We start from the raw sequence: 113753 nt of genomic DNA on the forward strand, positions 1-113753 counted from the left end.
GCCCGCGAGGACGAGGAGCGGGTGGAATTCGGGGTGCTCACACCCGGCAATCGCGGACTGGCGGTCTTCCTGCACGGGCGGATCACCGCCGTGCTCGAAGGCACCGAGCATCGCGAGGTATTGCGTGGGCGGGACGCGGGATTCACCGTCGACCGGGTCCTCAGTCCCGGCCCCGCACGGGCCGCCGCGCTCTTCGTCGACGAGGAGGGCGCTCGCGACGACCTGCCGCCGCCGGGCGTGTGGGCGCTGCGCGACGGGCGGATGCCCGGCTCGGGGGCGGTGGTGTGGCTGGGGGAGCGGGCCGAAAGCGTGTCCCGCCCCAGCGGTTCCGGGCTGCGGGCGCGCTCGGAGCCCAGACGGCGTCCGGCCGAACGCCGAAACGGGAGCGCCGCACCCGATTCCGGCATGAACCGCAAACTCGCAGCGCCTGCAACCCCGAAGACCGAGGTCGTGGTGCACGGATTCAAATGCGCGCGTGGCCATCTCAACGACCCTCGCGGATCGTTCTGCACGGTCTGCGGCATCCGCATGGAACAAATGACCTGCGTCCTCACCGAGGGCGTCCGCCCGCCCCTGGGCGTCCTCCTCCTCGACGACGGCACCTCCTACGTCCTCGACACCAACGTGGTCATCGGCCGCGAACCCGAACGCTCCGAACACGTCCGGCAGGGGGCGCACGCCATCCGCATCCCCGACGCCTCCGGCGGCATGTCCCGCGTCCACGCCGAGATCCGCCTGATGGAATGGGACGTCCTCGTCATGGACCGGGGCTCCGCCAACGGCACCCACATCCGCCCGCCCGGCCGCACCGACTGGGTCCGAGTCGACCCCGGCCGCCTCACCGTCCTGGAACCGGGCACCCAATTGCTTCTCGGCGGCCGAGTTTTCACCTTCGACTCGCAGCACGGGCGCTGAACTAGGCTGGGGACGGATGGAAAGCGGCGTCCGCTGGACGTAGCGAGGGGAGACGATCCGATGGTGCAGTTGCCGAGCGTTCTGTGGCGCGATCCGGAGCACAGAATCATCGTGCAGCCCACTGCGACTCTTCTTTCCGACCTGAATCTCGAACGCATCTTCGCCGAGATCGCGGGACGGGGGAGCAGCCCCTCGGTCGACCGCCTCCTGCGCGCACCACTCCTGCACAGCGAGGATGTCGAGTACCGGCGAGCGGTCTTCGAGGATCTTTCCTCGCCGACCCTGCGCACGCCGCTGGAGTCGTTTTCACGGGCGATCGGCGAGATCCGGCGGCGCCTTACCGAGCTGTCGATGGTCGACCATCCGATCCTCAGGTGCCGAGGTCGCCTGGACGTCTTGAATACCTATTGCCGGACGGTATCGGCCCTGGATCAGAGTCTGGACGGCATCGCACCCGAGTCGCACGGACTGAAGTCGTGGCGAGACTTCCTGAAGACCTATGTCGACCGAGCCGAGTTCCAGGGACTTGTATCGCAGTGCGCGCAAACGCTCGCCGAACTCGGAAGGATCCGGTACTCGATGCGGATCGAGGATCGCCGGATAGTGCTCGACGAGGCCGGCGGCGCACCGGATTACACCGCGACGGTCGAGAATCTGCTCGAGCCTTTCCTGGACGGCTGGACACCGGCCGAGCCGGACAGTATTCCGTGGTCGACGAGTGTGCACCCGGTCGAAGAGCGTGTTCTCGACGAGCTTGCTCAGATGTTTCCGCTGCCGTTCGGCCGGATGATGAAGCACGCAGACTCCGGTAGCGAATTCGTGGATCCGGTGATCGAACGTGTCGCGGATGAGCTCCAGTTCTATTTTTCATACCTGCGATTGGTCGACAGATTGTCGGCCCTCGGCTTGGAATTCTGCCTGCCCGAGGTGACCGACTCGTTCGAAGGTATTCGAGTGCAGGGCGCGTACGATCTGGCGCTCGCGGTGAAGCGTGCCGACGAAGGTATCCTGCCCGTCACCAATGACTATCGGCTCACCGACAATGAACGCATCATTGTCGTCACGGGACCGAATCAGGGCGGCAAAAGCACCTTCGCCCGAATGTTCGGTCAGGTTGCCTACTTTGCCGCACTCGGCTGTCCGGTTCCCGCGAGACAGGCCAGGGTGATGCTCACCGACGGAATAAGCACTCACTTCGAGAGGCCCGAACACTCCTCCGATGCCGCCGGCAGATTACAGAGCGAGCTGTCAGCGATCGGTCAGACACTCGAGCACGCGACAGAGCGGACGATAATCATCCTGAACGAGAGTTTCAGCTCGACCGCATCCGTGGACGCTCGGCAGATCGGGGAGAAGGTCTTGCGCCGGATATCGGAACGGAAATCCATCGCAGTCTTCGTGACATTCATCGACGAGCTGTCGAGGCTCGACGGCATCGTGAGCATGGTTGCGGGCATCGGCGGCGATCCGACGCTACGGACCTTCAAGCTGGAACGAAAGCCCGCGGACGGCAGGGCATATGCGGCCGCCCTGGCAGACCGGTTCGACCTCTCCTACGAAACGATCGTCGGCCGGGTGACGCGATGAAGGTGAACCTACTCGGACCGGACGGATGGGGTTCGTCCCAGGTTGGCGAGAACGGCACGACCGTCGCCGATGATCTCGAGTTGTCAATCATGTACGGCGCCATGGCAAGTGGTGACCAGTTCATCCGTACCGTCGCCGCCGACGTTGTTCCTCGATCGTTGAATGACTTCGCTGTCATCGAGTACCGGCAGCGAGTAGTGGCCGACAGTTGCGCGAATCCGGCACTGGTCCGGGAGCTCTACGCCATTGCGACCGAAGCCGCGGGCGCGCGACGCTGGATGGTCGGTCGCGATCGCGGGGCGCGTGGAAAGCTCTACCTGTCCCTGGAGCCGTTGACCAAGCTGATCGGCTTCCTGCGGCAGCTGCGATCCACCTGTGAACCGAGTTTCTCGAACTTCGAGTCCGAGGGATTCTCCGGGCTGACGAAGACGCTGACCGACAATTTCGGGGATGAGTATCTGGCCGAAGTCGAGCGTCACATCGATATCCTTCAGTTCGAACACGGATTCGCGATCAGTGCAGAACTCGGGTCCGGTGGCGGCATCGCAAACCCGGTGTTGCACGAACCTCCGGCACCGTCCCGACGCCGGCAATCGGTCTTCGGTGCTCGCGGACGGCGAGTAGTAGCGGTCTCCGACACCGACGAGAGCGCGAAGAAGTTCATCTGGCGTCTCGTCGGAAACAGCCTCGATCGCGTCGCCGACGTCGTCTCTCATGCCACCGATACGATCGACCACTTCTTTCGAGATCTACGTACCGAACTGGCCTTCTGCGTTGGTTGCGTGAACCTCTTCGAGCGCCTGCGACACGACGGGTATGCCGTCTGCTATCCAAAGCCCTTGCCACAGGGCAGCGGTCCATCGTTCAGCTTTCGCTCATTGCGAGACCCGGCACTGTGCCTGTCAGCCGTATCGGCGGTGGAGGCGAACTCGATCGACGGCCGAGGCACGCAGCTGACCGTCATCACGGGTGCCAACAGTGGCGGGAAGTCGACCTTCGTCCGCAGTTTCGGCGCTGCCCAGCTCATGATGCAAGCGGGCATGTTCGTGGTCGCGGAAGCCTACGAAGCAGACATCCGGAGCGGCATCTTCACCCACTTTCGTGTTCCGGACGACTCCTCGATGACCTACGGCCGGTTGAACGAGGAGCTGGTGCGGATGCGCGACCTGACCAACCGGATCCAGCCGACCTCCCTGGTGCTGTGGAATGAACCATTCTCCTCGACGAGCGAGCGGGAGGCCGCCGAGATACTGACGCCGATCACCGAGGCACTGCTCGACTCAGGCGTGAAAGTGGTTGTGGTAACCCACTTGTACGACTACGCGTCCGGACTGGCCGATCGCCGGCGCCCCACCGACCTGTTCCTCCGCGCGAACCGGCTCCCCGATGGTTCGCGAACCTTCCAGCTGGAAGTCGGCGCGCCCGCCACGACGAGCCACGCCATGGATATCTATCGACGAGTATTCGACCGGTCGAGCGAGTTGGGCTCGGATCAATAGCCGATAGGCGGTGTCTTCGTGCGCTCGGTGGGGGCGACCGGGCGGCGAAGCGAGCTGTCGGCGTTGGGAATCGGGGCGGTCGGGCTGGACGAGAGTACCGAGTCAATCCCGGTGGACAAGCGGATGCGGGCGGCTGACGGGGTGTGGGCCATCGGGGATGTCACCGGTGCGGGTGGGTTCACACATGTGTCCAGGTATCAGGCGCGGATCGCGGCGGCCGACATTCTCGGTGCGGGGTCGGAGGTGGCGCAGTATCGGGCGGTGCCGCAGGTGACGTTCGCCGATCCGGAAGTCGGGGCGGTCGGTATGACCGAGGCGCGGGCTCGCGCGGCCGGGCTGAGCGTCCGCACCGGTTGCACCGAAGTGCCCGCCTCCGTGCGCGGTTGGATCCATAAGGTCGGCAATGCCGGATTCATCGAATTGATCGAGGACGCCGATCGCGGGGTGCTCGTCGGAGCCTGCTCGGTCGGCCCGCAGGGCGGCGAGGTCCTCGGCGCCCTGGCCGTCGCCGTCCACGCCGAAGTCCCGACCGCTGTACTGCGACAGATAATCCTGGCCTACCCGGCCTTCCACCGGGCCATCGAATCCGCCCTCGAATCCCTCGCTTCCGGTTAGGCATCCGTTCGTAATCTTTGCTGTTCACGCTCGGGTATCAGCGGCATCCTGGTAACCATCTCTGGTCCCGAGCGTTGGGCGGTGGACATATGCGGATCTCGGAAATCCTGCGCCGTAAGGGCAGCGGCGTAGTCACGATTGCACCGGATGCAACAGTGCGTGAATTGCTCAGAGTCCTGTCGGCACACAATGTGGGTGCGGTGGTGGTGTCGGCCGACGGTGCCGCCATCTCCGGCATCGTCTCCGAACGAGACATCGTGCGCCGGCTACACAGTCAGGGTGCGTCGCTGCTCGACGCCCCGGTTTCATCGATCATGACCGCCGCGGTCCACACCTGCTCCCCGGACGATCAAGTGGAAACCCTCAATGCCACCATGACCCAGCACCGCATCCGGCACCTGCCGGTGCTGCACGAGGGCCGGATGGTGGGCGTCGTGAGCATCGGCGACGTGGTCAAGAGCCAGATCTCCGAATTGGAGACCGAACGTGAGGCGCTGGTGCGTTACCTCCACGGTTAACATCCCACTGTGGAGTCCGAAAACCTAACGCCCGATGACACTCTCGCCGATTTCGACCGGCGGGTGATCTCCCTCGATGGCGACGACAAAACCGTCTATGTGGCGGGCACCGGCCCGGCGGTCGTGATCATGCCGGAGATGCCCGGCATCAGCCCCGACGTGCTCCGATTCGCACGCTGGGTGCGCGACGCCGGGTTCACGGTGTATGTGCCGTCCCTGTTCGGTGTCGACGGCGCGTATCCGACCGTGGAGTTGGCCGAGCCGATCGTCCGGAAGGCCTGCGTCAGCAAGGAGTTCCGGGCCTTCGCCGGGGGCGGCACCAGCCCCGTGGCCGTCTGGCTGCGCGCACTGGCCCGCCTGGCGCACACGGAATCCGGTGGGCCGGGAGTCGGGGCGGTCGGCATGTGCTTCACCGGAAACTTCGCGCTCACAATGACCCTCGAACCCGCCGTCATCGCCCCGGTCATCAACCACCCCTCGCTGCCACTCGACGACCCCGCCGGGCTGGAACTGTCGCCCGCGGACGCGACGGCGATCGCCGAGCGCTTCGAACGTGACGATCTGCGCGCGCTCGCCTACCGCTTCGACAACGACAAATGGTGCACCGGCCAACGATTCGCCGCCTACTCCCAACTCCTCGGCGACCGCTTCGACGGCCGCGTCCTCGCCGGCGACGATGCCAACCCCAAGCCGCCGCCGTTCTTCGAGCATGTCGTCCAGACACCACACAGCGTCGTCACCGCCCACCTGGTCGATGAGGAAGGCCACCCGACAGTGCGGGCGCGCGACGAGATCCTCGCGTACCTCCGCGACCGCCTGCAGACGGAGTCTTCGTAGCATCGGCCGAATTTCGGGTGGATAGCTCAGATGGTCCAGGTGATCGGGTAGTTGACGGTCGGGGCGAACGTCAACGCACCGAGCGCCTTGAACTCCCCGCGGGCGGTTTCGACCATCTCCTTCAACGTGTCCATCTGCTCGGCGTGTTCTTCGGTGTCCCAGATGCTGATGTTCACGATCGAGCCCGTCGGTGAGACGGCCGTGAACCAGTGCAGCAGGCCCGGCAATGCCTCGATTGCCGGGACCAGGTAGTCGGCTTGTTTCGTGGCCAGGGCGTCGACCTCCGCGAACCGGCTCGGGTCGAAGCTGCCGCGTGCGACGTGGATGACGGCGGTGGACGGCAAGGACTCGGTCATGATGACTCCCTCTCACGGAACTCGGATGCGAACTCGCGTGAGGATTCTCGACTGTGCTGGCAGTCCGCTGGCAGCGCAGTCGAGGCGCTGAGCGACGACGCCGCGTTCGACATACGGAGCCGATTTCTCGCCGCAGCAAATAAGGTGAATCATGATCGGCTGAAAAGTGTTGTCGGGCAAGGACGGGTAGGTCGCGGGGTTTGAAGTCGCAAACAGGGCGTTCGATCTCGCGCGGTACGTTCCTGCGAGGAGCGCTCGGAATCGCGGTCGCCGGTGCCGGATTGGCCGGGGCCAGTCGGCTGGCGGTCTTCGATCAGGCGGCCTCCGCCGCCGGCGCGGAGCGCAAGCCCCCGATCGCCCCGGCCCGGACCGCGAGCGACGGACCCGACTGGACCGGGCTGCAAGGCAAACTGCGCGGGCGCGTGATCATGCCGGCCGATCCGCGCTACGCGCAGACCAAAGAGGTCTTCAACACGCGGTTCGACGATCAGACACCGACGGCCGTCGTGCAGGTCGCCGACGCCGAGGATGTGGCCACGGCGTTCGCCTTCGCGGCGGACAACAACCTTCAGGTGGCGGCACGGGCCGGCGGGCATTCCTACGCCGGGTTGTCCACCGCGACCGGCACTCTGGTGGTCGATGTCCGCGGGCTGCGCGGCGTGGTGGCGGCGGACGGGCGGGCTGTCGTAGCACCGGGGCACACGCTCTACGAGGTGTATCAGGAGCTCGACAAAACCGGGCAGAGCCTGCCGACGGGCATGTGCCCCAGCGTCGGCGTCGCGGGTCTCACCCTCGGCGGCGGCTACGGTTCCGACGCCCGAGCGCACGGTCTCACTTGTGATCGGCTCACCGCCGCGACCCTGGTGCTGCCCGACGGCACCATCACCGAGGCATCCGCCGCCACCCGCCCGGACCTGTTCTGGGCGCTGCGCGGCGGCGGTCCGCTGTTCGGCATCGTCACCTCGATGACCTTCGACACCATTCCGGCGTTGACGAAAGACGTCGTGCGCCTCACCTTCTCGGGTGATGACGCGGAGCAGGTCATCAACGGCTGGCAGCAGTGGCTGCGTGACGCGCCCCGCGAGCAGTGGGCCGATGTCAGCATCGACGCCAACGGGGAAGGCGGCCTGCACTGCTGGATGCAACTGGTCTGCCCCGAGGGCACGTCCGACACCGTCGCGGCGACTCTCGTCGAGGCGATCGACGTCGCGCCGATCGCCACCGACCCTCGCACCCTCACCCACCTCGACACGGTCCTCTACCTCGCGGGCGGCACGGCCGATCAGCCCCGCGCCGCGTTCACCAACGGCTCCGACATCGTCTCCACCCTCACCCCGGACACCGTCGGCCGCATCGTCGACGCCGTCACCCGCTTCTCCAGCGTCGGCGGCACCGGCTGGGTCCAGATCAACACCCTCGACGGCGCGGTCCGCGACCTGTCACCCACCGCCACCGCCTACCCCTGGCGCAACCACGCCGCGATGGTCGAATGGGGTGCCTACGAACCGATCCCGCACTCCGCCGCCCTGGACTACCTGGCCGACGCCCACAACGCCCTCACCCCCGAATCCGTCGGCGCCTACATCAACTATCTCGAGCCGGGCGACCCGATCTCCCGTTACTACGGCCCCAACCACACCCGCCTCGCCGCCCTCCGCGCCCGAGTCGACCCGGACGACCGGATCCGTACGGTGCTGAATACGTGATGCGGTAGCCGAGCCGGGTAGCGCCTGCACGGCCCGGGATTGATACGGCCGGACGGTCTCTCGACATCGTCCGCCACGATGCCGCGCGCGACTGCCGGAGCAGCATCGCCGAAATCTACGCTGCGCCTGACGAATCCACGAGATCCGAGGGGGAGCAGTGCGCAATCGAATCCGGTCACCGCGATCACGCCACCGCCGTGCGCTGCTCAGCGTCGGCCTGCTGACGGTTGCGGCAGCCACGCTGACTCCTGGACCGCCCGCCGTGGCGGAACCCGGTTGCACGGCAACCGTGGACACGGTGGTCACGGCACGAATACCGGTGCTGGACTGGGCCGAGAACCTGGCCTACGACCGACAGGGCAATCTGTGGGTGTCGCGACCGGTGCACAGCGAGCTGGACCGCTACGACAGCTCCGGGCGGCTCACCGCGACCGTCTCGATCCCCTATCCGATGGCTGTCCGGCTGGGTCCGGACGGCTGGTTGTACGTGGTGTCCAACGGACTGCCCGGCGCGCTGGCGGGTCAGTCCACCGTGATGAGATTCGATCCCGCCGCGCCGGATCCGCAGCAGTTCACTGCGGGTCTGCTTGCTGCCGACGGCGCGGTCTTCGATGACGACGGCAATCTGTATGTGTCCGATCTCTATACCGGCGTGGTCCGTATCCGGCCCGACGGAACGCATGACACCGCCTGGAATGCACGAGCGAATCTGTTCTCCCCCAACGGCATGGTGGTGATCGGCCGCAACCTGTACATCAATGTGACGGCCAGCCTGGGTGGCCAGGTCGTGCGTATGTCCCTGGACGACCCGGCCGACCGCAGTGTTGTCGCGGATCTGCTCCCCGGCGGAATGCCCGCGTTCCCGGACGATCTCGCGGTGGGTCCGGACGGCAACCTGTACATCGCGACCGGCGGCATCGGCCGTCTCATGCGCCTCGACCCCGCCACCGGCAGCGTCTGCCAGCTGACCGCAACGGAACCGATCACCGCCGTCGCGGTCTCACCCACCGGCGACCTGATGCTCTCGAGCGAACTCGGCAACATCCTGCGTGCCCGCCTATGACGTCACCACCAGCTGTCCCCGCCATCATCACCGAAAACATCCCCGATCACATCGGCAGCCAGCATCCCCCCACCGATGCCCACCGCGATCTGCGCTGCCCCGGAAAGAAATTCCCCCACCCCCGACCGCGAGTCCCCACGATTCCCACCCTGCTGCAAATCCGCCACCCGCTGCCGAAGCTGCGCATTCTCCTGCCGCAACTGCGCAATAACCTGATCCTGCCGCCCGACCCGCTCCATCAACGCCCGAACGTCCTGCTGCCCCTGCGAGTTATCCATTCTCTCATTCCTTTCCGTCTACCCAATGACCGCTCATCCGGCCCGAGTAAACGTTCGCCCACCCCACTGACACGGCGCTGACAACCCACCGACAGCCCGATGCCGTTGCGTGATCGCTGCCCGACAGCGCCGAGTGAACCTAGGCTTGAACCATGAGCGACGACCTGGGCGAGCGCTTGCGATCGGTCCGGAAACGACGAGGGCTCACGCAGCGGGAACTTGCGGCGGGGTCAGGGGTTTCGGTGTCGTTTATCCGCAAGATCGAACAGGGGGAGCGGGACGACGCGCGAATTGAGACGTTGCGCCGGCTGGCGGTGGGGTTGGGGTGCCCGCTGACCGCACTCATCGGGGCCGAGCCGGAGGCGCCGGAGAGCAGAGACGGGGAGCTTTGGGCAGCGACTCGACGGGCGATCGATACGCCACGCGCGCCGTCGTTGGAAGAACCTGTCACGGAAGGCGATATCGCGGACACACTGGTCTCGGCGGTGCGGCTGTATCACGAGAACGACTACGAGCGGCTCGCGCAGATACTGCCCGGTCTCGTCGAATCAGGGAACGGCGCCTCGCCATTGTTGCGATCGCGCATTCTTCAACTCACCGGGTCAGTAATGGTGCAGACACGGCAATTGCGCACCGCGCGCACAGTTCTCGAAGAATCCCTGACGGCGGCGGAATCATCCGACGACGTACTGGATGCCGCATCCGTCATTGTCACAATCGGCTGGCTCCTGCTGGTGGAACGACGATTCCAGCAGGTCGACTCGCTTGCCGTGCAGTGGGCCGACCGCATCGAGCCGCGCATCTCCACCGCCTCCGAACGCGAGCTCTCGACGTGGGGTTGGCTGCTGTTGCGCGGCTCGGCCGCTGCCATCCGCGACAACCGGCCCGACGACGCCGACGACATGATGCGGTTCGCCCAGGCCGCCGCGGTGGCCGTCAAACGGGAACCGGCCGGATACCAGGACTATTGGACCCGTTTCGGTCCTGCGACGGTCGCCATGAAACGTGTCGAGAACGCGGTCATCGACAACCGACCGGACCGTGCTCTGCAACTCACGCACGACGTTCCGTCCGGATTGCGCCCGACATCCGACAACCGGAACCGCCACCTGCTCGATGTGGCGCAGGCTCACCTGGACCTGCACCGCCCCGACCCGGCGCTCGACATCCTGCTCCAACTTTCCCGTCAGGCACGCCCCTGGCTGGTCGAACAACGCCTCGCCAAGGACCTCCTCGCCCGGATGATCGGCAAGCGCCGCACCCTCACCTCGGACATGCGAGCCCTGGCCGACCTCATCCACCTCGAATACTGACCTCCGCCAACCCGCCCCGCAGTGGCACTTCTCCGCAGGCGCCGGCAAAAGTGCCATTGCCGCCGGATTCCCGTGGACCGAAGCTGAATCCACGTCAGTAGGGGAAGCCCAGTGATCTCGTCGAGCGCGCCGATGTCATCACTGTCAGTCCCGAACAAACCTTCGCCCGCTGGCTCATCCCACCGGATAGTCCCGCCGATTTGGGCTCCCGGTGAGACCTGGACTGTTCCGTCGGTGCTGCGGGCGAAGGACGTTCGGTGCTCGGTCAGTGGTCGCTGTGTCTTCCCGGGGCCGCGCTGCCGTGGTATTCGCCGAGCTCGGAAACCAATTGGGTGACTTCGGGGTAATTGTCGTAGCGGCGTTGGTGTAGTGCGGCGATCTTTGCGCCCATTTCGGGGTCGGGGTCGTCGGTGATGTCGAAGGATACGAATTTGTCCACCAGGGGGAGGCCGATGTGATCGGTGTGGAGGTGGGCCGGGTGGATGAGGTATTCCCAGTAGCCGTCGAGGTCATCGATGACATAGGTTGCGCCGTAGTCGTATTCGCCGCCGTGGTCCGGTCCGACGATGAAGTGCTGTACGGAGGGGATCTGGCGTCCCTGGTTGCGGAGGCTTTCCAGTGCTTCTTCGAGCTGTTCGGCGGGGACTCCAGGCTTGATCGTGAAGCGATTGCCGTGGTAGATCATCGTTTTCAACCCTCGTGAGTGGTGGTGTTGTACCCATGGAAGACAGTGTGTGACTGGCCAATCACTCTGTGTGAGTGACTGTACACTCACTCGAGGCGGCGAAGCAAGGTCAGGGAGTACTCAGCGCGGGGAATCGGTCAAAATTCCTCGGTGAGTACTCCCTGACCTTCAGAGCTGTTCGTCGAGAGCGTCGATGAGTGTGTCGAGCCCCGACTGGACTGCTTCGCGCTGCGCGGGGGACAGGTGTTCCATTGCGGCGGCGAAGCGTTGGATGCGGGCCGAGGTGAGGCCGGTGACCAGGTTGTGGGCGGCGGGGGTGGCGGTGAGGAGTTGGGCTCGGCCGTCCTCGGGGTCGGCGCCGCGGGTGAGGTAGCCGGCCTTTTCGAGGCCGGTCACCATGCGGGACATCGTCGGAGCGCTCACCCGCTCGATGTTGGCCAGGTCGCCGAGGCGCAGCGGGCCCGAGCGGGCGAGCGAGGCCAGGGCCGAGGCGGCGCCGGGGCTGAGGGAGCCCAGGTCACCGGAGTGGCGCAGCAGGCGCAACAGGCGGCCGATCGCGTGGTACAGGTCGGCGGCTTCGGTGAGCTGGTCGGGGTCGGCGACGCTCGTCGGCTCGGGCAGGACGATCTCCTCCGGTTTCAGATTCCCTCGCGGGCGGCCTCGCGGAGCTCGGCTGCCTCGTCCGTAACTTTCGGGCTACCGGCGAACCAGGAGGCCACCGCGCCGATCAGCATCATAAACGCGGCTCCGAGGAACACTACGACCAGACCGGAGTGGAACGGGCCGGAGATCAAGTGCGGGAAGAACTCCTGACCGGTGAGGGTCTCCTTCTGCACGCCGGGTGTATCGAGGATACCGGTCGGACCCAGCAGCGCCTGAATCGGATTCACGCCCAGGAAGGCGGCGAAGAGGCTACCGACCGGGGGCAGACCCGCGACGTCGGCCGCGACACCGGCGGGCACGCCCTGCGCCCGCAGACCCGAATCCATCGCGCTCGGCAGCGTATTGGACAGGCCGATGATCATGAGCGAGAAGAAGACACCGATCGACAGCGCCATACCGCCGTTGAGCAGCGTGCCACGCATACCGGACGCGACACCTCGCTGGGAGGCGGGCACCGCGGACATCACCTCGGCGGTATTGGGGGAGGCGAACATGCCCGAGCCCAAACCGTTGAGTGCGATGACCAGTGCGAAAGCCCAGTAGGAGAAGTCAACCGGCAGCACCACCAGCAGCACGAACGTCACCGCGGTGATCGCCATACCCAGTGTCGCGAACAGGCGCGGACCGTACTTGTCCGACAGCTTGCCCGAAACCGGCCCCGCCACAAGGAATCCGACCGTCAGCGGCAACAGGTAGATACCCGCCCACAGCGGCGTGGACTCGTAGTCGAACCCGTGCAGCGGCAACCAGATGCCCTGCAGCCAGATGATCAGCATGAACTGCAGACCACCGCGACCCAGCGACGACATCAGACCGGCCAGGTTGCCGAGCCCGAACGCCCGCACCTTGAGCAGCGACAAGTGGAACATCGGCTGCTCGACCTTGGTCTCGATCCAGCAGAACAGCGCCAGCACCGCGATACCGCCGAACACCGCGGTCAGCACCCACGGGTTGGACCAGCCGGTGCTCGAATTCCCGTAGGGCTGAATGCCATAGGTGATACCGGTCAGCAGCGCGGTCAGACCGACCGCGAAGGTGACCGTGCCCGGAATATCGAGCGAGCCCGCATTGCGCTGACCATTGTCGTGCAGCGACCGGTAGGACCACACGGTGCCGAGAATGCCGAACGGCACGCTCACCCAGAACACGGCCTTCCAATCCCACTGCGCGAGCAATCCGCCCAGCAGCAGACCCAGGAACGAACCGGCCACCGCCGCAACCTGATTGATGCCCAGTGCGAAACCACGCTGTTCCGCCGGGAACGCGTCGGTGAGGATGGCGGCCGCATTGGCCATCAACATCGCACCGCCGATGCCCTGCACCACACGCCAGCCGATGAGCCAGACCGCGCCGCCACCGTGCGTGAACGGATCGAACGACAGCAGGATCGCGGTGATCGTGAAGATCACGAATCCGTAGTTGTAGATCTTGACGCGCCCGACCATGTCGCCGAGCCGTCCGAACATGACCACCAGCACCGCGGACGCGAGCAGGAAGCCCATCATCATCCACAGCAGGTAGCTCACGTTCCCCGCCGCGAGCGGGTTCAGATCGATCCCCCGGAAGATGTCCGGCAGCGAGATGATCACGATCGACGAGTTGATCGTCACCATGAGCATGCCCAGCGTCGTATTCGACAGGGCCACCCACTTGTAGTGCGGATGATCATGCTCGATCCGGAGCCGCCTCCGAATGGTCTGGACATCACCGGCATCCACACCGGTGGTTGGGGCCGCAGCCATCAGAGCCTCCCGCAAAGTCAACGAACAACAACGCCAAATATAGTTGCATGTCGCTAACTAATGAAATCGTGGGATGCCTCACTCACCGGACGGCCCCGCGCCGGAGACGGCCTTATCGACCCTTGACCTGGAGAAGTTCACCGGCGGTGGGCATCGCCAATTGGTCACCGTGACCGGCCAATTCGAAGTTGCGAGACAGGTAATCGAGGGTCTCGGAGAAGTGGTGCCAGCCCTCGCCGTGGACGGGGATGATCACCGCGTCGCCGAGGATCTGTGCGGCGCGGAGGGCGGTTCGGCCGTTGAGGGTGATGTCGGTGTCGCCGTAGCGTTCGACGTTCGCCGCGCCGACGAACAGGAGGGCGATATCGATGCGGCCCATCCGCGCGACGATCTGCTCGACCAGGTCGACCGATGCGTTGTCGCCCGACACGTACAGCGTCGGCCACCCTGCGGCCTGCAGGACGAAGCCGGTGACGACGCCCGAGAGCACCTCGGCCCCCTCGGGACCGTGCAGGGCGGGCACGCCGGTAACGGTCACCTCTCCGATCGTCAGAGACTCCCAGTTCCGCAGTCCCTCGACGCCCGCGATGCGCTCGGCGGCGTCGGGGGTCGACAGCACCCGATCCACGGTGGGGAGGAATTCCCGGCCCGCATGGTCGAGGTTGTCGACATGCTGATCATGCGACAGCAGCACCACATCCACCGGACCGACCTCGACGACCGCGATGGCGGGCCCGGTCAGCTTGTGCAGCGTGACGAGACCCGACGAGTAGGTGCCCGGGGCGTCGAAGGTGGGGTCGGTCAGCCAGGTCAGGTTGCCGTAGTGGAAGCGCACGGTGGGTCCGCCGATGTGCAGGAATTCGACGGTCGCGGAGTCGGTGGGATCGAGTGTGTTCGTCACGGGGCTCAGCTTTGCCCGTGAGATCGTGGTGGGTGCGGCCCGAGCGCGCCGATATCGGGACCGAACGCGCCAAACTGCCGGCGGGGTCTGTTCTTCGGTTTAGCCGTGGTGCTCAATCCTCGAATGATCAGCCAGCAGTTACAGATTCCGCTCGGCTTGGACCTGACCGCCATCGCCGTGGGCGGCCTCGGGGGCGGAACGGGTGCGGCACAGTTGGGGCGCGAAAGCAGAATTGATGTCATCGGCGTGGCCGCGATCGGCATCGCCACCGGATTCGGCGGCAGCATCGTGCGCGACCTGCTGCTCAACCAACTCCCCGCCGCCCTGCACAATGACGCCTACCTGCTCACCGCCCTGCTTGCGGCCTTCGCCGGAATGGCGTTCGCCCCACTGATCGAGCGGGCCGCCACGGTCCTGGCGGTTCTGGACGCCCTGACGATCGGCATGTACCTCTCCGCCGGAATCTTGAAGGCCGAACGCGCCGGACTCCCCGTCGGCGCTTCGGTCCTGGTCGGCGTAGTCGCGTGCACCGGTGGCGGCGTCATCCGCGATCTGCTGCTCGGCACCGAGGTAACCATGGTCCGCGTCGGCTCCTACTACATCACCGCCGCCCTGGCAGGCGCAGCCGTCTTCATTCCCCTGCACCACGTCTGCCCGGTCGTCTACGCCACCACCGCAACGGTCGCGATCGCGTTCACCCTGCGCGCCGTCGCTCTACACCGCGGCTGGACCAGGCCCTCAGCCCGCCCACTTCCCCTGCCCCGCAAGCCAGTCGGCGAATATCGCGATGTCGTCACGGAGCAGGCCGATCCCGGGGTCGACACCGTATAGCAGCGCCGGACCCTCGTGATGCTCCGAAACCCATTCCCGGTCGCTGTCACGGAGTTCGTCGTCGGCCCAGATGAACGCCCGGCCCGCGGCCCATTCGACCAAGGTGCGGGTCTTCCAGTGCAGGCCGAACCAGGCGTCTATCGCGGCATCCGATCGATCGGGCCAATCCACGACCGCCAGGGGCTGCAGACCCAGCGCCGGACTCACTGAACGGTTGGCTTCGTGGGTCCACGTTGTGGCCCACACCAACTCGCAGGGCAGAGCCGCCAGGAGCGGGCCGAGCACGGCATCCGGCTGCGCGGCAATCGGATTCACGCCGAAGGGGATCAGCGGGCCGTCGATGTCGAGAAACAGCAACGGACGGGGGACCGCATCGAACACGTCAACAGCGTAGTGGGGCTCGGGTTTTCGGTTAGGGGAGGAGGAGGGTTTTGATGGCTCGGCGTTCGTCCATCGCCGCGTAGCCTTCGGCGACCTCTGCGAGGGGGAGGGTTAGGTCGAAGACCTTGCCAGGGGTGATATGGCCGTCGAGGACGCGGCCGATGAGGTCGGGGAGGAAGCGGCGGACGGGGGCGGGGCCGCCGCGGAGGCCGACGTGGGTGCGGAAGAGTTCGCCGCCGGAGATTTGGACGTCGTGGGGGACGCCGACGAAGCCGACGGTGCCACCGACCCGGGTGGAGTGGCGGGCCTGGGTCATGGATTCGTTGGTGCCCACGCATTCGAGGACGGAGTCGGCGCCGATGCCGTCGGTCAAGTCCTTGATGCGAGCGACGCCCTCGTCGCCGCGTTCGGTGACGATATCGGTGGCGCCGAAGTCGAGGGCCAGTTTCTGGCGGGCCTCGTGCCGACTCATGGCGATGATCCGTTGCGCTCCAAGTTCTTTGGCGGCCAGCACGCCGCACAGCCCGACCGCGCCGTCACCGACCACCGCAACCGTCGAGCCCGCGCGGACCTCGGCCGCCACGGCCGCGTACCACCCGGTGCCCATGACGTCGGAGAGCGTCAGCAGGCTGGGCACCAGCTCGGCGTCGGGCTGTTCGGGTAGCGCGACCAGTGTGCCGTCGGCCAGCGGGACGCGGATCAGCTCGGCCTGACAGGCACCCATGAACCCGCCGTGCATGCAGGCGGATTGCACGCCGTAACGGCAGTTCGGGCACGTGTTGTCGGAGTAGGCGAACCCGCCGATGACGAACTGCCCGGGCCGGACGGAGGCGACCGCCGTACCGACCTCCTCCACGATCCCGACATACTCGTGCCCGATCGGCCGCGCCTCGGTGACGGGATTGACGCCGCGATAGTTCCACAGGTCGGAGCCGCAAACGCAGGTCGCGACGGTCCGCAGAATCACATCCGTGGGCTCCTCGATCCGCGGATCGGGCAGCTCTTCGAACCGAATATCGAACGGGGCATGTAAGACGGTGCCGCGCATGAGATCTCCTGTTCTCCGTGATGCGGCCGGGCTGAAGACACCCCACCCATCGTAGCCACGTATTAGCTACCTGCGGTTACGGGTTGGCATCCAACCAGTGCAGTACTTCACTCGCGTGACCGTCGGGCGGGAACACCGGATAGAAGACGTGCTCGATGACACCGTCGCGAACGATGAGCGTCAGCCGCTTGTAGAGGGTCAGGCCCCCGGCCTCGAAGGTCGGCAGCGATAGCGCGGCGGCCAGGCGCAGCCCGGGATCGGACAGTACCGCGAAGGGCAGATGCAGGCGCTCCACCATTTCACGCTGGTAGTCCGAGTCCTGGCTGGAAAGCCCGAAGACTGCCGAAGCCCCTGCGGCGAGCAACTCCGCGTGGTGGTCACGGAACGCGCACGCCTCCGGGGTACACCCGCGGGCACCGGGGATTTCGTCCCATCCGGCCGGAACGTCAGTGCCGGGTCGACCGGTCAACGGGTAGGCGTAGACGACTGTCCGGCCCGCGGGCAGCGCGCCGAGGTCGATCGTTGTCCCGTCGGTGGACTCGAGGATCAGCGTCGGTAGCTTCGAGCCCGGAAGGTGTGCTGCCGCGCCATCATCGACGGGCGCCGGGAGCTGTTCCATCGTCACGATCCGACCCTAGCCCGTTGCGGGGGAGCAAGGTCAACAGTTATACGCCTCGGAATGCCTTGTCCCCGACCCTTTCCGGGTCGGTGATGTGGGAGAGGAACAGGCGCGCGGTGGGGGTGGGGGTGCGGGTGGTGACTACGTGCCAGGGGCGGGTGAGGGGTGTGCCGTCGACTTCGAGGATCTCCAGGTGACCGGCGGCCAGGTCATTGGCGACGGCGTCGGAGTGGATCAGCGTGATGCCCAGACCCTCGCGGGCGGCGGCCAGGGCTGCGCCGTGGGTGCCGAGAGTCAGTGTGGGCGGACGAATTTGGAGGCGGTCGAAGAGTGCGAGGGTGGTGTCGCGGGTGCCGGAGCCCTTGCCGCGCAATAGCCAGGTGGCTTCGCAAGGGTCGGGCCAGGATTTCGGCGCACCGACCACGACGAGTTGGCAGGGACGGCGGGCACGGGTGATCAGCCCCGCCTCACGGGGCGGGCGGCCCGCCACCACCAGATCGGTTTCATGGTGGGTCAATTCGAGGAACAGCACATCGCGCGGCTGGATCGACAGTCCCAGTTCGATGGCGGGGAACCGGTTGTGGAAGGAGGCGAGCAGCCGCAGCAGCACATACTCCCCGGCGGTCGCCACCACCCCGATCCGCAACCGGCCGGTCTCCGCTTCCCGGACCGCCGCGTGCGCTTCCTTCATCAATCCGAGGATGCTGCGGCAGTAGTCGGCGTACACCCGCCCGGCCTCGGTGAGCGCGATGCCTCGCCCGGATTTCGCCACGAGTTTGGCGCCGAGTTGTTTCTCGATGTGTGCTACGGCCGCCGAGGCGGCCGCTTCGGTGATGTGCAGTTGCGCGGCGGCGCGGCGAATACTGGAGTGTTTGGCAACGGCGAGAAAGGTTTCCATGCGCACCGCGCTCACCGTACCCATACTTCACGGTAGCAAACTCGACGAAAAGGTTGAGCGAGACGAGGAACAATCGAATTGTTTGTCGTTAACGACCCCGTCATCCTGGGAATCGCAAGCAGCCCAACCCGGTTCGCAGGAGGAAGAATGGCCGGATCTGTCGATGATCAGCGCAGCCGGTGGGATCCGGGTGTGCAGTCGTACGCGTCGATGGGATACTACGCGCCCGACTATCAACCCAAGGACACCGATGTGCTGGCGGTTTTCCGGGTGACGCCCCAGCAGGGTGTGGACCCGGTGGAAGCGTCCGCGGCGGTGGCCGGCGAATCCTCCACCGCGACTTGGACGGTCGTCTGGACCGACCGCCTCACCGCACACAACCGCTACCAGGGCAAGTGCTACCGGGTGGAGGAAGTGCCGGGCCGGCCGGGCGAGTACTTCGCCTATGTCGCCTACGATCTCGATCTATTCGAGGAGGGCTCCATCACGAACCTCACCTCCTCGGTCATCGGCAATGTCTTCGGCTTCAAGCCATTACAGGCATTACGCCTGGAGGACATGCGGATTCCAGTCGCTTATGTCAAGACCTTTCAGGGTCCTGCGCACGGAATCGTTATGGAACGTGAATACCTCAATAAATACGGCCGCCCGTTGCTCGGTGCGACGGTGAAACCGAAATTGGGGCTTTCCGCGCGCAACTACGGCCGGGTGGTGTACGAGGCCTGCAAGGGCGGTCTCGATTTCACCAAGGACGACGAGAACATCAACTCGCAGCCGTTCATGCGCTGGCGTGATCGTTTCCTGTTCGCCATGGAGGGCGTCAACCGCGCGACCGCCGAAACCGGTGAATTGAAGGGTCATTACCTCAATGTCACCGCCGCGGACATGGAGGACATGTACGAGCGCGCCGAGTTCGCCAAGTCGCTCGGCAGCGTGATCATCATGATGGATCTCACGGTCGGCTACACGGCCATGCAGTCCATGGCCAAATGGGCACGCCGCAACGGCATGCTGCTGCACCTGCACCGGGCCGGGCACTCCACCTACACCCGGCAGAAGACGCACGGCGTGAGCTTCCGGGTGCTGGCCAAGTGGTGCCGCTTGATCGGCGTGGATCACGTGCACGCGGGCACCGTCGTCGGCAAGCTGGAAGGCGACCCGCACACGGTGCGCGGCTTCTATGACACGTTGCGCGACGGCTACATTCCGATGAATCCGGCCAACGGCATTTTCTTCGACCAGGACTGGGCGAGCCTGCCGGGCGTCATGCCGGTGGCTTCCGGCGGTATTCACGCCGGGCAGATGCATCAACTGCTGGACCTCTTCGGTGACGACGTGATCCTGCAGTTCGGTGGCGGCACCATCGGCCACCCGATGGGCATCTCCGCCGGCGCGGAGGCCAACCGGGTCGCGCTGGAAGCAGTCGTCAAGGCGCGCAACGAGGGTCGCGATCTACTCAAGGAGGGCCCGGACGTGCTGCGCCGAGCCGCCGAGAACTGCCGCCCGCTCGATGTCGCGCTCGCCACCTGGGGTGATGTCACCTTCGACTACACCTCCACCGACGCCCCCGACGCCGTCCCCACGGCCACCCGCTGAAAGTCGAGGAACCACCGTGCATTTGCGCCAAGGCACCTTCTCGCACCTGCCGGATCTCGACGACGCCGAGATCTCCGCTCAGGTCCGCTACGCGCTACTGAACAACTGGCCGGTGTCGATCGAGTACACCGACGACCCGCATCCGCGCAACAATTACTGGGAGATGTGGGGCCTGCCGCTGTTCGATCTGGACGAGCCCGACGGGGTGCTCGCCGAGATCAACGCCTGCCGGGCGACGTTCCCGCGCCACTACATTCGGGTCAACGCCTACGACGCCTCCTACGGGCGGCAGACCACGGCGTTGAGCTTCCTGGTGCAGCGCCCGGCCGACGAGCCCGGATTCCGCCTGGACCGCACCGATTCCGACGATCGCCGCCAGCACTACAGCCTGCACGCCTATGCGCTCGACGACCGTCCGGGCCAAAGGTATGGCGGCTGAAGACGTTTCGGAAAGGGACGCTATCGTGAGCGCGGAACGCCCCGCGGTACCGGGCGGCCGGCAACCTGCTGCCGACCGCCCGGCGGGCGGGTTCCAGATGCATCGACCCGGGGTCACGAGCCCCGCGTCGATGCGCGGTACGGCCGCCGATGTTCCTCCCCGACCGGAGGATGCGGCGGCCGACCACCTGAACCCGCTGGCAGATGACGCATTACTGGACCTGTCGACCGACGTCGCGGGCAAGGACGTCGAGGACACTCTGTCGCGCCTCGACGCGGAACTGGTTGGTCTGGCGAATGTGAAGCGCCGCGTGCGGGAGATCGCCGCGCTGCTGCTCATCGATCGCGCGCGCCAGCGCTTCGGCCTCCAGGCTACCCGCCCGACCATGCACATGAGCTTCACCGGCGGACCCGGCACCGGCAAGACCACTGTCGCGCTGCGCATGGCCGAGATGCTGCACGCGCTGGGCTACATCCGGAAACCCAAGGTGCACACCGTCACCCGCGATGATCTGGTCGGCCAGTTCATCGGGCACACGGCCCCCAAGACGAAGGAGGCCCTCGCCAAGGCCGCCGGGGGAGTGCTGTTCATCGACGAGGCCTACTACCTGTTCCGCCCGGAGAACGAGCGTGATTACGGGCAGGAGGTCATCGAGATCCTGTTGCAGGAGATGGAGAACGAACGCACCAGCCTGGTGGTCATCTTCGCCGGGTATCCCGACCGCATGGAGACCTTCTTCTCCGCCAACCCGGGCCTGTCCTCCCGGGTCGCGCACCACATCGAATTCCCCGATTACACCCACGGCGAGCTCATGGCCATCGCCGAACTGATGGTGCGTCAGGAGAATTTCCGCTTCGATCCCGCTGCCGCCCAAGCCTTCTCGCGCTACCTCGAATTGCGCATGGCACGCCCCCGCTTCGCCAATGCCCGCAGTGTGCGCAATGCCCTGGACCGCTGCCGGCTGCGTCAGGCCAAGCGCCTGGTGGAGCTGCACCGCCCGGTGGGCCGCATGGATCTGATCACGCTGACGGACAGCGATGTCCTCGGCAGCAGTGTGTTCGCGGACGCCCCCACAGATTCGCGCGGGTCTGCCGACTCGAACGGGTCTGCCGGCGAGGGGGCATCTCCATGACGAAATGAGAGCGATTGTGCCTGAAGGACTGAAGACCCTCACCCGCTACACCATCGAGTCGGAGCATCGCCAGCCCGGCGCGTCCGGAGAGTTCTCGGCGCTGCTCAACGTGCTCGCCACCGCCACGAAAATCATTGCCAATCAAGTCACCCGGGGTGCGATCGTCGGCTCCCTGGGCGCCTCGGATGCCGGGAATCTGCCGGTCACGGTGCACCGCAAGATGGATGCCATCGCCAACGACATCATGGTGGCCGAGAGCCAGTGGACGGGACCGCTCTCGGCGCTGGTGTCCGAGCAGATGCGCGGCTGCCATCCGGTGCCGAGCGAATACCGGCGCGGGAAGTATCTGCTGGCCTTCGATCCGCTGGATGGATCCAGCAATATCGACGTGAATCTGCCCGTCGGAACGATTTTCAGCGTGCTGCGCGCACCCGAGGACGGCCGCGAGGCGACGGGCGAGGACTTCCTGCAGCCGGGCGTGCAGCAGGTGTGCGCGGGCTTCACCCTCTACGGTCCCGCGACCATGCTGGTGCTCACCACCGGCAGCGGCGTCGACGGATTCACTCTCGATCGCGAGGTGGGCGCGTTCGTGCTCACCCATCCGCGCATGCGCATCCCGGACGACACCTCCGGCTTCGCCATCAACGCCGCCAACGAGCGGTTCTGGGAGCGGCCGGTGCGCCGCTACGTCCACGAATGCCTGCAAGGCGTGGAGGGTCCGCGCGGGCGCGATTTCAATATGCGCTGGGTCGCTTCGCTGGTAGCCGACACGTTCCACATTCTCACCCGCGGCGGGCTCTACATGTACCCGCGTGATACCCGCAATCCTGAGCGGCCGGGCCGGGTTTCGCTGCTCTACGGCGCGAACCCGATCGCCTTCATCGTGGAGCAGGCCGGGGGCGCGGCGATCACCGGGCACGAGCGGGTACTGGATGTGCGGCCCGAGGAGCTGCATCAGCGGATTCCGTTGATCTTCGGATCCCGCAACGAGGTCGAGCGGATCGCGCGCTACCACCGCGAACCGGACGAGGGGCCGAGCTTCGATGCCTCCCTGTTCGGTTCGCGGTCGCTGTTCCGCGCGTCCCGCCATTGATGAGCTTCCCGACACTGAAGAGAGGTGCCATGTCGGTCAAACATCCCGTGGTCGCTATCACCGGGTCGTCCGGTGCGGGGACGACCAGCGTCACGCGAACCTTCCAGGAGATCTTCCGCCGCGAGGGCATCAATGCGGCCATCGTGGAGGGGGATTCGTTCCATCGCTTCGACCGCAACGAGATGAAGCTGGCCCTGGCGGAGGCCGAACAGCAACGGAATCTGACCTTTTCGCATTTCGGTCCGGAGGCGAATCTGCTCAGCGAGTTGGAGTCGCTGTTCCGCGAATACGGAGACTCCGGGGTCGGCGCGGTGCGGCGCTATCTGCACGACGACGAAGAGGCCAAACCCTTCGGCCAGCCGGCGGGCACGTTCACCCAGTGGGAGGAACTCGCGCCCGGGAGCGATCTGCTGTTCTACGAGGGTCTACACGGGGCCGCAGTCTGCGAGGAGATCGACGTGTCCCGCTACGCGGATCTCCTGGTGGGCGTGGTGCCGATCATCAACCTGGAGTGGATTCAGAAGGTGCACCGCGACAAGACCGAACGCGGCTATTCCAGCGAGGCGATCATCGACACCATCCTGCGGCGCATGCCCGACTACGTGAAGCACATCTGCCCGCAGTTCTCGCGCACCTACGTGAACTTCCAGCGGGTCCCGACGGTCGACACCTCGAATCCGTTCACCGCGCGCACGATTCCGACCGCGGACGAGAGTTTCGTGGTGATCCGCTTCGCCGATCCGAAGGTCATCGACTTCCCGTATCTGCTGTCCATGCTGCACGATTCGTTCATGTCACGACCCAACTGCGTCGTGGTGCCCGGCGGCAAAATGGATCTGGCCATGCAGTTGATCTTCACCCCGCTGATCCTGCGGCTGATGGACAAGCGACCCAAGCGGCTGCGCTGAGAATCCTTGTCCGGCAAGAGAAAACGGCGGCCGCCCGGAATGGGCGGCCGCCGTCGGATACTGCGTTGTCAGACGCCGGTCGGGACGTTCTTGGCGTTGCTCTTGACCTGGAAGGCCGAGATCACCTCGAACACGCCGATCGCGATCAGCCAGCAGCCCACCACCACGACCAGTGCGGTGATCGAGCGGAACGGCTCCACGATCAGCAGACCGCCACCGACGATGAGCAGGATGCCGAACAGGATCTGCCAGCCGCGGCCCGGGACCGCATCCGACATCGCCGCCACCAGCACCGCGGTGCCACGGAAGATCCAGGTGATGCCGATCCACAGCGCCAGCAGGCCGATGGCCTGGAACTCGTTGCGGAAGCAGAAGAATCCCAGAATGAACGACAGGATCGCGGTAATGAAGGACAGCACCCGCATCCAGGTGCTGACATGTAGCCCGAAGGCTGCGATCAGCTGGAAAACACCCGACACGAGTAGATAGATGCCGAACAGGACACCGGCGACGACCAGGGTGGGTCCGGGCCATACGAGCACCAGGATGCCCAGCACCACCGAGAGAATGCCGGTGACCAGGATCGACTGCCACGCACTGCGGGCCAGCGCATGAACCGGCCCTTCGTAACCCTCTTTGGTGGTTGTCATGTTCAGCAGAATAGGACCGGTTCGCGGCATTTGCGTTTAATTAGCTGAGTGTTGCGCGGCTGTGACGTGATTCAATCCCCGGTCGGGCCGGGCTCACTGCTCGTTGGCGGTGCGCCGGACATGACGGCGGACCCAGCGAATATCGGCCCGCCAGGTGTAACCGGCCACCAGCAGTGAACCCATGAACGCGGCGTCGAGCATGTAGGTGCCCGAGACCAGGATCGACACGACGCCACCGATCAGCGCACCCATGGCGAACGAAACGTATTGCACCGCATAGCCGAGCCAGTCGCGCGCAGTGCCGCCGCCGGCGATGTGCCGCTCGACGCCCTGGGCGAATTTCACCAGCGTGCCGGTCACATAACTGACCGGGATGGAGACCTCGCCGTTCTTCACGAACGAGGTATTGATCGCGCCCATGCCGACGGCCACGAACAGGATCGGAATCAGCCCGATGCCGCGCTCGCCCAGGATGTTGTCGACCGTGGCGGCCACGAACAGGGCGGCGGTGGTGAGCATGGTCGCGCCGTGCGGGTGATTGGTCCACCAGTAGCGGCGGCACAGCGAGGCCACGAAAACGCCTGCCAGGAAGCAGCCGATGATCGCGGCGGCACCCAGCGCGAGCGTGTGGTCGCCGGCGAAGTGACCGAGGATTGCGCGCTCGGTATTACCGGTCATGAAGGTGACGAAGTAGCCCTCCGAATGGGCATACGCGGCCGCGCCGATGAATCCCGCCAAGGCGGACAGCACCACGGACAGTCGCATCTCGAGATCCCAGAAGGGGTCTTGTGTCCGATCGCTGGTCGCAGTCACAGCAACAGGCTAGCAATCCGAATCACAGTGCGCGGGAGGTGAAAATGCCGCGCGCCTGACGGCGCGCCGCCGATGCGCTACAGTGCTTATGTTAACCGGAATTCACGTCTGGTATGTCCAGTGGGAACAAGGAGAAGTCATGACTTCCGCCGTCATTGTCGACGCCGTCCGCACTCCGTCCGGGAAGGGGAAAAGTGGTGGCGGCCTGTCGGAAGTGCATCCCGCGACGCTGCTCTCCGGGGTCCTGCAGCACCTGGTCGAGCGCACCGGGATCGATCCGGCGCTGATCGATGATGTGATCGGCGGTTGCGTCTCACAGAGCGGTGAACAGGCCTTCAATATCTCGCGGACCGCGGCGCTGGCGGCCGGTTTTCCGGAATCCGTACCCGCTACAACCGTCGATCGGCAGTGTGGATCGTCACAGCAGGCCGCACACTTCGCGGCCCAAGGTGTGATCGCCGGGGCGTATGACATCGCCATCGCGTGCGGCGTCGAATCCATGTCGCGGGTGCCGATGTTCTCCAGCGCTCAAGGGCAGGATGCCAATCGCGGTCCGCTCGCGCACCGCTACCCGGACGGCCTTATCCAGCAGGGCATTGCGGCCGAGGTGATCTCGGCGCGCTGGAAGTTCGACCGCGCCGCGCTGGACGAGTTCGCGGCCCGCTCGCACCGATTGGCCGCAGCCACGGCGGCTTCCGGGGGCTTCGACCACGAAATCGTGCCTGCCGGGACGCTCACCGCCGATGAGACCATTCGCGCGAACACCACCGTCGAAGGACTCGCCGGCCTGAAGCCCGCCTTCATGGACGCCGAATTCAAGGCGCGCTTTCCGGAGATCGAATGGTCGATCACGCCGGGTAACTCGTCGCCGCTCACCGACGGCGCGTCCGCCGCGCTCATCATGAGCGAGGACAAGGCCACCCAGCTCGGCATGCGCCCGCGCGCCCGCTTCCACTCCTTCTCCGTGACCGGTGACGATCCACTGCTCATGCTGACCGCGGTCATCCCGGCCACCCGCAAGGTGCTCGCGCGGGCCGGCCTGACCATCGACGACATCGACGTGTACGAGGTGAACGAGGCGTTCGCGCCGGTGCCGCTGGTCTGGGCCCGCGAAATCGGCGCGGACCCGGCCAAACTCAACCCGCGCGGCGGCGCGATCGCCCTCGGCCACCCACTCGGCGCGTCCGGCACCCGCATCCTCACCACCATGCTCAACCACCTCGAACAGACCGGCGGCCGCTACGGGCTGATGACCATGTGCGAAGCAGGTGGCCTGGCCAACGCCACCATCATCGAACGGCTTTGAACGACGGCCCGCGCCTCGCTCATTCGGGCGAGTGAGGGAGAGGCCACGGGCTGCGCCGGGCAGGGTACGGCGCAGCCGGATCTCGCGGTGCGGGGCACCTCACCACCGTCCTCGAGCCACATCGACTGAGCGAGTGTCGGTGCCGCGCAGCGCGATATCACCGAACGTGTCGGACCGCGGCTTTAAGCTGGTCGCGGTCGCGCGGGCGGCGCGGACGAGGTGCTGGAGGCGCTGTGCGGTTTTCGTGGGATCAGGTTTTCGCTTGGCGGGTGCGGCGGCAGTTCGTGGACCCGCGCTCGGGCGGGGATGCTGTGGCGGTGGCCGAGCGGCTGTGCGGGGTGCAGGCGCAGGTGACCTCGGCGGCCGAAACCGCTGTGGCGCTGCGGTGTTCGTCGGGCATGCCGGGTGCGGTGGCGGCGGCGCTGGGGGAGGGCACGCTGTTCAAGACATGGGCGATGCGTGGAACATTGCATGCGCTCACCCCGGAATTGGGTGCGGCGGCACTGTCGCTCATGGGGTCGGCGCGGACCTGGGAGAAACCGGCCTGGACCAAGGCCGCCGGGGCCACCCCGGAGGATGTCGCGGCGCTGGTCAAGGCGGTTGGTGAGATCCTTGACGGCCGGGTCCTGACTCGGGACGAGTTGGTGCGAGAGATCATCGCCGAACCTCGATTCCAGCCGTTGGAGACGCATCTGCGGTCGGGCTGGGGTTCCATGCTCAAGCCGCTGGCCTGGCAAGGTGCGCTCTGCTACGGGCAAAGTCGCGGTACCGCGGTCACATTCACTCACCCGACGCACGTGGTCCCCGGCTGGTCCGGCATCCCCGACCCAGATGCCGCTGCGCCCACCCTCATCCGCGCCTATCTCGGGGCCTACGGCCCGACGACACCGGACATCTTCAACAACTGGCTGACCCGCAACTTCCTCAGCAAACCGACTGTGCGCCGCTGGTTTTCGGAACTGGGCGCGGATCTCACCGAGATCGAGGTGGAGGGCCGGACCGGGTACTTTCTCACCGAACACCTCGACGACCTGGCCGCCACCGAGCCCACGACCGCGGTCCATCTCCTCGGCCAGTTCGACCAGTACGTGCTGGGCCCCGGGACCGGCGACACCGCACTGCTGCCCGGTGATCATCGGGCCAAGGTGAGTCGGACCGCGGGCTGGATCTCCCCACTGGTCCTCGTCGGCGGACGCATCGCCGGAACCTGGGAGCTCGACAAGGGCGACCTGGTCGTCTCCATGTTCGACGGCGCGCCCGTGCCTACCGCGGAGATCACTGCCGAACTCGCTCGTATCGCCGACGCCACAGGCCAGCCGGTGCAAGCTGTGCGCTCGGCGTGAGGTCGATAAATCAGTCGTCGTACCAACGCTTTTGGTGGATCATCGACGCGTGAAGTCACGCCGGGGGGCGGTCGGCGCGCGACGTCGGCCGAATCGAATCACGTCATTACGTCAACCAGATACGAGTCGCACCCGCTTTCGGCGTGCCACGCACGCATGCGTCAGCTGGGGCGGCTGGGCGAGGTTGGCGTCGATCACCACCACCATCGCCGCGGTCACGGCGCTCTGGTTCACCAGCCAATCCCTGCACGCGACGAACGATCAATACGGCCTCGCCCGGCAGACGGCCACCACCGAACGGTATGCGAAAGCCGTTGAGGAGCTGGACAATCAGGGCTTGGATATCCGGCTCGGCGGCATCTACCTGCTGGAACGCCTGGCCAGCGATTCACCGCAGGACCGCTCCTCGATCTTCGAGATACTGAGCGCCTTCCTGCGCAGCCATTCGCCGAACAACGGAAACTGCGGCCAAGACCATGACGCGGTACTGGCGACAGATGTTCAAGCGGCGCTGCGCGTGATCGCTCGCCGTTCTCCCGATGGCCCGGAATCCATCGACCTACGGGGAACCTGCTTGGCCGAGGCCGACCTCGCGCGGGCGAATCTGCGGGGAGTCAACCTGGAACGCGCCAACCTGACGGGCGCGAAGCTGGATGGGGCGAATCTGCGCGGCGCACTGCTCGATCTGGCCAACCTGGATGGCGCATCTCTCCGTGACACGGATCTGACCGGGGCGGTTCTCGCCAAGGCCACTTAGCGGTTGCCGGGCAGCAGGTTCGGGTCGTGTGCACCGGGGCCTAGTTGCAGGCGCATGTCTTCGTAGGCGAGGTGATCGCCGCACTCCGTGCAGACGGGCCGCACGGTCATGACGTGACCGCAGCCCTTGTGGACGGTTTCCACCGGCGGGCCGTCGGGGGCGGCCCATTGGTCGCCCCACTGCCGCATGGCGGCCACGATCGTCCAGAGTGAACGGCCCTTGTCGGTCAGTAGGTAGTCGTAGCGGACCGGGTTGTCCTGGTACGGCGTCTTCTCCAGGATTCCTTGGGCGACAAGGTGTTCCAAGCGCTGTGTGAGCACGTTGCGGGCGATCCCGAGGCGGGAGCGGAAGTCGTCGAAGCGGGTCACTCCGAAGATGGCGTCGCGGACGATGAGCAGGGTCCACCACTCGCCGACCACCTCCAGGCACTGGGCGATGGAGCAGTTCATGTCCTCGTAGCTGGTTCGCCGCATGCACCCAGCATAGTCGGTTGCTTGAAGGAACTCACTCGCCTATGGTCCGTCCTATGAAGAAACTCACTAGGGTCGAATGCGGAACTACCGGGGGAGCGCGATGAGTGCCGTAGTCGCACAGGAAGAACGACGGGCCGTCGATTCACGGGTGGTGCTCGGCATCGTCGCGGTGGCCGTGCTGTTGTCGAGTCTGGATCTGTTCATCGTCAATGTGGCGCTGCCACGCATCGCCGAGGACTTCTCCGGAGCGCGGATATCGGGGCTCTCCTGGGTGCTCAACGCGTACTCGATCGTGTACGCGGCATTGCTGGTGCCCGCGGGACGGCTGGGGGATCGCAACGGGAACAAGGCCACCTTCCTCGCCGGACTCGGCATCTTCGTCCTGGGTTCGGCGCTGTGCGCGGTGGCGTGGAATACCGGTGCGCTGGTGAGCTTCCGGGTCGCGCAGGCCGCGGGCGCGGCGCTGCTCACACCGTCCTCGCTGGGGCTGCTGCTGGCGGCCACCCCGGCCGACAAGCGGGCGACCGCGGTCCGGCTCTGGGTCGCCTTCGGCGGTCTGGGTGCGGCGCTGGGACCGGTGATCGGTGGCGTGCTCGTCGAATTCGATTGGCGCTGGGTGTTTCTGGTGAATGTGCCGCTCGGCATTATCGCGATCCTGGTGGGGATACGGTTGCTGCCGAAGCCGGCCGGTCACGGTGGGGCGTTGCCGGACGGGGTCGGGGCGCTCATGCTCATCGCCGCGGTGGCGTCGCTGATCCTGGCCGTGGTCAAGGGACCGGATTGGGGGTGGGGCTCGGCGGGTGTGATCGGCGCGTTCGCCGCGACGGTGATCTTCGCGATCGCCTTCGTGGTCTCATCGCGTCGCCATCACAGCCCGGTTGTCGATCCCGGACTGCTGCGGGTGCCGAATTTCGCTCTGATGCTGGGCAATTCCCTGCTGTTCAATGTGGCGTTCGCAGGCATGCTGCTCTCGGCGGTGCTGTGGATGCAGAACGTGTGGGGGTGGTCGGCGCTGAAGACGGGGCTGGCGATCGCACCCGGCCCGCTGCTCGTGCCGATCGTGGCGGTCTCGGCGGGCAAGCTGATCGCACGGGTGGGTGCCGGGCCGGTGCTGGCCCTCGGCGGATTGTCGTTCGCGGGCGGAATCGCCTGGTGGGCACAGGCGGTGACGCTGCATCCGAATTACGCGGCCGGTCTGTTGGGCGGCATGCTGCTCACCGGCATCGGTGTCGGATTGACGATGCCTACCGGTGTCGCGGCGGGCACCGCGGGGCTACCGCCGCAGCAGTTCGCGACCGGCTCGGCGGTGCTGAGCATGGCGCGGCAGATCGGAATGGCCGTCGGTGTGGCGGTTCTGGTGGCGGCCCTCGGGTCACCGGCGGGTCCGGGCGCAACGCTGGATGCGTTCCACCGCGGGTGGTACGTCATCGTGGCCGGAGCGGTGGCGGCCGGCGTGCTGGGTCTGGCCGCTCGGCTACCCAAACCCACCACCCACTCTCGGTGACGGTGACATCCAGCCGCTGTCCCAGCACCCAGACCTGACCGGCACCGGGACGGTCGCCACGACCGTACGCGTAGCGCAGCCCGTCGAAATCCTGGCCGTGGCCGAGAGAGTAGACGGGCCCGCTGCCCGTCGGCACGATGGAACCACCTGCGCCACTGCTCATTCCGGGACGCCACTGGCCGTCCGCTTCGTGAAACAGCTCGTCGATATCAACCTCCACGCCGTCACCGTTGGTGTCAACGAGCGCGAAGGCCACCGCACCATTCCCCGCGACCGCGAGCACCCGGGCATAGCGCGGATTCCACCCGCCGACGGCGATCACGGTCTCCGGATCGGGCCACGTGGCCGGGTGAGGCACTTCCGTCATGCAAGCCCCCGAAGTCTTTGCACAGGACGCGTTTTCATCCCCCCAGTGAATGCTACCGCTTGTCGGGGTCGATTCTCAGGGATGCTCTCAGGGGTTGTCCGGATGTTCCGGGTGGGCGGTCGTCCCTACCGTCGAAGTATGCGAATCGGGCTGATGGCGGCGGTGCTGGCGGTGGCGGGAGCAGCGGGCTGCGGGACGGTGAGCAGTACAGCGCCGCAGCCGGTGTCGACGACCCCGATGGCGGTGTCGCCGCAGCGGATCGAGCAGATCCGCGACGACATCGACGGGCTGGTCCGGGGCGGGACGACCGGGGTGATCGCCACTCTCACCGAGAACGGGCAGACGGTGACCCTGACGGCCGGGGTCGCCGATCGCGCCAGCGGGGCACCGATTCCGATGGCCCCGCCGCAGCAGGTCCGCATCGGCAGCATTTCGAAAACCTTTGCCGCGGCGATGATCATGCAACTGGTGTCGGAGGGCAAGGTGCGGCTCGATGAGCCGATCGACACCTATCTACCGGGCCTGCTCACCGGCAATGGCGTGGACGGGCGAGCGATCACCGTGCGCCAGATCCTGCAGCATCGCAGCGGATTGCCCGAGCTGTCGGAGGATCCCGAACTAGACGAGGTGAAGGCCGTCGCCGACCATCGCACCTTCACTCCGGCCGAGGAGATCGCCATCGCGCTGCGCCATCCGGCGCAGTTCCCGCCGGGGGAGCGGTTCGAATACACCAACACGAACTTCATCGTGGCCGGGATGCTGGTCGAAAAGGTTTCGGGCAGAGAGTATTCCGAGGAACTCGCCGCCCGCATCACCACCCCCAACCTCCTCACCGACACCTACCTGCCCGCCCCCGGCGAGGTCGATTTCCGTGGCCCGCACCCCCACGGCTACACCACAGTCGACGGCAAACCCACCGACGTGACCCGCTCCGAACCGTCGATCCCCTGGACGGCAGGCGGCCTCATCTCCACCGGCGCCGACCTCAACCGCTTCTACATGGCCCTACTCTCCGGCAAGATCATCACCGCCGCCCAATCCCACGACATGCTCACAACCCTGCCCGAATCCTCCGCCAACCCCCTCGAATACGGCCTCGGCATCGGCTACACCCAACTCTCCTGCGGCGCCAGATACTTCGGCCACACCGGCGGCATAGCCGGCTACACCACCATCTCCGGCGCCACCCCCGAAGGCCGAGCCATAACCCTCGCCCTAACCGATTCCGGCACCATCCCGAACTACCCCACCCTCCTCGCCCACGCCCTCTGCCCCTAGCCGCCCGGCGATAATGCACTGACGCAGGCAAATGCCGAGAGTGTTTGTGCGCCTGTGCATTCTGGTGGGGTTAGTGGGGGTGGAGTTCGGCGGCGAGGGTGAGGAGGTCGGGGAGGTGGTGGCCGTCTCGGGCGGCGCGGGTGAGGGCTTCGGGGAGGGGGAAGGTGGCTACCTCGAGGATTTGTTCGGCGTCATCGGGGTTGGTGGGCGGGCCGGTCAGGGTGACGTCGGCGGTGCACCAGAGCCAGGCCTTGTGGGGGTGTGGTTGCCAGGGGCGGTAGGGGGTGGCGCGGTCGGTGGTGGCGTAGTGGGCGCCGATCGGGTGGATGGGGCCGGTGAGTTCGGCGCCCGCCTCCTCGATGAGTTCGCGGATTACGCAGTCCTCGATGGATTCTCCGGCCTCGCGGGTGCCGCCGGGGAGGAACCAGATGTCGCGGGCGTCGCGGCACAGGACGATGCGGTCGCCGACGAAGCAGACGACGTGGATGTTGGTGACGAGCTCGTCGGGCGGGAGTTCGGTGGAGAACTGGACGTCGAGGCCGCCCCACTCCCAGCGGGTGGGGGCGTGCAGCACGGGGAAGCGGTCGGCGAGCGTCATGGGTCGACCGTAGCGGGAGAGCCGATGTGTCGCCCGATCCGACCTTCTAGAACGGGTTTCAGTAAGGTTCCCTCATGGCCTTCGTGATCGACAGAACCGTAGAGATCGACGCACCCGCCGAGCTGGTCTGGCAGGTGCTCACCGATGTGGACAGCTACGGGGAGTGGAATCCCTTCTGTCTGGAGTGCAAGACCACTCTCGAACCGGGGTCACCGATCGACATGAAGGTGCGCTTGGTCGGGCCGAAGCCCAAGCAGCAGCGCGAATTCATCCGCACCCACACGCCGGGCAAGGAATTCAGCTACGCCATGAAGCCCGCGCCGCTGGGCCTGCTCAGCAGCGAGCGCTCGCACGACGTGACCGCGCTCGAGGACGGCCGCACCCGCTACGTCTCGCACTTCCAGCTCAACGGCCCGCTCGCCCCGGTGGTCTCCGGTCTGCTGGGCAGCGCGTTGACCACCGGGTTCGAGGGTATGACCAATGCGGTCAAGACCCGGGCCGAGTCCTTGAAGGCCGTGCGCGACTAGCGTTCACGCCTCGAACGGCTGCACATTGCCGGCGGCGTCGCGGTCACCGCTCTCGTTCTCGATGGCGGTGACCAGATCCTGCAGGCTGCTCCAGCTGCGCGGTTCCTCGTCTTCCAGATTGCCGATCGTGTACCAGGTGGCGGTGCCGCGATAGCGCACCAACCCGTGGCCCGAATAATCCAGCGTCACATCGAGATCCCCGGAGACCGTTCCCTCTTCCCGGGTCATGACGGCTGTCTCGCTGCGGATTTCGACGATGGCTACTATGTGAAGCCTCCCTTGGTGACGCATTCCTGCACCGCGGTCTGCAGTGCAGCCTGCTCCTTGGTATCGACGTTCAATCCGTACTTTACTTTCACCTGGATGTAGTGCCCGATATAGGCGCACCGGAAATTCCCGGGCGGAATGTAGGTGGACGGATCCTGGTCGCCCTTGGAGCGGTTGGCGGTGGGATCGGAAATCGTCAGGTTCAGTGCGTCATTGGCGATATGACGGCGGGTGTCGTCGTCCAGCTTGGCCGCGCCCGACCGCCAGGCCTCGGCCAATGCCACGATGTGGTCGATATCGAGGGCCGAGGAATCGGTGGTCCACTTATAGGGCTTGAGGGCATTGGTCTTCTTGTCCATGACCCCGTACTGGTCGCGCCAGCCGCCATTGCTGCCGACGGTTAATTTGCACGAGGCCGGATCGAGTTTCACCGGTCCGGTGGCGTCGCGCAGCAGCACCACATCGCGAGTGGTGCAGCGGCTGTATTGCGCGAAGGAGTCACCGAATCCGTGCTCGGGTTTCTCGGTGTCCCAGTGCGGGAATCGATCGCGCGAATAGCCGGTCATCGGCAGTTCGTCGGCGACTTTCAGCTTGCCCAGCAGGGCGCTGATCTCCTTGGCCGAGCCCGCCGGTTGCACGGGACCGGACGGGGCCGGTGGTCCGTTCGACTCCGGTTTGCCGGTGCCCGTGTGCTTTTCGAGGAGCACGGTCACGACGGCCAGGGCGATCACGAACAGTAGCGAGAGCGCCGCTTTCAGCGCGCGGCGTAGCGCGGGGGACGAACGTAGCTTCTGCAACATATCCCGCAAACCTTGACAATCGGTGGCCCGAAACGGCAAGCCACAGGACGGTTTCGGAGACCGGTGTCACACTCGGCTACTTCATGCTGAGGTGTCGCAAGATCGAAAACAATGACGGTGCAGGCAGTTCCGCCCAGATCACGGCGCGTCGCGGGTGTCGCGTCAGATCTGATGCCACCAGGCTATGAAGAACGCGATGCCGCCCGCGCACAGGACGACGGCCACCGGCACCGGCCACCACGGACCGGTGCGCCCCAGCAACCGTTGGGCGAGACGCAGTTCGAGCAGGCCGAGCCCCGCGATCAGCAGCACCCACAGGGGCAGCGGCAGCGCGCCCCCGGCGAAATGGACCGCCCAGGCGCCCGCCAATGTGGGCCCGCCCCAGGAATGTTGATAGTCGTGCGCCGCGATCAGCGGGTAGAAGATGCCGCGCACCGCGGCCATGATCATCAGGAAGGCCGCGAACCAGGCGACCATGGCGACCGCGGCCGCCAGCACCGTGTGCACGGCCGACCGGACCGGTCCCGGTTCCCGCAGCTCGAACGGCGCGCGAAACATCCGCCGCACGACGCGAGCCCGAACCCCCGTGGGCGCGAAGGCAACCTGCAGCGAGAGCAGCGCGAAGTACGCCGACCGCAGCACCCGCTCGAGCTTGCCCATGCCCCCACACTAGCCCTGGTCGATCGTCCGATCCGGTAGCCGACGGCCACGTGCCGCGCCCCGGATACGACTCGGCGCGCCGGGGTATGCCCTGCCCGGCGCGCCGAATTGTGCTGTCTGTCAGCCGTTGTTGAGCTTGTTGAGCCGCTCGCAGGACTCCAGGTACTCGGCGATGAGCCGCTGCACCACGTCGACGGAGCGCTCCATCTTGTTCATCATGCCGACGACCTGGCCGACCGGGTTGAAGTTCACGTCCTTGGCCTGCTCCGGGTAGCGGTGGCCACGCTTGACGCCGTCGAGGGCGACCATCATCTGCAGCGGCATGCCCAGCGGCTTCGGGTTCTCCGGCGCTTCCCAGGCCTCGGTCCAGTCGTTCTTGAGCATGCGGCACGGCTTGCCGGTCCACGAGCGCGAGCGCACGGTGTCGGAGCTGGTGGCGTCGATGTAGGTCTGCATCTGCGCGGGCGGCACATTGGCCTCCTCGACGGTCAGCCACAGCGAACCGGTCCACGCACCCGCCGCACCCATGGCCAGTGCGGCCGCGACCTGACGGCCGTTGCCGATGCCGCCGGCTGCCAGCGCAGGCATATCGCCGATCACGTCGATGACCTGCGGCCACAGCACCATCGAGGCGATCTCACCACAGTGGCCGCCGCCCTCGGTGCCCTGCATGACCACGAAGTCGAGCCCGGCATTCTTGTGGTTGAGCGCGTGCTTGACCGAACCGCACAGCGCGCCGATGAGGCGGCCGGAGTCCTGGATCTCCTTGATCACGTCATCGGGCGGGGTGCCCAGCGCGTTGGCGACCAGCTTCGCCTTGGGGTGCTTGAGGATCACCTGGATCTGCGGGGCGACCGTGGTGGCGGTCCAGCCCAGCAGCTGATTGTGCTTCTCCTCCGGCGGCAGGTGCGGCACGCCGTGATCGTTGAGGATCTTCTCCGCGAAGTCGCGGTGCTGCTGTGGAACCAGCTTGGCCAGTTGGGCTTCCAGCTCCTCGGGGCTCAGGCCCTCGACGCCCTTGCCCTCGTACTTGGAGGGAATGACGAGGTCGACGCCGTAGACGCCCTGCACGTGCTCGTCGAGCCACTGCAGCTCCACCTCGAGCTGCTCCGGGGTGAAGCCGACCGCGCCGAGCACACCGAGACCACCCGCATTGCTGACCGCGGCGGCCACATCCCGGCAGTGGGTGAAGGCGAAGATAGGCACGTCGATGCCGAGGCGATCACAGATCTCGGTACGCATGTGTGGTGGGCTCCTCTGAACTTTCCGGCACTGGAAACGTTGTGCTCACCACACTAGAACACGTTCTACAAAAGAGCCAGGGTGTGTATGATTACCGGCGAGTACATAGTCGGTACATGTTTCAGTTTCCGCAGCACTTCAGTCTGCGAGCAGGCCGTCGGCCACCAGATCGTCGAACAGCAGCTGATCCACCGGCGGCACCTGCGGGCGATGGGCGTAGGTGAACCAGGCGATCTCCTCGATCTCGCTGCTGACCGCGATAGTGCCTGCGTATTCGGCGGTGTAGCAGGCCATCCGCACGACCGCGTCGGGGATCAGGGCCTCGTAGGTGCCCACGTGAACCACGGATTCCGGGGCGAGCTCGACCGTCAACTCTTCGCGGATCTCACGGACGAGGGTCTGCAGATCGGTCTCTGCGCCTTCGCGTTTGCCGCCCGGGATATAGAAGACATCCTTGCCGCGCGGCCGCGCGCACAGGATCTTGCCGTCCTCGATCCACACCCACGCAACCGTGTCGATCAGTCGCTGCCCGCGCTCCGTCCGCATTCGCGCAGCCTAGCGGGCCTCAGTCGGCGGGCTGCCAGGCCGCGACGAGGTCGAGCAGGCCGGGGAAGCGGGATTGCAGATCGTCGACGCGGACCTGACTGCGACGTTCGAGGCCGTACTGGCGCTGACGGGTGACGCCCGCCTCGCGCAGGGCCTTGAAGTGGTGTGTCAGTGAGGATTTCGGGCGGTCGATGCCGAACCAGCCACAGGGGTGGTCGTAGGACTCGGAGTCGAGCAACAGCTTCCGCACGATGAACAGGCGCAATGGGTCGCTCAGCGCACCCATGACGGATTCCAGGCGCAAGTCGTCGATGCCGGGCTCGGGCAGCGGTTCCGGGACCGCCGCGGGTTCCGGCGGGAGCGTGAACTTCGGCACGGGACGCACCTTGGTCGACATCGGCGAACTCCTCACGGTCGGCACTTGTACGACTTTGATCGTACAACATGCTATGTTCGACTTCATTCGTACTAGTTCGAGTTGATTCGAACTATGAGTGGAGGTAGTGGAAGTGGTTGCGACACAATCCCGTCCGGTGGCCCCGGTCGACCTCGCGAGCCCGGCACAGGCTGCCCCGAAGGGATGGATCCTGCTGGCGGCCTGGCCCGTGACGGCGATCTTCGTGCTCTCGAACGCGGCGACACCGCTGTATGGCCTGTGGCAGCGGAACTTCGGATTCTCGAAGGGCACCATGACGGTGGTCTTCGCGTTCTACATCGTCGGGCTGCTCGGATCCCTGCTGGTCTCCGGCATCGCATCGGACCGACTGGGCCGTAAGGCGATCCTGCTGCCCGCACTCGCACTGGCCGTGGCCGCCTGCCTGATCTTCGCGACCGCGCCGAACGTGATCGCGCTGATGATCGCCCGACTGCTGACCGGTATCGCGGTCGGTGCGGCGGTTTCGGCGGGCATGGCCGCGGTGACCGACGTCGCCGGACCCGAACGCAAACACCTCGGCGCACTGTTCGCCTCGACCGCGATGGTCTTGGGTGCGGGTGTCGGGCCGTTGCTTTCGGGCGTGCTGTCCGAGGCCGCCCCGGCCCCGACGGTCACCGTCTTCGTCGTCGAGATAGTGCTGCTCGCAACCGCTTTCATCACGGTCCTGCGCATGCCCGTCGCCCGACCGGCCGATCGCGGTACCGGATCATGGATCCGCGTGCCGCGCGTTCCCGCCGAGAACCGGCGTCAACTCCTGCTCGGCATCGCGGTCTTCGCCCCCGGCATCACCGCGACCTCCTTCGTCCTGGCACTCGGCCCGACGCTGCTCTCCAACCTGCTCGGCACCACCAGCCGAATCATCGCCGGCGCCATGGCCTTCGCCATGTTCCTCACCGCCACCGCCGTCCAATTCGCCGCCCGCACACTGCCGCGGGCCGTAACCATGACGGTCTCCGCCGGAGCGACCGGCCTCGCGATGACAACCCTGGTGATTGCCGTCCACACGCACTCGCCATTCCTACTGATCATCTCGGCCCTGTTGGCCGGAGCAGGTCAGGGTCTCGGCCAACTCGGCGGCCTCTCCCTCCTGAGCGCCACCGTTCCCACCGCCCGCCTCGCGGAAGCCAACGCCGCCTTCAACATCGGCGGCTACATCCCCGCAGGTCTACTCCCCGTAGCGACCGGATACCTGAGCGACCTGACCACCCTCTCCACCGCCGCCACCGCCTTCGCCACCACCCTCTTCGCCCTCGCACTCGCAGCGGCCGCCGCCATCCACCGCAATCGCACCCACCTCACCCCCGCCTGATCCACGAGCATGCATCGGTGCAGCACCCTTCTAGGCGTTTGCCTGCACCAATGCATGCTCGACCAACTCCAACCTCATGCCCATGAATTCAGGGGGAAAGGAAGTTGGGGGACTGGAATCGAGCGGGCGAGCGAATTCGGTGCTTAACTCCCAGCAGGATGAAAGCGTTTCGTTTCAGTGTATTGAGTGAGCTGGCTGTGCGGTCGTCGATCGCATTGGCCATGGCGGCCACGGCGTCTATCAGTGTGGCCGGAATGAGTGCGGCGGCTCCGGCCGATGGTAAAGAACTTGTGGTGCTGGGCGATTCGTTCAGCGCCAATGCCTGGATGGTCGATGACCACGCGGTCGAATGTCGCCACGGTGATACCTCGTGGCCCACTCGATTGAGCACGCTGATGGGAGTCGCGGGCACCTCGAATTATGCTGACCTGTCGTGTCCGGGGGCGTCGCTCGACACCCCGCCCAGTTACACCGCCGGTACGGAAACGAAACAGGCTGATCAGGCGGGTGCTTTCGGATCGCGAACCAAGTTGGTGGCCTTACAGTTCGGGTTGAACGACCGCTGGGGCGCCAATGACGCGACCATGTGGTATTCCCTGCAACACTGCGTGCTCGATCTGGTCCAAGGGTGCGGAACCGAGGCGGCCGCACAGAACCGCCTCGTGGACTCGACCCAACTGACCGGCGAGAAGTACGCCGACCGGCTGCGCGGCGTGATCACCTACATCAAGTACTACGCGCCGAATGCCCGCATCATGCTCGTCGGATATCCGGAATTCTTCCCCGGCGGCCGAGACTCGGTGTGCTTCAACGCCTTCGGCGTCGCACGATTCGTCCAGCCGCGCGGACAGGCAGCCATCGAAGCCCTGGATCGCCTCGACCGGGCCCAGCGGGAGGCCGCGGCACTGCTGGGCGTCGAGTTCTTCGACTCCCGCGCGGCGACCGCCGGCCATGGGCTCTGCACCGATGAGCCCTGGCTCAACGGCTTCCAGGATCCGCGTAATCCGGACGCCATCCCTTTCCATCCGGCCGCCCGCGGAGATGAAGCGGTCGCAACGGGAATCCGCGCTCAGATCGGCGGCTGACGGGTCGGGATGGCCTGGGCTATCAAGAGATCCACGGCGCGGTGGACGCGGGAGGTGTCGGCGGTGATCCACCAGTCCTGGATCAGGCCGCGCATGCCGGAGATGAGCAGCGTGGCGGAGGCTTCGGGGTCGGGGAGGGTGGGGTCTATTCGGTTCAGGGAGCTCGTCATTGCGGTGACGAGGACCTCGATCGCCTCGGTCGCGTAGGTCTTGAACGGACTGCCGGGGACTGTCGCGGCACCCAGCACCTGGAGTAGGACCGGAAGGCTGGGCGCGAATTGGCCTTCGGTGTTGATGGCGAATGACGCGGAGAGGCGCTCGCGCAGGATCTCGGCCGAGTCGATGCCGGAGAAAAGGGCGGGAATGTCCGGGCGCTGGGTTTCCAAGGCGGCGACCAGCATCGCCTCCTTGGTGCCGAAGTAGTGGATCAGCATCCGCGAGCTGGTGCCCAGGTAGTCGGCGAGGGGGCGCAGGGAGAGCTCGGCCAGGCCGTGTTCGGCGATGTAGGCGATGACGCCTTCGAGCAGGTCGGCGCGGCGGGCGTGGTCGAGTGGACGGGGCACGGGTTGACTGTAGCGGGTGCTACAGGTATCCATGTCGGCATGAGTGTAGCGATCGGTACAGAAACTCGGCACGGTGTCGTGGTGACCGCGATGGCGGCCACCACCAGCCTCGGGGCGGACCTGGAGTCCACCTGGACGCGACTGCTGGCGGGGGACAGCGGAATCGGGGTGCTGACAGACGATTTCGTCACCGAGTACGAACTGCCCGTGCGCATCGGCGGGCGGCTGGTGGCGCAGCCGGGGGAGCAGTTGACCCGGATCGAGCAGCGGCGGATGTCATTCGTGCAGCAGCTCGCGGTGGTGCTGGCGCGGCAGGTCTGGCGCGAGGCGGGGACCCCCGAGGTCGAGGCGGAGCGGCTCGCGGTCGCGGTCGGCACCGGGCTCGGCGGCGGAGAGTCGCTGGTGCACGCGGTCGACGCGATGCGGGCGGGCGGCTATCGCAAGGTGCCGCCGATGACCGTGCCCATGGTCATGCCCAATGGGGCGGCCGCCACCGTCGGACTCGAGATCGGCGCGAAAGGCGGTGTCTACGCACCGGTTTCGGCCTGCGCCTCCGGCGCTGAGGCGATCGCGCACGGCTGGCGGCTGATTACCACCGGGGAGGCCGATGTGGTGGTCGCGGGCGGCGTCGAGGGACATATCGACGCGGTGCCGATCGCCAGCTTCGCCATGATGCGGGCCATGAGCACCCGCAACGACGAACCCGCGCGTGCCTCACGGCCTTTCGACAAAGACCGCGACGGGTTCGTCTTCGGCGAGGCCGGGGCGCTGCTGGTGCTGGAATCGGAGGCGCATGCCCGGGCACGCGGCGCTCAGATCCTCGGCCGGGTCCTGGGCGCGGGCATCACCTCCGACGGCTACCACATCACCGGCACCGCGCCCGATGGCGACGGTGCGGCGCGCGCCATGCGCAAGGCGCTCGCGACAGCGGGGCTGACCGGTTCGGATATCGGCCATGTCAATGCGCACGCCACCGGCACCCAGATCGGCGATGCCTCCGAGGCCAAGGCGATCATGGCCGTCACCCCGCAGGCCTCGGTGTACGCGCCCAAATCGGCCCTGGGTCATTCCATCGGCGCGGTCGGCGCTTTGGAGGCGATGCTCACCCTGCGGAGTCTGAACGAGCAGATCGTGCCGCCCACCTTGAATTTCGAGACGCCGGACCCGGATACCGAGATCGACGTGGTCGCCGACAAGCCGCGCTATCAGGAACTGCGTTACGCGCTGAGCAATTCGTTCGGCTTCGGCGGGCACAATGTGACGCTCGCACTCGGCCGCGCCTGAAACCTATTGCGCCGCAGCGAATCAGGGCAGCTTGTCGGTCTGCACGCGCGGATCCAGCTTGCGCAGGGTGTCGGGGCGGTCGGTCAGGCACGGCCAGTCCCGGCTCACCGCTTCGAGAGTGGCGTGACCGGCGGGGATCAGCGCGTCCGCGTCGGGCCGATCGGCCAGGGTGTCGCCCAGGTGATCGCTGGCGGGGCGGTCGAGGGGCTGGATCACCGTGTTCGGCAGGTCCAGCAGCACCGAGAGGATGTCGAGGCGGCCCGGGGGGATCAGCGCGCGGGCGGCGGCGAGGGCGGTGGCGGGAACGATGATGGTGTGCCCGGCATCCGCGGTCGCCCAGACGACGGATTGCACGTAGGCCACGCGGTGAGCCCAGGCGGTGAGCGCGGCAGTGTCGAAGACGACGCCGCCCAGCGACGGGGCGGCGGGGCTCATGCCGCGCCGGCGCGGTCGCCGGGATCCTCCTCATCGGATAATGGTGGCAATCCTTGGACGGCACGAGCGCGGTTGATCAGATCCAACGGCGGCCTCCCGCCGAGCGCGTTCTCGAGTCTGGCCAGCGATTCGGCGCGGTCGACACGGGCCTTGACGGATTCGGCGACGAAGCTCGAAATCGAGGCGATGCGACCGGAGTTGCGCCAATCGTCGAGGGTGGCGGCTATCTCCTCGGGCATCGTCACGGTGATCTTCCGGGTGCGACGCTGTCTAGCCATACCGAGAGGGTAATCCGGTATGTGCGCGGGACGCGAGCTGACAACGCCGGGGCCGCAATACCGGTTGCACGCGCATCCCGGGCGGAAACCACGCTATTCGGATTGTGCTGATCCGAAACCTGCCGGTCAGGCGTCGATCCGGGTTCGATACGGTGGAGTGTGTCCACGGCCGTGGGCGCTGCCGCAATTCTCCAGTCAAGAGGACACGAATAGATGGATCAGAGTTCGATCGCGTGGGCCGACGGTGTGCTCGTCACCATCGACCAGCGGGCGCTGCCGCATGAGCTGCGGGAGCTTCGGATCACGACGGTCGACGAGGTCATCGATGCGATCAAGACATTGGCCGTGCGCGGTGCACCCGCGATCGGGGTATGCGGGGCGTTCGGTGTGGTGATCGCGGCGCGGGCCGCCACGACCGACGGTGTCGTCGACACCGCGCTGGTCGAGGCCGAGGCCGCACGGATCGCCGATGCCCGGCCGACCGCGGTGAATCTGGCCTGGGGTGTGCAGCGCACGCTCGCCGAGCTGCCCGAGGGGGTGGCGGCGATGGAAGCCGAAGCACTCGAGTTGCTGGCCGAGGACGGTCGCGTGAATCTGGCCGCGGCCACCGAGGCCGCCGATCTGATCCAGCGCCTGTGCGGGGATCGGCCGCTGCGACTGCTCACCCATTGCAATACCGGTCGGCTCGCGACCACCGCGTGGGGGACCGCGATCGGTGCACTGCGGGTGCTGCAGCAGCGGGGTGCGCTGGCCGAGGTGATCGTCGACGAGAGCAGGCCGCTGCTGCAGGGTGCGCGCCTGACCGCGTGGGAGATGGCCGAAGCCGGTATCGCGCATCGCCTCACCATCGATTCCGCCGCCGCCTGGGCCATGGCGACCGAGCAGGTGGATGCCGTGGTGGTGGGTGCGGACCGGATCACCGCGGATGGGGCCGTGGCCAACAAGATCGGCACCTACATGCTGGCGATCGCGGCTCGGCATCACGGGATTCCGTTCATCGTGGTCGCGCCGGAATCGACGCGGGATATTTCGACCGCGCGGGGCTCCGACATCGTGGTGGAGCAGCGCGCGGCGTCCGAGGTCACCGGATTCGGCGGCGTCGCAACGGCTCCCGAGGGCACCAAGACTTTCAATCCCGCCTTCGATGTCACCCCGGCCGAACTGGTCACCGCCGTCGTCACCGAGTACGGCGTGCTCACCGACCCGGCCGCCGCGCGCACGTCAGCGACCGCCGCCGCCGGCAAATCAGCCACCGCTGCCTCCGGCACGTCGGCCCTGACCGCCGGTGCCGAGATCGCGGAGATCGCGCGGGGACTCTACGCCAGCGGCTGGATGCCGGGCACGGCGGGCAATATCTCTGTGCGCCAAGGCGATACGGCCGTGATCACCGCGAGCGGGCTGTCGAAGGGCGAGCTCACCGCCACCGATATGGTCACCGTCGCGGTCGTCGATTCGAAGCCGGTCGACGAGTCCGGCCGCAAGCCGTCGGCCGAGACCACCATTCACACGGCCGTGTATCGCACCCGCGGCGCGGACGCGGTGGTGCACGTACACCCGCCGCACGCGACCGCGGCTTCGATCAGGACCGCCGGACCCGACGTCACCACAGCGCGTTTCGCGGGATACGAGCTGATCAAGGGCCTGGGCTCGACCCGGCCGGACCTCATCGATATCCCGGTGTTCCCGAATCATGCCGATGTCCCGCAGATCGGCGCGGACATCGAGAAGTACCTGACCGAGCATCCCGATGCCCCGCCCGTGCTGTTCATCGCCGGGCACGGCATCACCGCCTGGGGCGCGACCCTGGCGCAGGCACGGGACCGGGCCGAATGCCTCGAGGCCATGTGCGAGCTGACCACTTTGACCGGACACCGTGAGATTCCGGTGCGCGACAACTAGATCCGAGAAAGGATCCTCTTATGACTCTGTTGCAGATCATGTCCGACAAGGACGCGAACGATGTCGTGCTGCGCACCTCCGATGACGCGGTGATCGCCGCCGAGCTCGGCAAGCGCGGCATTACCTTCGAGCGCTGGCCGCTGCTGGAGGGCTTCAGCGCCGCGACCACCACCGAGGAGCTGCTGGCCGAATATCAGTCGCGCATCGACGAACTCAATGCCGACGGCCGCTACAAGTTCATCGACGTGGCCCGCATCCACCCCGACGACGCCGACCCGGAGTGGCCCGCCAAGGCGGTCGCCGCGCGCACCAAGTTCCTCGACGAGCACCGCCACGCCGAGGACGAGGTCCGCTTCTTCGCCGCCGGCGCGGGCTGCTTCTACCTGCACCTGGGCGATGAAGTGCTCGCCACCGTCTGCACCGCGGGCGATCTGGTCTCGGTGCCCGCGGGCACGCTGCACTGGTTCGACATGGGCACCCGGCCGGAGTTCGTGGCCGTGCGCTTCTTCGAGGAGCAGGACGGCTGGATCGGCGATTTCACCGGCGACAAGATCTCCGGCGGCTTCCCGACCCTCGACGAGCTGCTGGCCCCGGCATGATCACGGTGGTCGTGCTCGATATCGAGGGGACCACCAGCCCGACCAGCTCGGTGCGGGAGGACCTTTACGGGTACACCCGCGACCGGCTCCCGGGCTGGCTGGCCGAGAACCAGGGCGGCGCAGCGGATTCCATCATCGCGGCCACTCGCGTCCAGGCCGATGAGCCCGACGCCGATGCCGCCCGCGTGGCCGACATCCTGATCAACTGGCTCAACACCGATGTGAAATCCGAACCGCTCAAGGCGGCGCAGGGCATCATCTGCGCCGAGGGTTTCCGCAGCGGTGCCCTGCACGGCGAGTTCTTCCCGGATGTCCCGCCGGTGCTGCGTGCCTGGCGTGCCGCCGGACTCGAGCTGTACATCTACTCCTCGGGTTCGGTGCGCAATCAGAAGGATTGGTTCGCCTTCGCCCGCGGCGGCGACCTGTCCCCACTGATCAGTGGTCACTTCGACCTGTCGACCGCGGGCCCGAAGCGCGAGGCCGCCTCGTACGAGAAGATCGCGAGCGCCATCGGCGTCCCGGCCGACCAGATCCTCTTCCTCTCCGACCATCCGGACGAGGTGGACGCCGCGGTGGCGGCAGGCTGGACGGCCATCGGTGTCACCCGCCCCGGTGAACCGAACCAGCCGCGCGGATCGCACCGCTGGATCAGCGATTTCGCCGAGGTCGAACCGAACTGACGTTGTCGGAGGGTCTCGCTAAAGTCCTGCCTGTGACCGATCGCGAGACCTTCGCTCCACTGGTGTTCTTCGAATACGACCACAAGCCGGGCCATTTCTGCCTGCTACTGTCGGACAACCACATGCTGGCCACCGAACCCGTCTTCGCCGAATTCGGTTACGACGGAAACGGTTACGGCTGGGCCGGCGTGGCCCGCTCCGCGGTCGCCACCCAGGAGACCGGACTGTCGGAACGCCTCAACTACGACCCAGAGGCCGGAACCTTCGTCGCCTACGGCCAAGACCCCGAGGCGCTACGCCGCCTGGGTGCGTTATTGCACGAGGCGCTCCAGGATCCCGCCATGCTGCGCAGGCTCATCGCGGCCGGAGACCCGGAGTGGTTCGACTGACCGCAGCCACGGCCGAAACGACAATCGCGCCCGTCCGGACTTCCGGGCGGGCGCGATTACCGTTGGGGGAGTAGCGAATCAGACGCGCGCGGCACCGGTCGAGGCTGCGCGGTCGATCAGGTACTCGACCAGGGTCATGAGGACGTTCTTGCAGGAGGCGCGGTCTCGGGCGTCGCAGAGGAGGACCGGGATGCGCTCGTCGAGGTCGAGGGCGTCGCGGACTTCCACGGGGGTGTAGAGGGGCGCGTTCTCGAAGCAGTTCACCGCCACGGTGAAGGCGACGCCGCGGCGTTCGAAGAAATCGATTGCGGCGAAGGAGCTTTCGAGGCGGCGGGTGTCGGCGAGGACTACCGCGCCGAGGGCGCCGCGGGCCAGTTCGTCCCAGAGGAACCAGAAGCGGTCCTGGCCGGGGGTGCCGAACAGGTAGAGGACCAGGTTCTGGTCGATGGTGATGCGGCCGAAGTCCAGGGCCACCGTCGTGGTGGTCTTACCCTCCACGCCACGCAGATCGTCCACGCCCGCGGACAACTCGGTGATGAGCTCCTCGGTGCGCAGTGGGGTGATCTCGCTGATCGCCCCCACCATGGTCGTCTTGCCCACGCCGAAGCCGCCTGCGATGAGAATTTTCACCGAGGCGGCCATGGGCTGGGCGGTATCAGAGTTTTCGAATGCCATCGAGTACCGCTCGCAGAATGTTGAGGTCCCCGGGCACGGTCTCAGGCGAGGCCGGGGCCCGGAAATTGAGTATGTTGTCTGAAATCAAATCCCCCACCAGGATTTTGGTCACCGCCAGCGGCAGCCGCAGGGCGGCCGACACCTCGGCCACCGACAGCGGCAGCCTGCACAACCGGACGATTTCCGTGTACTCCGGTTCGACACGTCGCAGCGGCGGTGCCGCATTGGGCACCACTACCACCGTGAGCATGTCCAGATCGTGTCCCGCGCCCATGGTTCGGCCACCGGTCCGCGCGTACGGGCGTACGAGCGGACCGGCAGCGTCATCGAACCACTGTTCCCCCGGCCCCGGCATCATGACAGTCGGGGGTTGCCTTGTCCGGCCAGGTTCTGGCGGGGCGTGGTGGACAGGTAGTTGCCGACGCGCTGGACGGTCAGGTTCATCTCGTAGGCGACCATGCCGAGGTTGGCCTGTTCGGTGGCCTGCAGCGCTAAGCAGGCGTGGCTGCCGGCGGCGGTCACGAACAGCACCGCCCGCTCGAGTTCGATGACCGCCTGGCGGACGCCGCCGCCGTCGAATCGTCCACCCGCACTGCGCGCCAACCCGTAAAGGGTGGAGGACATGGCACCGAAGTGCTCCGCGTCCTCGCGGCTCATGGCGGAGGAGCGGCCCAGCAGCAGCCCGTCGGTGGAATGCACCACCGCGTGACGGACGCCCGCGAGCCGGTCGACCAGATCATCGAGTAGCCAGTTGAGATCACCAGCGTTTGAGGTGGTCACCGTCGCCTTCCTGTCGTTCCGATGCTCGTTCGTATATTGCCTGCGACTCGGACGCGAAAGAACCCGGGTCGGCCTGGCGACCCTGCCTGGTTCCGTTCTCGATGGCGGAGAAAAGGTCTCGGGCCTGCTCGGCCGACCGGTTGGCCGGGACCGACGACTCGGGAGCCACCTGTTCCTGCGCCAATTCCGGTGCGAGACTTGCCTGCCGGCGCCGACGCGGGAGCGCGGGCCGGATGTCGGAGCCAGTGTAATGGGAACGCCCGAAATCGCGACCCCGGAAACCGTTTTCGGCAGGCGGCGCCTGCTCGGCGGGCGGCGGCGTCGGACGCGGGTTGGTGGGCGGGTCGAACGGCGCTGCGGCGCCGAAGGACATGGGCGGGACGAACGCCCCGGTGGACGGCCCGAACGGCTGCTCCGGCTGCGGCGCGGGCGGCGCTGCCGGGGTGATGGGCGCCGCGGGCGGCTCCGGCGTGAAGGGACGCTCGTAGGACTCGTAGCCGACAATCGGCAGCTCGTAATTCGAGATCATCGACGGCGGGGTGGCCGGGGCCGCCGGGAGCTGCGGCAGCGCGGCCACCGCCAGGGCCGCCGCGGACGGCTCCCCATAACTCGCGGGTGCACCTGTCGGGGCGTCGAGTTGCCTTGTCACGATCGGGATTTCACCGGTCCGGCCGGCACCCGCCACGGTGAGACTGGTCGGCACCAGCACGATGGCGCGCACGCCGCCGTAATCGGATTCGGTGAGCCGCACGGTGATGCCGTTGCGCGAGGCCAGCTGGGCGACCACGAAGCGGCCCAGCCGGAAATCGTCGGGCAGCATGCTCGCGCCGAAATCCGGTGCGTCGCGCAGGATCTCGTTGATCCGCGCGAACTCGTCCTCGGGCATGCCCATGCCCTGGTCGATGATCTCGATGGCGACGCCCTTGCCGACGATATTGCCGCGCACCTCCACCTGCGACTGCGGCGGGGAGAAGTGGGCGGCATTGTCGACCAGTTCGGCGAGCAGGTGCACGAGGTCGGCCACGGCGCTGCCCGCGATGGCCACCTCCGGCAGCCGGGCGATCTTGACTCGGGTGTAGTCGAGGGTCTCGCCGACACTCGAGCGCACGATCTCCAGCAGCTGCACGGGATTACGCCACTGCCGTCCGGGCTGTCCGCCCGCGAGAATGATCAGGTTCTCGGCATTGCGGCGTTCGCGGGTGGCGAGGTGGTCGAGGCGGAAGTAGATGTCCAGCAGTGCCGGATCCTCCTGCTGCGACTCGGCGGCGTCGAGGATCTCCAGCTGCCGGTGCACGATGACCTGGCTGCGGTGGGCGATATTGAGGAACATCGCCTTGACGCCCTCACGGGTGCGGGCCTCGGTGACGGCGGCGGTGACCGCGGCGGCGTGCGCGTGGTTGAACGCCTTTGCCACCTGGCCGATCTCGTCGGTGCCGAAGTCCAGCACGGAGGCCATGGCGACCGGGTCGACCGCCTTGCCCTCGCGCAGCTGGGCCATGATCTCCGGCAGGCCCTCGTCGGCGAGCACCAGGGTCTCGTTGCGCAAGCCCTTGAGGCGGCGGATGATCCGGTTGGCCAGGACCAGTGAGACGGCGAACGCGAGCGCCGACACCGCGAGCATGCCGCCACCGGCGAGCGCGGAGTCGCGGGCATTGCGGTCACCCTCGGCACCGGCCAACGCCTCGTTGTGCTTGCTCATCTCCTCCCACAGGTGCAGCACCTGGGTGTTGAGCCGGTTCACGGTGTCGCGCCATTCCTGCGCGGTGAAGGTCAGCGGCGCCTGCTGCAGCGCGGCGCCGGGCTTGCTGGGCGGAATCGTGATCGGATCCAACGCCCGCGAGATCAGCGTGTTCTCCATCATGACGATCTTGGTCCAGTCGGGATCGTTCATGAGGGCTTGCATGTCTTTGTCACCGGTGCCGCCGTCACCACCGGCCAGAACGCCCAGGTTCACCCGGTATGTGCCTGCGACGCGGGAGAATTCGATGGCCAGCTCGGGTGGCAGCGTGCCGCCCGCGAGCAGCACCTCGGCTGCGGCGGCTTCGCGCGAGAGCATGTCGGAGGACTGCACGACCTGCAGGCCGTTGGCGACCTCGAGCGCTACCTCGGACGTCGGCGCGTTGTCGGCGACCATGCGGGTGCCGATCCACACGACTTCGAGCAGCTTGCCGTAGAAGTAGTAGACATCGGCGACGGGAATCGCGTTGGAGTCGATCTGCGTGCGGAGACTGGCCAACTGGGTGCCGAGGGTGTACACGCCACCGACATTGTCGCCGATCCCCGAGGGGCCGAGCTTGGCCATGGTCGGGGCAATCGCCGACAGACCCTGAAATGCCTTGTCGAGCCGAACCCGCGCCTGCGCCAACGTCTTCGGGTTCGCGTCGTCGCCGCCGGCCATCTGGGCCATCGACAGCTGACGTTCCTGCTGGACGGCCTCGATCAACTCCATGGAAACCGGGTTGGCGTCTTTCAACGCTTCCGCCCAATCCCGTGCGTGCTTGCCCTCGACCACCAAGTACCCCGCGCCACCCACACCGATCGCGAGCAGCGCGAGGCTCGGGACCAGTGCGATGGCGAGCACGCGGGTTCGGACCCCGAGCCTCGCTCTGAACATCCGGCAAAGGTAACGGGACGTACGTCACATACGCCCCACGGGTTCCGCTGAGCGGGACTGTGATTGACGAAACGATTCATATATGCGTGGGCATCGCTACGCATGCCCTCACGCGCGGTGCCGCGGAGCGGCCGACAGGAACGAGCCGACGCGTTGCACGGTCAGGTTCATCTCGTAGGCGACCATGCCCAGGTTGGCGTCCGCCCCGGACTGCAGCGCCAGGCAGGCGTTCGCGCCCGCGGCGGTGACGAACAGGACCGCCCGGTCGAGTTCGATGACGGCCTGCCGCACCCCGCCCGCGTCGAATCGGTGTCCGGCACTGCGGGAAAGCCCGAACAGCGTGGAGGACATCGCACAGAAGTGCTCGGCGTCCTCGCGGCTCATCCCGGCCGACCGGCCCAGCAGCAGCCCGTCGGTGGAATGCACCACCACGTGCCGCACGCCCGCGAGTTTGTCGACGAGATCGTCGAGGAGCCAGTCGAGATCACCAGCGTGGGAGGTGTTCACCGTCGCCTTCCTGTCGGGTTGGACCGGCCGAGGGCGCGCCGGGATCGGCCAGCCGCCCTTGCCTGGTGCCGTTCTCGATGGCCGAGAACAGATCTCGCGCCTGCGCGGCGCTGCGGTCGCCGGACGGTGCGGGGGCGGATTCCCCGGCGGTCGGCTCCGCCAATTCGGGTGCGAGGCTCTCCTGACGGCGCCGGCGCGGCAGTTCCGGTCGCTCGTCGACCGGGTCGCGCGGTGCGGCAGCCGGATCCGGTGGAGCGGGTGGTTGCGGGCGACGGGGAGCGGTCGCGGCGGCGATGTCGTGTGCGCCCGTGTGGTGGCCGGCCCAGGCATCGAAGCTCGCCACCGACTCGGCGCGCGGCGCGGGCTCGACCGCCGGTGCCTCGAGGGCCGCCGGTTCGAAGCCGGTGTCGCGCTGCGATATCCGGTTGTATGTCCGGGTATCGGCGACGCTCAGCTCGCCCTCGATGACCGAGGAGGGGATGAGCACGATCGCACGCACACCGCCGTAGTCGGAGTCCGACAGGCGCACCGAGATCCCGTGCCGGGCGGCCAGCCGCGACACCACGAACAAACCCAGTCGCGAATCCGTCGACATGCTGGTGACCGCGAAATCCGGTGGGGCACTGAGCAGAGTGTTGAACCGTTCCAGGTCGTCGGGTGGAATGCCCATGCCCTGATCGCCGATCTCGACGGCCACCCCGCGGCCCACCGACGCGCCGGAGATCTCCACCCGCGACTGCGGCGGGGAGAAACTGGCGGCATTGTCGATCAACTCGGCCAGCAGGTGGATGACGTCGGAGACGGCCAGCCCGGCGATGAAAGCCGAAGGCAGACGGGCGGTTCGGACCCGGGTGTAGTCGGCGGTCTCACCGACTGCACTGCGCACCAGCTCGAGCAGCGGGACCGGATTGCGCCACTGCCGACCGGGCTGTCCGCCCGCGAGAATGATCAGGTTCTCGGCATTGCGACGCTCTCGGGTCGCGAGGTGATCGAGGCTGAAGTAGATGTCCAGCAGTGCCGGATCCTCCTGCTGCGACTCCGCGGCGTCCAGGATCTCCAACTGCCGATGCACCACCACCTGGCTGCGGTGCGCGATATTGAGGAAGACCGATTTCACGCCCTCGCGGGTACGCGCCTCGGTCACCGCCGCCGAGACGGCCGCCGCGTGCGCATGCCCGAAAGCCTCGGCCACCTGGCCGATCTCGTCCCGGCCGAAGTCCAGCGCGGGTGTCTCCACCTCGATGTCGAGGTGTTCGCCCGCGGCCAGCCGCCGCATGGTCTCGGGCAGCTGCTCGTCGGCGAGGGCCAGGGTGCGGTCGCGCAATCGCCTGAGCCTGCGGATGATCCGGTTGGCCAGGGCCAGGGCGACCAGGATCGCGACCACGGCCACCACCACCATGCCCGCCCCGGCCCACAGCGAATTGCGGGCGGTGTCGGAGGCGGCGGAACTGGCCAGGTGCTGGGCCTCGGCGTTCTCGGACTGCCACAGTTCGGCCAGCCCGCGGGTGACCTCGTCGGAACTGCGCTGCCAGTCGGCGACCGAGATCGGCAACGGCTGCGGGGCGGTCCGTTTCGCGGTGTCGGTCGGCGGCAGGGTGCGCTGGGCCAGCACGGGCTCGACCACACCGAGACGTAGCCAGGCCGGACTAGAGACCAGCGCCTTCGCGGCCGCGGACTGCTGCCGGTCGGGCGCGGCGACGATGGTGTCGATGCGGGTTCGGTAATAGCCGACGAGACTGAGGTATTCGGTGCCGAGTTCGGGGGAGAGGTTGTCGCCGTCGATCAGTGACGCGCCCAGGGCGTAGGCGCGGCTCATGGCCTCCAGGCTGTGCAGGACGTCGGCGGCCTGGGTCAGCTCCACCGTGGTCGCGGCATCCGGTGCGGTCTTCTCCGCGATCTCCACGCCCGCCATCACGCTCTGCGGGATGCGGTTGTAGAAGGTGTAGGCGTCGGCGAGCGCCACCGAGCCCGCGTCCACGCCGGTGCGCAATTCGGCCAGGTGCTTGCCTACGTCGCTGATGGCGTCGGTGGCCTGCCCCATGGATTCCGGCCCCATCCGCGAGAGCGCGGATTGGGTCGGGGCGAGCACCCGCAGCGCGCTGTCGAGCCGCTGCCGGGCCGTGGTCAGTTGGCGCACATCGATATCCATGCCCGCCACCCGCCACAGCGTGAGCTGCCGTTCGGCCTGCACGGCCTCGATCAGCTCACGGGTCGGTGCGATACCGGCCTGCATTTCGTCGGCCCAGTTGCGGGCCCGATGAGAGTGGTCCACCAGCGTTCCGGCCGCGCTGACGCCGAGGATTGCGAGCGCCAGACTGGGGACCAGCGCGATGGCCAGGATCCGGGTGCGGACCCCGAGCTTCGGAAAGCGCATCGCTGCAACGTAACTGCGGTCCGACCGCACTCGCGCTCCGAGTCCTTTTGTGCGGGACGGGATTTGACACCTTCGACCGAACTCCCGTAAGCCGGGTGGTTGCCGGACCGCTTCCATCCGAAAATAGTTACGTTCACCTGCGAGTCGGCTGGGAGTTTCCTGTGAGTCGTATACGAGCAAACATGTAGCACTACCTTCGGCCCCGCCCGGGACAGCGGGCCGCACCCGGTGCCCCGGGGAGCGAGGACGGAGGAGACGAAGTGCAGAACGGAAAGCGCGCCTGGTTGAGCGCGATCGCAGCGGTCACAGCCGCCGTGGCCGGAGCGTCACTGGTCGCCGGCTGCGGGTCGGACAAGAAGGCCGACAACGAGGTTCGCAACATCATCTATCTGCTCGGCGACGGCATGGGACGCACCCATGTCACCGCGGCCCGGCACCGGTTCGTCGGCGCGAACGGCCAACTCGCCATGGAACAGCTGCCCTACGTGGGCGCGGTCGCGACCTATGCGGTCGAACCGAACAGTGCCAAGCCGTCCCTGGTGACCGACTCGGCCTCCGCCGCGACGGCCTGGGCCTCGGGTGTGAAGACCTACAACGCGGCCATCGGCGTGGACGCCTACGGCAAGTCGGTGCCGACGCTCATGGAGCAGGCCAAGGCGGCCGGATTCGCCACCGGCAATGTCAGCACCGCCGAGATCACCGACGCCACCCCCGCCGCCATGTTCAGCCACACGCTGCTGCGTGGTTGCCAGGGACCGACCTTCAGCGAATCGTCGTGTCTGCCCAAGAAGTCCGACGGCAGCTTCGAGGCGCAGCCGTCGGACAAGACGCTGGTGACCCCGATCGCCGAGCAGATCGCCCGCAATGGCACCGCCGATGTCATCTTCGGCGGCGGTCTGGCCCGTTTCGAGCCCGATGACCAGAAGGTCATGCAGGACAACGGCTATCAGGTGCTGGGCAGCATGGGCGATCCGGCGCTGAAGGCGCAGACCCCGGAGAGCCAGAAGGTCGCCACCGCCGCCGATCTGAAGTCGGTGACCGGGCAGAAGGTGATCGGGCTGTTCAATCGCGGGAACCTGACGGTCACCAATGCCCGCAACGCGCTGCCGGATTCGGCCCCGCAGAAGCAGGAGCCGACACTGGCCGACATGACCACCAAGGCCATCGACCTGCTCTCGGCACGCAAGGACGGCAAGGGCTTCCTGCTGCAGGTGGAGGGCGCGCAGATCGACAAGCGCTCGCACGCCAACGACGCCGCCCAGACCCTCGACGAGGTGAAGGCCTTCGACGACGCGGTGGCCGCGGCCACGGAGTTCGCCAAGAAGGACGGCCACACCATGGTGATCGTGACGGCCGACCATGAATGCGCCGGTTTCAACATCATCGAGAAGAGCACCTTCACCAATGCCGAAGCCGTTGCGGGACCGACGAATGTCGATGCCACCAACCCGGCCAACAATGGCAAGCCCGCGCGTGAGGCCAAGGACAATGTGAAGGATCCGGCGCGCTCGACCGGACCGCTCAATGGTGCGGGACAGGCGGATCCGCGCAACTTCGCGCCCGCGACCTTCCGGACACCGGACGATGCGGCCGAGGTGAAGGACGGTTCGCCCGAGGCGAGCCTGTGGCTGACCTACCTGTCGGGCAATCACACCGGCGCAGACGTGATGATCTACGCCTACGGTCCGGGTGCGGACGTGTTCGCGGCCAGCCAGGACAACACGTCGCTCTACACCAAGATGCACAAGGCCCTGCTGCCGTGAGGTCGCGCAGCCGGGTTCTGATCGCGGGCATTCTGCTCGCCGGGCCGCTCGCGGTCACGGGGTGTTCGTCCACGCCCGCTTCGGCACCCGCGCCGGCGGCAAAACCCTCGGCCGGCCCGCGTGTGGTCGAACCACCCGCCGCGGCAGTGTCGGTCACGCCCGGTGAAGTGCGACTCACGCCCGGTCCGTTCACCGATCGGGTGCGACTGAGCGGCACCCGACTCGACGGTGCGACCGTCCACGGCACCCTGGCCGTCACCTCCGACGTGAGCGATCTGCTGGCCTTGGAGGTGCGGGCGGATTTCTATGACGCGAGCGGGCATTTGGTCGGCAGCGGGCGTTTCGAGCGTGCCGACGGGGAGTCCGCCGCAGGCAGCCATGCGGGCAATGGTCATGTGGCTGGCGACGACGGAATCGCGTTCACGATCACCGCGGCTCCCGCGGACGCGGCGGTCGCCGCCGCGGTGCTGTCGATTCCTGTGCTGGTGAACGAATAGCGCGCTGCTGGTGAACGAATAGACCTGGGCTACTGCGGATTTCGACGATCCCGGCAATCCCGCATCCGCACCCCTCGTGCGGATGCGGGATCGTGGCCGGATCTCCTCGGCGCTGCCGTCGCCGCCGGATCCCTGTCCCGAGGTAGTTCTGGCTGTTTGTTCGTTGCGCGGACCCGATCGGTTACAGAAATCGCAGCTAGAGGCCGAAAAAGCGGCAATAGGGGCAATTCCCCGATCGGCCTCCGCCCGTGACGTCCGGGGATCTGGCAGCTATCGCCACCCGCCTGACGGAAAACGTCGATGCCCGCGAACGGCGTGCCGCCTAGCGTCTTCGGCGGGGCGACATCGGGGTCGACCTGCACGGTCCTGCCCCCGCGCGCGCGGCGCGGGGGTAGATTGTGTGTACCTGGAAGTTACTCGTAAGTAGGAGGCGATGATGCCGGTGCCGGCTGCCGCGGTATTCGAACGACTGCGCTCGTTCGCGGCCGTGGATTCCACCCAGGACCATGCGACCCGAGCGATCACCGAGGTGTTCACCGGGGAGACCCTGGGCGAAGTGCCGGTCGGAACCGCCGCCGATGTCGCCCTCGCCATCACCAAAGCCCGTGCCGCCCAGGCGGAATGGGCCGCCCGCACGCCCAAGCAGCGGGCCGAGGTGCTGGAACGCTACCGGGCGCTGGTGGTCGAGAACCGCGAATTCCTGATGGACATCGTGCAGGCCGAGACCGGCAAGGCCCGCTGGGCCGCGCAGGAAGAGATCATGGGCCTGATGTTCGCGGCCCGCTACTTCTCCCGGGTGGCGCCGCAACTACTCGCCTCGCACAGTGTGGCGGGCGCGTTCCCGGTATTGAACAAGGCCACCGTGCGGGCCGTGCCCAAGGGTGTGGTCGGGGTGATCGCGCCCTGGAACTACCCGATGCTGCTGTCGGTCGGCGATTCCATCCCGGCGCTGTTGGCCGGTAATGCGGTGGTGGTCAAGCCCGACAGCCAGACCCCGTACTCCTCGCTGGCCAATGCGGAGCTGTTCATTCGCGCGGGTCTGCCGCGTGATCTCTACGCGGTGGTGCCGGGTCCGGGCACCGTGGTCGGCACGGCCATCGTCGAGGACTGCGACTACCTCATGTTCACCGGTTCCTCCGCCACCGGCCGCACCTTGGCCGAGCAGTGCGGTCGCCGACTGATCGGCTTCTCCGCCGAGCTGGGCGGCAAGAACCCGATGATCGTGGCGCGCGGGGCCGATCTGGACAAGGCCGCCAAAGCCGCTGTGCGCGCGTGTTTCTCGAACGCCGGTCAGCTGTGCATCTCCATCGAGCGCATGTATGTCGAGCATTCCATCGCGGCGGAGTTCACCGAGAAGTTCACCGCCGCGGTCAAGGCCGCGAAACTCGGTGCCGCCTACGACTTCTCGGCCGATATCGGCAGCCTCATCTCCGAATCACAGCTCGAGACCGTCACCAAGCATGTCGCCGACGCGGTCTCCAAGGGCGCGAAGGTGCTCGCGGGCGGCAATGCCCGCCCCGACCTCGGCCCACTGTTCTACGAACCCACCGTGCTCGCCGATGTCACCGACGCCATGGAGTGCGGCCGCAACGAAACCTTCGGCCCCCTGGTCTCCATCTACCCGGTCGACTCCGTCGACGAGGCCATCACCCGCGCCAACGACACCGAATACGGCCTCAACGCCAGCGTCTGGGCCTCCAGCAAGGCCGAGGGCCAGCACATCGCCGAGCAATTGCACGCCGGCACAGTCAATATCGACGAGGGCTACGCCCCCGCCTGGGGCACCACCGGCGCCCCCATGGGCGGCATGGGCATCTCCGGCGTAGGCCGCCGCCACGGCCCCGACGGCCTCCTGAAGTTCACCGAACCCCAATCCATCGTCATCACCCGAATCCTCAACCTCGACCCCCCATCCTTCCTCTCCCAGGAAAAGTGGCAACCGCTCCTCATGACCCTGGCCCGCAGCTTCCGCTTCCTCCCCGGCCGCTGACAGCCGCCGCGATCGGGCCTCGGGCGGGGCCGGAGGCCCGATCGTCGAGTATCAATGACTGCTGCTACTACCTGATCTGATTGATCGGTACTCCGCCCTCGACAACCTCGGCGTAATAGGTCAGCCCATCACAGTCGACGGCCGACGGGCCAACTTGCCAGCCGGTGGGCTCGTAGCCAAGGTGGAAGGCGACAACTCCGGACGCCCAATCCAATACCTGGGGGCCGGTCATGTGCGGGAAACTCGAAAAGATTCGGATGAGTGCCCAAGCGTCGGTGTGCAGACGCAACTCCCAGCAGTCCATTGAACCTGGAACGTAGGCATGCCACGCGACGGATAGGCCATCAGGTGGTTTCCAGTTGCCAAGGGTAATTCCACGCCCGCCCAGCTCCTCATTTGCCCAGCGCTTCGCGGCATCGAACGTGGTCGCAGGATCAGCTGTCGCTATGACGATCCCGACCACCGAGTGGGTCGAGCCACGAAGTACGGCAACCGAATTCACCACCGTGGTCGTTCGACTCCGTGCGTAACGAGCTCTGAGGTCAGCCATAACCCACCGGCCATCCGGCATCATGGCGCAGAGTTCAGTGTTCTGAATCAAGCTCTCCAGGAGCCACGGGCACGATTCCAAACCCGCAATATCTGTGACTACCAGCAAGAGTCCCACACCTGCGTGAGCTCCGGCGGACAGGATTCCTGTCACGGCCTCCGCACCCTGCTTGTCACGCAGCAGGATGTCGGCATCATCGATTGCCACGAAAATAGCTGGCTCGGCATCGCTGGGCATTTTGTAATTGCCTGCCGCCCTCCGCGATTCGATCAATCGCTCGGCCATCGCAAGATTGTTGAGAGTGGCCTCCAGGTCGGTCGCCACGTACCCGTCGTCGTATAGGGATGGCCATGTCACGTCGAATCCATTTCGACCGGAGGGGTCTGATGGAAGCACGAAGAAGCGCCGAGACTGCAGCGCCTGAGTCATGACCAAGCGCAGGAAGCTGGACTTTCCCATTCCCTGATTGCCAATTACCAGCGTGGAACAGACCGCTCCGGTCACGGGATCGTTCAATCGCCACTTCCACGGCACCGGATCCTCACCGAGAGTCTCACCGACCGTGATCGCTCCGGTGGCCGGGTCGTACGTCTGGACACCGTTGTACACCCAGGCATCCCGCGCTCGGCGTTCCTTCTGACGTTCCGAACTAATATGTTCGCGGATCCTTCTGTGCGAATCGGCATTGCTGCTTCGCCATTCAGGCTGGGAGCCTTCCGTAGGTTCGGTGGCAAGATGGACCGCAGGAGGCCGCCTAAGGCGCGGCGCTTCGACTCCGAACACTCTCAGAATGACGTCCGAGTGCTCCGTCAAGGCCGTGAACATTGCCTGGCCCTCGCGTACTCGAATCGCATCCAGCCGCCAGTCGCTCAATGTCGGCGCGGATATCCCACGCAGTACCGGGAGACGGGGTTCAGGGGGAATGTCTTGTGAGATAACGTGGCTGCGAAGCAGGGCCGAGGACTGCGCAGAATGAAACCTAGCCAACCCTCCCCACCCGTCGAGGATGACCTGGAGCAGGCGAAAGCCTGCGGACCGCATAGCTTGCATAGCAAGCGTCGGGTCGCCTGCACGCCACTCTGTGAGCTTCTCGTTGTATGGCGGCACGAAGTACGAGATGAGGCTGTGTTCAATCAGGTCGACAGCTGTGCTGGTGATCGGATTTCCTGCGGAGGTACGGAAGGTTTTCAGGTATTCCTCGAGGCTGGGACCTTGCTCGGAATCGTCGATGTGGTCATCGCTGGTCCATTGCCCATCTTCGAAAGCCAGCGGGGCTACGAATATTTCGTAGCCGCTGTCGACATGGTCCTCGTAGATTCGTTGTAGCTTTTTATGATTCTGAGTTCGATGCCATGCATTGGAGCTGCCGTCGTCGCCGAACGCCTGACCGATATACATCACTTCCTGGCCGGCGATGTCGGACTCCGCCCCGGACAGTAACGACGCCAACGCCCATGCATCACCATGAACGAGCTGATCGCCCACATACATCGAGAAGTAGGCGCCGTCCGCATAGACACGAAAGTCTCGAACCCCTCCAAGTTGTTCGAAGTCGGACCCGCTGGTGCCCACCCGTGCCACGCCATCCAGCGTGTGAGTACTGAAGTCCGCTGTCAGGATCTGATCATCGATCCGGACCGACTCTGCGACGATCTTCGTGATCGGCCGTCGAGTGATGATGTACCAGTGGCTGAATCGCAGCGCCACGGCAAGATCGGCCGAGTCGAAGCGGCGCTGATAGATATGTTCAACCCGAAGTCTGTAGACGAGAGTACCGGCCACGTCACCCCTCCTCGATGAGCCGATCCCGGGCTACCGCCCTAGGTATCAACCGTACGAGAGGACACCGACATTCTTCCCAGGCATCCGGAGAAGGCACATGTCTGCGAGACGCGTCATTGGAAGGGCCGGAACTGGATCCGCGACGTCCGGTGCGTACGCTGTACCCGACGGAAGGGTGGTCGAATGCCGGAGAATCCGCTGGCCGCGCCGGGGGCGTGGGATCAGGTTGCCGAGGGGTATGACGCGGTTGTCTCGGAGATGATGCGGCCGTTCGCGATTCACGCGCTTGGCTTGGCCGAGCTGAGTCCGCGCGATCGGATCATCGACGTGGCCACCGGGACCGGGGTGCTCGCGCTGCTGGCCGCGCCCCGGGTTCGGGAAGTGGTGGCGGTCGATTTCGCGGCCGATATGATCCGGCGATTGCGGCTGGCCGTCATGCAGGGCGGCATCGGTAATGTGCTCACCGGCGTCGGGGACGGGCAGGAATTGCGCTATGCCGGTGATACTTTCGATGCGGCGTTCTCGATGTTCGGGGTGATGTTCTTTCCCGATCGCGGGCGAGGTTTCGCGGAGTTGTGCCGGGTCGTGCGGCCGGGCGGGACCGCGGTGGTGTCGAGCTGGGCTCCGATCACCGAGTCGCCGTTGATGACGCTGCTGTTCGAGGCGTTCCAGGCGGGCATTCCGGGGTTCCCCGCGCCGCGCTCGAATCCGGAGAGTCTCGAGAATCCGGACGTCTTCGAAAAGGAAATGCTCGCAGCGGGATTCGAGGATGTCGCGGTGCATGCGCACGCGGAGGCATTCAGTTACGACAGCGCCGAGCAGATGTGGGACAAGCTGACCCGGGGGAGTGCGCCGCTGCAGGCGACCCGGCGCAAGACCGACAAGGCCACGTGGGCCGCGCAGGAGAAGGTCATGATCGACTACCTGCGCGAGCATTACGTCCCGGGCACCGCATTGTCCACGATCGCCTGGATCGGGACGGGTCGCGTTCCGCGGTAAGGATTTTCAGCTCACGAAGTTTTGCGATGGCGCGGCCGACCCGGAGAAACCGGCCGCGCCACCTTCCTTCATCCGGCCAGCTCGTTGCCTCGGCGCGGAGCGGGAGCCGCTTCCAGCACCGCAGCCTCGGCATCGGTGAACAGGCGTGACCGGATGACGAATCGGACTCCCTCGGGGGCTTCGAGGGAGAAACCACCGCCGCGGCCGGGGACCACGTCGACGGTGAGATGGGTGTGGCGCCAGTATTCGAACTGGTCGGCGCTCATCCAGAACGCCGTATCCGGGAAGATGCGGCCGACCAAGACATCGGCCGCGCCGACCCGGAATTCACCGAGGGGATAACACATCGGGGAACTGCCGTCGCAGCAGCCGCCCGATTGATGGAACATCACCGGACCGTGGTGGTCGATGAGCCGTTGCAGCATGTCCGCCGCGGCTTCGGTAATGGTCACTCGGGTGACGGAACCTGCCTTCATCACGCTCCTCGCAGACTTGCGGCTCGTCTGATCTGGGAAGGGCTGGTGTTCAGTAGAATCCGAGCTTCTTTGCCGAGTAGGAGACGAGCAGATTCTTGGTCTGCTGGTAGTGGTCCAACATCATTCTGTGGTTCTCGCGGCCGATACCGGACTTCTTGTAACCGCCGAACGCCGCGTGCGCCGGGTAGGCGTGGAAGCAGTTGGTCCACACCCGGCCGGCCTTGATGGCCCGGCCCATCCGGTACGCGGTGTTCCCGTCGCGGCTCCAGACGCCCGCACCCAGTCCGTAGAGGGTGTCGTTGGCGATGGTGACCGCTTCGACCTCGTTGTCGAAGCGGGTCACCGCTACCACCGGACCGAAGATCTCCTCCTGGAAGATCCGCATGGTGTTGCGGCCCTCGAAGATCGTCGGCTCGATGTAGTACCCATTGGGGAAACCCTCCACCTTGCGCATCTCACCGCCGCTGAGCACCTTCGCGCCCTCTTTGCGGCCGATATCGATGTAGGAGAGGATCTTTTCGTACTGGTCGTTACTGGCCTGCGCGCCGATCATGGTGTTGATGTCGAGCGGATTGCCGCCCTTGATCGCCTTGGTGCGTTCGATGGCGAGGGCCATGAAGTCGTCGTAGATGGACGAGTGGATCAGCGCGCGCGACGGGCAGGTGCAGACCTCGCCCTGGTTGAGCGCGAACATCACGAAGCCCTCGACTGCCTTGTCCAGAAAGTCGTCGTCGTGGGCCATCACATCCGGGAAGAAGATGTTCGGGCTCTTGCCGCCCAACTCCAGGGTCACCGGGATGATGTTCTCGCTGGCGTACTGCATGATCAGGCGGCCGGTGGTGGTCTCGCCGGTGAAGGCGACCTTGGCCACCCGCGGGCTCGAGGCCAGCGGCTTGCCCGCTTCGACGCCGAATCCGTTGACCACGTTGACGACTCCGGGCGGCAACAGATCGGCGATGAGCTCGATGACCAGCAGCAGCGAGGCCGGGGTCTGCTCGGCGGGCTTGATCACCACGCAGTTGCCGGCCGCCAACGCGGGGGCCAGCTTCCAGGCGGCCATGAGGATCGGGAAGTTCCACGGAATGATCTGGCCGACCACGCCGAGCGGTTCGTGGAAGTGATAGGCGACGGTGTCGGCGTCGATCTCGGAGATGAAGCCTTCCTGTGCGCGCACCGCGCCGGCGAAGTAGCGGAAGTGATCGACCGCCAAAGGCAGGTCGGCGGCGAGGGTTTCGCGTACCGGCTTGCCGTTCTCCCAGGTCTCCGCGACGGCCAGCTGCTCCAGATTCGCCTCGATCCGGTCGGCGATCTTGTTGAGGATGTTGGCACGATCCGTCACCGCCGTGGCACCCCAGGCCTCGGCCGCCCGGTGCGCGGCCTCGAGCGCCATATCGATGTCCGCGGCACTCGAACGCGCTACTTCGCAGAAGGTTTCGCCGTCGATCGGCGAGGGATTGTCGAAGTATCTGCCTTCGATCGGCGCTTTCCAGTCACCACCGATGAAGTTGTCATAGCGGCGGTTGAAGCTGACGATGCTGCCGTCGGTGCCGGGTTTGGCATAGATCATGGCGCGGCTCCCCTGATCGCGTACTGCGGTGACGGGGGTCACTATGAACCGGGAAGGTTGGCGGGAGGTTGGCGTCCGGTTGGCGAAACGTTGCTAAGTCACTGCATGCCGACTCGGGCTGCAGGACAGGACAATCCGGACAGATTCGATACGTCGGATTCAGGCGTGCAGCGCGGTGTGCAGACGGCCCGTTGCCAGGGCGCGGCGGCTGTCGCCGTGCGGCAGCAGGCGCAGGGCGTGCTCGTGGATCTCGATATCGTCCGGGCAGCGCTGACCGAAGCGCAGCGCGTGCTCGGGATTGCGGTCGGCGAGCACGGCGGTGCGCAGGCAGACGTCGAGCTGCTCCCGCCACTGCACGATGCCCGGGACGTCGGAATCCGGCAGCAGCGGACCGCGATACACGCGCACGGCCGTGGTCAGGTCGCCGGCCTCGAGTGCGGCCAGCAGTTCCACGGCATCGCAGGCGAGGGGTTCGGTGAGCATGTAGCGACGGTCGGCGATCTGGCCGTCCGTGGCCGCACGCAGGCGTGAGACATCGGCTTTGAGGGTGCTCGACGACACCGACCGCTCACCATAGATGGCCTCGTGCAAGCGTTCCGGGGTGAAACCCTCCGGCTCGAGCGCCAGCAGCGTCAGAATCTCGATCTGGCGTGGGCGCATCGGGACCTGCTTGCCCGCCTTGTACAACCGCGGCACGCCCAGGGATTCCAACCGGGTGTGATTGGTCGGACGGGATTGTTCGAAGTGCACTCGGGCTTCGATGGCTGTCACCAGGGCTCGGACCGTTGTCAGGATGAGGGGGTGTGAGCGATCCCAGTAGGTTGATAGATCCAGCACCCCCAACTGACGGCCGTCGGCGGCCCGGATGGGCGCGCAGTAGCAGACCCAGCCGTGCAGCGCCTCCACGAGATGTTCTGCGGCCCAGACCGAGGTGGGCTGCCCGCTGTGTAGTGTCAGCGCCACGCCGCTGGTGCCCATGTACGGTTCGTCCCAGCAGCCGCCCGGGGCGAGATTGACGGACTCGGCCCGCCGCCGGACCGACCGGTCGCCACAGCTGAAGAGCACGGTCCCGGTGTCATCGGTGACCACCGCGACCATGCCGGAGTCCTCCGCCAGCGCCCGCAGCTCGCCCGCCATCTCGGTGATCGGGGTGCGCAGCGGGGATTCGGCCCAGCGCGAACCCAATTCGTCACGGTCGGTAGCGGGCGCGACGGCGCGGGCCGGATCGACCGTGCGCAACGAGCGCTCCCAGGACTCCACTACCTCGTGCCGCAACACCACCTCGGTGCTCGCGGCAGGGGCCGGTCCGGAGCCGGAAGTCCAGCGCGCCCATGCCTTCTCCAACTCCGCACGCTGATGCGCCGGGGCGGGCAGCTTCGTCATGGCGCAAACTCCTCGCGGTGCGACCGGACCGAGCGATATCCCATGATGGCGCGCGGTTCCGTCGCGCGGGCCGCATTCGCCGCAGTCCGTGCGTTAATTCATTCCGTGCGGGTTCGCAGTCTTCGCCGCACGCCGGTGCCGCGCCCTACGACGGTGCCGGATTCCACTGGTAGACAAGACTCATGGTCCTCCCTTTCCGGTTCGGCGTGAACCTCACGACGCCTGCCGCCCGCACCCAGTGGATCGAGAAATGCCGTCGCGCCGAGACTCTCGGCTACGACGTCATCGCCGTCCCGGACCATCTGGGGCTGCCCGCGCCGTTTCCGGCGCTCATGCTCGCCGCCGATGTCACCGAGCGGCCGCGGCTGACGACCTTCGTGCTGAATGCGCCCTTCTACAACCCGGTGCTGCTGGCCCGCGATGTCGCCGGACTCGATCAGTTCACCGGTGGACGGTTCGAGCTGGGACTCGGGTCCGGCTATGTGCGGGCCGAATTCGACGCGGCCGGAATACCGTTCCCCTCCGCGGGCGAGCGTGTGACACACCTCGAAAAGACGGTCGCGACGCTGCGCCGCCTGTTCGGGGATCCGGGCTACAAGCCGCAGCCGACACGGCCGGGCGGGCCACCGCTCATGATCGCCGGTTGGGGTGAACGGTCGCTCCGGCTGGCCGCCGAGCACGCCGATATCGTCGCCTTCACCGGCGCGGGCGCGGCCGAGAGCGGCCTGCTCACCTTCGCCGACGCGGAGACGAGCGCGAAGAAGACCGACTATGTGCGCGGGCTCCTCGCCGCTGCCGGTGGTGAGAACCGGGCCGGGGCCGTGGAATTCAATCTTCTCGTGCAGGGCATCGTCGCGCCGTCCGAGCGAGCGGCCGCGACCGCCTACCTCCCCAAACATCTGCCGTTCGACTTCAGCGGCGCGATCGAGGACCTGCCCGTCATCCTGATCGGCACGGCCGCCGAGATGGCCGACGCACTCCGCGAGCGCCGGGAACGCTTCGGCTTCAACTACATCAGCGTGCTCGAACACAATATGGACCGGCTCGCCCCGCTCATCGAACTTCTCCACGGGGAGTGACCCGGCGGCACAGGTTCGGGAGCAGTTCGTCGACGACCGGGAACTGTTCGATCAGCTGGTGGCCGTGGGCACGGCGTCGGGCGCGATGAACATGTAGCTCTTCTCCTCGACCCGTTGCTGGATCCGCCATTCTCCGTCCACCCGCTTGAAGGTGTCGTGGTACCACAGCCCGCACAGCATCAGCCGGCGGCTGCCGTCGCTGGAGGTGACCAGCATGGGGTTGTGGCACATGGTGCGCGCGGTGGCGTGATCGCCGTCCACCCGGATCGAGGAATTACTGATCATGTGCTGAAACGCCGAGAAATTGGGCATGACGGTGGCGAGGAATTTCTTGGTGGATTCCACGTCACCGGCGGGCCCGCCCATGGCGGTGTAGTCGATGTGAGCGTCAGTGGTGAAGAGTTCGTCCAGCAACTCCCACTGGTGGGTATCCACGGCGTGGGAATACCGGACCATGAGGTCCTCGATTTCCAAGCGGTCCGAAATCTCCTGCAGGGAAAGCATGGTGCCTCCGAGTCGTGCCGATATCTGTTCAGGGACGGTGCGCCAGCGTACGACGACCCGGGCTTTGATCTTGCCATTTCCGAAAACTATGGGGATGCAATGGATCTCGTTCGGACCGGTCCGTCAGTGCATTACCCCGGAAACGGGGTCGTTCCAGGTCACGCAATCCGGTCGCCGACCCGGTAATCCTCGGCCGTGATGGTCCGCGCCACCTTCTGGGCGCACCACCGATCAGACCGCGCCACGGCAGATACGGCAGCAGCTTCACATTCAGATTGCGGAAGGCGATCATGGCCTTGCCGCTCGGGGCGTACCAGCCGCCGACGCCTTCGGCGAACTTCTGACAGGCCTCGGTGGCGGTGCCCAGCACATCGATGGCCTGTCCACCGGGCCGCAGGGTGGGTGACTTCTCGACAATCGTCGGCTCGAATCCGTAGCGCTTCAACCAGAAAGCGAGGGCGGGGCCGGCGATGCTCGCACCGGAGATCAGGACCTTCTGGGAGCTCGCCGGCGCCCGAGAGTGCCTGTTCGGCAAGGGCTATGCCCGCACCACCGTGCGGGATATCGCGACCGCGTCCGGGGTCAGCATGGCCGCCGTCGGGCACCACTTCGGATCCAAGGAGGCGTTGCTGACCGCCGCGCTCGGCGAGGCCACCCGGGAGTGGGGCTGGCGCGGCTGTTCGACGGCACCGACGAGGACGACCCGGAGACGGGCCGGACGGTCGGAGCCCTCTACCAGGCGCTGCTGATCGGCCTCGCCGCACAATCGCTGATCGACCCCGAAACCGCGCCCACCGGGGCCGAACTCGCGGAGGGGCTACGGCGGGTCGGCGGGCTGCCGACGGCGTCCGCCTAGAGTAAGCCCGTGCCCAGCATTGTCTTGGATCGAGTGAGCCTCGGACACGGGGGGACGTCGGTGCTGACGGACGTCGAGGCGACGTTCGCGAGTGACCGGTGCACTGCCGTGGTCGGACCGAGCGGGGCTGGCAAGACGACCTTGCTGCGGCTGTTGAATCGGTTCGGGGAACCCGACAATGGGCGGGTGCTGTTCGACGGCGCACCGGTCACCGAGATGGATGTGCTGGCATTGCGGCGGCGGGTGGGGCTGGTGCCACAGCGGCCGGTGTTGCTCACCGACACGGTGGGGGAGGAAGTCGTGGTCGGGCGGGCCGTGAGCGCCGAGCGGGTCGACGAGTTGCTCGGGGCGGTCGGGTTGCCGGACGGCTTCGCGGCACGGCGTTGCGGCGAGCTGTCCGGCGGTGAGGCGCAACGGGTTTGCCTGGCTCGGGCGCTGGCGGTCGGGCCGGAGGTGCTGCTGCTGGACGAGCCGACGTCGGCGCTCGACGGGGCGTCGGCGGTGGCGATCGGCGAATTGATTCGCGCGCACGTCGGTGCGGGCGGGAGTGTGGTGCTGGTCAGCCATGATCCGGGATTCGTGGCCCAGGTGTCGGATGAGGTGTGGACGTTGGCGGGTGGGCGGCTCACCCGGGGTGCGGAAGCGGGGAAGTAGCTATGACGCAGGGGCTTTCGGTTCCGGACTGGGCGGGCGTCGGGGCATCGCTGATTTTGGTCGCGTTGGCGGCGGTGATCGCGTACCGGCAGCAACTGCATTTGACGCGGGAGTTGCTGATCGCGTCGGCGCGGGCTGGGGTGCAGCTCGTTGCCGTGGGGGCGATTCTGTTGATTCTGTTCCGGCACACGGGGTTACCGGGGGCGCTGGGCTGGGTGGTGATGATGGTTGTCATCGCCGGGCAGGTGGCGGGGCGGCGGGGGGCCGGGTTGCCGTATGCGCAGCGGTCGGCGACGATCGGGGTGGCGTTCGGGGCTTCGATCACGTTGGGGTCGTTGATTGTGCTGGGGATTATTTCGACGCAGGCTCGGGTGGTGGTACCGGTGGGTGGGATGATCGTGTCGTCGGCGATGCAGTCGACGGGGATCGCGTTGCGGCGGTTGGTGGAGGATGCGCGGCGGGCTCGGGATGCGGTGGAAGCGCGGCTGGCGCTGGGACTTTCGGCGCATCAGGCGTTTCTGCCCAATCAGCGGTCGGCGTTGCGGACGGCATTGATTCCGGCGATCGACTCGACCAAGGTGGTCGGTCTGATCAGTCTGCCGGGGGCGATGACGGGATTGATTCTGGCGGGCGTGGATCCGCTCACGGCCATCCGCTACCAGATCGTGGTGATGTACATGCTGCTTGCCGCGACGACGCTGGCCGCGCTGGCGGCGACCCGGGTGGCCGAGCGGACGCTCTTCGACGGGGCGCAACGGCTTGTCCCGCTACCGAATTGACGACCGACCAGCCCGCAGAATCCTAATGAGTGAGATTTCAGATGCGAGCACAACCGTCCGAAATGCCGTTATCGCTACGATGTCCCCGATACGATGGCCGGGGGATAGGTAGTTTCGTATGGAAGCACTCGACATCTTCATGCCGTTCGATGCCGCAGGGCTCAACCCCGCGGAATCCGAAGCCGAAGCGGGCGTGTGGTCCTGGTTACGGGCCTACGACCTGATCCCGACCGAGCCCACGCGCCGACGTATGGAGCGTACTCGGCCGCACCGCATGTACGCGCTGTGGTGCCCGCACGCGGGCGCGGCGGAGCTGACCTTGCTGAGTCAGTACACCGCCTGGGCGTTCACGGTGGATGATCAGTTCGATATCGAAATCCCCGATCCCCGGCGGTGTTTGACGGCGATCACCGCCATCGAGGCCGTACTGGACGGCATTTCAACGCCTTCCGGGGTCCTGGCGATCGCCTTCGCAGACCTCTGGAAGCGACTGTGCGCCGACCGCTCGACGGCCTGGCGCGAATGCGTGCGCGGCGAGATCCGCGACTGGCTCTGGACCTACTACACCGAAAGCGTGGGACGGCTCTCGGGCGATCTGCCCGACCTCGAGACCTACCGCGCACATCGGCGAAACGGGGTGGCACTGTACATATTTCTGGACATCAGCGAACGCGCCGAGGGCGTCGACCTGCCCACCGCGGCCCGCAACCTGCCCGCCATGCGCGGGCTGCGCGAAGCCGCCGTCGAGCATATGGGACTGTTCAACGATGTGATCTCGGTCGACTCCGACGAGGCGTCGGGCTACCTGTACAACTCGGTGCTGCTCGCGCAATTCCATTACGGGCACAACCGAGCTCAGGCTCAGCAACTCGTCAACGAGATGCTCTCGGACTGTGTGCGGCGCGTGCTCGACGCCGTCGAACGGCTGCCGACCGAGCTGACCGATGCCGGTATCACCGGCCGCGAGCGCGCGGACATCCTGGCCACCGCCCGGAATTACACCGTCTACATGCGCGCGAACCACGATTACCACTATCAGGCGGCCCGCTACATGAGCGCACCCGTGGAAGCGCTCGAGCACGGACTGCCACTTACCTGAAGAAACGAAACCTGCCGCCGTTGCCGAACTGGAATCCGCAGGCAACCCCCAGGTTTCGGGTTGTGATGGGACTATGAGCTTCTTCTAAGCATGGCTGCCGAGCTTCCCACCAGGTGGCTGTGGCATCCGTGTCCGAGAGAGCGGGGCCGATTATGCGAGCGTCGAAACCGATCAAATTCACCGTCGGACAACATCTCGAGGGCAGACGGCGGTGGGGGTTGTCGCGCCCCGTCGCGGCCGCCCTGGCCGGGCATGACGAAACCTGTGCCCGCGCCACCGAATCCATCTCCCGCCCCCTCGACGCTCCGACCGAACGAAGAGCCCGCCGCCGCCTGACCGAGGCCAGATCCGCGATCGAACCGGTACTGAGATCCGCGGTCGGCTCCCTCGCCGACCCCTTGGACACGATGGCCGGCTACCACTTCGGCTGGTGTGATCCCGACGGCGTGGAGATCGCGGGTGTCCAGGGCAAGGCGCTACGCCCGGCGCTGACCTTCGCCGCCGCCACCGCCTGCGGGGGTGACGTCACTACCGCGGTGTACGCCGCCGCCGCGGTCGAACTGCTGCACAACTTCTCGCTCGTCCACGACGATGTCATGGACACCGACCCGTTCCGCCACGGCCGCCCGACCGTGTGGCGGGTTTGGGGCGAGACCAATGCAACCCTGCTCGGCGACGCGCTGCAGGCTCTCGCGCTCGGCGTACTGTGCGACGGCGCGCCCGAAAGTGTTGCCTCCGAGGCGGTCATTCGCCTGTCCCGGGCCACGGTGACATTGTGCCGGGGACAATACGAGGACTGCGCCTTCGAAACCCGGCCCACCGTCACTGTCGACGAGTACCTCACCATGGCCTCCGGTAAAACCGGCGCGCTGCTGGGTTGCGCTTGCGCGCTGGGTGCGTTGTGCGCGGGAGCCGATCACCGGGTGGTGTCCGCAATGCACACCTTCGGCACCGAACTGGGGCTGGTGTTCCAACTGGTCGACGATTTCATCGACATCTGGGGCGACCCGGAGATCACCGGAAAACCGGCCCACAGCGACCTGATTCACCGCAAACAGTCGTTCCCGGTGGTGTGCGCGCTCGAATCCGAGACCGCGGCCGGCCGGGATCTGGCCCGCCTCTACCAGTCTCGCCATCCCATGACGGCGGCCCGGGCAGCGCGGGCGGCCGACATGATCGAGCAGGCCGGTGGTCGCCAGTGCACGCTGCACCGTGCCTCGACGGCCTTGGACGCGGCGTTCGAGGCGCTACCGGACGAGGGCGTCGCCACCGATCTGGCCGCCCTCGCCCAGCTGGTCGCACACCGGGATCACTGAGACCCCGGGATCACCGAGCGCACAAGCGGTTTCGCCGCTCGCACCGGGACGTCACCCCGACGTCACCGGTGCGGTCGTCGGACTGTCGGCGCTGCCGAACCGAATCCCCTTGGCCTCCTTGCCGATCGAGGTGAGGATGGCGACGGCCAGGAACACCGGGACCGCCGTCACCGCCAGCGCGAAGGGATAGCCGTGCGATTCGGCCAGCCGTTCCTGGATCGGCAGGTTGAGCGAGGCCAGCAGATTGCCGAGCTGATACGTGACGCCGGGGTAGAAGCCACGGATGGCGTCGGGCGACATCTCGGTGAGGTGCGCGGGGATGACTCCCCACGCGCCCTGCACGGCCACCTGGATCAGGAATGAGCCCAGGCAGAGCATGGCGGCGGTGTGGGAGTAGGCCCACAGCGGCACGATCGGCAGGCCCAGCAGTGCGCAGAAGATGATGGTGTAGCGGCGGCCGTACTTCTGCGAGAGGCTGCCGAAGACCAGGCCGCCGATGATCGCGCCGATGTTGTAGATGACCGCGATCCACTTGGCGGCGACCGTGGACAGCCCCGCGCCGCCGTGCTGGGTGGCGGACAGGAATGTCGGGTACACGTCCTGGGTGCCGTGGCTCATCCAGTTGAACGCGGTCATGAGGATCACCAGGTAGATGAACCGGCGCACGATCGCGGGGTTGGTGATGATGTCGCGGAACGAGGTTCGCGTCGACTTCAGCCGCTCCCGGGTGGATTCCCAGACCTCCGACTCGCGCACGCGTGCCCGCAGAATCAGGATGATCAGGGCCGGGATGATCGACAGCGCGAACAGCCAGCGCCACGACAGGCCGAGCCAGTTGCTGACCAGCAGTGAAGCGAGAGACGCGAGCAGATAGCCGAAGGAGTAGCCCTCCTGCAGCAGCCCGGAGAAGAACCCGCGGCGTTCGGCGGGGATCTTCTCCATGGCCAGTGCCGCGCCCAATCCCCATTCACCGCCCATGCCGATGCCGTAGATCATGCGCAGGATCACCAGCACGGTGAAGTTCGGCGCGAACGCGCACATGAAGCCGACCACCGAATACAGCGCGACATCCACCATGAGTGGGATGCGCCGTCCGATCCGGTCGGCCCACAACCCGAATATCAGCGCGCCCACCGGCCGCATGATGAGCGTGGCCGTCGTGATGAAAGCGACCTCGCTCTTCTGCATGTGGAAGCTCTTCGCGATGTCGGCGTAGACGAACACCACGAGGAAATAGTCGAAGGCGTCCATGGTCCAGCCGAGCTGCGCGGCGATGAACGAGTTGCGTTGGTCTGGGGTGAGTCGGGTGCGTATCGCCATGATGCTGCGATCCTGTCCTCGGGAAACCGAACCGGCTGCGCTCGGCGGCGAAAACCCGACCGGTCCCCACCCGGCACAGCAAGACAACCAATACTGCGCGCCCGATCCTGATCCCTGTGCGGATTTGCGGCAATTCCATGATCAGCGCAGGTGGTTCGGCCCGTCGCGAACGAGCGCGCCGATACCGAGGCAGGCCCGTACGCTCTCACGAATGAGTACGGCCTCCGCCGCGGCGACATCTCCGTGGACACCCTTGCGCATCAATACCTTTCGCGCATTGTGGATCGCGTCGATCGCGTCCAACATCGGATCGTGGATGCATCTGGTCAGCGCGTCCTGGCTGATGACCACGTTGACCGGTTCCGCGGCACTGGTGGCGCTCCTGTCCACCGCGAGCGCATTGCCCAGCTTCGCGCTGGCCCTGCCCGCCGGAGCGCTGGCCGACATCCTGGATCGGCGGCGACTGATTCTGTTCACGCAGGCGTGGCAGCTGGTGGTGGCCGTGCTGCTCGGCGCACTCACGTTGGCGCACAGCATGAATCCCGCACTGCTGCTGACAGGGACCTTGCTGTTGGGCGTCGGCGCGACGCTGGGCATGCCCGCCTTCAGCTCGATCACGCCGGAACTGGTGCCGACGTCGGAGTTGCCCGCGGCGATCAGCCTCAACTCGGTGGCCATGACAGCCTCGCAGGCGATCGGTCCGGCCATCGGTGGTGTGCTGGTGGCGGTGGTCGGATCCGGAGGCGTTTTCCTGCTGAATGCCGCGTCATTCCTGGGAGTGCTTGCGGTGGTGTACATCTGGCGACGCAAACCCACGGCAAGTAACCTCCCGCCCGAGCATTTGACCACCGCGATTCGCACGGGTCTGCGCTATGTCGCCAATGCGCCGGAATTGCGTGCAGTACTGATCCGCGCCGCAGGGTTCGTGTTCTGTTACGCCGCATTGCCGTCGCTGCTGGCCGTGGTCACGCGCGTCCGGTTACATCAGACGGCCTCGACCTACGGTCTGCTGCTTGCGGTGCTCGGGGTTGGCGGGGTGTGTGGTGCGCTCACCCTGCCACGGATCCGCAAACGCTTCTCGCCCGATCGCATCGCGCTGGTCTTCAGCCTGGTCTACGCGGCATGCCTGTTGATTCTTGCCCAGTTGACCGCCTTTCCGCCGGCATTGCCGGTGTTGTTCATAGCTGGAATGGCGGGTATGGGTGTCATGTCGACGCTGAACATCGGCGCACAGTCGGTGCTGCCCAGCTGGATTCGCGGACGTGGCCTGGCGGTGTTCCAGTTGGTGTTCCAGCTCGGGTTCGCCATCAGCGCCGCCGGATGGGGTGCGGTGGCCAGCGGTGCGGGGCTACCTGTGGCGCTCACAGCGGCCGGTCTCGCGCTCGCGGCGCAGACGATGCTCGGAATTTGGTTCCGGCTCTCGGCGGCCGAACTGGTCGACGTCCAGTCGGCGCACGTGCTCGAACCGTATGTCCCGATCACGTTGGCCCCCGACGACGGGCCGATCATGCTCACCGTCGAATACCGCATCCCGGGCGAGAGCCTGCCGGAGTTCCATGCGGCCATCCCGGACCTGCGCCGGTCACGCCGCCGTGACGGTGCCATGCACTGGGCGATGTACTCCGATCCGAGCGATCCGGGCAAGCACGTCGAGACGTTCATCAGCCCGTCGTGGGTGGAACACGAGCGGCTCAGTGAGCGCACCACTGGAACAGATGCGGTTGCGGTGCAGCGGATTCGGGCGTTGCACGTCGGGGCCGAGGATCCGACGCTACGCGCCCTGGTGAGTGATCGGGTGCATCGGGACTGAAAACAAAAGTACCTGTAACCGGCGGTTACAGGTACCTTGGCTTTTCGAAAATAAACTGATGAGGTAGCCGGGATTCTATCAGAGCCGACGGATGCGTGCCATCCAGGCCGCGACATCCACCAGCCCGGACTCGGAGACCTCGAGCTCGGCCGCCTGACCGGCATTCAACACGGTGACCCGACCACGGTAGCGAGTGGGTTCCAGACGCTCCAATTCCCAGCCGTCGCTGAAGGATTCGCGGATCACCGTGTCGCTGATGCGCGGGCCGAGGCCGGGTTCGGTGTCCGAGAGAGCGAGAACGTGCACCACGCCACCGGGCTTGCAGACCGCGTGCAGGCTGCGGACGTAGGCGGCGCGGGCCTCCGGGACGGTACCGAAAACGTGGAACAGGGCGCTGTCGACGACGGTGTCGAAGGCGGCGATGTAGTCGGCGTCGTCGCAGAGGGTCAGGGCGTCGGCGACCTGGAAGCGGACGTTGGGGACATCGTGAGATTCGGCATTGGCTCGGGCGTAATCGATTGCGCTGGGGGAGAAGTCGAGGCCGAGCACGTCGTAGCCGAGGGCGGTCAACATGATGGTGTGTTCGCCCGCACCACAGCCCGGCTCGAGTACCCGGCCACGGATCTCGCCGGCGCGCTCGAGGGCCACGATCGCCGGTTGAGGTTCGCCGATGATCCAGGGCGCGGTGTCTTCGTCATAGACGGTGTTCCAGAAATCTGCCGGTCGAGTCATGATTCCAGCCTGCAACCTCGAGCCCACTCGAGGTCAATCCCCCGATTGATGTCAACCCGGGCAGGCGGAGCATCGACAATGTGGGGATGCCCCAGTCTTGTCTGCTGTTGCAGCTGCGACCCGAGCAAGCGGCCTCCGATCAGGAGTACCAGGCGATCCTCGACGCAGGCGGACTATCCGCCGCCGAAGTGACGCGCGTCGAGATGAATCACGGCATGCCGGATATCGACCTCGAGGATCACTGGGCGGTCATCGTCGGGGGCGGGCCGAGCAATATCAGTTATCCCGAGGAGAAGAAGTACGACTATCAGCGGGTGTTCGAGCCGAAGCTGAAGAAGCTGCTCATCGAGGTGGTGCGGCGGGACTTTCCGTATCTCGGGGCGTGCTACGGGTTGAGCATGTTGGCGGAGGCGCTGGGTGGGCGGGTCAGTACCGAACGCTACGGTGAGACGGCGGGCGCGACGACCATTGAGCTCACCGAGAATGCCGTGAAAGACACACTGCTGCATGGGCTTCCGGAGTCGTTCCGGGCGTTCGTGGGGCATAAGGAGTCGTGCCAGGATGTCCCGCCGGGTGCGGTGTTGCTGGCTCGCTCGGAAGCTTGCCCGGTGCAGGGGATTCGGGTTGGCGAGCACGTCTACGCCACACAGTTCCATCCGGAACTCGACGGTCATGGGCTGGCGTTGCGGATTGAAATCTATCGTCACGAAGGCTATTTCGATCCCAGCGAGGCGGATTCGCTGACCGAGCTCGGGCATCGGGAGAACATCACTGTGCCGCAGGAGATTCTGCGGCGGTTCGTTGCGCGGTATCGACCCGCTGGAAAGAGCGAAAGATAAAGAGACAAAAGAAGAAAAGATAAGGACGCCTGGAGGAGGGGTTGGGAGGTGGCTGGGTTGGGCTCGCCGGGTGGCGGTACCAGCCGGGTCACCGTCCGGGAGGCTCGTCGTCGCGGGGTTTTCGCCGAGTGGCACATTTCGGAGGGGTTTTGGGTGAATTGTCCGCTGAAATGTGCCACTCGGCGGCGAGGAGGGTGTCTTGTGTCGTTGTTGTGTTGTCTTGTTTTGTCTTTGAAGGTGATGCGTGCAGTCCATGGGCTGGGATCGGTGGGTGGCGGCTGGCGGCTCGGCGTCAGCCCAGGTGCGGTAGGGCAGGCGACGTGCCCCCACTTCGTCGTTTGTCCTGCGCACGCCCGGGACGCAGGAGCGGCCCGGGTCAGGCCGCGCGGGGACCCCACTCCCGGCAGCGTGCGGCGATGCTAGTGGCGACCAGCGGTCCGACGTGATGTTTCTCGTTGACGTGCGGCGTGCGCGACGGGTCGATCGCCTTGGGCGCGATCCAGCCGACGCGGCCGCGATGCGGCGAATCCTTGCCCAGCATCACGGTTTTCCAACCGGTCGGGCCGTCGTTGACCAGGGCGTGGTGGTGATCGCACACCAACGTCAAATTGTCCAAGTCGGTCGGCCCGTTGTTGGCCCAATCGTTCACGTGGTGCACCGCGCACATGCTCGGTGGCGCATCGCAATCCGGATGCGTGCAGCCCTTGTCGCGGGCCACCAGGGCGATGCGCTGGCCGGGGCTGGCGAGGCGGGGGCCGCGCCCGAGGAACAGCGGGATCCCGTCGGAATCCAACACCGCGACATACGGCTTGGTTCCAGCGGCCATCTTCAACGCTTCGCTGATGGAGACGTGCCCGCCGGTGGCGGTGGTCGCGATGCCGGTGCCGCGTTCCATGTCCGCGACGTCGATGGTGAACAGCACACCGACGGGCAGGCCACGGTGAGAACCGAGCTTGCTCGGGTCGAGGCCGGGCTGCAGCAGGGCGGCGAACGCGTCGTGGGTGCGCTGCCCGGCGTCGCGGCGGTCGCGGCGCGCGGCGGCCTCGAGTACGTCGGAATCGACCACGGGCGTAGTGACGGTGGGGGAGTCGACGTCCTCGGGGTTGCACATGCCGGGCCGGGCGAACTTGGCCAGGAACCCGTCGAGCAACGCGCGCAGTTGCGGGGTCAGCCAGCCTTCGATCCAGCTCATCCCGTCCACGCCCGGGCGGCCCAGGATGATCCCACGCCGGCGACGGCGGTCGGCGTCGCTGAAGACGGTGCCGTCAGGGTCGACGCGGGCCATGATCTCGCGGCCGATCTTGGGCAGGTCGTCGGGAAACAAACCCGCACACGACTTCTCGACCAACAACGCCTCCGCCTCCGCACGCGCTTCGGTGGGGATGTCGCCGGGCAGGTGCGTCATGATGTCGACGATGTTGCGGGCGTGATCGCGTGAGATCTCACCCGACTGCAACGCGTCGGCGGTGGCTTCCAACGCGGCGGGGCGCAGGTGTCCGGTCGGTTCGGTGAATTCCGCGCACTGCCGGGTGATCCTCACCCGCACCGACGCGTCGTGCGCGGACAGGCCGAGGGTGTGACGCAGGAACGGGATCAGCTTGCCCGCACCCGAGGTCTCCGGCAGCGAGCGGTCCGAGACCTCCACGATCAGTTTCGAATCCAGCGCCGACAGTTTCCGCTTGCAGGTCTCCAGTTGCTGCATCAACGCCACCACCTCGGCGTCGGAGAACCCGGTCAGCGAGGCATGGGCGAGGGTGGCCGTGAGGGATTCGACCACGGCCGCCAGATCGGCGATGCCGCAGTCATCGAATGTCACTCCCTTCGAACCCATGTGCTAATTGTATCAATCAATTCGCCACAGCAGAACCGAATTACCAAGTCGCACAATGCTTTTCAGAATTCATAAAGGACAATTCAGTCAAACCGATGAGATGCGCGATAGCGATGCCCTTCAACGGTGCGCACCGAAAGATTCAACCGGTCGGCGATTTCCCGGCTGGTCATCCCCTGAGCAACGAGGGCCAGCACCTCACGTTCACGGATGGTCCGGGGCGCGTGTTCGGCGATAGCCCGCAGAGCCGGGGTGGTGACGTCACCGCAAGCAGCGGCCAGGTGGTGCGCACGTTCCATAGCCGTCATCGCCGAGCCACGGAGCCCACGGTCGCGGTAGCCGGCCACGGCCTGCGCGGCAGCGTCAGCGGCGGCCAGCAGCTCACCGAGCTGCTCCAGAGCCGTTGCGGCGGAACATAATCGGTCCGGATCGTCGGCGGCGAAAGCGCTCGCATGTGCGGCGATCGCCTTGACGCGCGGTCCGGTCATCAGCGTCGCGAGTTCGGCAATGCGGGGCGCGGCGGCCGGATCCCCGAAGCGGATCGCGGTGTGCAGGTATGTCAGTTCCAGCCCGTTCGCGCCGATGGTGGCGGCTTGCTTCGCTGCCCGGCGGGCCAGGGTGATGGATTCGGTGACAATGCCCTGGCCGGCGGCCACCCAGGCGCGGGCCAGGGTCGCCTGGGAGTCGAAGAGACCGAACGGGTTCGAGACGGCCTCGAAGTCGGTCAGTCGCCGCAGCGCCTCCTCGGTGTTCCCGGTCTGGGCCAGTGCCGTGATCAAGTCGATGTAGGCCACGATGACTCCGAACCGGTTGTAACCGTATTCGGTCGAACCGATGAGGGTGCGGTGCGTGGCGTCGACCGCTCGGTGGGCGTGGCCGCGGACCAGGTCGACGCTGCCGGTCAGGGTGGTGCCGTATTTGCTCAGCACCAGCGGTAGTTCGGCTGTCCGGGAGTGCATTTCGGTCGCGATGGCGTCGGCTCGCGGCAGCAGGCCGACCGCGAGCAGGGCACGCACGCTCACCCAGCCGAACAGGTAGGCCAAGGGGGCGGCGTCGGTGGATCGTTCCAGCAGCCGGTGACCGCGGTCGATGGTGGCGACGACGGCGTCGAGGTGCCCGAGCGAACCGTACGCGGTGAGGAGCGCGCACAGTGCGGTCATGGCACCGAAATCGGAGAGGCGGGGTGCGGCGAGCACCGCGGTCGCCCGGTCGATCCCGGCCTGGGTCTGTTCACCGTTCAGGACCGCGCTCAAAGTGTCGAAAGCATCAATGGGCCAGTGGTATTCGAGGGCGAGGAGGGTGCGTGCCGCCTGGCGGACCGCCTCGGACCGTTCGCGGTCGCCCGCACCGAACAGCAGGTTGCCCGCACGGTGGATGGTGAGATCGGCCGACTGTGCCGCCGTGATGGCGGTGCCGGGGCCGTATTCGAGGTTCGCGAACAGGGATTCGACATCGTCGGGTGTTCCGACCAGGTGAATCGCGAATAATTCCAGCAGCAGTGCGTGATAGCCGCCGCCCGCCTCGCGCGCGGCTCGAGCCAGTCGCTCCGCCACGTCGGCGTCGAGTAGCTGCATGGCCGCACCGGCCGCCGTGGTGAACAACTCGATGTCCGGCGGCAGGTCCGAGTCCAGGATCAGCAGCGCCCGTCGCACCAGGGCGGTCGGTTCGTCGGATGGCTGTGCGCCCAGCGCTGTCGCGATCCGGCCGCGCAGTCGACGCAGCCGGGCCGGATTGGCCAGGGTGCGGCGGGCTTCCCCGTACAGCGGATGGTCGAGACGGGCCAGCCGTTGCCGAGCATCGTGGTCGACGCGGAGCAGGCCGCGACTCATCGCCTGCTCGAGCGCTTCCTCTTCCACCAGCGCAGCCAGCAGTTCGATGTCGAGGGGTTCGCCGACCGCGAGGACGTCCACCACCTCTCGAAGTTCCGTCGACAGCGCACCCATGCGGGTTTCGATCAGCTCGCGCAGCGTCCCCGAGACCGCGGATCCACCGGACCAGGACCACAGATCGTCGCGTCGAGCCAATCGGCCCGCGTCACGTTCCTGGTCGACGAGGTGCCGCAGGTACAGCACGTTGCCGCGTGTCAGATTCCAGAGTTGTTGTGCCGCATCGGGATCCACCCTGCCACCGAGAACGCGGGTGAGCAGCAGGTCCGAATCCGGACGCGGGAGCGGATGCAGGTCGAGGCGGTCGAGGTGATCATTCTTCCAGAGCGCGGTGACCGCGTCCGGCGCAGGTTCACCGGTCCGCGCGGTGAGCACCACCTTGGCCAGTCGACGAGACACCAGCTGCTGCAGCACCAGCGCGGAGAGCTCGTCGATCAGGTGTACGTCATCGATGGCCACCACGACGGTGTGACCGGACGGCGACCCCGAGAGCACGCGCACGACATCGTGCACCCGGCGCATAGGGTCGGCGATCTCGGGACTGGCCCATTCCACGAATACCCCGAGCGGGAGCGCCCGTGCCGAGGCCGAAGCGGCGGCCGCGCGGACGGTACATCGAGATGGCAGCCCCGCCAACGCTTCTCGCGCCAGTCGACTCTTCCCCACCCCGGGCGGGCCCGTCAGTAAGATACCCGCCGAATCGGACCTGTCCTGTACCGCCTTGCCGATCCTGTCGAGCTCGGCGGCGCGGCCGGTCATCGGCCACACGTTCACCATTCGCTGATGGTAAAGCCGTCGGCTACCCCAAACGTGCGGAGAGCGTCTTCGCGGCGGCATTGACCGCCGCACCGAATTCGGGTTCGGTTTCGGGGGTCAGGCGGCCGATGGGGAGGTTGACGCTGAGGCTGGCGATCGGCCGGCCGTCCGGGGACAGGACAACGGCTGCTACTGCGCCGACGTCGGAGCGCCATTCGCCGCGGTTGACGGCGAAGCCTTGGGTGCGGACGAGATCCAGTTCGGCGCAGAGGGTTTGGGGGTCGGTGATGGTGGTGTCGGTGTAGCGGGGGAGGTCGTCGAGGAGTAGGTGACGGAGGGTTTCGAGGGGGGTGTGGGCCAGGACGGCCTTGCCGTTGGCGGAGGCGTGGAGGGGGAGGGCGTGGCCCAGGGCCATGCTGGTCCGGACCGGTTTATCCGTTTCCAGGCGTTCGATGAGGACCATCTTGCCGTTCTCCGGAATGGTGAGGTGGATGGTCTCGCCGGTGAGGCGGCGCAGGTCCTCGAGGACGGGCAAGGCCGTGCCGCGCAGGCCGAGGTCGCCGCCCGCACTGCCGCCCACCGCAAGGGCTTTCGTGGTGATGACCCAGCGGGTGACCTCTCCGGCGGCGGGGCGAATCCAGCCTGCCTCGTCGAGGGTGACGAGGGCGCGTTGCACCGTGCTCTTCGGGAGGTCGAGTACGCGGGCCAGTTCACCGACGCCGATGGGCTGCCGAGCGGCCACTTCCTCCAGAACCCGCAAGGTGTTCAAGACATTTCGCAAGGTATTGACTCCTTCGTGGCGCATCCCTACCCTTGCTGCACCTTTTCACGGCACAGTGTGCCATATCACGGCACAGGACGGAAGTTCCAGCTATGACAGCCCACAGCGGACGGCATTTCCTGCAGATTCCCGGCCCGACGAATGTCCCGGATCGAATCCTGCGGGCCATCGCACAACCGACCATGGATCACCGGGGGCCCGACTTCGCCGATCTGACAAAGGATCTGCTGCAACGGCTGGAGCCGGTGTTCGGCACCAGCGGGCCGATCGTCATCTACCCGTCCTCGGGGACCGCCGCGTGGGAGGCGGCGCTGGTGAACACGCTCTCGCCCGGCGATCGCGTACTCGCCTTCGAGACAGGGCATTTCGCCACGCTGTGGCGGCAGATGGCCGAACGCCTCGGCCTCGAAGTGGAATTCGTACCCGGTGATTGGCGGCACGGCGCGGACCCGGCGGCGGTGGCCGAAGTACTCACCGCCGATACCGCACACCGCATTTCGGCGGTCATGGTGGTGCACAACGAGACCTCCACCGGCGTCACCAGCCGCATCCCGGAGATCCGCGCGGCCATCGACGCGGCCGAGCATCCCGCACTGCTGTTCGTCGACACCATCTCCTCGCTCGGATCCATCGACTACCGGCACGAGGAGTGGGGTGTCGATGTGACTGTGGGCTGCTCGCAGAAGGGACTCATGCTCCCGCCCGGATTGGGCTTCAATGCCATCAGCGAGAAGGCGCTGACCGCCTCGCGCACGGCCCGCCTGCCGCGCTCCTACTTCGAATGGTCGGCGATCCTCGACGCCAACGAGCACGGATTCTTCCCCTACACCCCCGCCACCAACCTGCTCTACGGCCTGCGTGAAGCCTGCCTCATGCTCGAAGAGGAAGGTCTGGCAAACGTTTTCGCACGCCACGACCGTTTCGCGATGGCTACCCGGGCGGCGGTACGCGGCTGGGGCCTCGAGGTGCTGTGTGCTGATCCCCGCGAATACTCCAGCTCGCTGACCGCCGTACTGGTCGGCGGCGCGCACGATGCCGACAAGGTGCGCCGCATCATTCTCGAACGCTTCGACATGTCGCTGGGTACGGGCCTGGGCAAGCTGGCGGGCCGCGTGTTCCGGATCGGGCATCTGGGCGATCTCAACGATCTGACCTTGGCCGGGACACTGTCCGGGGTTCAGATGGGCCTGGAACTGGCCGGCGTCACCGTTGATCCGGGCGGGCTGCAGGATGCCCTCGCGGTACTGCGCGGCGAGTGAATTCTCCTCCGCGGCAATTCTTTTCTTTCTTCATCTTTCATTCGCTCCCCGCTGGGCGGCCGGAGGTACCGGCCCGCAGATCTCGTTGCGCAGATGCTCCGCTCCGAGCGATATCCTACGAGGAGGTAGGTCGTGATCGAGCGGACTTCCCCTGTCCGACGTCTGTCCCATATGAAGCGCTGGACCTATATTTTGCCGGTCGTCGTCTTCATCTACGTCATCTGTTATATCGACCGCACCAATATCAGTTTCGCACTGCCACACCTGAAAACGGATATGCATCTCACCGGTGCACAGCAGGGACTGGCCAGCGGGATCTTCTTCTGGGGTTATCTGCTGTTGCAGATTCCCGGCGGGTACATCGCCGAACGCTGGAGCGCCCGGCAGTGGATCGCCATCCTCATGGTCCTGTGGAGTATCGCGGCCATGGCCTCGGGTTTCACCAATTCGGTCGGACAGTTGCTGCTGGCGCGGTTCCTGCTCGGAGTGGCCGAGGGCGGCGTGCAGCCGGCGTTGATGACCACCATTCGCGCCTGGTTCCCGTTCGCCGAAAGAAGCCGGGCCTTCGCGATATTCAAGCTGTATACCCCGATCGCGGCGATTGTCGCGGCACCGTTCTCGGGCGTCATCCTCACCTATTTCGACTGGCGGTGGATGTTCATCATTCAGGGTGGCGCGCCGCTGATCGTGGGGCTCATCGCGTGGCTGGCGATCGTGCGCGATACCCCGGCCAAGGCGGGCTGGCTCTCGCAGACCGAACGCGACTACATCGAGAACGCCCGTATCCAGGAGGGCGAGCAGCTGCAGTCGCGGGGAACGTTCAAGGCGGCGTTCACTTCTCGGATCGTGTGGCAGTTCGCGCTGATCTACACGCTCACGCAGATGGGGTTGCTCGGCTTGACGTTGTGGATGCCGAGCGTGTTGAAGAAGGCGTTCCATACCGATCTGAAGGTCGGGTTGGTCGCGATGCTGCCGCAGCTCGCGGCGGGTGCGGCCATCATCCTGGTGGGTCGTTCCGCCGATCGCCGGGGCGGGCATGTCGCGCACATGTCGGTGGTGCTCGGTTCGGCGGCGTTGATCCTGGCGGGCGCGAGTCTGGTGTCGGCGGAACAGAAATGGATCGTGCTGCTGGCGATGATCTTCGGCACGGCGGCCTCCATCGCCTGGTACGGGCCCTTCTGGGCGACGGTCACCAAGCTGACGCCGGTGGCCGCGGCAGGTGCGGGCATGGGATTGATCAATGGCGTAGGCAATCTGGGGAGCTTCTTCGGACCGTATATCGGCGGCTGGCTCAGTGACCTCAGCGGCGGTGGGTACGCACTCACACAGGTCTTCTTCGGGATCGTCTTCGGCATCGCAGCGCTGCTGGTGCTCACGCTGCGCAAGCAACTGCGGGTGGCGACCCAAGGCGAGCCGGTCGCGGCGCAGGCACCGATGCAGCCGATCACCGTGGACAACAAGGACTTTCAATGACAAGAACATTGACGATGGCGGACCGGCTCGAGGAAGCCCTACGCACGGTCATGGAGGGCGAGATCGCCTTCGACGATTACAGCAGGCATCTGTTCTCCCGCGACGCGAGCATGTACGCGATCACCCCCCTGGGCGTGGCGTTTCCACGGCACGCCGAGGATGTCGCGGCCGCGGTCGAGGTCGCCGCCGAGCTCGGGGTGCCGGTGGTGGCCCGAGGTGCGGGGACGAGTCTCGCCGGGCAGACCGTGGGACCCGGCCTGGTGCTGGACATGTCGCGGCATATGAATCGGATCATCGTCGATGCCGAGAGCCGCACCGCGCTCGTCGAGGCCGGCGTCGTGCAGGATCAGCTCAACAAGGCCGCGGCCGTGCACGGGCTGATGTTCGGCCCCGATACCTCGACCAGCAACCGGGCCACCATCGGCGGGATGATCGGAAACAATTCCGCCGGAAGCGGTTCGCTGACCTTCGGCATGACCATCGATCATGTGCGGGCGCTCGATGTGGTGCTCGCGGACGGGTCACGGGCGCGCTTGGAGCCGGTCGACGACACCGAACGACAGCGGCGGGCGGCGGCGGACACCCTGGAAGGCCGGATCTATCGGGAACTGCCGAAGCTGGTCATCGATAACGAGCCGGCCATCCGGTCCGGGATGCCGCTGTTCTGGCGGCGGGCGGGCGGCTACCGGCTCGATCGGCTGGTCGGGTTCGGCAGGAACCTGCCGTTCGATCTGGCCAAGTTCGTGGTCGGGGCCGAGGGCACGCTGGTGATCGCGACCCACGCGCTGGTGGATCTGGTGCCCAAACCCGCGTACACCGTTTATGCCGTCGGGCATTTCGACGATACGCACAGCGCCATCGCGGCCACGACGGACGCGCTGAGCTGCGATCCGCATCAGGTCGAGTTGATGGATCGCACGATTCTCGAACTGTCCCGGCAGAAGATCGAATACGCGGAGCTGGGCAATATCCTGGTCGGCGATCCGGGCGCGCTGCTGTTCGTGTCCTTCAGCGGGGACAACGAGGCGGCGCTGGTCACGAAACTCGAAGAGCTCGAGGCACGCTGGCGGCGCGGCGGGCACGGGTATCACATCCTGCGCGCGGTGACGCCCGCCGACCAGCGGGCGCTGCTCAAGGTCCGCAAGTCCAGTCTCGGGCTGCTCATGGCCGCCGGTGAGGGCACCCGCCGGCCGCTGGCATTCGTCGAGGACACGGCGGTCGACCCGGTGCATCTGGCCGCATACACCAAGCGGTTCAAGGAGATTCTCGACGAGCACCAACTGGAGGCGGGGTTCTACGGGCACTGCTCGGTGGGCTGCCTGCACATCCGGCCGTTCGTGGACCTCACCGATCCGCAGCAGGTGGTGAAGATGCGGACGGTCGCCGAGGCGGTCAAGGATCTGGTTGCCGAATACGGCGGCGTCAACTCCAGCGAGCACGGTGACGGGCTGGCGCGCAGCGAGTTCAACCGGGAAATCTTCGGCGACGAACTCTACGAGGCGATGCGAAAGGTCAAGCGGCTCTTCGATCCCGCCGGAATCATGAATCCCGGCAAGATCGTCGACGCGCCGTCCATGACCGATAACCTGCGCGACCGCGACGCACTGCCGCCCGCCCCGGCACTGCGGACCACCTTGAAATTCGAGGTCGTCGGCGGAATGCGGGGTGCGGCCGACCGGTGCATGAACATCGGGTTGTGCCGCAAGGCCGGGCCGGGGGTGATGTGCCCGTCCTATATCGCGACCCGCGAGGAGGAGCACGCCACCCGCGGCCGGGCCAACGCCTTGGTGAAGGCGCTGTCGGAACCGGATCCGCATGCGGCGCTGGGCGATGAACGCCTGCACGAGATCCTCGATCTGTGCCTGATGTGCAAGGCGTGCAAGAGCGAATGCCCGATGAGCGTGGATATGGCGTCACTGAAGGCCGAGGCGCTCGCGCATCACCACGAGATTCACGGAACACCGCTGCGGTCAAGGCTTTTCGGGTCGATCCGGATGCTCAACCGGCTCGGGTCGGCGACCGCGCCGCTGTCGAACGCGCCCGGCCGGATCTGGCTGCTACGGCGGCTACTGGACCGGACCCTCGGTATCGCGGCGGCTCGCCCGCTGCCGGTCTTCCAGCGGGTCAACCTGATTCGCTGGTTCGGTCGCCGCGATACGGTCGGGCTGCCCGCACCGCTGGGCACGGTGAACTGGCTCGCCGACTCGTTCACCACCTTCACCGAACCGCATATCGGCCAGGCTGCCATCGAACTGCTGGAACGGGCGGGCTGGCACGTGGAACTGGCCACCGGCGGCTGCTGCGGACGCTCGAGCATGTCGAAGGGGCTGCTCGACGATGCCCGCAAAAAGGCCGCGACACTGGTGGATTCGCTGAACGAGACCACCGTGCCCGGGTCACCGATCGTGGGTTGCGAGCCATCGTGCCTGTTCATGTTGCGTGACGAGAACACCGCACTGCTGCCAGACACCTGGGCGGCGACCGCCGTGGCCGCCCGTGTACAGCAGGTGGAGGAACTGCTGGTCGAGGCCATCGACGCCGGGCGACTACGGCTGCGCACGGATTCACCGTTCGCGGGTCGCCGCATCGTCTTCCACGGCCACTGCCATCAGAAGGCCGAAGTGGGCACCGCGGCCACCATGGCGCTGCTGCGCCGGATTCCGGGTGCCGTGGTCGAGGAGATCGACTCCGGCTGCTGCGGTATGGCCGGATCCTTCGGCTTCGAATCCGAGCACTACGACATGTCACTCGCGATCGGCGAAGACCGGCTGTTCCCGGCCCTGGCCGCCGAACCCGCCGACACGGTGGTGGCCGCGACCGGGGTCTCGTGCCGACAGCAGATCTTCCATGGTGCCGGGCGCACGGCGTGGCATCCGGTCGAACTGATCCGGGAGGCGCTGGCCGACGGTTAGGCCGGCTGCGATTGGGTCATGACTCGGCGAAAACTCGTGAATCGGACCGACTATCGTGCTCCATTTGATTGATGACGGTCAGGATTTTGCGAGACACGATCCGGACGACGGTGGGGGTGATGCTGTGCGCACTGGCCAGTATCACCGCACCCGTGGCGCTGGCCGACGGTCCGCCCCTCGATCAGGTCGCGCACCTCGATCACGTCACCCGGGTGGACGCGAATCAGTTGACCATCGGCGTCTATTCGGCGGCCATGGACCGCGTCATCGAGCAGGACGTCCTGATTCCCGACGGCGGCAGTGCGAGCCGCCCGACCGCTTACCTGCTGGTCGGGGCGGCCCGCGACGATGAGATCGTCTGGCAGACAATGACCGATCTCCCGACCTTCGCCCCGGGCACCGGCGTCAATGTCGTCATTCCGCACGGTGGAGAGTCCACCTATTACACCGATTGGCAACGCGACGACCCCGTGCTCGGGCGCAATAAATGGGCCACCTATCTGACCTCCGAACTACCGCCCATCATGGATGCGGCGCTGCATGCCTCGGGACGCAATGCGATTGTCGGGCTGTCGATGTCGAGCACGGCGGCACTCGCGCTCGCCGAGGCGGCACCCTCGCTGTATCAGGCGGTCGGGGCATTCAGTGGCTGCGCGGAAACCAGCAGGCTGCCCGGGCAGGCGTACGTCTACGTGGTCACCGATATCCACGGCGGCGGCAATATCGAGAACATGTGGGGCCCCATCGGCTCGCCCGCGTGGGCCGAGCACGACCCCTACCTACACGCCGATCTGCTACGCGGTCACACCCTCTACATCGCGAGCGGCACCGGATTCCCCGGCAGCTACGACACACTCGGCGACTACCGCATCGACGGCAGCGTGCCCACCCTGCTGAACCAGCTCGTCTCGGGCGGCGCGATCGAGGCCGCGGCCGGCGACTGCACCCGCCACCTCGCGTCCCGCCTCGCCGACCTCGGCATCCCCGCCACCTATCGCTCGTACCCGGGCACGCACTCGTGGGGCTACTGGCAGGACGATCTACACGAATTCTGGCCCGCGATGGCTGCGGCCATCGGAGCCTGAACCGCGCAGCCGGATCGCGATCGCGGCGAAGAGGGCGAGGGTCAGCCAGATATAGGCGTTGTGGTCCAGGACCGCGAGATGTCCCTGGTTCGGAAAGTCGAAGACGCTGCCGTAGTGCAGGTCGAAGAGGTCCATGACACCGCCGGAGCTGACCGCGGCGACGATCAGGAGACCGGCGATCGTCAACGGATCGCGGTGGCGAATTGTCAGGTGGGCCAGGTAGATCAGCAGGGGAGCCAGCCACACCCAGTGGTGGATCCAGCTGTAGGGGGAGATCACGGTGCTGGTCAGGCCGCACAGGGTGACGGCGGCCAACTCGTGCCCGAGGACCCACAGCCGACGCGCAAGCAACAGGCAGACCACGGCGATCGCGATCGCGGCCAGCAGCCACAGGAGCTGGAAGCCCGTGCCCGCCCCGAGGGTGCGGGCGATCATGCCGCGCAGGGATTCGTTCTGCGGATTCTCCGGGACGCCGACTCGGGTGGGGTCGGCGAACGCGCCGCTCCAGAACGTCAGCGAATCCTTGGGCAGCACAGCCAGACCCACGACCATGGTCGCGGCCAGCGCGCCGATCGCGGTGGCGGCGGCCCGGAATCGGCGTGTCACCAGCAGGTACAGCACGAAGAACACCGGTGTCAGCTTGATTCCGGCCGCGATGCCGGTCAGCGCGCCCTTCCAGCGTGAGGAGTCCGGCAGCGCCATATCGGCCAGCACCAGCAGGAGCAGCAGGATATTGACCTGGCCGAAGCCCTCGGTCTCGCGAATCGGCTCGCACAGCAACAGCATTGCCGCGATCGACGGGCCCATGAGCAGCAGGCGGCGGTCGTGGCGATACCCGAGCACCGACAGTGCCGCCCACACGGCTCCGGTGAGCAGCGCGAAGTTCACCAGCCCGCCGACCCAGGTGAACACTGCGCCGTGCATCCACGCCAGCGGCAGGAACATCAGCGCGGCGAAGGGCGTGTACACGAATTCGAAGACGCCGCGCGTGTGGCCGCGCAGGGGACTGTCGTAAACCGAGACCCCGTGCGCCACCCGATCACCCGCGACCTGATACGCGCCCAGGTCGACCAGGTGCATCATCATGCGCGGCGCGGCGGCCACCTGGCCGATGTAGTACCAGCCCGCCAGTGCGCCCAGCACCGCGACCGCCCACACCACCGGCAGGGGGATCCAACGCCGCGGCGGCGCACTCTGATTCGTGACCGATATCTGACCGAGTGCCGTCGCCGGCATGCTCACCCCCACACATTGGGCTTCCCGACTGCCCGCCCCACCGTAGTGACCACACCATTCGATTGCCACTCCTACGCGTGCCGCGAACCGACCGGTCACGGGGTTACCGTCATCGATCATGTTGTCGCACAATGGTTTTCAAGTGTTCGATCATCGACGCGGGCACAATGACGACAATGTACGACTACCATCTCGACTGGAAGTACGCGGCCGCTCCCGACAAGCGTCCGCGACCGCAACCCTGTGGATACCTGGTTGGCTTACAGGCCGACTCGACCACACTCAGCCCGGACCTCACCACTCCGGCCACCTTCACCGGCACGCCGCAGTATCCGGGCATCGGGAAGGCATACGACCCCGCCAACCAGCAGATGCATGTCTGCGGACTCATCGAGGGCCTGCGCTGGGACGGCGGCCTCGAATCGCCGATGCAGGTTAGCTTCTTCGTGAGCGACACCAGTCAGATGATGCTGCAGAGCGAACTGCTGCGTGGCCGGCCGATCACGATCCTGGACTTCAAGTTCTGGATCGTCGGCTACGAATATCCGGCGCAATCCGGCAAACCGGGCGTCTGGTACGAGGTCGCGTACCCGATCGGCCCGACCGGCCGGGGTGCCCCGGGATCCGTGCACGGCCCGATCACCTCCACCGGGGCCACCCTCGACTTCGAGGTCTCCGATATCCCCACACCGATCGAGCCCACCGGCGTGAAGATGTTCGCCTGCACCATGCGCATGGCACCCGAGCCGAACCAGTCCTTCACGCTGTTCCAGGCGACCTCACCGACCAACAAGCAGGTCCTGCCCTGGGGCATCCACGTCGGGTGACGAGCTACTTCGCGCCCACCCCGTCCGCCAGGAAATCGCCGAGCTGTTCACCGAACGGCTTGGCGATCTCGGCCTGATAGTCGTCCCAGCCCTGCTGCTGGGCCTGGCGCAGCGAATCCGGTAGCGCCTGATGCAATTCGGCATCGACCGCAGCATCGTGCAGGCGGCTCATCCGGTCGTGCAGATCGCCACCGGCCGCCGCGATATTGTCCAGTTCCAGCGCGCCGTCGCGGGTCGAATAGTCGTAGAGTTCGAATTCCTCCTGCTCGGCGGCATCGATCCGAGCCGAACCGGGCACCCAGTGCGAATAGCGCACGTACTTCGCGTCCGGAGTGCGGAGCGCGATCAGGTGGCCGGGAGCATCGGCATTGAAGCGGACCGCAGCCTCTTCGATGGAGTGCTCGTCGGTGGTGTGCAGAATCCACGGGCGGCCAGGAGCATTCGAGTCGCGTGCGATCGCGGCGATATCGTGCCGCCCGGCCAGATGCGAGTAGCGGTCACCACTGCGCCAGGTATTGCCGCCGGTTGCAAGGGTGAGCAGCAACGGGGTCATATCCACGCTGGAAGTCATCTGATCGCGGGTACCGGGCGCGGGCGTGACGTTTCCACGCGGGTCGTGGATGTAGAGCGGGACGCGGATCGCCTCGTCGTAGGCCGCGCCACCCTTGCCGTGCAGTCCGTGCGAGCCCGCGTAATCGCCGTGATCGGAGGTGAACACCACCACGGTGTTGGCAGCGACGTCCGGATGCGACGCCAAAGTGTCGAGGACCCGGCCGATCTGGATATCCACCTGCTGCTGGAACCACAGGTAGAGGTTGCGCATGTCGATCCACTCGCGATCGGCCGCGGGCGTGCCGTAGGGGGCCAGGCCGAAGGTCAGCGCCGACACCTGTACCAGCGCGGTCTGCAGTTTCGGCTTGCGCGCGAGCTGTTCGAGGGTCTCGTGATTGCCGGGTAGGTCGTCGATCCAACGCGGAATGTCATTGACTGCCATCGTGCGTCGAGTGAAACGCGGCCACCACTGGATATCGTGCGGATTCACCAGCGACACCGTCGTGCACCACGGGCCCTGCGCCGCATCCGAATCCAGCCAGCCCACGAACTGGTCCACGATCCGGCCGTCCATCTGCAGCCCCTGCTCGGGTGCGCCGTTGGGCGACGGGTAGGTGCCGCCGTCGAAACCGAAGCGATCCAGTCCGCCCGGGGTGGTGTCGGCGTAGTGACCCAGATGCCATTTGCCCCACCAGCTGGTGCGGTAGCCCTCCTCGCGCAGCAGGGTGCCCCAGGTCGGGAAGCCCTCCGCGAGTTGCGAAGTCGAGGTCGACAGGCAGCCGGTCTGATGGGAGTACAGCCCGGTCAGCAGGGTGCCGCGCGAGGGGGTGCAGTCGTTGGCGGCGGTGTAGTGCTGTTCGAAGGACACCGACTTGCGCCGCAGCGCCGCGATATTCGGCAGGATCGTGTCCAGCACGTCCTGCTGCGGAAACCAGACCGGAGCCCGCATCTCGTCGACGATCACGACGAGAATGTTGGGCTTGTCCGGGTGGGTATCCATGCGCGACAGGGGAGAGGCACCGGCCTTACCGGTCGCCATGGCGGCCGTGGCCGCCGTGGCCGCCAGCGCGCCGCTGCCGAAGAATCCGCGTCTGCTGATCGACACGAGTGGTCCGCCTTTCGGTCGGGAGTGAAAGCTAATGCGCCGGAGTGGCGTCGATGAGGTCGTTGACGACGGCGGCGAGGCCGGGCCCGTCGTCCTCCTGCAGGAAATGGCCCGCACCCTCGATCACCGGATGCTCGCGGCCCTTCGCACCGGGGATCTCGCGCTGCAGGATCTTCTCGCCGCCCGCGGTGATCGGGTCGCCGTCGGAGAACGCGGTCACGAACGGCTTGTCGAACTCTCGAAGCCGCTGCCAGGCCGCGCGATTGGCGGCGGCCGCCGGATCCTCGGGCGAGGTCGGCACGAGCAGTGGGAACGAACGCGCGCCCGCCTTATAGGTGTCGTCCGGGAACGGGGCGTCGTAGGCGGCCCGCACCTCGGGGGAAAACGAGGTGCGGCAGCCCCCTTCGACGATCGAACCGATCGGGAACACCGGCGACTCCTGCGAGAACCGCTGCCAGGCCGCGAAGGCGTCGGTGAGTGCGGCATCGCCGGTGGGCAGCCCGGTGTTGGCGGCGACCACCCGCGCGAACCGGTCCGGGTGTTCGGCGACCAGGCGCAGGCCGAGCAGGCCACCCCAGTCCTGGCAGACCAGGGTGATCCCGGTCAGGTCCAGGTGGTCGAACAGGGCCGTGCGCAGCCATTCGACGTGGCGGGCATAGGTGTAGTCGGCGCGCTCGGCGGGTTTGTCGCTGCGTCCGAATCCGATGAGGTCGGGGACGATGCAACGGCGGCCCGCCGCGGTCAGCACCGGAATCATGGTGCGATACAGGTAGCTCCAGGACGGTTCGCCGTGCAGCAGCAGGACGACCTCGCCGTCGGGCGGGCCCTCGTCGAGATAGTGCATCCGCAGGGCGGTGACGTCGTCCGCGGCGGTGACGTGGACGTAGTTCGGTTCGAAGGGAAAACCGGGCAGGTTCGAGAAGCGTTCCTCGGGTGTCCGCAACACGTGCATGCTGCGACCGTAGAGTTTTTGCATCTTCCATGCAACTTGTTAGAGTGAATGCGATGGACGGACGCACCGCTCGGGCGGCACGAAACCGTCAGGCGGTGCTCGACGCCGCACTGACGCTCATGGAAGAAGGCATCCTGCAGCCGACCGCGCAGGCGGTGGCCGAACGCGCGGGGGTGGCGACCAGATCGGTCTTCCACCACTTCTCCGATCTGGAATCGCTGTATCTCGATGCCGCGCAGACCCAGATCGAACGACACTGGCTGCCGCTGCTGCGGCCGGTCAGCGGCGAGCTCGAGGAACGTATCACCGGTCTGCTCGAACTCAGAGCCGAACTCTACGAACGCATCTCGGGCACGCGGCGGGCCGCGCAGCTGCGCGAACACGAATCCAAGGTGCTCGCCGAGCGATTGGCCCAGAGCCGCGCAGCCCTGCGCGCCCACCTGCGCGAGAACCTGCCCGAACTCGAATTCCTCGACCCCTCTGCCCGCGAAGCAGCGCAGGCGGCCGGTTCCTGGGAAACCTGGGAGGTGTTGCGCCGCCACCAGGGCCTGGGCATTCCCGCCGCGCGCACCGCCGTCGCCGCCACCCTCACCGCACTACTCGCAACACGGCACGATCGAAAGTAGGCCCCCATGGCCGTTGTTCCCAACCCCGACCAGTTCGCCCGCTTCGCCGCGGCCACCGACACCGGACCGGTCGTCATGCTCAACCTCATCAAGTTCAGCGACCGCGCAGAGTACGAGACCTACGGCGGCCGCGTCCTTCAGATGGTGCACGAGCAGAAGGGCAGGCTGCTCTGGCACGGCGAGTCCCGCCAGACCCTGATCGGCGAGGCGGACTGGGACTATGTCGCCCTGGTCGAATACCCCGACCGTCAAGCCTTTCTGAGCATGGTGACCGCACCCGAATATCAGCGCATCCACGCCCATCGGGAAGCAGGCATCGAGCACACCGTGCTACTCGCCTGCGATGCCCTCACCCCGCCGGCGACCGGCGAGTAAGGCTGTCCGTCCACGCCTTCCGGCGCTCCTGCGGTATGGAGGTCACCACGGCCACCGGCCAGGGTGACATGCGGACGGTGAAGACAACCGGATTGCCCTGCTCGGTCTGTCCGGACTCTCGCGACCGTCGCGGAAACGGCCGACAAAGACTCAGAATTACGGTTTTCATCTCGGTCCTCCCTGTCCACCAAGGGAATCCAGAGCCATGCTGCGGAATTCGTGAATATTCCGCTCGATTTTACGCCGCGATAGTTCAGGATCGTTCATAGATACCGGTGAGTTTTCCTCGGGCGAGCACGTGCCCGGTGATCGCGGCGAGGGTGGTGGGAACGGTTGCGGTGGTGGTCGATCCGCTGGGGCGGTCGACGGCCAGGAGTTGGAAGACGTAGTGGTGGGTGCCGTGTCCCGGCACCGGGCGCGGACCGGCGTAGCCACGGCGGCGGAAGCTCCCGAGGCCCGCGGTCAGGCCCGCCGCCAGGGTGCCCGCATCGAGTGCGCCCTCCGGCAAACCGGTACTGCCCGGATCGATTCCGGTGAACAGGCCGTGCACGACCGGTCGCCGCAACGGCGCGTCGGGATCCTCGATGATCAATATCAGTTCGACGGCCTCGCGCGGGATGCCCGACCAGTGCAGTGGCGGGGAGATGTCCTCACCCACGCCCGCTCCCGCGTGTCGGCGGGGGATGGCCGCACCGTCGCCGAAGGCGGGGCTGGTGATACTCATTGTCTCGGGGGCGTCGCGGACCGATGCGTGAAACCATGCGGTGGAACCCATTCCGGCGCGCACCGGGCGCAGCAGGCGGCCGATCGCGGCGGTCACGGCAGGAATCCCTGGGCGGCCAGGCGCGGGAGGATGCCGCCGCTGGTGATGATCTCCAGGAGCAAGGCGGGTAGCGGGCGGGTCGTGGCGGACTCGCCGGTGGTGTCGTTGCGGTATGCGCCGGTGGCCAGGTCGAAGGTGCCGGTGTGACCGTCCTGGAACAGGGCGGTGACGCCGGGCGCGGTGAGCGCGGGTAGTCCCGCGTTCACGGCGTTGCGGAAGAACAGCGAGTTGAAGCTGTCCGCGATCAGCGCGGCGACACCGAGCCGCTGGAACAGCGCGGCGACCGGGCGGGAGGATCCGACACCGAAATTCGTTCCGGCAAGGACGATATCGCCGGGTTCGACGAGGTCGGTCCAGCCTGGGCGGAGTTGGTAGAAGATGTGGCGGGCCGCCTCGGGGAGGTCGAGTTTCATGGCGTAGGCGGGGTACATGGCGTCGGTGTCGACGGAATCGCCGAAGACCCAGACGCGGCCGGTGGTGGTGGTCATGCGGTCACGCTCCGGGGATCGGTGATGTAGCCGGTGACGGCGGAGGCGGCGACGGTGGCCGGAGAGGCCATGTAGATGTCGGCCTCGGTGCTGCCCATACGGCCGGTGAAGTTGCGGGTGCTCGAGGTCAGGCAGACCTCGCCGGGGCCGACCACGCCCATGTGGTAGCCGAAGCAGGCGCCGCAGGTCGAATTGGTCACCACCCCACCGGCATCGGCGATGTCCTGCAGGTAGCCCAGCCGCATGGCGTCGCGGTAGACCTGCTGGGAGGCGGGAGTGACCAGCAGCCGGACACCGGGGGCGACGGTCCGGCCGCGCAGGATGTCCGCCGCGATGCGCAGGTCTTCGAGCTGGCCGTTGGCGCAGGAACCGATGAAGGCTTGGTCGATGCGTCGGGGTTCGCTCTGGGAGACGGGGATCCCGTTGCGGCTCACTGTGCCGGGCCGTGCCACATAGGGTTCCAGACCGGACAGGTCGAGGGTGCGGACCTCGGCGTAGTCGGCGTCCGGATCGGCGTCGGCGGGTACGAAATCGGTGACCCCGCGGTCTGCGAGGAACTCGCGCAGCATCTCGTCGACGCCGAAAGTGGCGAAGTCGGCGGAGATTTCGGCGGCCTGGGTGGCGATCGTGCGGCGATCGTTGAGCGGGACCGTCGCCAGGCCGGGGCCGCCGAACTCGAGGTTCTGGTTGGTGGCGTCGCCGTATCGGTCGGCTAGGTAAAGGAATACGTCCTTGCCGCTGATCCCGGCGGGCAGTGTCCCGGTGAGTTCGTAGCGCACGGTCGGTGCGACCTCGAACCAGGTTTCGCCGGTGCACAGGATGGAATACAGCTCGGCCGGTCCGAGTCCGCGCGCGGCGGTGTTGTACGCGCCGCCCGCGCAGGTGTGCGAGTCGGTGCAGGCCAGCACCTCGCCGGGGCGGGCGAGCCCGTTCTCGGCGATGACCTGGTGGCAGATGCCGTGGCGGCCGACATCGAAGAACTTCTCGATGCCGAAGTCGGCCACGAACTTTCGCGCCTTCGGGCCGCCCGCGGCGTCCTTGAGCGAAGGCGCGGGCACGGCGTGGTCCATCACGACCGCGACCTTGCGCGGGTCGTGGATGCGGCGGGGCTGCTGCCACAGGGTGGCGAACTGCAGGTCGATCAGGACGCACAGGTCGACCTCGACGGTGACGATGTCGCCGGGCCGGACCCGCGGCACACCCGCCTTGCGGGCCAGCAGGTTCTCGATCATGGTCATGCCCATGGGTCAGGCTCCTTCGCGGTAGCGTTCGCCCAGCTCCGACCATTCGGCCAGGCCGACCAGGTTGAAGAATTCGGCGGGGTGGGTGGGTAGCAGCGAGCCGGGATCGCGGCCGGCGAGGGCGGCCAGACCGGTCAGCATGGCGTAGGCGGCGGCACCCAGGGGGAGGGACGGGTGGATCGCGATCGAATAACCCAATTCGTGCAGGCGCGTGGATGATTCGAGTGGGGTGAGGCCGCCGATCACCTGATTGATGAGCAGGGGAGCGGTGACCTCCCGGGCGATCCGCTCGATCTCGGCGGTGCCCTGCGGCGCTTCGACGAAGATCACGTCCGCGCCCGCCGCCGCGTAGGTATTGGCGCGCTCGATGGCGGCGTCGAGACCCAGCGGGCCGCGGGCATCGGTGCGGGCGATGACGAGCAGGTCCGGATCCCGGCGGGCCTCCAGGGCGGCCGTGAGGGTGGTGACGAACTCGTCGGCGGTGACCAGCTCCTTGTCGGGCAGGTGGCCGCACTTCTTCGGGAAAGCCTGATCCTCGAGTTGGATCGCGGCGACACCGGCGGCCTCGTATTCCCGCACGGTACGAACGACATTCAGTGCGGTGCCGTAACCGGTGTCGGCGTCGGCGATGAGCGGAATGTCGCCGAGCACACCCACCAGCATGCGGGCACGCTCGACCATTTCGGTCTGGGTCACCAGGCCGATATCGGGGAGGCCGAAACCGCTGGCGGCCACGCCCGCGCCCGTCAGGTAGGCGGCGGTGAAGTCCAGCCGGCGGACCAGGGAGGCTGAGAGGCCGTCGAATACACCTGGGGCGACGATGATTTCGGATGAGTCGGCCAGGGAGGCGCGGAGCCGGGCACGTGGTGCGGTGGTCATCGGGTGGACTCCTGATGGTCGAGAGCGCCTGCGACCGGTGCGGCGAGCAGATCGGTCAGCTCGCGGAGGTCGGTGAGGGTGTCGAGGCTCAGCACCGCCTGCTGGATGGCGTCGAGCCGATCCGGTGCGATCAACGGGCCGACGAGGGAGCGGAACTTGGCGACGAGTTCGGCATCGGTGACCGGGTCGGCGGGACCGCCGTGGGGTTGGACGATGCGCTGTTCAAGCAGCGTGCCATCGGTCAGGATGATGGCGAGTTCGGTGGCGAAACGGTCCTGGACCGGGCCGTTCTGGATGTTCTCGTCGAGTTTCACCTCGACCTTGCCGAGCAGCTCCCACACATCGTCGGCGTCGAGCCGATCGGGGGTGAACTGGGGTGGCAGCACCTGTCCGTCCAGCAGCGCGACCGCCGCGGCGTAGCCGAGGTTCATCTGCGCACCGATGGCCGTCAACGGGCGTTGCGGCTCCCACCAGCCGTGGTGGTAGACGGTGTGGCCGACGCGAATCTCGATGTGCGCGATCGACTTCGGGTCGATGTGGTGGCGGTCCCGCAGTTCGAGCGCGGCCTGGATGGTGCCGTGCAGACCGCCTTGGGCCGCATACGATTTCACCATGATCAGCTCGGTGTGCCAGCCCTCGCCGAGTCCGGCGATCACCTGGGCGGGGTCGGGATCGTGGCCTTCGCCGAAGACCGACAGGTAGCCGCCGTACGGCCGGTCGAAGACCTGCTTGATCCCGGTGTACCCGGCGGCCGCGAGTCCGGCGGCGTAGTAGCCGTTGCGGGCGGCGAAGCCGTGCTGCATGCGTTTGGACATGGCCTCGTACTGGGCGGCCATCAGTCCGGCGGACTGGGTGCCGGCCATGCCGAGGGCGTCCTCGAGCGCGGCGGCGTCCAGTGCCCGCAGTTTGCCCGCAACCATTGCGGCGGTGTGGGTTCCGAACACGGGTCCGCTGTGCCAGCCGCGGGAGAGCATCTCCGCGCCGTGCAGGGCCAATCCGACGCGTGGGCCGACCTCGAACCCGGCGATTGCAGCTGTCAGGGCTGCCGCACCGGAGATCCCGTCTTGCTGCTGGGCGGTTGCCAGTAGTACCGGCACGATCAGCGAGGTGCTGTGCAGCGGGGCCAGCGGGTGGAAATCGTCGAGCTCGAATCCTTGAATGAAGGTGCTGTTCAGCAAGACCGCCGCAGGAGCGCTGGTGGTGGCACCGGTGCCGATGACCGTCGCGCGGCCGTCACCTTCCAGGTCCAGGACCGCCGAGGCAGCCACCCGCGACCAGGGCAACTGCGCGCCCACCAGACCGCAGGCCACACCGTCGAGCAGCAGGTGCTTGGCGCGCGTGCGGACTCGATCGGGGATCTGGTCCAGCGTCAACTGCTCGACCCACCGCGCCAGCGGCACCGTGACGCCTGACGTTGTCGTTTCGCTCATGTCCTCAGTGAACGGCAGACCGTCCCGCCGACCCGGAAATTGCGGCAGAGTTGGATAATGGAAGAGAACTCTGCAGGGAATCAACAGAACGGGCGTCTGCGATGAGTGAAATATCGGCACTCGACGAAGTCGATCTCATGCTGCTCGATGCCTTGCATGCCAATCCCCGGGGCAGTTTCGAACGGCTCGGCCCGGCGCTCGGCATCTCGGCCGCGACCGCGGCTCGCCGCTGGCAGCGGCTCTCGGAGTCGGGGCGGGCCTGGGTCTCCTCGGTGCCCGGCCCGCAGGTGGCCCTGGTCGGCGCGGTGTGCGAGGTGCGGGCGCAGCCGGGGCAGGCCGTGCGCGTCGCCTCGGGTCTCGCCGACCTTCCACAGGTCATCAGCGTCTACGGCACCGATGGCGACTTCGACCTGCATACCCTCGTGCTGTGCGACGGTCCGGCCGCGCTCGGCACGCTCTTACTCGAAACCCTGCCCGCCGTACCGGGAATCGCGCGCGTCCGCTCGACGGTGGCGCTGCAATGGTTCAGCGGAATTCACTGGCGGCTCGGCGCGATCGACAGCGACCAGCAGCGCTCCATCAGCGAAGACAGTGGCTCCGAACCCCGAAAACCGGTGCGTCACCGCACCTTCGAGCCCGCTGACCGAGCCTTGTTCCTCGCCCTCCAGCACGACGGCCGCGCCCGCTACCGTGATCTCGCCCGCGATCTCGGCACCACCGACCACCTGGTCCGCCGTCACCTCGACACCCTCATCCGCCGCGGCATGCTCGCCTTCCGCACCGATTTCACCCGTGGCGCGGGCGGCTGGCCCACCGAATACGTGCTGTGGCTCTCGGTCCCGCACCGCGACTTATCCACCGCCGGAACCGAAATCGCCTCCTGGCCCGAAACCCGCATCTGCCTCTCGACCGTCGGCCGCGCCAACCTCATGCTCATGGCCCAGGTCCACCGCCCCGCCGACCTGACCAACGTCCTCGACCGCGTCATCACCGCCCTGCCCGACGCCGATGTCCTGGACCAGCGCCTGGTCTTGCGCCCCTTCAAATCCTGGGGCCGGCTCCTCGACGCGACCGGCCACGCCACCGGCGTCGTACCGGTGAACCCTTGGGCCGCGGCGACCCTCAGCTGATCAGGTGGACTCGCAGGATGTCGCCGCTGCCGGTGCTGACGGTGAGGTCGCGCTCGGAGTCGGGGGTGGACACGACCGCCGCGAAAGGGCCGCCGGACAGGACGGTGCAGGTGTCGTGGCTTTCGGGGTCGACGCGCACCAGATTGCCTGCGGTGGTGGCGACGTAGAGGAGGCCGTCTGCGCCTGCGGCGAGGTCGTCGGACAGGTTGAGGTCCGCGGCGACGGTTCGCTGGGCGGGAGTGTCGATCGGGATGCGCAGGATTTGGCCGCGGCTGCTCAGGTAGAGGGTGGTGTAGATCGAGTCGCCCGCGACGGCTATACCGTTGAGTCCGAACATCTTTGCCTGTGCGGACCAGTCGGTGTCGATGGTGGCGTCGGGGCGCACGCGGACGACACCGGAGCCGGTGTCGGCGATGTAGAGGTTGCCTGCGGTGTCGAAGGCAGCGCCGTTGGGCATGCTCAGGCCACTGACGAAGGTCTGGGGGACCGGCGCGGTGGCGGTGGGGTCGAAGCGGACGACGCCGCTGTCGTGGGTGCCGGGGAGCAGGTTCATCGAGTTGTCGCCGTAGACGACGTAGAGCTGATGGTCGGGGCCGAGGCGGATCGCGCCGGGGGAGGTGACCGGGACCGTCGCGGTGACACGGCCCGCAGTGTCGTAGCGCTGCACCACGTTTCGGTAGAGGCGCGATACCCACAGGTTGCCCTGGGCGTCGTAGCCGAGGTTCTCGGCCCAGTCGTAGAACGCGACAGCCGCGGCGGCGAGGGTGGTCACGGTGGCGGATCCACACGTCGAGGGTTCGGCGTGTGCCGGTGCGGCGACGCCCACGGTCGTCAATGCCAGGACAGCGGCGCACGATGAGGTGAATCCGCGTCGCCGAAAGCGGTTGCGGGGGTTTGATACGACCGTGGGCCACGGATCCGGCACGAGTTCTCCTGCATGAGGTGAGGGTTGCCGCGAGCATGCTCGCGGCGGGCTCATGCATGGTAGGTACGGCGGTGCGCGGTGTGCCTGGGTGTGTTGCACCCAGGCAGGGATCGCTGCCGCTCAGCTGTCGGGTGGGGTACCGAGCCGTAGCAGTGCCTCGACGGTGGGACCGGGCTCGGGCTGGTAGAGCATCAGACGTTGGCCCGAGGCACCGCGCACATCGAAGGATTGGTAAGTCAACCGCAACGGTCCCACATCCGGATGGACGAATTCACGCGGCTCCGCGGTCGCGACGCACAGCGTGTAGGAATGCCACAATTCCGCGAATTCGCCACTGGCCGTGGTGAGTTCCTCGATGATGCGCCGCAGTCCCGGATCCTCCGGATACAGCGTGCTCGCCTGCCGGAAACCCGCGACCATCGCCTGGCTGGTCCAGGTCCAGTCGACGCAGAAGTCACGGCTGATCGGTTCGAGGAAGGTCATCCGCGCAAGATTGTCGATGCGCGGGTACGGCGAGAAGAACGCGTCGGCCATAGCATTGGTGGCGAGCATGTCCATGGCCGGATTCATCACGAAGGCCGGTGCTGCCGAATAGGTCTCCAGCATCTGCCGCAACACCGGACTCACCGTCTCCACCGGTAGCCCGGTCGAGGCCACACCCGCCAACCTGAAGAGATGTTCGCGCAGCGCCTCATCGAGCAGCAATGCCCGGCTCAGCGCGGCGAGCATCTGCGGGGACGGATTCCGCTCCCGCCCCTGCTCGAGGCGCGTGTAGTAGTCGGTGTTCATTCCGGCCGACTCGGCGACTTCCTCACGACGCAGTCCTGCCACCCGCCGGCGACCGAACGCGGCCAACCCGACGTCCGCGGGCCGCAGTCCGGCCCGACGCGCGCGCAGAAACTCGCCGAGTTGGTTGTCAGTCACCCGCCCAGGCTAGGCGGCCTCCCGAACCAGTGTTCAGGTCGACTGACCTCGGCGCGTTGGAAGTCGTGAACCGGGTCTCCGTGGCGCCATCGCGCGCGGTCGACGAGTCTCGAATCGGCTTGCGGATAGCGTATGGCGCTGGGCGTCGCCGTCCGCGGGACTGCACTGCGGGTGACGGCATCTCCGCGAAGGAGGGTTTGCTGCCAGGTTCCGCAGTCGTCGATCCGGAATCCGATCCCGTATCGACAACGCGCACAAGCGACATTGGGCCCGCCCGAGGCGACTATGCCTTGGCAACCGAGATCGTCATCCGGATCGATGAGCAACATCGTGTTGCGGGTATCGCCAGGATTCAGGACGTACTGCACACCCTCCGGCCCTCGATAGCGCCGGTCCCAACGGCCGAAATCGATGGGTGGATAGGTGTGGATCGCGAAGGTGCCCGCATCCATCCGGGCCGGTAGAAATCCGTTGAACTGATGCTGTGGCAGTTCCGGCAGTTCGTCGTCACCCCGCCACGGGAGTTCGTGAAGCGGGACGGTCACCGACTCGCGGCACGCCCCGCACTCGAAGATCCACACCGTTCCACCATCGGCCGACGTCCCCGACAGCGCAACTACGGGCTGGGCTGGGGCAGGTCGCAGCTGTGCACCTTCGGATTGAGGCCGGTGTAGTTCAGCGGTCCGGCGACGACCGTGACTGCGATGGTCGCGAAATCGGCGCACTCCTGGGTGACGTGGGTCAGGTATCCGCGCTGTCCGGACGCTACCGCGCCGATGATCAACCAGGCGAACATCAGCAGCGAAATCAGCCGCATCATCGCTCCTTTCGTTCGTCGACGACCAGTTCATCGATGCAGACGACGACCGCCATGGCCAGCGGAACGTCGGGGTGATAGATCTCCACACCATAGGTATCGCGAATCCGGAACCATTTGCGCGACGTCGAGGCGACCACCCCCTGCGGACCCTCCAGCGTGTAGTTCTTCTCGATCAGATCACCCCGCGCGATCCACTGCTCGCCCCCGGCCAACCGGATCGTGAAGCTGTGCCGAATCGGGCTGAACATCTTCTTTCGCACCGTAGCCACCTGCGCCCCACCGGATTTGATCACCATGGTGTCACGCAGGGCGAAGAACTTCTTCCGGGCAACCGCGTAAACCTCCCCCCGCGCCCCTTTCAACTCGAAGGCCTGCCGAAACGCCAACACCTTGCCGTCCACCAGAAAGGCCCGATTCCCTGCCTCGTCCTTCACCCAGTAGTCATCGCCGAAACTCAGCACCCGATGCCGCATCACAAATCGCACCAGCCCAGTCTGCCCGAGGTCTGGATACAGGTTCCTTGACGGAGGGTAGGAGTCGGCTGAGACTGATTGGGTGGTGGGGATACGACGGCTCGGCGTCAAGCGGACCGCGAAATTGGCGGCGCTTCCGATGGGGATCATGACCAAACGTGTTGCGGCGCTGGGGAAGCGGCTCGTGACCGGGGCCGAGCGGGGGGAGCTCGATGAACGGTTGATCGCCGAGGCCGCGGAGCAGGTTTTCGCGGTGCTGGGGGAGCTCAAGGGCGGCGCGATGAAGATCGGGCAGGCGTTGAGTGTGATGGAGGTGGCGGTGCCGCCGCAGTTCGCGGACCGGTATCGGGAGGCGCTGGTGCGGTTGCAGGAGCAGGCGCCGCCGATGCCCGTCGAATCGGTGCATCGGGTGCTGGATCAGCAGCTCGGGACGCGATGGCCGGAGCGGTTCAAGGAATTCGACGAGACGCCGGTGGCGGCCGCCAGCATCGGGCAGGTGCATCGTGCGGTGTGGGCGGATGGGCGGGCCGTCGCGGTCAAGGTGCAATATCCGGGCGCGGACGAGGCGTTGCGGGCGGATCTGAAGCTGGGGAAGCTGTTCGCGCGGGCGTTTTCGGCGATGGCTCCCGGAATCGATGCCAAGCCGCTCATCCAGGAGTTCATCGATCGGATGGACGATGAACTCGACTACCGGCAGGAGGCGCGGTATCAGCGGATCTTCGCACGGGCGCTGGGACCGCACGATCCGAAGTTCTTCGCACCCAGCGTGGTTGCGTCCGCACCGAAGGTGCTGGTCACCGAATGGATGACGGGACGCTCGCTGGCGGCGATCATCACCGACGGTTCGCGAGCCGAGCGGGATCGCGCCGGACAGTTGTTCGCGGAGTTCCTGCTGTCCTCGCCGCGGCGCATCGGGTATCTGCATGCCGACCCGCATCCGGGCAATTTCCGCCTGCTGCCCGACAACCGTTTGGGCATCGTCGATTTCGGTGCGGTGACCCCGACACCGGACGGCCTCCCCGCGGTCGGTTCGCTGATCCGCTGTGTCCTGGACGACGACTACGACGGCTTGACCGCGAGCGCCATCGAGGTGGGCTTCGTCAAACCGGGTGCCCGGCTCGAAATGGAGCCCCTGCGACGCGAATTCGGTCCGCTCGCCGACCTGGGACGCACGGAACGGTTCCGCTTCACCCGGGATCTGGTCCAGGGCCAGGTCACTCGCTCGACCGATATGGGCAACTTCTCGGTGAGCAATCTGTTCGCCTTCACGCTCCCGCCCGACCGCCCGGACCTGTTCGTCCTGGGCCGGGTCTTCGGCGGAATGATCGGCGTCTGCACCCAACTCGAAGCCGAGGGGCCTTTCTACTCCCTGCTCGAACAGTGGCTACCGGGCTTCGCCGGCGATGAGGCGAGTTCCGCCTAGTTCGCGCAGGCGCAGGCCCGCGATACGAGCGAGGATGAGACCGATGACCACCGCGGCGATCATCGATATCGCACCGCCTGCGGCGAATCCGAGGCGTGCACCATAGGTGTCGGTGATCCAGCCGACGAGCGGCGCGCCGACCGGAGTACCGCCGGTGAAGACCATCATGTACAGCGCCATGACCCGACCCCGCATCGCCGGGTCGGTGGCCATCTGAATCGAGGAGTTCGCGGTCACGTTCACGGTCAGGCCGAACATGCCGATCGGGACCAGCAGAAACGCGAACAGCCACAAGGACGGAGTCATCGCGGCCACCACCTCGAGGAAACCGAAGACCACCGCCGCGGCGACCAGCACGCGCAACCGCGAGGTGCCCCGGCGGGCCGCCAGCAGGGCACCGGCCAGCGAACCGACCGCCATCAGGGTGTTGAGCAGGCCGTATGTCTGTGCACCGGAATGAAATACGGTGCCGGTGAAGGCGGTCAGCCAGATCGCGAAGTTGAAGCCGAAGGTGCCGATGAAGCCGACCAGCACGATCGGCCAGATCAGGTCGGGACGGCCCGCGACGTAGCGCAATCCCTCACGCAACTGCCCCTTGCCGCGCGGCGTGGGTTCCACCGCACGCAATTCGGTTGTCCGCATGAGCAATAGCGCGGCGATCGGAGCCAGGAACGACAGTCCGTTGAAGACGAACGCGTAGCCGCTGCCGACCGCACCGATCAGCACACCCGCGACGGCGGGGCCGACGAGCCGGGCGGATTGGAAGTTGGCGGAGTTGAGGCTGACCGCGTTCGACAGCTGGTCGGGACCCACCATTTCGGAGACGAAGGTCTGGCGGGCCGGGTTGTCGACGACGGTGACCAGCCCCAGGACGAAGGCGGTCGCGTAGACGTGCCAGACGTGCACCTGACCGGTGAGAGTGAGCACGCCGAGCGCGAGACCGGTTGCGCCCATGGCGGATTGGGTGAATATCAGCAGCGGCCGTTTGGGCAGCCGGTCGACGAGCACGCCGCCGTAGAGCCCGAACAACAGCATGGGCAGGAATTGCAGGGCGGTCGTAATGCCGACCGCCGCCGCGGATCCGGTGAGGCTCAGCACCAGCCAGTCCTGCGCGATCCGCTGCATCCAGGTGCCGGTATTGGAGATCACCTGCCCGGTGAAGAAGAGGCGGTAGTTGCGGATGCGCAGCGAACCGAAGGTGCTGTGTGGGGGAGTGTCGCCGGGAGTGTGTCGAAGATCGGAACGGGGCGGGGCTACAACTCCCGGGCTCACAGATTTGCCTCCTCAGGTACGGCGGGTCCACAGGTGTGCGGGTTTCGCTCCCTGAACCGCAACCGCCCAGAGGGGGGTGAAATCAGCCGGCGCCGCCGGTGCACGGCGGGCGAGTGGCTTCGCGAACGCGCGATTCGCGCGACTGGAGGGCAGACCTACGACGTCATCGGCGCGGCCGAGAAGCCCAACACGTTTCCTACGCTAATCAATTTGCTGCGCAGATGCCACCTATTTACGGGTGGGATCCGCCATAGCGACAGCCCGGGTCGATAGCGCTCACGCACGATCGGTCAGGACAGGATTGCCATGACCCCGCCGATCGATACGAGCGTGTACAGGGTGACCGCGCCCATCGCCAGCCAGCCGATGGTGCGGGAGGCGTCGTCGGTCTTGGCGCGGAGCCAGCGGGGCAGGCTGATGAAGCCGAGGGTGGCCACCACCGCGGTACCGATCGCGCCGGCGGGGCCCCACCACGCGCTGGGATTGAGCCACAATTGCAGGCCGACCGCCAACGCGGCGGCTACCGAAGCGATCACGGGCATCCACCGGAACCGGTGCATCACCGCCACCACGGTCAGCATCGCGGCCAGCGCGCCCGTCACACCGACAGTCGGCCCGAAGGCCGCATGGTTCTTGATCGTCCACATGATCGCGGCGGTGCCGCCCAGCAGCGAGACCCCGAAGATCGCGGCGAACCGCGCCCGGCCCAGCAGCGCCTCGCCGAAATAGCCTACGACGCTGCCGAACACGATCGTGATCAGCAGATACCTCGGACTGCCGGTGATGAAACCGCCGGTCAACACCCGCCACACCTGCCCGTCGACGACCGATCTGCGCGTCAGCATCAGATCCGCGTACACGCGCGAGTGCTGCGGTGTCGGAGAGAGGCTGCGGGCTTGCCACGCGGTGACCACATAGGCCAGCACGCACAACGCCATCAGACCCAAGGTCGCGAATGGGATGGCGCTCGCGCCGGACCGGGTCGGCAGGCCGATTCGCGCGCGCACCGCCGAGGCGTAGGTGCGCAGGCCGAACGGATCGAATCCGCTTGGTGTCTCGTCGGATTCCGTGGACGCGTCTTCGAGCAGTCGCAGTGCCCGATGCGGGTAGCGGGCGGTCGCGGCGGTCAGCGCGCCTGCCGCTTCCTCGTTGTCGCGCATGTCAAGCAGTACCTCGTACGCGCTGTCCGTCGGGATCCACGCGAGAATCTCTGCGGCGCCGCGCATGTCATACAACCCGGAGGCGGCCTCGGACAGCCACTCCGACACCGCGTCGAGGCACTCGGGGCCGAGGTTCACCAGCATGCTGTACAACTGGGCGATCTCCACCAGCGACGAATCGCCGACGGCCGCGCGGAACCGCGCGTACTGATCGGGTCGCGTCACGGACGTGGCCAGCATCGACACCGAGTGGCTGTAGCGTTCCAGCCCCTCCAGAGCCAGATCGGCGTCCACCCAGTCCTGGCGCTCGGGCATCAGGTAGGAGGTCGCGAGCCGGGCCCACACGGTGTCGAGGCGCGCACGAACTCCCGCGAGATGCGCGGCGGCCTGCCGGTACGCGGGTTCGGGCGCCATCGCGAGGTGCGCACGGATGTGGGGGATGATCGGATCGTATTGGGCTGGGCCACAAGCGGTTCGTCCCAGGGCGGTCAGCGAACCGTGCGGAAAGCTGGACTCCACGTTCAAGCCGCGAGCGAGTACCACGGTCTCGGCGGCGAAGGCGAGGCCGTAGCAGGCCAGCCAGCTGTCGACGAAGCGCGGCAGGATGTCTCGTGCCACATGGTCCGTGTGCGGGAAGGACGCGCGGCAGCACTCCCAGTAGTCCTCGGCCACCAGGACCCAGATGGCGGCCGCGCCGAGCGGGGAGGGGGTTCGCGTCGGTGCGTCGAGGTAGGCGGCGGCCGCGTCGGCGATGGCCACCAACCCGTTTTCGCGGGTTTCGGTCAGCATTGCGGTCAGCCGGGAGCGACAGAAGTCGAGGATGCCGATCAGCGCCTCGGTGGCCCGGGGATCGACGGGCGGCGGCGGGGCACCGGCACGGCCTCGGAAGGCTTCCGCGCCGCTGCGCCACTGGGGCGCAACCACCCAGCGGTCCTCGTCGGGGACGGCCGTCGTGCCGCCGCGGATGGCGTTCTCGGCGATGGTCGTGAGGCGGCGCAGGAGGTCCCTGTCGTCGTCGGGCGACCATTCCCATTCGCCGTGCGTGCGTTGCGAAGCACCGGACCGGGCCGGACGAGCGACCGGCTGGACGTCCTCGGCGTCCCAGCCGTCATCCGGCTCGTCATCATCCGAATCGTCGTCCTCCCAATCGATCTCGTCTTGACCGATCCCGAATCGAACATCGTTCAACCGCTGCGGCGGCTGTGTCGCTTCGGCTTTCACCTCCAGATCGCCGGGCGACTTCGCGGGACTGTCACGGAGGGCGGCGATCGTCATCCCGGCGATCTTGCGGCCCGCCTCGGCGCCCGCCGGATACATGCGCTGCTCCCATTGCCCACCCCGCATCAGCTCCAGCATGCCTCCGGTCGGCGAGAACCAGCCGCGGGCAAGCCCGTCCGGTGCGCCCACCTGCTTGATGGCCCAGGCGACTTCGGTGCCGTACGGGGCCAGTACCGGCAGATCGGCGGCGAGGGAGGTGAAGATCCGCTCCAGGTTCCAGCCGAGTTCATCCCAGTCCTGGGCGTTCGGCTCGGAGTAGTGCATCGACCCGCCCAGCGCGGCGGTCAGGTCGGTATCGGGCTGCAGCTCCCAGAGGTGGCCGGCCCAATCTTCGCCGTACTCACCGTATTCCTGATTGCGCCCCTCCTCCCATTCGGCGGCATGGGTCGGCCGGACGGTCAGCGTGATATCGGCGGAACCGCCCTGTTCGCGGGTCAGTTCGACGGTGGTGTCGGTGTAGCGCCATTTCGCGAACGCGTCGGGCCCGCCGACCAGGTGGGGTGTGCCGAGCAGTCGCACGCATTCCCGCAGGGCCACCCGATACGCGCCGTCCGCGGCTTCCGCGGGCAGGTACTGCACCAGGTGCACGGAATCGTGTTCGCCGTAGTCGTAGCGCTGCTGGTATTCGGCGGTCAGACCGGCCAGCAGAACCAAGTGCGGCGGGCCGTCGGCGTGGACCCCATAGGCGTCCGTTTCGGCGGCCCAGCCCAGATCACGGCAGAGCTGCAGGATTTCGCGTCGTGACCACGAGCCGGTGCCGGGTTGGCCGAACTCCCGGCGTTTCTGCGGGCGCGGCTGTGCTTCGGGTCCTGACCCGGGAACCCGGCGCGGCCCGAAGCCGCGTCCGAAATCGGCGGCCAGCACGATCTGGATGCGATCGGCGAATTCCATACCGGCCCTTGCTCTTTCGCTCAGGTCGGCCCACCGGTCGTCGTCGCTGCCGCGTGCGACCGCTTGGCGATGCCGAACCGGATTGATCAGGCGCAGATCCACCGAGTCGTCACGGGACAGTTGGAGCACCAGGTAGGGCAGTACCCAGGTCACGCTCGGCACGAAAAGCGTTCCGTCGTAACGATCGGCGGGCTCCCCATAAATCGATCGGAATCGATCGACGAATTCTTCGAAAATCTCCGGCGGCACGGGACCGTGCCGCTGCGGTCGCTCATCGGTCGCCTGCACCCACACCAAATCCAGGGCGCCCTCGGCATTTACCGCGAAAGTAGCTTCCGGATCAGAGACGCGCAGCCCGGTCCGGTAAGTCAGATAGACCTCCCCTGATTCCGAACCCCGCGGGTCCGATCCCTGCGGCACACTCCAACCGACTTGCCACGCAAAGCGACCCGCGTCCTGCGCGGTCCACGTCCACTCGAACCCCGCTGCGGCCCGCGCAATCTCCAGCGCGCCCGCAACGTCCACCCCGAATTCCTTACTCACGCGAAGCAGATTACTGGCCATCGCCGATTCCGCACGGCGGGGGAACAACGCCGATATTTCAGCGGCCGTTGCCGCTGTTGATCGCTCGCCGGAGGGAGATACCGAAGACGACTGCGACTGCTATCGGCAGCAGCCACCAGGCGTTGATGCCGAGGTGGACGAGGATGGCGGTGGCGAGCAGTCCGGCCACTACACCGAGTGCCGAGAACCAATCGTCGCCGACGATGAAGTCGTACCAGAACGCCAGGAATGCTCGCAGCGCTGTCATGAGGCTGCCTCTGCCTGCCGCGGCGACCGGGCGCGAATTCGCTTCAGTACGAGGGTTGCCGCGATCGCGGCCGCGGCGATGGTGGGGACCAGCGCCAAGAGTGCGGCGTCCGTATGGGGCCAGACGACTCCGGCGCCCTCACCGGACCAGAAGATGCCGAACGCGGTCAGCATTACTCCGACCGTGAACTTCATCGTGTTCTCCGGGACGCGAGCCAGCGGCGCACGCATGGCGACCCCGAGCAGGGCGACGGCTGCCACCGCGGCCGCGGCACCCAGCACGGCGAGTGGAATGTCATGTTGATTCGCACCGAAGGTGACGACGATGAAGACGACTTCGAGGCCCTCGAGGAAGACGCCCTTGAACGACAGGGTGAATCCGTACCAATCATCGACGATGCCGCGTCCGCCACTCGAAGCCTTTGCGGCCGCATCGATTTGGCGCTGGAAGGACGCCGTCTCGTCATGCAGCGCCCGATAGCCGGAGCCGCGCAGCACCGCCTTACGCAGCCACTGCAGCCCGAACACCAGCAGCAGCGCCCCGACCACCAACCGCAACGATGTCAAAGGAATGACCCGAACAGCCGGTCCGAGCACCGCAACCACCACGGCGAGCACCACCAGCGCAGCGGCAAGCCCCTGCATCGCCGACCGCCACCCCCGCGTCGTTGCGGCAGCCAACACAATGGTCAACGCCTCGACCGCCTCCACGGCACACGCCAAGAACACCGTGAGCGCAAGCGCGAATCCGCCGCCGCTCATCGCGCTTCTCCCAGAACGGGTCTCGTAGTCGATGCGAGATTCGTGAGTCCTCCCAAGCCATCGAAGCCCGGCTCCCCGGCCTCCCCACACAATAGATCTCGATCGCACAGCCCACACCTCGACCGCCACCCGAGAACGTCATAGGGACACTGTGTCGCCAACTGTGCTAGTTTGGCGACACAGTGTCCCTCTGATTCGAAGGTGGGCGGACCCGCGATGCCGAGGATCGATGCGCCGACGGTTGCCGAGCACCGAGCAAATCAGGAGCGGGCGTTGCTGGATGCCGCACGCGTATTACTGCTCGAGGGCGGTAAGGCTGCGGTGACCCCGGCGGCAGTCGGGGCGGTCGCCGGGCTGGCGCGCAGCAGCGTGTACAAGTACTTCCGTTCGGGGGACGAGGTTTTGGCGCGCGTCGTGGCCGACGATTTCGCGGAGTGGGGAGCACGGGTACGCGAGGCGGTCGATCGCCATGACACGGCGGACGGCCGCGTCATGGCCTATGTACGCGTCACGCTCGAGCTCGCGGCGGCCGGTGCGCATCGGGTCGCGGTTCTCGGCGGTGGGATGCCGGGCGATCCTGCCGCGCGGGCGGTACTGGCCCGGCATCACCATGACCTCACCGCTCCGCTGCGAACTGCGCTGGCGGACAGGGGAGACCCGGATCCGGGGCTGACCGCCGACCTGGTCGACGGCGCGCTCGGGCGAGCCATCGACCGGATCGACGCCGGCGAGCCGGTCGCGGACGTGACCCGCGTGACCACCGAATTCCTTTGCCGGGCACTGCGAATCACCGCAGCCGGGCACTGATCTATCAGGAGAAACCATGTTCGTCGTGATCAATGAGCTGTTCGTCGCCGACGAGAACCGCACCGTCTTCGAAGTGAACTTCGCGGCCAGCATGAGGGGAACGCTGAAAGACGTCGACGGACTGTGCGGCGCACGCCTGCTGCAGCCCGCCGAACCCGACCACGGCTACCTCTCGATCCTCGAATTCACCGACGCGGGAGCATATTCCGCGTATCTCGAGTCCGAGGCATTCCGCGCCGCGCATCACTGGCCCGATCACGCACCCATCGACGGCAACCGGCTCAGCACCTATGAAGTGCTCACCGACATCGACCGCCGTTCGCAGCTCCCGGGATGACGATCGGCCCGCACGGCTTCAGCTGAGGTCCAGCGCGGTGACGGGGACGCCGTAGGGGAGGAAGCGGACGCGGCGGCGTTCGTCGGTGTTGTCGCTGTGCGCGCGCAATGCCTCGAGTTCGGTCGGGAAGACTTGCTCGACCCAGGCTGCGCCGGCGTCGTCGGTGCTGTAGATGACCCAGACGCCGCTGCCGGTCTCACCCGCGGTCGCGCCCTCCGATTTCGGTGTGCGGGTGCGTTCCGGCTGAACGAACTGGCCGAACAGCGACGCCAGCGTGCCCACGTTCGCACGATCGAGATACTCACCGGCCTTGCCGATCAGATCGCGGAATTCGATTCCCGCTTCCCGCAGTGCACGCTCGAATTCTTCCGGATCGATCCCGAAAGGGTTCTCGGCTGCCATCGCATCACTCCTGGAGATGTACTGGCCCCCTCCGCCTCAGTCTCCTCCTGTAACCGCTCCTCCGCCACGTTCGACGGAGGAGCAGGCCGCGCGCGTCAGCACTGTTGCGGGACACTGGAATTCGGTTCAGAGACCCAGTTGGCTCAGTAGCGGACCGATGACCGGGAGGGAATCCGCGCTGCCGGTGCCACCGCCGGTGGTCGGAGTGCAGCCGGCGGACGCCTGGTCGAGGACGGTGACGGTCTGCGGGCCGATGAAGCCGCCACCGCCGGGCTGCAGGCCGCGCCACCACAGGGTGTGGGTGCCGCTGGTGGTCGGGGTCCAGGAGACCGTGGCGTCCTGGCCGTGCTGGATGGACTGTTCGCTGCCGATCATGGTCGCGCTGTTCAGGCTGGGTCCGTCCAGGAAGTAGTAGGACGAGATACCGGTCTGAATATGGGCGGCGGACACCGTGAGTGTGTAGGTCTGGTTGACACACTGCACGGTGCCCGACAGTTGGATCCAGTTGTCGGCGGCGGCCGTCGCGGCCATCGATACCGTGGTCGCGGCGACGACCGCGAGACCGGCGGCGCAGGAACCCAGACGGGTCAGGCTGTGACGCTTCAAGTGCACTCCTCATTTCGGATGTTACTCACCAAATGCGTTGTTGCACTGTGCAGATCGGATCATCCGATGACCGTGTTACAACCTGTTTCAGTTCGCCCGGAGGGGTTCACCGACGTGATGCAGGTGTCGCAGCGCCTCGCGGTAGGAGGAGATCAGGCCGGTCTCGTAGTAGGCGACATCGATTTCGGCGCAGTAGGCGCGGACGAGCATCTGGGCGTGGCGCAGGTTGGGGGTCGGCATACTCGGGAACAAGTGGTGCTCGATTTGATAGTTCAGTCCGCCGAGGGCGAGGTCGGTCAGTGCGCCGCCGCGCACGTTGCGGGAGGTCAGCACCTGGCGGCGGAGGTAGTCGGGGCGGTCATCACCGGTCAGTGTCGGCATGCCCTTGTGGTTCGGGGCGAAAATGCAGCCCATATAGAGACCGAAGAGCGCTTGATGGACGGCTGCGAACGCGAGGGCCTTGTCGACAGGGAGAACCACCAACAGTGCTGCCGCATAGGCAGTTACGTGAACGAGAAGCAGCGCACCTTCCAAGCCGCGATGCTTCAGCGATCGCTTTCCGAGCGCACGGAATCCGGCGACGTGCAGGTTCAGACCTTCCAACAGCAGCAGGGGGAAGAACAGGAATGCCTGCGCCCGCCCGATGATTCGCGCCAAGCCACGACTGTTCCGCGCCTGCCGTTGCGACCAGACCAGAATGTCCGGTGCGACATCCGGATCGAGTTCCTCATGGTTCGGGTTTGCGTGATGGCGAGTGTGCTTGTCCTGCCACCACCCGTACGCCAAACCGATCCCCGCGTTACCCGCCACCCGGCCGACGATTTCCGTCGCCCGCCGCGTCCGAAACACCTGGCGGTGCGCCACATCATGCATGACGAGCGCGACCTGAGCGAACGTCACCGCCATCACCGCCGCCACCGCGAGCGTCCACCACGAGTCGCCGACAAGCACGAACGCAACCCACCCCGCCGCGAACGCGAATCCGACCAGCCCTAGGCGAATCACGTAGTAGCGGGGCCGCCGCTCCATCAGTCCCGCCTCGGATATCCGGCGCAACAGACGTGCGTAATCACCATCGCCACCGCGCCGCGAGGACGGTGGAGACGGCTCGGGAATCAAGGCAGAAGTCGTCATAGGATCTTTCCTGTGAGCAGAGTCGGCGATGCCACCGCCGCCCAGAATCCGATGCGGGGGATGACGATTCGACGCTATCGACAGGATTCTCGTTCGATGTAGTACCCGGGTACGGGGTGGACTAGGACTGTGGCATGAAAAAGTCCTCCACATCGGCGAGCCGCCGCCCGGCCGTGTCGCCGGCCACCACCCGACAGTCGCCGACGTCGTGCGGCGGGTCCGCGCTCAGAAACGCGACCAGAAACACTGCCTCGTACAGATCGACGATGCGGCGGCGCAGACCGGTGGTGGCGTCGGAAAAGCGAAGTAGCTCATCGACATAGAAGCGACAGTGCGGTGGAGTGTCGACGGTGACCGCGGCTGCGGTCAGGCCGAGATGGAACAGGGGGTCGCCGAACGCGACGCAGTCGAAATCCACTACGCCACAGAGCTCGCCGTCGCGGACCATGACGTTCTTGGTGGTCAGATCGTCCAGGAAACAGGTCGGCCGGACCTCGGTCAGGTAGCCGGACGCCAGCTCGATGGCCGCTGCCACGCGGCGATCCAAGGCGATGGCGTCGGTGGGCAACGGGTCGGCGTAGCGGTCGTGGTTTGGTCGGCGCACTATATCGAGCCAGTTTCGCTCGGCGCACTCCCCGATGCCCACGTAGCCGCAGCCTCCTCCGGTGGCCGGCAACGTGGCGGCGAGGCGCTGGAAGCCCACGATTGTCCGTGCCAAGGCGGTCATTTGGGACTTGGTCATCGTCGGGAGTTCGTGGCGCAGATCGCGTCCTTCGATGTGGCTCATCACCAGCAGCCCGCCCGGCACATGCCGCCGGGTGTCGTCATACGCCACTACGATCGGCACCGGAATGCCCAGCCCAGCCAGCGTCCGCAAGTTCCGTGCGGCGCTCGCGAGCACGGTCGGGTCGTCGTTGACCTTCACGACCAGCGTCGCGTCGCCCGCGATGACCCGATAGGTCCGGCTACTGGAGTACCCCATGTTCAACCGTTGCATCGAATCTATCGAGACGTCCAAGAGGTCCGAAAGCGCCTGCGATACACCATCATCCAAGCAGCCGACTGTGACAGTCACAGGTTCAGTATCAGCACCGGGGCAAACGATTTTTGGTCACGTCCGTCGAAGTTCGGCCGCCGTAATCCACAGCAACAGAACGGCTCTCATTGCCGAGTGGTACATTGTTGGGCGGATTTGTCCGATTTCGCCGCTGTATCGTGCCACTCGATTTCGAGTCGGAGTTCGGTGCCGGAGGGTGGTCGTCGTGGGGATCTTGGCTCGGGTCGGCAGTGGGATGAGCCGGGTGTATGACAGGCTGCGGGATCGGGAGGCGTTCTCGATCGGTGAATCGGGGGCGACGACAGGGGATTTCGAGGGGTTACGGGGGTATCGGCACGCGGTGTTGGTGACGTTTCGGCGCGGCGGTGA

At 66.6% G+C, this 113753-nt stretch carries 112 protein-coding genes and 2 pseudogenes (2 of these 114 only partly in view); 53 read left to right on the forward strand and 61 right to left on the reverse strand.

Annotated features, from left to right (window positions below; all coding sequences use genetic code 11):
• The 6 genes from ACFXHA_RS01400 to ACFXHA_RS01425 form a co-directional block, all read left to right on the forward strand.
• Positions 1-915, forward strand: the 3' portion of a protein-coding gene (locus ACFXHA_RS01400; protein ID WP_379352033.1) for an FHA domain-containing protein. It extends 219 nt beyond the left edge of the window; 915 of the gene's 1134 nt are visible here — the last part of the coding sequence; its start codon lies beyond the left edge, outside the window; the stop codon is at positions 913-915.
• A 60-nt stretch (positions 916-975) separates the two neighbouring features.
• Entirely contained in the window at positions 976-2502 is a 1527-nt protein-coding gene (locus ACFXHA_RS01405; RefSeq protein ID WP_379352034.1) for a DNA mismatch repair protein MutS, read from the forward strand.
• Positions 2503-2504: 2 nt separating this feature from the next.
• The gene (locus ACFXHA_RS01410; RefSeq protein WP_379352035.1) at positions 2505-4001 is read left to right on the forward strand and encodes a DNA mismatch repair protein; all 1497 of its coding nucleotides are present in this window, start codon (positions 2505-2507) and stop codon (positions 3999-4001) included.
• Between the two features lie 18 nt (positions 4002-4019).
• Positions 4020-4616, forward strand: coding sequence for a hypothetical protein (locus ACFXHA_RS01415; RefSeq protein ID WP_379352036.1), 597 nt, complete (start codon positions 4020-4022; stop codon positions 4614-4616).
• Positions 4617-4705: 89 nt separating this feature from the next.
• A complete protein-coding gene (locus ACFXHA_RS01420; RefSeq protein ID WP_379352037.1) occupies positions 4706-5134 on the forward strand; it encodes a CBS domain-containing protein in 429 nt (142 codons plus the stop codon).
• 9 nt (positions 5135-5143) lie between these two features.
• Complete coding sequence (locus tag ACFXHA_RS01425; protein WP_379352038.1) at positions 5144-5971, forward strand: dienelactone hydrolase family protein; 828 nt, start codon at positions 5144-5146, stop codon at positions 5969-5971.
• Positions 5972-5997: 26 nt separating this feature from the next.
• Here the strand turns inward: ACFXHA_RS01425 and ACFXHA_RS01430 are convergent, their stop codons facing one another.
• Positions 5998-6327 carry a hypothetical protein gene (locus ACFXHA_RS01430; RefSeq protein WP_379352039.1) on the reverse strand — a complete coding sequence of 110 codons (330 nt, stop codon included), beginning with the start codon at positions 6325-6327 and terminating at the stop codon, positions 5998-6000.
• A gap of 200 nt (positions 6328-6527) precedes the next feature.
• Between ACFXHA_RS01430 and ACFXHA_RS01435 the strand changes: the two genes are divergently transcribed.
• Both ACFXHA_RS01435 and ACFXHA_RS01440 read left to right on the forward strand, forming a co-directional pair.
• Positions 6528-8033, forward strand: a complete 1506-nt coding sequence (locus ACFXHA_RS01435; protein ID WP_379352040.1) for an FAD-binding protein — start codon at positions 6528-6530, stop codon at positions 8031-8033.
• A 157-nt stretch (positions 8034-8190) separates the two neighbouring features.
• Complete coding sequence (locus tag ACFXHA_RS01440) at positions 8191-9096, forward strand: SMP-30/gluconolactonase/LRE family protein (RefSeq protein WP_379352041.1); 906 nt, start codon at positions 8191-8193, stop codon at positions 9094-9096.
• Between the two features lie 2 nt (positions 9097-9098).
• Here the strand turns inward: ACFXHA_RS01440 and ACFXHA_RS01445 are convergent, their stop codons facing one another.
• The gene (locus ACFXHA_RS01445; protein WP_379352042.1) at positions 9099-9374 is read right to left on the reverse strand and encodes a hypothetical protein; all 276 of its coding nucleotides are present in this window, start codon (positions 9372-9374) and stop codon (positions 9099-9101) included.
• Between the two features lie 152 nt (positions 9375-9526).
• On the opposite strand from ACFXHA_RS01445, the gene ACFXHA_RS01450 reads away from it, so the two are divergent.
• A complete protein-coding gene (locus ACFXHA_RS01450) occupies positions 9527-10687 on the forward strand; it encodes a helix-turn-helix domain-containing protein (protein WP_379352043.1) in 1161 nt (386 codons plus the stop codon).
• A gap of 265 nt (positions 10688-10952) precedes the next feature.
• On the opposite strand, the gene ACFXHA_RS01455 is transcribed toward ACFXHA_RS01450, so the two are convergent.
• The 4 genes from ACFXHA_RS01455 to ACFXHA_RS01470 all read right to left on the reverse strand — a co-directional run bounded on the left by ACFXHA_RS01455 (position 10953) and on the right by ACFXHA_RS01470 (position 14678).
• On the reverse strand, positions 10953-11372 hold the full coding sequence (locus tag ACFXHA_RS01455; RefSeq protein WP_379352044.1) for a Dabb family protein: 420 nt from the start codon (positions 11370-11372) through the stop codon (positions 10953-10955).
• A 168-nt stretch (positions 11373-11540) separates the two neighbouring features.
• The gene (locus ACFXHA_RS01460) at positions 11541-11915 is read right to left on the reverse strand and encodes a MarR family winged helix-turn-helix transcriptional regulator (protein WP_379352045.1); all 375 of its coding nucleotides are present in this window, start codon (positions 11913-11915) and stop codon (positions 11541-11543) included.
• A 95-nt stretch (positions 11916-12010) separates the two neighbouring features.
• Complete coding sequence (locus tag ACFXHA_RS01465; RefSeq protein WP_379352046.1) at positions 12011-13777, reverse strand: MFS transporter; 1767 nt, start codon at positions 13775-13777, stop codon at positions 12011-12013.
• A gap of 112 nt (positions 13778-13889) precedes the next feature.
• Positions 13890-14678, reverse strand: a complete 789-nt coding sequence (locus tag ACFXHA_RS01470) for an MBL fold metallo-hydrolase (RefSeq protein ID WP_379352047.1) — start codon at positions 14676-14678, stop codon at positions 13890-13892.
• 123 nt (positions 14679-14801) lie between these two features.
• Here ACFXHA_RS01470 and ACFXHA_RS01475 point away from each other — a divergent pair, with 123 nt between their 5' ends.
• Positions 14802-15509 (forward strand): trimeric intracellular cation channel family protein, encoded by a 708-nt coding sequence (locus ACFXHA_RS01475; RefSeq protein ID WP_379352048.1) that lies wholly within the window; start codon positions 14802-14804, stop codon positions 15507-15509.
• On the opposite strand, the gene ACFXHA_RS01480 is transcribed toward ACFXHA_RS01475, so the two are convergent.
• The 4 genes and pseudogenes from ACFXHA_RS01480 to ACFXHA_RS01495 all read right to left on the reverse strand — a co-directional run bounded on the left by ACFXHA_RS01480 (position 15417) and on the right by ACFXHA_RS01495 (position 18479).
• Positions 15417-15890: a hypothetical protein gene (locus ACFXHA_RS01480; RefSeq protein WP_379352049.1), complete on the reverse strand. Its 474-nt coding sequence runs from the start codon at positions 15888-15890 to the stop codon at positions 15417-15419. The genes ACFXHA_RS01475 and ACFXHA_RS01480 overlap by 93 nt on opposite strands.
• A 31-nt stretch (positions 15891-15921) precedes the next feature.
• On the reverse strand, positions 15922-16938 hold the full coding sequence (locus ACFXHA_RS01485) for a zinc-dependent alcohol dehydrogenase family protein (protein ID WP_379352050.1): 1017 nt from the start codon (positions 16936-16938) through the stop codon (positions 15922-15924).
• A gap of 76 nt (positions 16939-17014) precedes the next feature.
• A pseudogene (locus ACFXHA_RS01490) lies at positions 17015-17548 on the reverse strand (peroxiredoxin); the annotation flags it as partial.
• Positions 17549-17603: 55 nt separating this feature from the next.
• Entirely contained in the window at positions 17604-18479 is an 876-nt protein-coding gene (locus ACFXHA_RS01495; protein WP_379352051.1) for a LysR family transcriptional regulator, read from the reverse strand.
• Between the two features lie 123 nt (positions 18480-18602).
• On the opposite strand from ACFXHA_RS01495, the gene ACFXHA_RS01500 reads away from it, so the two are divergent.
• The 5 genes from ACFXHA_RS01500 to ACFXHA_RS01520 are packed head-to-tail and all read left to right on the forward strand — an operon-like array spanning position 18603 to position 23623.
• Positions 18603-20051: a form I ribulose bisphosphate carboxylase large subunit gene (locus tag ACFXHA_RS01500; protein WP_379352052.1), complete on the forward strand. Its 1449-nt coding sequence runs from the start codon at positions 18603-18605 to the stop codon at positions 20049-20051.
• Between the two features lie 16 nt (positions 20052-20067).
• The gene (locus ACFXHA_RS01505; RefSeq protein WP_379352053.1) at positions 20068-20490 is read left to right on the forward strand and encodes a ribulose bisphosphate carboxylase small subunit; all 423 of its coding nucleotides are present in this window, start codon (positions 20068-20070) and stop codon (positions 20488-20490) included.
• 25 nt (positions 20491-20515) lie between these two features.
• The gene (locus ACFXHA_RS01510; RefSeq protein WP_379352054.1) at positions 20516-21622 is read left to right on the forward strand and encodes an AAA family ATPase; all 1107 of its coding nucleotides are present in this window, start codon (positions 20516-20518) and stop codon (positions 21620-21622) included.
• A gap of 16 nt (positions 21623-21638) precedes the next feature.
• Complete coding sequence (locus ACFXHA_RS01515; RefSeq protein ID WP_379352055.1) at positions 21639-22715, forward strand: class 1 fructose-bisphosphatase; 1077 nt, start codon at positions 21639-21641, stop codon at positions 22713-22715.
• A 29-nt stretch (positions 22716-22744) separates the two neighbouring features.
• Positions 22745-23623, forward strand: coding sequence for a phosphoribulokinase (locus ACFXHA_RS01520; protein WP_379352056.1), 879 nt, complete (start codon positions 22745-22747; stop codon positions 23621-23623).
• Between the two features lie 68 nt (positions 23624-23691).
• Here the strand turns inward: ACFXHA_RS01520 and ACFXHA_RS01525 are convergent, their stop codons facing one another.
• Positions 23692-24273: an HdeD family acid-resistance protein gene (locus tag ACFXHA_RS01525; protein ID WP_379352057.1), complete on the reverse strand. Its 582-nt coding sequence runs from the start codon at positions 24271-24273 to the stop codon at positions 23692-23694.
• A 93-nt stretch (positions 24274-24366) separates the two neighbouring features.
• The gene (locus ACFXHA_RS01530; RefSeq protein ID WP_379353401.1) at positions 24367-25038 is read right to left on the reverse strand and encodes a YoaK family protein; all 672 of its coding nucleotides are present in this window, start codon (positions 25036-25038) and stop codon (positions 24367-24369) included.
• Positions 25039-25225: 187 nt separating this feature from the next.
• Here ACFXHA_RS01530 and ACFXHA_RS01535 point away from each other — a divergent pair, with 187 nt between their 5' ends.
• The 3 genes from ACFXHA_RS01535 (at position 25226) to ACFXHA_RS01545 (ending at position 28492) form a co-directional block, all read left to right on the forward strand.
• Entirely contained in the window at positions 25226-26392 is a 1167-nt protein-coding gene (locus ACFXHA_RS01535) for a thiolase family protein (RefSeq protein ID WP_379352058.1), read from the forward strand.
• A gap of 233 nt (positions 26393-26625) precedes the next feature.
• The gene (locus tag ACFXHA_RS01540) at positions 26626-27735 is read left to right on the forward strand and encodes a winged helix DNA-binding domain-containing protein (RefSeq protein ID WP_379352059.1); all 1110 of its coding nucleotides are present in this window, start codon (positions 26626-26628) and stop codon (positions 27733-27735) included.
• 184 nt (positions 27736-27919) lie between these two features.
• Positions 27920-28492, forward strand: coding sequence for a pentapeptide repeat-containing protein (locus ACFXHA_RS01545; RefSeq protein ID WP_379352060.1), 573 nt, complete (start codon positions 27920-27922; stop codon positions 28490-28492).
• On the opposite strand, the gene ACFXHA_RS01550 is transcribed toward ACFXHA_RS01545, so the two are convergent.
• Entirely contained in the window at positions 28489-28965 is a 477-nt protein-coding gene (locus ACFXHA_RS01550; protein ID WP_379352061.1) for a winged helix-turn-helix transcriptional regulator, read from the reverse strand. The genes ACFXHA_RS01545 and ACFXHA_RS01550 overlap by 4 nt on opposite strands.
• 100 nt (positions 28966-29065) lie before the next feature.
• Between ACFXHA_RS01550 and ACFXHA_RS01555 the strand changes: the two genes are divergently transcribed.
• A complete protein-coding gene (locus ACFXHA_RS01555) occupies positions 29066-30469 on the forward strand; it encodes an MFS transporter (RefSeq protein ID WP_379352062.1) in 1404 nt (467 codons plus the stop codon).
• Here ACFXHA_RS01555 and ACFXHA_RS01560 read toward each other — a convergent pair.
• Entirely contained in the window at positions 30390-30836 is a 447-nt protein-coding gene (locus ACFXHA_RS01560) for a hypothetical protein (protein WP_379352063.1), read from the reverse strand. The two genes, ACFXHA_RS01555 and ACFXHA_RS01560, sit on opposite strands and share 80 nt — an antisense overlap.
• A 138-nt stretch (positions 30837-30974) precedes the next feature.
• On the opposite strand from ACFXHA_RS01560, the gene ACFXHA_RS01565 reads away from it, so the two are divergent.
• Positions 30975-32114, forward strand: a complete 1140-nt coding sequence (locus tag ACFXHA_RS01565) for a serine hydrolase domain-containing protein (protein ID WP_379352064.1) — start codon at positions 30975-30977, stop codon at positions 32112-32114.
• Positions 32115-32184: 70 nt separating this feature from the next.
• On the opposite strand, the gene ACFXHA_RS01570 is transcribed toward ACFXHA_RS01565, so the two are convergent.
• Complete coding sequence (locus tag ACFXHA_RS01570; RefSeq protein ID WP_379352065.1) at positions 32185-32712, reverse strand: NUDIX domain-containing protein; 528 nt, start codon at positions 32710-32712, stop codon at positions 32185-32187.
• 74 nt (positions 32713-32786) lie between these two features.
• Here ACFXHA_RS01570 and ACFXHA_RS01575 point away from each other — a divergent pair, with 74 nt between their 5' ends.
• Complete coding sequence (locus tag ACFXHA_RS01575) at positions 32787-33239, forward strand: SRPBCC family protein (RefSeq protein ID WP_379352066.1); 453 nt, start codon at positions 32787-32789, stop codon at positions 33237-33239.
• A gap of 3 nt (positions 33240-33242) precedes the next feature.
• Here ACFXHA_RS01575 and ACFXHA_RS01580 read toward each other — a convergent pair whose 3' ends face one another.
• From ACFXHA_RS01580 to ACFXHA_RS01605, 6 genes are all read right to left on the reverse strand, one after another.
• The gene (locus tag ACFXHA_RS01580; RefSeq protein ID WP_379352067.1) at positions 33243-33467 is read right to left on the reverse strand and encodes a hypothetical protein; all 225 of its coding nucleotides are present in this window, start codon (positions 33465-33467) and stop codon (positions 33243-33245) included.
• A 35-nt stretch (positions 33468-33502) separates the two neighbouring features.
• A complete protein-coding gene (locus tag ACFXHA_RS01585) occupies positions 33503-34306 on the reverse strand; it encodes an HNH endonuclease family protein (RefSeq protein WP_379352068.1) in 804 nt (267 codons plus the stop codon).
• Positions 34307-34468: 162 nt separating this feature from the next.
• Positions 34469-34966, reverse strand: coding sequence for a hypothetical protein (locus ACFXHA_RS01590; protein ID WP_379352069.1), 498 nt, complete (start codon positions 34964-34966; stop codon positions 34469-34471).
• A 120-nt stretch (positions 34967-35086) separates the two neighbouring features.
• Positions 35087-36208: a nitronate monooxygenase gene (locus ACFXHA_RS01595; protein WP_379352070.1), complete on the reverse strand. Its 1122-nt coding sequence runs from the start codon at positions 36206-36208 to the stop codon at positions 35087-35089.
• Positions 36209-36346: 138 nt separating this feature from the next.
• The gene (locus tag ACFXHA_RS01600) at positions 36347-36754 is read right to left on the reverse strand and encodes an NUDIX domain-containing protein (RefSeq protein WP_379352071.1); all 408 of its coding nucleotides are present in this window, start codon (positions 36752-36754) and stop codon (positions 36347-36349) included.
• A gap of 19 nt (positions 36755-36773) precedes the next feature.
• Positions 36774-37151 carry an ArsR/SmtB family transcription factor gene (locus tag ACFXHA_RS01605; RefSeq protein WP_379352072.1) on the reverse strand — a complete coding sequence of 126 codons (378 nt, stop codon included), beginning with the start codon at positions 37149-37151 and terminating at the stop codon, positions 36774-36776.
• A gap of 112 nt (positions 37152-37263) precedes the next feature.
• Between ACFXHA_RS01605 and ACFXHA_RS01610 the strand changes: the two genes are divergently transcribed.
• Together ACFXHA_RS01610 and ACFXHA_RS01615 are read left to right on the forward strand one after the other, a co-directional pair.
• Positions 37264-38499, forward strand: a complete 1236-nt coding sequence (locus ACFXHA_RS01610; protein WP_379352073.1) for an MFS transporter — start codon at positions 37264-37266, stop codon at positions 38497-38499.
• Between the two features lie 197 nt (positions 38500-38696).
• Entirely contained in the window at positions 38697-39584 is an 888-nt protein-coding gene (locus ACFXHA_RS01615; RefSeq protein ID WP_379352074.1) for an SGNH/GDSL hydrolase family protein, read from the forward strand.
• Here ACFXHA_RS01615 and ACFXHA_RS01620 read toward each other — a convergent pair.
• Positions 39569-40147 carry a TetR/AcrR family transcriptional regulator gene (locus ACFXHA_RS01620; protein ID WP_379352075.1) on the reverse strand — a complete coding sequence of 193 codons (579 nt, stop codon included), beginning with the start codon at positions 40145-40147 and terminating at the stop codon, positions 39569-39571. The two genes, ACFXHA_RS01615 and ACFXHA_RS01620, sit on opposite strands and share 16 nt — an antisense overlap.
• A 39-nt stretch (positions 40148-40186) precedes the next feature.
• On the opposite strand from ACFXHA_RS01620, the gene ACFXHA_RS01625 reads away from it, so the two are divergent.
• Positions 40187-41431: a KasA/KasB family beta-ketoacyl-ACP synthase gene (locus ACFXHA_RS01625; protein WP_379352076.1), complete on the forward strand. Its 1245-nt coding sequence runs from the start codon at positions 40187-40189 to the stop codon at positions 41429-41431.
• A gap of 21 nt (positions 41432-41452) precedes the next feature.
• On the opposite strand, the gene ACFXHA_RS01630 is transcribed toward ACFXHA_RS01625, so the two are convergent.
• Positions 41453-41866: a hypothetical protein gene (locus ACFXHA_RS01630; RefSeq protein WP_379352077.1), complete on the reverse strand. Its 414-nt coding sequence runs from the start codon at positions 41864-41866 to the stop codon at positions 41453-41455.
• On the reverse strand, positions 41863-42144 hold the full coding sequence (locus ACFXHA_RS01635) for a hypothetical protein (RefSeq protein WP_379352078.1): 282 nt from the start codon (positions 42142-42144) through the stop codon (positions 41863-41865). Before ACFXHA_RS01635 ends, ACFXHA_RS01630 begins: the two co-directional genes overlap by 4 nt.
• 213 nt (positions 42145-42357) lie before the next feature.
• On the opposite strand from ACFXHA_RS01635, the gene mtnA reads away from it, so the two are divergent.
• Genes mtnA through ACFXHA_RS01655 form a run of 4 tightly spaced genes read left to right on the forward strand, consistent with a single transcriptional unit; the run spans position 42358 to position 45711 of the window.
• A complete protein-coding gene (gene mtnA / locus ACFXHA_RS01640; protein ID WP_379352079.1) occupies positions 42358-44043 on the forward strand; it encodes an S-methyl-5-thioribose-1-phosphate isomerase in 1686 nt (561 codons plus the stop codon).
• A 20-nt stretch (positions 44044-44063) separates the two neighbouring features.
• Positions 44064-44642 carry an acireductone dioxygenase gene (locus tag ACFXHA_RS01645; RefSeq protein ID WP_379352080.1) on the forward strand — a complete coding sequence of 193 codons (579 nt, stop codon included), beginning with the start codon at positions 44064-44066 and terminating at the stop codon, positions 44640-44642.
• Positions 44639-45322 carry an acireductone synthase gene (gene mtnC, locus ACFXHA_RS01650; protein WP_379352081.1) on the forward strand — a complete coding sequence of 228 codons (684 nt, stop codon included), beginning with the start codon at positions 44639-44641 and terminating at the stop codon, positions 45320-45322. Before ACFXHA_RS01645 ends, mtnC begins: the two co-directional genes overlap by 4 nt.
• 32 nt (positions 45323-45354) lie before the next feature.
• Positions 45355-45711, forward strand: coding sequence for an immunity 51 family protein (locus ACFXHA_RS01655; protein ID WP_379352082.1), 357 nt, complete (start codon positions 45355-45357; stop codon positions 45709-45711).
• Positions 45712-45789: 78 nt separating this feature from the next.
• Here ACFXHA_RS01655 and ACFXHA_RS01660 read toward each other — a convergent pair whose 3' ends face one another.
• From ACFXHA_RS01660 to ACFXHA_RS01685, 6 genes are all read right to left on the reverse strand, one after another.
• Entirely contained in the window at positions 45790-46386 is a 597-nt protein-coding gene (locus ACFXHA_RS01660; RefSeq protein WP_379352083.1) for an ATP/GTP-binding protein, read from the reverse strand.
• Complete coding sequence (locus ACFXHA_RS01665; RefSeq protein WP_379352084.1) at positions 46367-46741, reverse strand: DUF742 domain-containing protein; 375 nt, start codon at positions 46739-46741, stop codon at positions 46367-46369. Before ACFXHA_RS01665 ends, ACFXHA_RS01660 begins: the two co-directional genes overlap by 20 nt.
• Positions 46741-47166, reverse strand: a complete 426-nt coding sequence (locus ACFXHA_RS01670) for a roadblock/LC7 domain-containing protein (protein WP_040808376.1) — start codon at positions 47164-47166, stop codon at positions 46741-46743. The genes ACFXHA_RS01665 and ACFXHA_RS01670 overlap by 1 nt, the downstream gene beginning before the upstream one ends.
• Entirely contained in the window at positions 47144-49780 is a 2637-nt protein-coding gene (locus ACFXHA_RS01675) for a nitrate- and nitrite sensing domain-containing protein (protein ID WP_379352085.1), read from the reverse strand. Before ACFXHA_RS01675 ends, ACFXHA_RS01670 begins: the two co-directional genes overlap by 23 nt.
• Before the next feature lie 108 nt (positions 49781-49888).
• Positions 49889-50287: a roadblock/LC7 domain-containing protein gene (locus tag ACFXHA_RS01680; RefSeq protein ID WP_379352086.1), complete on the reverse strand. Its 399-nt coding sequence runs from the start codon at positions 50285-50287 to the stop codon at positions 49889-49891.
• Positions 50265-52661: a nitrate- and nitrite sensing domain-containing protein gene (locus tag ACFXHA_RS01685; RefSeq protein ID WP_379352087.1), complete on the reverse strand. Its 2397-nt coding sequence runs from the start codon at positions 52659-52661 to the stop codon at positions 50265-50267. Before ACFXHA_RS01685 ends, ACFXHA_RS01680 begins: the two co-directional genes overlap by 23 nt.
• A gap of 260 nt (positions 52662-52921) precedes the next feature.
• Here ACFXHA_RS01685 and ACFXHA_RS01690 point away from each other — a divergent pair, with 260 nt between their 5' ends.
• From ACFXHA_RS01690 to ACFXHA_RS01700, 3 genes are all read left to right on the forward strand, one after another.
• Positions 52922-54424 (forward strand): alkaline phosphatase, encoded by a 1503-nt coding sequence (locus tag ACFXHA_RS01690; RefSeq protein WP_379352088.1) that lies wholly within the window; start codon positions 52922-52924, stop codon positions 54422-54424.
• Positions 54421-54921 (forward strand): hypothetical protein, encoded by a 501-nt coding sequence (locus ACFXHA_RS01695; protein WP_379352089.1) that lies wholly within the window; start codon positions 54421-54423, stop codon positions 54919-54921. The genes ACFXHA_RS01690 and ACFXHA_RS01695 overlap by 4 nt, the downstream gene beginning before the upstream one ends.
• A gap of 436 nt (positions 54922-55357) precedes the next feature.
• A complete protein-coding gene (locus ACFXHA_RS01700) occupies positions 55358-56911 on the forward strand; it encodes a succinic semialdehyde dehydrogenase (RefSeq protein ID WP_379352090.1) in 1554 nt (517 codons plus the stop codon).
• 67 nt (positions 56912-56978) lie between these two features.
• On the opposite strand, the gene ACFXHA_RS01705 is transcribed toward ACFXHA_RS01700, so the two are convergent.
• Positions 56979-59243 carry a hypothetical protein gene (locus tag ACFXHA_RS01705; protein WP_379352091.1) on the reverse strand — a complete coding sequence of 755 codons (2265 nt, stop codon included), beginning with the start codon at positions 59241-59243 and terminating at the stop codon, positions 56979-56981.
• A gap of 183 nt (positions 59244-59426) precedes the next feature.
• Here ACFXHA_RS01705 and ACFXHA_RS01710 point away from each other — a divergent pair, with 183 nt between their 5' ends.
• Positions 59427-60242 (forward strand): class I SAM-dependent methyltransferase, encoded by an 816-nt coding sequence (locus ACFXHA_RS01710; protein WP_379352092.1) that lies wholly within the window; start codon positions 59427-59429, stop codon positions 60240-60242.
• A 68-nt stretch (positions 60243-60310) separates the two neighbouring features.
• Here ACFXHA_RS01710 and ACFXHA_RS01715 read toward each other — a convergent pair whose 3' ends face one another.
• From ACFXHA_RS01715 to ACFXHA_RS01725, 3 genes are all read right to left on the reverse strand, one after another.
• The gene (locus tag ACFXHA_RS01715; protein ID WP_379352093.1) at positions 60311-60718 is read right to left on the reverse strand and encodes a DUF779 domain-containing protein; all 408 of its coding nucleotides are present in this window, start codon (positions 60716-60718) and stop codon (positions 60311-60313) included.
• Positions 60719-60767: 49 nt separating this feature from the next.
• The gene (gene adh, locus ACFXHA_RS01720; protein WP_379352094.1) at positions 60768-62285 is read right to left on the reverse strand and encodes an aldehyde dehydrogenase; all 1518 of its coding nucleotides are present in this window, start codon (positions 62283-62285) and stop codon (positions 60768-60770) included.
• A 159-nt stretch (positions 62286-62444) separates the two neighbouring features.
• Positions 62445-63668, reverse strand: a complete 1224-nt coding sequence (locus tag ACFXHA_RS01725) for a transcriptional regulator (protein ID WP_379352095.1) — start codon at positions 63666-63668, stop codon at positions 62445-62447.
• A gap of 182 nt (positions 63669-63850) precedes the next feature.
• Between ACFXHA_RS01725 and ACFXHA_RS01730 the strand changes: the two genes are divergently transcribed.
• On the forward strand, positions 63851-64747 hold the full coding sequence (locus tag ACFXHA_RS01730) for a TIGR03621 family F420-dependent LLM class oxidoreductase (protein ID WP_379352096.1): 897 nt from the start codon (positions 63851-63853) through the stop codon (positions 64745-64747).
• Between the two features lie 51 nt (positions 64748-64798).
• On the opposite strand, the gene ACFXHA_RS01735 is transcribed toward ACFXHA_RS01730, so the two are convergent.
• Positions 64799-65251, reverse strand: a complete 453-nt coding sequence (locus ACFXHA_RS01735; RefSeq protein WP_379352097.1) for a nuclear transport factor 2 family protein — start codon at positions 65249-65251, stop codon at positions 64799-64801.
• A 337-nt stretch (positions 65252-65588) separates the two neighbouring features.
• A pseudogene (locus ACFXHA_RS01740) lies at positions 65589-65786 on the reverse strand (hypothetical protein); the annotation flags it as partial.
• Between ACFXHA_RS01740 and ACFXHA_RS01745 the strand changes: the two are divergent.
• From ACFXHA_RS01745 to ACFXHA_RS01770, 6 genes are all read left to right on the forward strand, one after another.
• Entirely contained in the window at positions 65722-66000 is a 279-nt protein-coding gene (locus tag ACFXHA_RS01745) for a helix-turn-helix domain-containing protein (RefSeq protein WP_379352098.1), read from the forward strand. The pseudogene ACFXHA_RS01740 and the gene ACFXHA_RS01745 overlap by 65 nt on opposite strands.
• The gene (locus tag ACFXHA_RS01750) at positions 65913-66107 is read left to right on the forward strand and encodes a hypothetical protein (protein ID WP_379353485.1); all 195 of its coding nucleotides are present in this window, start codon (positions 65913-65915) and stop codon (positions 66105-66107) included. Before ACFXHA_RS01745 ends, ACFXHA_RS01750 begins: the two co-directional genes overlap by 88 nt.
• Positions 66108-66116: 9 nt before the next feature.
• Complete coding sequence (locus ACFXHA_RS01755; RefSeq protein ID WP_379352099.1) at positions 66117-66761, forward strand: ATP-binding cassette domain-containing protein; 645 nt, start codon at positions 66117-66119, stop codon at positions 66759-66761.
• 2 nt (positions 66762-66763) lie between these two features.
• Entirely contained in the window at positions 66764-67540 is a 777-nt protein-coding gene (locus ACFXHA_RS01760) for an ABC transporter permease (RefSeq protein WP_379352100.1), read from the forward strand.
• Positions 67541-67658: 118 nt separating this feature from the next.
• The gene (locus ACFXHA_RS01765) at positions 67659-68639 is read left to right on the forward strand and encodes a terpene synthase family protein (RefSeq protein ID WP_379352101.1); all 981 of its coding nucleotides are present in this window, start codon (positions 67659-67661) and stop codon (positions 68637-68639) included.
• Positions 68640-68923: 284 nt separating this feature from the next.
• Entirely contained in the window at positions 68924-69955 is a 1032-nt protein-coding gene (locus ACFXHA_RS01770) for a polyprenyl synthetase family protein (RefSeq protein WP_379353403.1), read from the forward strand.
• Positions 69956-70006: 51 nt separating this feature from the next.
• On the opposite strand, the gene ACFXHA_RS01775 is transcribed toward ACFXHA_RS01770, so the two are convergent.
• A complete protein-coding gene (locus ACFXHA_RS01775; protein WP_379352102.1) occupies positions 70007-71275 on the reverse strand; it encodes an MFS transporter in 1269 nt (422 codons plus the stop codon).
• A gap of 211 nt (positions 71276-71486) precedes the next feature.
• Here ACFXHA_RS01775 and ACFXHA_RS01780 point away from each other — a divergent pair, with 211 nt between their 5' ends.
• Positions 71487-73085 carry an MFS transporter gene (locus ACFXHA_RS01780; protein WP_379352103.1) on the forward strand — a complete coding sequence of 533 codons (1599 nt, stop codon included), beginning with the start codon at positions 71487-71489 and terminating at the stop codon, positions 73083-73085.
• 78 nt (positions 73086-73163) lie between these two features.
• On the opposite strand, the gene ACFXHA_RS01785 is transcribed toward ACFXHA_RS01780, so the two are convergent.
• Positions 73164-73817: a class I SAM-dependent methyltransferase gene (locus ACFXHA_RS01785; RefSeq protein ID WP_379352104.1), complete on the reverse strand. Its 654-nt coding sequence runs from the start codon at positions 73815-73817 to the stop codon at positions 73164-73166.
• Positions 73818-73903: 86 nt separating this feature from the next.
• On the opposite strand from ACFXHA_RS01785, the gene ACFXHA_RS01790 reads away from it, so the two are divergent.
• Positions 73904-74656, forward strand: a complete 753-nt coding sequence (locus tag ACFXHA_RS01790; RefSeq protein WP_379352105.1) for a glutamine amidotransferase — start codon at positions 73904-73906, stop codon at positions 74654-74656.
• A 376-nt stretch (positions 74657-75032) separates the two neighbouring features.
• Here ACFXHA_RS01790 and ACFXHA_RS01795 read toward each other — a convergent pair whose 3' ends face one another.
• The 3 genes from ACFXHA_RS01795 to ACFXHA_RS01805 all read right to left on the reverse strand — a co-directional run bounded on the left by ACFXHA_RS01795 (position 75033) and on the right by ACFXHA_RS01805 (position 79910).
• Complete coding sequence (locus tag ACFXHA_RS01795; RefSeq protein ID WP_379352106.1) at positions 75033-76487, reverse strand: DUF222 domain-containing protein; 1455 nt, start codon at positions 76485-76487, stop codon at positions 75033-75035.
• An 83-nt stretch (positions 76488-76570) separates the two neighbouring features.
• On the reverse strand, positions 76571-79150 hold the full coding sequence (locus ACFXHA_RS01800; protein ID WP_379352107.1) for an AAA family ATPase: 2580 nt from the start codon (positions 79148-79150) through the stop codon (positions 76571-76573).
• 22 nt (positions 79151-79172) lie between these two features.
• Entirely contained in the window at positions 79173-79910 is a 738-nt protein-coding gene (locus ACFXHA_RS01805; protein ID WP_379352108.1) for an IclR family transcriptional regulator, read from the reverse strand.
• A 92-nt stretch (positions 79911-80002) separates the two neighbouring features.
• Here ACFXHA_RS01805 and ACFXHA_RS01810 point away from each other — a divergent pair, with 92 nt between their 5' ends.
• The 4 genes from ACFXHA_RS01810 to ACFXHA_RS01825 all read left to right on the forward strand — a co-directional run bounded on the left by ACFXHA_RS01810 (position 80003) and on the right by ACFXHA_RS01825 (position 86639).
• Entirely contained in the window at positions 80003-81169 is a 1167-nt protein-coding gene (locus ACFXHA_RS01810; RefSeq protein ID WP_379352109.1) for a pyridoxal-phosphate-dependent aminotransferase family protein, read from the forward strand.
• 132 nt (positions 81170-81301) lie between these two features.
• Positions 81302-82642: an MFS transporter gene (locus tag ACFXHA_RS01815; RefSeq protein ID WP_379352110.1), complete on the forward strand. Its 1341-nt coding sequence runs from the start codon at positions 81302-81304 to the stop codon at positions 82640-82642.
• Positions 82639-85554 (forward strand): FAD-binding and (Fe-S)-binding domain-containing protein, encoded by a 2916-nt coding sequence (locus ACFXHA_RS01820; RefSeq protein ID WP_379352111.1) that lies wholly within the window; start codon positions 82639-82641, stop codon positions 85552-85554. The genes ACFXHA_RS01815 and ACFXHA_RS01820 overlap by 4 nt, the downstream gene beginning before the upstream one ends.
• A 71-nt stretch (positions 85555-85625) precedes the next feature.
• Entirely contained in the window at positions 85626-86639 is a 1014-nt protein-coding gene (locus ACFXHA_RS01825; RefSeq protein WP_379352112.1) for an alpha/beta hydrolase, read from the forward strand.
• Here ACFXHA_RS01825 and ACFXHA_RS01830 read toward each other — a convergent pair.
• A complete protein-coding gene (locus ACFXHA_RS01830) occupies positions 86595-87875 on the reverse strand; it encodes a glycosyltransferase 87 family protein (protein WP_379353405.1) in 1281 nt (426 codons plus the stop codon). The genes ACFXHA_RS01825 and ACFXHA_RS01830 overlap by 45 nt on opposite strands.
• A 176-nt stretch (positions 87876-88051) precedes the next feature.
• Here ACFXHA_RS01830 and ACFXHA_RS01835 point away from each other — a divergent pair, with 176 nt between their 5' ends.
• Positions 88052-88702, forward strand: coding sequence for a hypothetical protein (locus tag ACFXHA_RS01835; RefSeq protein WP_379352113.1), 651 nt, complete (start codon positions 88052-88054; stop codon positions 88700-88702).
• A gap of 4 nt (positions 88703-88706) precedes the next feature.
• On the opposite strand, the gene ACFXHA_RS01840 is transcribed toward ACFXHA_RS01835, so the two are convergent.
• Entirely contained in the window at positions 88707-90359 is a 1653-nt protein-coding gene (locus ACFXHA_RS01840) for a sulfatase-like hydrolase/transferase (protein ID WP_379352114.1), read from the reverse strand.
• A gap of 31 nt (positions 90360-90390) precedes the next feature.
• Entirely contained in the window at positions 90391-91311 is a 921-nt protein-coding gene (locus tag ACFXHA_RS01845; RefSeq protein ID WP_379352115.1) for a haloalkane dehalogenase, read from the reverse strand.
• Positions 91312-91364: 53 nt separating this feature from the next.
• Here ACFXHA_RS01845 and ACFXHA_RS01850 point away from each other — a divergent pair, with 53 nt between their 5' ends.
• Positions 91365-91937, forward strand: coding sequence for a TetR/AcrR family transcriptional regulator (locus ACFXHA_RS01850; protein ID WP_379352116.1), 573 nt, complete (start codon positions 91365-91367; stop codon positions 91935-91937).
• 6 nt (positions 91938-91943) lie between these two features.
• Positions 91944-92312 carry a DUF1330 domain-containing protein gene (locus ACFXHA_RS01855; protein ID WP_379352117.1) on the forward strand — a complete coding sequence of 123 codons (369 nt, stop codon included), beginning with the start codon at positions 91944-91946 and terminating at the stop codon, positions 92310-92312.
• A 253-nt stretch (positions 92313-92565) separates the two neighbouring features.
• Here ACFXHA_RS01855 and ACFXHA_RS01860 read toward each other — a convergent pair whose 3' ends face one another.
• The 5 genes from ACFXHA_RS01860 to ACFXHA_RS01880 are packed head-to-tail and all read right to left on the reverse strand — an operon-like array spanning position 92566 to position 97173.
• Complete coding sequence (locus ACFXHA_RS01860) at positions 92566-93132, reverse strand: YbhB/YbcL family Raf kinase inhibitor-like protein (protein ID WP_379352118.1); 567 nt, start codon at positions 93130-93132, stop codon at positions 92566-92568.
• On the reverse strand, positions 93129-93623 hold the full coding sequence (locus tag ACFXHA_RS01865) for a 3-isopropylmalate dehydratase (protein ID WP_379352119.1): 495 nt from the start codon (positions 93621-93623) through the stop codon (positions 93129-93131). Before ACFXHA_RS01865 ends, ACFXHA_RS01860 begins: the two co-directional genes overlap by 4 nt.
• Entirely contained in the window at positions 93620-94867 is a 1248-nt protein-coding gene (locus tag ACFXHA_RS01870) for an aconitase/3-isopropylmalate dehydratase large subunit family protein (RefSeq protein ID WP_379352120.1), read from the reverse strand. Before ACFXHA_RS01870 ends, ACFXHA_RS01865 begins: the two co-directional genes overlap by 4 nt.
• 3 nt (positions 94868-94870) lie before the next feature.
• A complete protein-coding gene (locus ACFXHA_RS01875) occupies positions 94871-95743 on the reverse strand; it encodes an oxaloacetate decarboxylase (protein ID WP_379352121.1) in 873 nt (290 codons plus the stop codon).
• Positions 95740-97173: an MmgE/PrpD family protein gene (locus tag ACFXHA_RS01880; protein WP_379352122.1), complete on the reverse strand. Its 1434-nt coding sequence runs from the start codon at positions 97171-97173 to the stop codon at positions 95740-95742. The genes ACFXHA_RS01875 and ACFXHA_RS01880 overlap by 4 nt, the downstream gene beginning before the upstream one ends.
• 101 nt (positions 97174-97274) lie before the next feature.
• Between ACFXHA_RS01880 and ACFXHA_RS01885 the strand changes: the two genes are divergently transcribed.
• A complete protein-coding gene (locus tag ACFXHA_RS01885) occupies positions 97275-98303 on the forward strand; it encodes an Lrp/AsnC family transcriptional regulator (protein ID WP_379352123.1) in 1029 nt (342 codons plus the stop codon).
• On the opposite strand, the gene ACFXHA_RS01890 is transcribed toward ACFXHA_RS01885, so the two are convergent.
• The 4 genes from ACFXHA_RS01890 to ACFXHA_RS01905 all read right to left on the reverse strand — a co-directional run bounded on the left by ACFXHA_RS01890 (position 98296) and on the right by ACFXHA_RS01905 (position 101457).
• Entirely contained in the window at positions 98296-99075 is a 780-nt protein-coding gene (locus tag ACFXHA_RS01890; RefSeq protein WP_379352124.1) for an SMP-30/gluconolactonase/LRE family protein, read from the reverse strand. The two genes, ACFXHA_RS01885 and ACFXHA_RS01890, sit on opposite strands and share 8 nt — an antisense overlap.
• A 273-nt stretch (positions 99076-99348) precedes the next feature.
• Positions 99349-100152 carry a helix-turn-helix transcriptional regulator gene (locus ACFXHA_RS01895; protein WP_379352125.1) on the reverse strand — a complete coding sequence of 268 codons (804 nt, stop codon included), beginning with the start codon at positions 100150-100152 and terminating at the stop codon, positions 99349-99351.
• Positions 100153-100768: 616 nt separating this feature from the next.
• On the reverse strand, positions 100769-100972 hold the full coding sequence (locus ACFXHA_RS01900) for a hypothetical protein (protein WP_379352126.1): 204 nt from the start codon (positions 100970-100972) through the stop codon (positions 100769-100771).
• Entirely contained in the window at positions 100969-101457 is a 489-nt protein-coding gene (locus ACFXHA_RS01905; protein WP_379352127.1) for an LURP-one-related/scramblase family protein, read from the reverse strand. Before ACFXHA_RS01905 ends, ACFXHA_RS01900 begins: the two co-directional genes overlap by 4 nt.
• Before the next feature lie 127 nt (positions 101458-101584).
• Here ACFXHA_RS01905 and ACFXHA_RS01910 point away from each other — a divergent pair, with 127 nt between their 5' ends.
• Positions 101585-102868, forward strand: coding sequence for an ABC1 kinase family protein (locus ACFXHA_RS01910; RefSeq protein ID WP_379353407.1), 1284 nt, complete (start codon positions 101585-101587; stop codon positions 102866-102868).
• On the opposite strand, the gene ACFXHA_RS01915 is transcribed toward ACFXHA_RS01910, so the two are convergent.
• From ACFXHA_RS01915 to ACFXHA_RS01930, 4 genes are all read right to left on the reverse strand, one after another.
• A complete protein-coding gene (locus ACFXHA_RS01915; protein ID WP_379352128.1) occupies positions 102830-104140 on the reverse strand; it encodes an MFS transporter in 1311 nt (436 codons plus the stop codon). The two genes, ACFXHA_RS01910 and ACFXHA_RS01915, sit on opposite strands and share 39 nt — an antisense overlap.
• A 290-nt stretch (positions 104141-104430) precedes the next feature.
• Positions 104431-108012, reverse strand: a complete 3582-nt coding sequence (locus ACFXHA_RS01920; RefSeq protein WP_379352129.1) for a DUF6301 family protein — start codon at positions 108010-108012, stop codon at positions 104431-104433.
• A 58-nt stretch (positions 108013-108070) separates the two neighbouring features.
• Positions 108071-108280, reverse strand: coding sequence for a hypothetical protein (locus tag ACFXHA_RS01925; protein WP_379352130.1), 210 nt, complete (start codon positions 108278-108280; stop codon positions 108071-108073).
• Positions 108277-109041 carry a COG4280 domain-containing protein gene (locus tag ACFXHA_RS01930; protein ID WP_379352131.1) on the reverse strand — a complete coding sequence of 255 codons (765 nt, stop codon included), beginning with the start codon at positions 109039-109041 and terminating at the stop codon, positions 108277-108279. Before ACFXHA_RS01930 ends, ACFXHA_RS01925 begins: the two co-directional genes overlap by 4 nt.
• Positions 109042-109257: 216 nt before the next feature.
• Between ACFXHA_RS01930 and ACFXHA_RS01935 the strand changes: the two genes are divergently transcribed.
• Positions 109258-109848, forward strand: a complete 591-nt coding sequence (locus ACFXHA_RS01935; RefSeq protein ID WP_379352132.1) for a TetR/AcrR family transcriptional regulator — start codon at positions 109258-109260, stop codon at positions 109846-109848.
• Between the two features lie 16 nt (positions 109849-109864).
• Positions 109865-110185 (forward strand): antibiotic biosynthesis monooxygenase family protein, encoded by a 321-nt coding sequence (locus ACFXHA_RS01940; protein WP_379352133.1) that lies wholly within the window; start codon positions 109865-109867, stop codon positions 110183-110185.
• An 18-nt stretch (positions 110186-110203) separates the two neighbouring features.
• On the opposite strand, the gene ACFXHA_RS01945 is transcribed toward ACFXHA_RS01940, so the two are convergent.
• From ACFXHA_RS01945 to ACFXHA_RS01960, 4 genes are all read right to left on the reverse strand, one after another.
• Positions 110204-110587 carry a hypothetical protein gene (locus tag ACFXHA_RS01945; RefSeq protein WP_379352134.1) on the reverse strand — a complete coding sequence of 128 codons (384 nt, stop codon included), beginning with the start codon at positions 110585-110587 and terminating at the stop codon, positions 110204-110206.
• A 126-nt stretch (positions 110588-110713) separates the two neighbouring features.
• Positions 110714-111193, reverse strand: a complete 480-nt coding sequence (locus ACFXHA_RS01950) for a hypothetical protein (protein WP_379352135.1) — start codon at positions 111191-111193, stop codon at positions 110714-110716.
• Positions 111194-111280: 87 nt separating this feature from the next.
• Positions 111281-112327 (reverse strand): fatty acid desaturase family protein, encoded by a 1047-nt coding sequence (locus ACFXHA_RS01955; RefSeq protein WP_379352136.1) that lies wholly within the window; start codon positions 112325-112327, stop codon positions 111281-111283.
• A 121-nt stretch (positions 112328-112448) separates the two neighbouring features.
• Complete coding sequence (locus ACFXHA_RS01960) at positions 112449-113309, reverse strand: phosphotransferase family protein (protein WP_379352137.1); 861 nt, start codon at positions 113307-113309, stop codon at positions 112449-112451.
• A 280-nt stretch (positions 113310-113589) separates the two neighbouring features.
• Between ACFXHA_RS01960 and ACFXHA_RS01965 the strand changes: the two genes are divergently transcribed.
• Positions 113590-113753, forward strand: partial view of a PPOX class F420-dependent oxidoreductase gene (locus ACFXHA_RS01965; RefSeq protein WP_379352138.1) — the start only. Its footprint extends 316 nt past the window's final position; the window shows 164 of its 480 coding nt (coding positions 1-164); the start codon lies at positions 113590-113592; the stop codon falls past the right edge of the window.

Source organism: Nocardia sp. NPDC059240, from assembly GCF_042753865.1.
Classification (GTDB): Bacteria; Actinomycetota; Actinomycetes; order Mycobacteriales; family Mycobacteriaceae; genus Nocardia.

Coding starts and splice junctions, on each gene's coding strand:
- ACFXHA_RS01885 (WP_379352123.1), top strand. CDS start 97,275: ATGAGTGAAATATCGGCACTCGACGAAGTCGATCTCATGCTGCTCGAT.
- ACFXHA_RS01775 (WP_379352102.1), bottom strand. CDS start 71,275: ATGGCGATACGCACCCGACTCACCCCAGACCAACGCAACTCGTTCATC.
- ACFXHA_RS01960 (WP_379352137.1), bottom strand. CDS start 113,309: ATGGGGTACTCCAGTAGCCGGACCTATCGGGTCATCGCGGGCGACGCG.
- ACFXHA_RS01455 (WP_379352044.1), bottom strand. CDS start 11,372: ATGATCTACCACGGCAATCGCTTCACGATCAAGCCTGGAGTCCCCGCC.
- ACFXHA_RS01475 (WP_379352048.1), top strand. CDS start 14,802: ATGATCAGCCAGCAGTTACAGATTCCGCTCGGCTTGGACCTGACCGCC.
- ACFXHA_RS01530 (WP_379353401.1), bottom strand. CDS start 25,038: ATGCGACTGTCCGTGGTGCTGTCCGCCTTGGCGGGATTCATCGGCGCG.
- ACFXHA_RS01910 (WP_379353407.1), top strand. CDS start 101,585: ATGGGGATCATGACCAAACGTGTTGCGGCGCTGGGGAAGCGGCTCGTG.
- ACFXHA_RS01925 (WP_379352130.1), bottom strand. CDS start 108,280: ATGACAGCGCTGCGAGCATTCCTGGCGTTCTGGTACGACTTCATCGTC.
- ACFXHA_RS01595 (WP_379352070.1), bottom strand. CDS start 36,208: ATGCGTACCGAGATCTGTGATCGCCTCGGCATCGACGTGCCTATCTTC.
- ACFXHA_RS01760 (WP_379352100.1), top strand. CDS start 66,764: ATGACGCAGGGGCTTTCGGTTCCGGACTGGGCGGGCGTCGGGGCATCG.
- ACFXHA_RS01865 (WP_379352119.1), bottom strand. CDS start 93,623: ATGACCACCACCACCGGCCGCGTCTGGGTCTTCGGCGATTCCGTCGAC.
- ACFXHA_RS01590 (WP_379352069.1), bottom strand. CDS start 34,966: ATGGGCAAGCTCGAGCGGGTGCTGCGGTCGGCGTACTTCGCGCTGCTC.
- ACFXHA_RS01710 (WP_379352092.1), top strand. CDS start 59,427: ATGCCGGAGAATCCGCTGGCCGCGCCGGGGGCGTGGGATCAGGTTGCC.
- ACFXHA_RS01445 (WP_379352042.1), bottom strand. CDS start 9,374: ATGGATAACTCGCAGGGGCAGCAGGACGTTCGGGCGTTGATGGAGCGG.
- ACFXHA_RS01495 (WP_379352051.1), bottom strand. CDS start 18,479: ATGGGTACGGTGAGCGCGGTGCGCATGGAAACCTTTCTCGCCGTTGCC.
- ACFXHA_RS01955 (WP_379352136.1), bottom strand. CDS start 112,327: ATGACGACTTCTGCCTTGATTCCCGAGCCGTCTCCACCGTCCTCGCGG.
- ACFXHA_RS01675 (WP_379352085.1), bottom strand. CDS start 49,780: ATGTTCAGAGCGAGGCTCGGGGTCCGAACCCGCGTGCTCGCCATCGCA.
- ACFXHA_RS01825 (WP_379352112.1), top strand. CDS start 85,626: ATGACGGTCAGGATTTTGCGAGACACGATCCGGACGACGGTGGGGGTG.
- ACFXHA_RS01660 (WP_379352083.1), bottom strand. CDS start 46,386: ATGGCATTCGAAAACTCTGATACCGCCCAGCCCATGGCCGCCTCGGTG.
- ACFXHA_RS01850 (WP_379352116.1), top strand. CDS start 91,365: ATGGACGGACGCACCGCTCGGGCGGCACGAAACCGTCAGGCGGTGCTC.
- ACFXHA_RS01795 (WP_379352106.1), bottom strand. CDS start 76,487: ATGGGTTCGAAGGGAGTGACATTCGATGACTGCGGCATCGCCGATCTG.
- ACFXHA_RS01725 (WP_379352095.1), bottom strand. CDS start 63,668: ATGACGAAGCTGCCCGCCCCGGCGCATCAGCGTGCGGAGTTGGAGAAG.
- ACFXHA_RS01565 (WP_379352064.1), top strand. CDS start 30,975: ATGCGAATCGGGCTGATGGCGGCGGTGCTGGCGGTGGCGGGAGCAGCG.
- ACFXHA_RS01450 (WP_379352043.1), top strand. CDS start 9,527: ATGAGCGACGACCTGGGCGAGCGCTTGCGATCGGTCCGGAAACGACGA.
- ACFXHA_RS01940 (WP_379352133.1), top strand. CDS start 109,865: ATGTTCGTCGTGATCAATGAGCTGTTCGTCGCCGACGAGAACCGCACC.
- ACFXHA_RS01730 (WP_379352096.1), top strand. CDS start 63,851: ATGGTCCTCCCTTTCCGGTTCGGCGTGAACCTCACGACGCCTGCCGCC.
- ACFXHA_RS01405 (WP_379352034.1), top strand. CDS start 976: ATGGTGCAGTTGCCGAGCGTTCTGTGGCGCGATCCGGAGCACAGAATC.
- ACFXHA_RS01630 (WP_379352077.1), bottom strand. CDS start 41,866: ATGAGCCCCGCCGCCCCGTCGCTGGGCGGCGTCGTCTTCGACACTGCC.
- ACFXHA_RS01600 (WP_379352071.1), bottom strand. CDS start 36,754: ATGCGGACGGAGCGCGGGCAGCGACTGATCGACACGGTTGCGTGGGTG.
- ACFXHA_RS01945 (WP_379352134.1), bottom strand. CDS start 110,587: ATGGCAGCCGAGAACCCTTTCGGGATCGATCCGGAAGAATTCGAGCGT.
- ACFXHA_RS01635 (WP_379352078.1), bottom strand. CDS start 42,144: ATGGCTAGACAGCGTCGCACCCGGAAGATCACCGTGACGATGCCCGAG.
- mtnA (WP_379352079.1), top strand. CDS start 42,358: ATGGATCAGAGTTCGATCGCGTGGGCCGACGGTGTGCTCGTCACCATC.
- ACFXHA_RS01575 (WP_379352066.1), top strand. CDS start 32,787: ATGGCCTTCGTGATCGACAGAACCGTAGAGATCGACGCACCCGCCGAG.
- ACFXHA_RS01810 (WP_379352109.1), top strand. CDS start 80,003: ATGACAGCCCACAGCGGACGGCATTTCCTGCAGATTCCCGGCCCGACG.
- ACFXHA_RS01485 (WP_379352050.1), bottom strand. CDS start 16,938: ATGCGCGGCACCGTCTTACATGCCCCGTTCGATATTCGGTTCGAAGAG.
- ACFXHA_RS01875 (WP_379352121.1), bottom strand. CDS start 95,743: ATGACCACCGCACCACGTGCCCGGCTCCGCGCCTCCCTGGCCGACTCA.
- ACFXHA_RS01780 (WP_379352103.1), top strand. CDS start 71,487: ATGAGTACGGCCTCCGCCGCGGCGACATCTCCGTGGACACCCTTGCGC.
- ACFXHA_RS01550 (WP_379352061.1), bottom strand. CDS start 28,965: ATGCGGCGAACCAGCTACGAGGACATGAACTGCTCCATCGCCCAGTGC.
- ACFXHA_RS01820 (WP_379352111.1), top strand. CDS start 82,639: ATGACAAGAACATTGACGATGGCGGACCGGCTCGAGGAAGCCCTACGC.
- ACFXHA_RS01420 (WP_379352037.1), top strand. CDS start 4,706: ATGCGGATCTCGGAAATCCTGCGCCGTAAGGGCAGCGGCGTAGTCACG.
- ACFXHA_RS01625 (WP_379352076.1), top strand. CDS start 40,187: ATGAGTGTAGCGATCGGTACAGAAACTCGGCACGGTGTCGTGGTGACC.
- adh (WP_379352094.1), bottom strand. CDS start 62,285: ATGATCTATGCCAAACCCGGCACCGACGGCAGCATCGTCAGCTTCAAC.
- ACFXHA_RS01830 (WP_379353405.1), bottom strand. CDS start 87,875: ATGCCGGCGACGGCACTCGGTCAGATATCGGTCACGAATCAGAGTGCG.
- ACFXHA_RS01790 (WP_379352105.1), top strand. CDS start 73,904: ATGCCCCAGTCTTGTCTGCTGTTGCAGCTGCGACCCGAGCAAGCGGCC.
- ACFXHA_RS01580 (WP_379352067.1), bottom strand. CDS start 33,467: ATGACCCGGGAAGAGGGAACGGTCTCCGGGGATCTCGATGTGACGCTG.
- ACFXHA_RS01880 (WP_379352122.1), bottom strand. CDS start 97,173: ATGAGCGAAACGACAACGTCAGGCGTCACGGTGCCGCTGGCGCGGTGG.
- ACFXHA_RS01735 (WP_379352097.1), bottom strand. CDS start 65,251: ATGCTTTCCCTGCAGGAGATTTCGGACCGCTTGGAAATCGAGGACCTC.
- ACFXHA_RS01870 (WP_379352120.1), bottom strand. CDS start 94,867: ATGGGCATGACCATGATCGAGAACCTGCTGGCCCGCAAGGCGGGTGTG.
- ACFXHA_RS01855 (WP_379352117.1), top strand. CDS start 91,944: ATGGCCGTTGTTCCCAACCCCGACCAGTTCGCCCGCTTCGCCGCGGCC.
- ACFXHA_RS01900 (WP_379352126.1), bottom strand. CDS start 100,972: ATGATGCGGCTGATTTCGCTGCTGATGTTCGCCTGGTTGATCATCGGC.
- ACFXHA_RS01555 (WP_379352062.1), top strand. CDS start 29,066: ATGAGTGCCGTAGTCGCACAGGAAGAACGACGGGCCGTCGATTCACGG.
- ACFXHA_RS01525 (WP_379352057.1), bottom strand. CDS start 24,273: ATGACAACCACCAAAGAGGGTTACGAAGGGCCGGTTCATGCGCTGGCC.
- ACFXHA_RS01930 (WP_379352131.1), bottom strand. CDS start 109,041: ATGAGCGGCGGCGGATTCGCGCTTGCGCTCACGGTGTTCTTGGCGTGT.
- ACFXHA_RS01535 (WP_379352058.1), top strand. CDS start 25,226: ATGACTTCCGCCGTCATTGTCGACGCCGTCCGCACTCCGTCCGGGAAG.
- ACFXHA_RS01845 (WP_379352115.1), bottom strand. CDS start 91,311: ATGCACGTGTTGCGGACACCCGAGGAACGCTTCTCGAACCTGCCCGGT.
- ACFXHA_RS01935 (WP_379352132.1), top strand. CDS start 109,258: ATGCCGAGGATCGATGCGCCGACGGTTGCCGAGCACCGAGCAAATCAG.
- ACFXHA_RS01765 (WP_379352101.1), top strand. CDS start 67,659: ATGGAAGCACTCGACATCTTCATGCCGTTCGATGCCGCAGGGCTCAAC.
- ACFXHA_RS01605 (WP_379352072.1), bottom strand. CDS start 37,151: ATGTCGACCAAGGTGCGTCCCGTGCCGAAGTTCACGCTCCCGCCGGAA.
- ACFXHA_RS01715 (WP_379352093.1), bottom strand. CDS start 60,718: ATGAAGGCAGGTTCCGTCACCCGAGTGACCATTACCGAAGCCGCGGCG.
- ACFXHA_RS01665 (WP_379352084.1), bottom strand. CDS start 46,741: ATGCCGGGGCCGGGGGAACAGTGGTTCGATGACGCTGCCGGTCCGCTC.
- ACFXHA_RS01570 (WP_379352065.1), bottom strand. CDS start 32,712: ATGACGCTCGCCGACCGCTTCCCCGTGCTGCACGCCCCCACCCGCTGG.
- ACFXHA_RS01800 (WP_379352107.1), bottom strand. CDS start 79,150: ATGGTGAACGTGTGGCCGATGACCGGCCGCGCCGCCGAGCTCGACAGG.
- ACFXHA_RS01560 (WP_379352063.1), bottom strand. CDS start 30,836: ATGACGGAAGTGCCTCACCCGGCCACGTGGCCCGATCCGGAGACCGTG.
- ACFXHA_RS01500 (WP_379352052.1), top strand. CDS start 18,603: ATGGCCGGATCTGTCGATGATCAGCGCAGCCGGTGGGATCCGGGTGTG.
- ACFXHA_RS01520 (WP_379352056.1), top strand. CDS start 22,745: ATGTCGGTCAAACATCCCGTGGTCGCTATCACCGGGTCGTCCGGTGCG.
- mtnC (WP_379352081.1), top strand. CDS start 44,639: ATGATCACGGTGGTCGTGCTCGATATCGAGGGGACCACCAGCCCGACC.
- ACFXHA_RS01685 (WP_379352087.1), bottom strand. CDS start 52,661: ATGCGCTTTCCGAAGCTCGGGGTCCGCACCCGGATCCTGGCCATCGCG.
- ACFXHA_RS01700 (WP_379352090.1), top strand. CDS start 55,358: ATGCCGGTGCCGGCTGCCGCGGTATTCGAACGACTGCGCTCGTTCGCG.
- ACFXHA_RS01835 (WP_379352113.1), top strand. CDS start 88,052: ATGTACGACTACCATCTCGACTGGAAGTACGCGGCCGCTCCCGACAAG.
- ACFXHA_RS01465 (WP_379352046.1), bottom strand. CDS start 13,777: ATGGCTGCGGCCCCAACCACCGGTGTGGATGCCGGTGATGTCCAGACC.
- ACFXHA_RS01430 (WP_379352039.1), bottom strand. CDS start 6,327: ATGACCGAGTCCTTGCCGTCCACCGCCGTCATCCACGTCGCACGCGGC.
- ACFXHA_RS01785 (WP_379352104.1), bottom strand. CDS start 73,817: ATGACTCGACCGGCAGATTTCTGGAACACCGTCTATGACGAAGACACC.
- ACFXHA_RS01645 (WP_379352080.1), top strand. CDS start 44,064: ATGACTCTGTTGCAGATCATGTCCGACAAGGACGCGAACGATGTCGTG.
- ACFXHA_RS01585 (WP_379352068.1), bottom strand. CDS start 34,306: ATGTTGCAGAAGCTACGTTCGTCCCCCGCGCTACGCCGCGCGCTGAAA.
- ACFXHA_RS01745 (WP_379352098.1), top strand. CDS start 65,722: ATGCTCGCACCGGAGATCAGGACCTTCTGGGAGCTCGCCGGCGCCCGA.